Genomic DNA, 115,343 nt, shown 5'->3' with positions numbered 1-115,343 from the left:
GTTGAAATCAATAAAGTAGAATTAAATGAAGTATCCATATCAACTCGTTCGGTAAGAAAAAACATAGAAGAATTTGTTCAAAGTGATAATCGCAAACTATATTTATTGGCAGAAGGTCGTTTGGTTAATCTTGCTGCAGGTGATGGTCATCCAGCTGAAATTATGGATTTATCGTTTGCTGTCCAATTTTTCTCAGCACTTCATATTTTAAACAATCATAAAAATATGGGAGCTCATGTTTGCTTAATGCCAAATGAAATTAACCAAAAAATTGCTGCAATCAAATTGGCATCCTTAGGGCTTTCCATTGATGAACTATCTGTGGCACAATCGTCTTACTTATCACAGTCCTAAAAAGTATGAATTGTTTCAGATTTTTTTATCAATAACGAAAGTGAGGTAAACTCCGTTGAATATTTTAATAAAACAAGCAACCGTTTTATTACCAGATGGTACCGTCAAAGAAACGGATATAGCTATTGAGGATGATCTTATTGCTAAAGTCGGTACGATTGCTCCAGATTGGCATATTGACCGAGAAATTAATGCAACAAATAAATTGGTGACACCCGGCTTGGTGAATACCCATACTCATGCTTCTATGACACTACTGCGCAGTTATGCAGATGATATGCAGCTTATGGATTGGCTGCAAAATAAAATTTGGCCAATTGAGGCTAAAATGCGTAAAAATGATATTTATTGGGGCGCTATGCTGGCGATTGCCGAAATGATCAAAACAGGTACAACAACTTTTGCCGACATGTATGCCGACATGGAAAAAGTTGGTGAAGCTGTAGCAGAAACTGGAATTCGAGCTGTTTTATCGCGTGGCTTAATTGGGTCTGCCCCGAATGGAAATAAGGCTTTAGAAGAAAATAAAGAACTTTTCCAGACGTATCATAATCGTGCCGATGGGCGTATTACCGTTATGTTTGGTCCGCATGCACCTTATACTTGTCCACCAGATTATATCAAAAAAGTAGTAAAAGAAGCCCAATCACTGGGGGCCGAGATTCATATGCATTTATCGGAAACCATTGGTGAAGTTGAAAATTGTGTAAAAGAATATCAAAAATCACCGATTGCTTTAATGGAAGAATTAGGACTTTTTGATTGCGGAGTACTAGCAGCGCATTGCGTACATGTATCCGATGAGGATATTCTTATTATGAAAAAGCATGATGTTCGTGTTGCTCATAATCCTGGCAGCAATATGAAATTAGCCAGTGGGATTGCACCGATAACCAAAATGCTCGATGCAGGGATTTGCGTCGGTCTTGGTACAGATGGAGCATCGAGTAATAATAATCTCGATTTGCTTGAAGAATTGCGGTTGACTACCTTACTGCATAAGGTGAATCAGTACGATCCTTTGGCAATACCAGCCGCAAAAGGCATTCAATTGGCAACCGAATATGGTGCCAAAGCAGTTGGTTTGCCAAAGGTAGGTAAAATTGAAAAAGGTTATAAAGCTGATTTGACATTATTTGATATGTCAGGTACAAAATGGTGTCCGCGTCATGACATTGTATCTTTATTAGCATATTCGGCTAATTCAAGTTCGGTCGATACGGTATTGATTAATGGAAAAATTGTACTTGATAAAGGCATATTAGTAACGATGGATGAAGAACGTGTAATGTATGAGGCCAATCGTTGTGCTATGAATTTGTTAAAATAATAGCTTTAAAATAAAGAAGCTCTGCTAAAAAGCGGGGCTTCGTCTCATTCGATAAATGCAGTGCATTCATATAAGTTGCATAAAAGAAATTGCATCTAGCTATTAGGTTGCCAAGAATAGGGTAGGTATAAGGGTCGTTTGCTTCCTACGTAACGCCACGAAGCCCTATACCCCACTTTGACGATTGCCATATAAAATATTTAAAGCAACTTATATAGTTTGTCGGAAGATTTTCCGGTTAGGAGTGTATACTATGCCAGAAAAGAAAAAATATTATGCTGTTAAAAATGGTCGCAAAACTGGAATTTTTTCATCTTGGCTAGAATGTAAAGAGCAAATCCATAGTTATTCTGGTGCGTTGTATAAAGGTTTTGCTACAATGGATGAAGCGCAAAATTATATGGGTACTAAATTAACCCTTGTTCCGCCGTCTAAAGTCACTGTGAATGAACTTAAAGAAAAACATCATATCTATGTCGATGGGTCTTATCGTAATAACCGTTATAGTTGGGGATTTGCCGTTTTTTTTCAGGGGCAGTTGATTCATACAGCAAACGGGCTGGGAACTTCTATCTCAGCTGCAAAACTTCATAACGTTGCTGGTGAAGTCGAAGCGAGTATACAAGCTGTTTTATGGGCAGAAAAAGAAAAATTAGAATCAATTGTCATCTATCATGATTATATTGGTATCTCGGAGTGGGCTGAAAGACGCTGGAAAACGAATAATGATGTTACAAAACAGTATGCAGCTTTTATGGCAGATTATCTTGGCTGGGTAACATTTCGAAAAATCAGTGGTCATACCGGAATTGAAGGTAATGAATTAGCAGACAAATTAGCAAAAGCCGCTTTGGAAAGTTCATGATCGAGCTTCTTATAGAATGCATAAAAAAATTGCATCTAGCCTGTCAGGCTGCCAGAAATGGGATATAGGGCATCGTTTGCTTTCTACGCAATGCCACGACCCTATACCCCATTCCTGACGATTGCTATATAAAATATTTAATGCAGCTTATATAGTTGATGATTTTAGAAAAGTGGTGATAAATTTGAAACGAGTTGCAACTAAAAAAAATACAGTAGCGCCTAAGGCAAATTCTAATAAAAAGTATGAATTATTTGGAATTGCATTTTTTACAATCGGATTGTTTTCTTTAATCGGTTTATTAGGCTTTAATGTTGGCTTTGTCGGCAGCTTTTTTGCCAAGATTTTATTATATATGTTTGGTATTGGAGCGTATATTATTCCGGCAGTTGTTATGTTGATTGGTCTGCAATATATATATAAACATCACCCGCTGGTTTATTCAACACGATTTTTCGGGATTATGGCATTATTTTTTTCGCTTTTAGCAATGTATCATCATTTTGCGATTTTACCAGGTAGTGAAATTATGCCGGAAAGCCTGCCCATGGGCGGTGGTCTGATTGGTGGCGGCATTTTATTAATATTGCGCAAATTTTTCGGAATTGATGGCGGCATTATTATTTTATTTGCTTTGGTAATGGGGGCAATTTTGCTTTCGACAACGTGGTCTTTAGCGGTGGGTCTGCTTAAAACAAAACAGCAGGCTTCGCAGGGCATTAAAACAGCTAAAAAAACAGTTTCGTCTACCTATGATAAATTTGTTGAAGTAGAAGAAAAATTTAAAAATTCGTTTTATAATCAAGAAGCTGATAAAAATTTTGAGAAACCATTGATTGAAACACCAGTACAAGTAAATCCGACAGAAGATGCAGATACATTTGTACCAGAACCAATTGAAAAGCCGATAGAATTTTCGATTCAATACATGGAAGATAAAAAATTGGATTTAGAAAAAGAAACTGTTTTAGAAGGGGTATCACCAATAAAAAATCCCGTTGAGCTATTATCTGAAAACGAAACCACACTAGCTGATGAACCAAATTCAACTGCAGTCACTGGCGCCATTCGCGAATATCAGCTGCCGAATGTTCGGTTTATTTTAAGTAAAGCAATCAAGCAGAAAAATTCTAAACTAGAAAAAGAAATTGCTGTTAACGCAAAAATCCTTGAAGAGACATTACAAAGTTTTAATGTCAAAGCAACTATTGTAAATGCTTGTCACGGTCCAGCCGTTACGCGTTATGAATTAGAACCGGCTGCAGGTGTTAAAGTAAGTAAAATTGTAAATTTAGCAGATGATATTTCTTTGAAATTGGCAGCGCCTTCCGTACGAATCGAAGCGCCAATTCCAGGCAAAGCCGCAATTGGTATTGAGGTGCCAAATAAAGAATTGTCGGGCGTGCAGCTGCGAGAAGTTTTGGAGAGTGAACTGTTTTTAACTGCAAAATCAAAACTGACCGTAGGACTCGGTATGGATATTGGTGGACAGGCTATTTTTGCCGATTTAGCGAAAATGCCACATTTGCTCGTTGCAGGGGCTACCGGATCGGGGAAAAGTGTTTGCATCAATACGATTATTACCAGTGTACTTTTTAAGGCGAAACCGGATGAAGTTAAATTTATTTTAATCGATCCGAAAATGGTTGAGCTTTCGAATTATAATGGCATTCCCCATCTAATGGTTCCGGTGGTGACCGATGCAAAAAAAGCGGCTTCGGTTTTAAATTGGGCTGTACAGGAAATGGAAAAACGGTATGCGAAATTTGCCAGCCATGGTGTTCGAGATATGGAACGCTATAATCGTAGTGTCGAAATCGATAAAATGCCAGCTGTCGTCATCATTATTGATGAATTAGCGGATTTGATGATGGTAGCTCCCGGTGATGTGGAAAATGCAATCTGCCGTTTAGCGCAAAAAGCCAGAGCCGCAGGAATTCATTTGATTTTAGCGACACAAAGGCCATCCGTGGATGTTATTACTGGAATCATCAAGGCTAATATTCCATCGCGAATTTCTTTTTCAGTTTCTTCACAAATTGATTCACGGACAATACTCGATATGGGTGGAGCTGAAAAATTATTAGGTAAAGGGGATATGCTTTATTATCCGATTGGTGCTTCAAAACCAGTTCGTGTCCAGGGTGCTTTTGTAAGTGATACGGAAGTAGAATCTTTATTGGATTTTATTCGACAGCAAGGAGCCGAAATTGAAGAAAATGAGGAAATTATCAGTTTTACGGAAAGTGCTGTTTTAGATGAAACTGAAAAAAAACAAGAAGTTCAGCAAGATGAATTACTGGAAAAAGCGATTCATATTGTTTTAGAGACAGGTCAGGCCTCGTCTTCTAGTCTGCAAAGACGGTTTCGTATTGGTTATACTCGAGCTGCCAGATTAATTGACACGATGGAAGAAATGCATATCGTGGGTGCCAGTTCGGGCAGTAAAGGCAGAGACATTCTCATGACGAGTGATCAAGTCACAGCGGCTTATTTTAATAAATAAGCTGTAAATTTTGGCACCATCATGTATAATGTAGTATAAAGGTAAATTGTATAGTGGGTACTTTAACTATGAATCAAATTAGGGGAGGAACTATTGTATATGTTAGGTGAGATTTTACAAAAGGAAAGAGAAAAACAGAATCTAACGATTAAAGATATCGAGCGTGATACGAGCATTCGTGCTTTATATATAGAATCGATTGAAAAAGCAGATTATGATGTTTTACCGGGAGAAGTTTACTTAAAGGGCTTTATAAAAACATACGCTAATTATTTAAATCTTGATGGCACGGAAATGTTAAAAAAATATTATGAAGAAAAAAATGCCGCATTGCCACAAGAAGAAATCCCTGTGACAGAAACAGTAAAACCGCAGATTCTAAAACCACCTGCATCAACAAAAGTAGAGGCTGTCTCAAATAAAAATGATTTTAAAGAACGTGTGGAAAAATCTCGCAAAACACAACAAGTATTAATCGGTGTCGTGATCGCAGGATTGGTCGTAGGTGGACTTTATTGGGGATTCAGCAGTGATTCCTCGGAAAAAACCGTAACAAAGGCACCGGCAGCTACTGTAGCAGTGCCGAAAGTTAAAGAAAAAGCGGTAACATCAGAGAAAAAATATGAAGGTGTTGAGCTAACCGCAAAATTTAACGGAAAATGCTGGACAAAAGTGATTGCTGATGATAAAACCATTTACGAAGGAACACCAAAAGATGGTGAATCCTTGTCATGGAAAGCAGATAAAGAAATGATTATGACAGTTGGTAACGCCGGAGCAGTTCAAGTCACCTATAATGGTAAAAGTTTGGGTGAAATAGGGAAAACCGGGGATGTCCTCACAAAAAAATTCACGAATCAAAAAGAGGAAACGGTTGAATAACAGGAGACGAACATGAAAGATTTTTTACCGATTAGTAAAGCGGATATGCAAAACCGAAATTGGGATATACTGGATTTTATTTTTATTTCAGGTGATGCATATGTTGATCATCCAAGTTTTGGACCAGCAATTATTTGTCGTATATTGGAAAAACATGGGTATAAAGTTGGTATTATTGCGCAGCCTGATTGGAAAAGTATAGATGATTTTAAAAAATTAGGTAAACCCAAATTAGGATTTCTTGTCTCGAGTGGAAATCTTGATTCTATGTTAAATAAATTTACAGCATCAAAAAAATTTCGCCATACGGATTCTTATTCACCGGGCGGACACTCAGGTCATAGACCAGATCGCGCTGTGGTGGTTTATTGTAATCGATTGCGTGAGATTTTTGGGAAAGTGCCAATTATTATTGGTGGCATTGAAGCTAGCTTAAGGCGTTTTGCCCATTACGATTATTGGTCGGATACGATTCGTCGGTCTATTTTATTCGATAGTCGAGCCGATTTATTAATTTATGGAATGGGCGAAAAACAAATTTTAGAAATTGCCGCGGAATTACATCAGGGCATTGAAATTGCAGCAATTACTACCGTAAAGGGAACTTGTTATGTTACATCCAATCTTGATTATGTTTGGGATGCGATTGAAGTGCCATCTTGCGAATTGGTTAGTAAAAACAAGCAATCTTTTAGTGAAGCTTTTAAAGTCGAATATTTTGAGCAAGATGCGATTCGCGGAAAAACCATTGTCCAAGCATCGGGTAATCAATATCTGGTTCAAAATGTTCCAGCACTTCCCTTAACTGTGGAAGAGATGGATGAAATTTATGCCTTGCCATATCAGCGAACGTATCATCCAATTTATGAAGCAATGGGCGGTGTTCCGGCAATACAAGAAGTGCAGTTTAGTTTAGTCAGCCACCGCGGTTGTTTTGGTGGCTGTCATTTTTGTGCGATTGTTTCCCACCAAGGTCGAATCATTCAATCAAGAAGCCAAGAATCGATTGTAGCGGAAGCTGAGATTTTAACAAAGCTGCCAGAGTTTAAAGGTTATATACATGATGTTGGGGGGCCAACTGCTAATTTTCATGTACCATCGTGCAAGTCTCAGCTCGAGCGCGGCACTTGCCGTGAAAAGCAATGTTTAGCGCCAACCCCTTGTAAAAATCTTACGAAAAGTCATACCGACTATATAGAACTTTTACGAGCTTTACGAGCTCTGCCAAAGGTTAAAAAAGTATTTATCCGTTCAGGTATTCGTTTTGATTATCTTATGGCTGTTAAAGATGATTTTTTAGAGGAATTATGCCGATATCATATTAGTGGACAATTAAAAGTCGCACCAGAGCATATTTCCGAAAAAGTGACAAACCTAATGGGGAAATCTAATAAATCGGTTTATGTACGTTTTGCCGATGCTTTTAAAAAAATGAATCAAAAAATCAATAAAAAGCAATATTTAGTGCCATATTTTATGTCGAGTCATCCAGGGGCATCTTTAAAAGATGCCGTGGAACTAGCGGAATTTATTCGTGATCTCAATTATCGTCCGGAACAGGTACAGGATTTTATTCCAACACCAGGAACGTTGTCAACCTGTATGTATTACACGGGAATGAACCCACTAACTGGCGAAACCGTGTATGTTGCGAAAGATCCGGTAGAAAAACAAATGCAACGAGCCTTGATGCAATATCGTGACCCCAAAAATCGCTTCATTGTGTATAAGGCTTTGCTCAAAGCAAAACGGGAAGATCTAATAGGCTATGGTCCCAAATGTTTGATTCGCCCCCAGGAACATTCAGTTGAAAAGCATTTGAAAAATTCGGATGTTTCAAAAAAAATAAATCGAAAAAGCGACAGGAAACATGATTAAATGGTCCTGCTATTTCTAGGAATAAAGTATGTTATAATAGAAAAAGTGTTTATCTTAAGGAGAGAAGGTGCCGTAAATGCGTTGCCCGTTTTGTAAAACGGCAGATAGCCGTGTAATTGATTCTCGCGCCGCAGATGATGGAAATACGATTCGACGCCGCCGTGAATGTACGAGTTGTGGCAAACGATTTACAACTTATGAAGTCATTGAAAAAATTCCTTTAATGGTTATAAAAAATGATGGGCGCAGAGTGCTGTTTGATCGAAATAAATTATTGAACGGATTGATTCGTTCTTGTGATAAACGAACTGTTTCGATGGAGAAAATCATTAATTTGACAGATGAGATTGAGAAGGAATTACGCAATCCTATGGATCGTGAAGTTTCGGCTGTGGCAATTGGACAACTGGTCATGGAAAAGCTTAAAGCTTTTGATGATGTTGCCTATATTCGTTTTGCCTCTGTCTATCGAAAATTTACAGATATCAGTAATTTTAAAGAGGAATTAGAAGAATTGATCGAATCAAAAAAGAATGATTCGACAAAATCAAAAAATTAGAATAGTAAGATATAAAAATTCGGCTCACACTATGTGGGCTGTTTTTCTTAACATATTTAATTTGGTTTGGAGTGAGAAAATTTGTCTTGGGAATTAAAAGCAAATTTACAAAAAATATTAAATAATGAGGATGGCGTGAGTGTGTTCCCCGCTGGAATACGCAGCAAATTTGCTTTAGTGTATCCGAATTCTTACTTTGTAGGGATGTCGAACTTAGGCATACATATTTTGTATCAACAAATGAACAATCGGAAAGACACGGCTTGTGAACGGTTTTTTTTGCCGGAAAAACTGATTGAAAAAGAATATATTCGGACGAATACACCACTTATGAGTATCGAAAATCAAGAACCTTTATATGAATTTCCCCTAATTGGTTTTGCGGTATCTTTTGAAATGGATTATTTTAATGTATTGAAGATTTTGGAATTGGGTAAAGTGGAACTTTTAGCTGCAAAACGTACGAATGATGATCCGATTGTTATTGCCGGGGGGGCTTGTTCAACTTTTAATCCTGAACCGTTGAGTCTTTTTATTGATGCTTTTATTATTGGTGAAGGTGAAGAAACGATCCATTTGTTTTTAGATGCATATTATAAAGCAAAAGCAGATAATCTCACACGTGAAGCTATTCTTTTGCGATTGGCGAATGTTCCTGGCGTATACGTGCCTAGGTATTATACGCACGAGTATCTAGACGATGGTATCGTTGCGAAGATTACACACGATGACAAAGTACCAAGTCAAATTCATCGTCAATGGGTTCAAGACTTAGATGCGTATGATGCCCACACGGTTATTCGTACCAATGATACGGAATTTAATCTTTATTTAATTGAAATTGCTCGTGGCTGTGGCAGGCATTGTCGTTTCTGTATGGCTGGTTATGCATTTCGTAAACCTCGCAACAGGTCTTTAGAAAGTATTGAAAAAATGCTTATCGAAGCGCAAACATATGGTAAAAAAGTCGGACTTATGGGTGCGGCTATATCCGATTATCCTGAAATAAACACATTGTGCCATAAAATATTAGACTTAGGTATGCCCATGTCCGTAGCTTCTTTTCGCGCGGATTCTGTCACCAAAGACCTTGTAGATTCTTTGGTACACAGTGGTTTAAAAACATTAACATTAGCGCCAGAAGCAGGCAGTGATAAAATGCGTGAGATCATTAATAAAGGAATAAAAAAAGAACATTTATTTAAAGCCATTGAACTTGGCGCAAATGCGGGTGTTGCCAATTTTAGGCTTTATATTATGATTGGATTGCCATTTGAAACGAGTGATGATATTGAGGCTATTCTCACGATGACGACGGAAGTCAAAGCCTACATGGAAAGTTTAGGTTGTCATGGAAAATTGACATTGAGTATCAATCCTTTTATTCCAAAGCCAGTCACACCTTTTCAATGGCTGCCAATGGCGGATATCAAACAAAGTGATCATGATTTAAAATATATCAAAACCTCTTTTAAAAATACAAAACAAATTGATGTAATCATTGAATCACCTAAAGAAGCCTATATACAGGGGATTTTAGCTCGTGGTGATCGCAGACTATCACATGTTTTGTATCGAGCTCATCAATTGGGTGGCAGTAAAAGTTTTAAACAGGCAATGAAAGAAGCAAACCTTGACAGTGCTTTTTATTTATATCGTGAACGTAGTGAACATGAAGTTTTCCCTTGGGACACATTGGATTTGGGGATTAATAAGTCATATTTATATCGTGAAATAGAGAATGCAAAACAGAGAAAACATACGGTACAGTGTTTTGATGGCTGTAAACGCTGTGGTGTTTGCCATTAAATTTAGGAGATGAAATATGAGCTTTTCATTACTGGAGAAAGAAGATACTATACAAGTTGGTCAATTTTCGATTTTTCCGCAAGAGGGTCTGGAACATGCAATATCAACTCGTTTTGGTGGAGTGAGTAAATCACCTTTTGATAAGATGAATTTAGCAATGCATAATGGGGATGATGAAAAATCCGTATTGGAAAACAGGCACCGGTTTTGTAATGCTTTTTTTCTATCAAGTGCTAATTTATGTACATGTGAACAGGTACATAGCAGCAATATTAGGCAAGTTACGGCAGCAGATGCTGGTCGTGGTGCAACATCCTATGAAGATGCAATTAAAGAAACGGATGCTTTCATTACAAATGTAAAAAATGTACCGTTGATGTTGTTTTTTGCGGATTGTACGCCAGTTCTGTTTTTTGATCCTGAACACCACGCGATTGGCATTAGTCATGCAGGCTGGAAGGGAACGGTTCATAAAATAGCCCAAAAGACAGTGAAGGCAATGCAGGCAGTCTTTCAAACAGATCCCAAAAAGTGTTTAGTTGGCATTGGCCCATCGATCGGACCGTGTTGTTATGAAGTAGGTCTCGATGTACAGCTTCAGTTTTGCAAGGCTTTTCCAAAGGATGCAAACACGATCCTTATACCATTTCAGAAAAAATGGAAACTTGATCTTTGGGCAGCCAATCGAATACAATTAGAAGAAGTTGGCATACTAGCGGAACATATTGATATGGCTGATACTTGCACAGCCTGTAATTCGGATGTATTTTTTTCTTATCGGGCTGATCAGGGAAAGACAGGTCGAATTGCCGCGATGCTTTGTTTAAAATAAAATCGCTATATTTTGCATATTTAGAGGATATTTAGACTTATTCTCGAATATTTGTTAAAGTATGGAGGCGTTTTTATGATAAAAGAAAATTTAAATGAAATACAAAATAAAATAGAATATTCTTTATTGAAAAGAACGGTGACTGCCGATTCGAATTCTGTAAAACTTATCGCTGTAACTAAAAATCATGAAGTTGCTGACATGCAAGAAGCAATTGAGGCAGGCGTTTTATCCATTGGTGAAAATCGCATTCAAGAAGCAATCAGCAAAGCGGCAACACTGGATCGTGAAGTTGAATGGCATTTGCTTGGACATCTACAGACGAATAAAGTGAAACAGGCTGTTCATTTATTTGATATGATTCATTCGGTTGATAGTAAAAAAATTGCTGTAGAAATTAATAAAGAAGCAAAGAAAATTAATAAAATTCAGGATGTTTTGCTGCAAGTCAACATTGCAAAAGAAGAAAGCAAGTTTGGTATTTATGCAGAAGACCTGCCGGATCTGCTGCGTGATGTTGACCAAATGGAATCTCTTCACGTATGTGGACTGATGACCATTGCACCAATTTGTGATAATTTAGAAGAAGTCAGACCTATTTTTAAAAATATGTTTCATTTATATACAGATATGAAACAGCATAAGTTTGAAAAGACGGATCTAAAATGGTTGTCTATGGGGATGAGTCATGATTATACGGCTGCCATTGAAGAAGGTGCTAATATGGTTCGAATTGGAACAGCAATCTTCGGACCGCGTCAATATTAATAGGAGGAAATAGAGCATGTCGTTTATAGATAAATTTTGTGGTAAACTAGGGTTAATTGATTCTGTCGATAAGGAAGTGGAGATTCAAGAACAAAAAGGGGAATCGACCGAAGAACAAACAGCAGCCAATGAATTCAAATCAAAAAAAACATCCTCCTATGCGCAGAATAATGTAGTGAATTTCCATGCGACGAGTAGTACAAATAATACGAATGTGGTGGCAAGACAAATGAATGTTATAGTCATTGAACCTTTATCTTTTGATGATGCACAACAGGTAGCAGATTATTTGAAAAACAAAAAGCCGGTTGTGGTTAATTTTGAAAATACAGATAGTGAAGTTGCAAAGCGGATTATTGATTTTATTAGTGGTACGACGTATGCTCTTTCCGGTGATATAAAAAAAGTGGGGAATAATGTATTTTTATGTGCACCAAGCAATGTGGATGTAACGTATACACAGCAAGAGAATAAAGCCTCAGACACAGATATGCCTTGGCTGAAAAAATAGGAGTGATATCATGAATATAGGATTTATTGGTGGCGGAGCTATGGCTGAAGCAATGATCGGGGGAATTTTGGCAAATAAATTATTTACGCCCGACGAAGTATATGTTTCGGATCATAAAATCAAAAGATGTGAACAGTTACATACTTTATATGGTGCTCAGGCAGCGGTTAATGCCAGTACGTTTTTAGAAAAACTGGACATCGTTGTACTGGCAATTAAACCGCAGGCAGCTCAAGCAGCAATTGAGTCGATTGTAAAGCTAGTAAATGCGGATACGATCGTTATTTCCGTGATTGCTGGTCTTACTTTGAAATCATTGGAAACGTATTTCGTGCAGCAGCCAGTTGTGCGTGTAATGCCAAATACACCAGTTGCCGTAGGCGCGGGCATGTCCGCTATTGCTTTGGGAAAAAATGCGTCAGAGCAAAATGGCAAAACAGTAGAATCTATATTCAATGCAGTTGGCAAAGCTGTGATTTTACAAGAAAGCGCTATTGACGCAGTGACGGGACTGTCCGGTAGTGGTCCGGGGTATGTCTTTGTTATGATTGATGCTTTAGCAGATGCAGGCGTCAATGCAGGTTTGCCTCGTCAAACATCGATTATGCTGGCAGCACAGACACTTTTGGGTGCAGCCAAAATGGTGCTGGAAACAGGTGAACATCCGGCTGTCCTTCGAGACAAAGTGACTTCACCGGGCGGGACAACGATTGCTGGTATCCATGTCTTAGAACAAAAAGGAGTTCGAGCAGCACTGATTGATGCTGTTGAAGCGGCAACAAATAAATCGAAAGCAATGGGGAAATCGTAATATGGCAGCAGATCGTGAAAAAATTATCCGGTATTATAAAGGAACAGAGGGGGCTGAAACGGCTGTTAAATTGGTCGATCTTGCCGAAGCTGTGAACAAAAGCCGAAAATTTAAAACATCGTTTTTTTTAGACCCTTATGGTTGCGAAATTGCTGAAACAATCGCTGCCAATTATCCAGCGTTGAAACTTGTTTTTGACGGTGGTTACCCAGGTGCGGAACGCCAAAAGGCGGCTTTTGTTCATGAGGACTTTCTTGGCACACCATCTTTTGACTTGACGGTTGTTAAAGCATCATGGAATGCACAATTTTATCATATTGCCCACCGCGATATTTTAGGTTCGCTCATTGGATTGGGAATTGACCGTGGGCAAATTGGGGACTTGCTTATTAAAGCCGATCATGTGAAGATCATAGCTGATGTGAAGATGGGTCAGTTTATTTTGCAAAATTATACGCAAATTGGTTCGTCAGCTATCACGGCGGAAGTGGGGAGCTTTTCTGATATTGAAGTGCGTGAAGAGCGTTGTAAAGAAATTAAAGCCACGGTTGCTTCGCTTCGAGTGGATTCGATTGCAGCAGCAGGCTTTGGTTCATCGCGCAGTAAAATTGTGAGTGATATCGAAGCCGATAAATTAAAATTGAACTGGCAATCTGTAAAAAGTTCGTCCCACATGGTAAAAGAAGGCGATATCATATCAATGCGCGGTAGAGGCCGTATTGAGGTCGCAGAAGTCCGTGGCCAGACAAAAAAAGGCAGGACTGGAATTTTACTTAGACGCTATATATAAAATAAATGGTAGAGGAAGCGGAGCTTATGCTTACACCTTTAGATATTCATAATCAAGAATTCAAACGGAGTTTTCGTGGTTATAATGAAGATGAAATTGATACATTTCTCGATCGAGTTATCAAAGACTATGAACAGTTATATAGAGACAATGTACAACTTAAAGAAAAAGCCAATCAGATGCAAGATGATATAGGACGTTTTAAGCAAATGGAAGCAACGCTACATGAAACTTTGCTTATTGCCCAAAAAACAGCGGAAGAAGTAAAAACGAATGCGCAAAAAGAAGCGGCTAATATTATTCAGGAAGCGCAGCTTAACGCAAAAAAATTGATGATAGAAGCGGCTGAAAAAGTTCATCAACAAACCCTTTCATATCAAGACATGCAAAGACAATATGATTCCTTTCAGACAAAAATGAAAACATTGCTTGTGACACAGCTTAATTTATTGGATTTAACGGATCAAAGCAGTACTGCTGAGAATGTGCCATTGCAAGAAGTTGGTCTACATAACAATGAAATTCCTCTAGATTAAAAATAACAACGGGCTTTTAGCTCGTTGTTATTTTAATGATATGGAACAAATATGAAGTTTCATCTGGCAAATTCATATTTTAGTGAAGCTATGCTATAATATATTATAAAAAGAATCGAGGGTTGTTGCGTGCCAATATTAATCTTATGCCTGGTTATTATATTAGTCGATCAATTTTCAAAATTTTATATTCAGTCCATTATGAATCTGGGGATGTCGATACCGGTAATCCCTCATGTCTTTCATATTACATACATTTTAAATCCGGGAGCAGCTTTTGGAATATTGGAAAACCAACGCATCTTTTTTATTTTGATTGGTGTGTTTATTCTTTTAGCGGCAATGTTTTTTTATCCAAGACTACGGCAGGAGAAATTTCCGTTAAAAGCAGGGTCAGCACTTTTATTAGGCGGGGCTGTCGGGAATTTAATCGATCGAATTCAAACCGGCTATGTGGTTGATTTTTTTGATTTTAGAATATGGCCAATTTTCAATATAGCCGATATTGCTATTGTTTGTGGAGTTGGACTGATTATATATACAATACTTTTTAAAGGAAGAATGCAATGACCGTATTAATGAATGAATATGAATTTACTGCAACAACGCCAGAGCGCTTAGATGTTTTTTTAGCCAAACAAATAACAGATCACTCCAGATCTTTTGTCCAAAAATTAGTTTTGGATGGTCATGTTACCGTCAATCAGAAAATACAAAAATCAAATTATAAATTATGTAATGGAGACCATGTCGAAGTGGTCGTTCCTGAGCCGCAAGCAATTTCAATTCAAGCGGAGGATCTGCCACTTGATATTTTATATGAGGACCAACATATTATTGTTATCAACAAAGCGCGAGGTATGGTTGTACATCCAGCATCCGGTATTTATAGTGGAACATTAGTAAATGCACTTTTGGCTCATTGTAAGGATTTATCTGGTATTAATGGGGAAATTCGTCCGGGGATTGTGCATAGGCTGGATAAAGATACTTCTGGTGTCATGATTGCAGCGAAAGATGATCTTTCCCATACGAGTTTAGCGGAACAAATAAAAAGCAAAACGGCTCATCGACAATATTTAGCCATTGTAAAAGGAAATATAAAGGAAGAATCTGGTATCATTCATGGTGATATTGGGCGTGATCCTAAAGATCGAAAAAAAATGGCAATTGTTGTTACAAACGGGAAACCGGCTTCAACTAAGTTTAAAGTTTTAGAAAGATATGGCGATTACACTTTAGTAGAATGTACTTTAATGACTGGCCGGACACATCAAATTCGTGTTCATATGACACATATTGGACATCCGTTGATTGGAGATCCGAAATATGGTACAACGAAATCACCATTTAAGATTAACGGACAAGCTTTGCATTCCGAAAACTTGTCTTTAATTCACCCGATTACTAAGGAAAAACTATTTTTTTCTGCCCCCATACCAGACGATATGGCTAAAATATTAATAAAACTACGTACTAGAACCAAAAATAAATAATCTAGTGTTTTCTGAAGGGATGATGTTTTATGTCAAATTTAATTGATAAAACCGTTTTAATGGATGCCAAGGCTATTACGCGTGCTTTAACACGTATAGCACATGAAATTATCGAAAAAAACAAGGGCGTTGAGCAGATATTACTAGTAGGTATAAGAACGCGTGGAGTACCGTTGGCAGAACGAATTGCTACCGAAATTGAACAAATAGAAGGGACCAAAGTTCCGGTAGGTGTTCTTGACATCACTTTATATCGTGATGATCTTTCAACATTATCCTATCAACCGATTGTGCATCCAACGCAGATGCCGGTTGATATAACGAATAAAACAATTATCCTGGTTGATGATGTATTATATACTGGTCGGACGATTCGAGCTGCATTGGATGCCATTATTGACATGGGACGCCCACGGGTGATTCAATTGGCGGTTTTGGTTGATCGGGGACATCGTGAATTGCCGATTCGAGCAGATTATGTTGGAAAAAACGTACCGACTGCTAGTAAAGAAGTGGTTAGCGTTCAAATTGGTACGGTTGATCAAAAAGAACAGGTTGTTATTAAAGAATTTAAAGACTGAAGCTGCAGTAGATAAACAAAAACCCTCCAAACTAGCCGTAAAAACTAGTGAGGAGGGTTTTTGTTTATTTTTTATTTAAGTCTTGTAAAATTAACAGTGCCATTTCCTGTTCATTTGGTGTAACATAGAGCGTTTTTTGGTTTGTGAAAATAACAAACCCTGGTTTTGCGCCCGTCGGTTTTTTTACATAACGGCAAGGTGTATAGTCAACGGGCACTTTAGAAGAATGATTGGCTTTACTGAAATAGGCTGCCAAAGTGGCGGCTAAAAGCAATGTATCGGGTGCGGGAGCATCGTTTTCGCAGCGAATCACGACATGCGAGCCAGGAAAATCCTTTGTGTGAAGCCAAATATCTTTACGATGTGCCGTTTTGAAAGTAAGTTTATCATTTTGATAGTTATTTTTCCCCACCAAAATGATGGTTCCGTCACTGGCTTTGAACTTAAATGGCTGGGATGGTTTTTCACTGGCTTTTTTCTTAATGTGTTCATGCAAATAACCACTGGCGATCAGTTCCGTTTTGATTTCACCAATTTCAATTAAAGTTGATGACGATTCGAGAGAACTTTCAACACTGCTCAAATATTTAAGATCCTGCTGACATTGTTCAATTTGAATTTGCAGGAGATTTTGAGCACGTTTTAATTTATCGTATTTATGATAATAAGTTTGCATATTTTGAATAATGGAGTATCGTTTATCCAATGGTATTTTTAGGAGATGTTTTTCGGGGTCTTCTTCATAAATATTGGGTAATTCTACGATTTCTCCCAAATGATCCGATAACTGATACTGATAGGTCATCAGTATATCGCCTTTTATTTTGTAGTCCTCAGCATTTTGTGCCTGAATCAATTCTTTTGCTAAAACAGTTGCTTTATTTGCCGATTTAGTGAGTTCGCCATGAACAAGCTTTTGGAAACGGTCTTTGTCTGGTAGTGTATAATTTCCTGTGAGTTTTGTTGAAAAATCAATTAGTTCACTCATTGTAGTAAAGGTTTTTGGCAGTACATTTTCTAAATAATGTAAAGGAAATCCGGCAGATGCGACGATTTTATTATTTGCGTCTAAAAACAACATCGGTGTAATTTGATTTTCGCGAAATAAGGTAAGAACTTCTGTTATAGCGGTTTTTAAAGAAGTAAAATCTGCTTCATCTAGTTCGCTAACCAATATATTTGCTGAAAATCCCGCCGAAAAAACAAATTCACGGGCGCTTACCGGACCAAGTCCAATTGCAGTCTGGACAATTGCCTTTACTAGTTTTAATTCAGGGTATTTTTTTAAATCTTCAATTAAAAGATCGATGGAATCCGTCATGATATTTAATTTGTCCTGATTCGGGGGAAGGGAATATTCATAACCAGGTAAAACAAGACGAACGCGACTGCTGGTCGTGCCAACTTTACGAAGGCAGTCAATGATTTTTGTTTCATGAAGAAGAATCATATTGCTGTATTTCCCCATTAATTCAATCACGAGTGTTTTCGTCAAAATAATACCGCCGGCACCTAACGTATCAATATCAATTAGAACAATTCGATCAAGGACATGTTGTTTGATTTCAGCAATTCGTCCACCTTCTATCTGTTTGCGCAATACCATACAGAAAACGGGTGGTTCTGCTGGATTTTCAACTGAGCGGGTAATGAGATTGATTACGGGATTTTGTGGATTGATGGAAATGTGCAAAGAGAAATTTTGACCTGGCTGCCGTACTGCGAGTAAAACTGTATGTTTATTCGGCTGAGAGATCCGATCAATTCGTCCCCCAGCTAATTGTTTATTTAATTCTGTAACCAAAGGATACATCGAAAAACCATCTAAACTCATAATATTAACTCCATTCTAACTAGTGTCAAATTAGTATAGCATCTCAATTTTGAATGGTCAAATCCAAGCATTTATAATTTATTGCAGTTGCTATATATCAATTTTAAGGGCAATATTTCGGGGAAGACATTGCATCTTTGAGTCTGAACAAGTAAAATAGATACCATATGGTTAAAATGTAGCCAGGATTTAAGTAGATACCATTGGAGGCAATGAAAATGAATTTCAAATTTAGCAAATGGCAAGGCTGCGGCAATGATTTTGTTATTGTAGATTGTTTTAAAGAACAGATCGATGATTTTTCGAATTTGGCAATTACAGTTTGTGATCGTCATTATGGAATTGGTGCGGATGGGTTGATTTTAGTGATGCCTTCGGATCATGCAGATTTTAAAATGCGTATTTTTAATACGGATGGCAGTGAGGCTGAAATGTGCGGCAACGGAATTCGTTGTTTTGCTCGTTATATTTATGAAGCAAAACTTACGACAAAAACTTTATTTACCGTTGAAACGGGCGCTGGTATTATAAAACCGGAAATTATTTTGACTGCAGAAAATACCGTTGATTTAATTCGTGTTGACATGGGAGAGCCGATTTTAGCAGCTGATAAGATTCCTGTTGCTGGTTTTGGCAGTGAACAGGTTATTGCACAACCGATTACAATATTAGATAAGGAATATAAAATGACCTGTGTTTCGATGGGCAATCCACATTGTGTGGTTTTTGTCGACGATATTGCACAAATTAATTTGGAAAAAGTAGGTCCTTTATTTGAAATCAATGAACATTTTCCTAAAAAAATAAATACAGAATTTGCTGAAGTAAAAGATCGCGGACATATTCGAATGCGTGTTTGGGAACGTGGGGCAGCGATTACATTAGCGTGTGGAACGGGATCTTGTGCTACGATCGTGGCAGCCGTGCTCAATCACAAAACGGATAGAAATGTAGAAATTGAACTCGATGGAGGGCTCCTTTTTGTAGAATGGACTCAAGCGGGTACCGTGTATATGTCAGGTCCTGCTGAAAAAGTATTCTCTGGCATATATTCCGTATAATGTATTGCCTATCCCCCCTTATTGACGAGTACCACATAGAATATTTAATGCAACTTATATATAAAGACTAAAATTGGCTGTTTTTCCTTTAAATCAGATAAATTTGTCTAAATTAAAGGGATTTCATCTCTATATGATGAATATAATTCTTTATATGCTTGTTTACATTATAGAAAGGGTGTTTTCTTTTTTGTTAAAAAGTATGACGGGATTTGGTTCGAGTGAATATTATAATGAAACATATAAACTGCATGTAGAAATTAAATCCGTGAATTATCGATATAATGATATAATGATTCATTTGCCAAAAGCTTTGAATCCTTTAGAAGATAAAATCAAAAAATTGATTATGGCCTCGCTTACGCGTGGGAAAATTGATATATTTATTTCTTTTGAGCAAGCTATGGGACATCATAAGCAAATAAAAGTTGACAAAGATTTGGCAATCGCTTACTATAATGCCTTAAGCGAAATCAGTAGTCTGCTAAAAATACCAGCACCGGGTAATGTGTATGAGATAGCAAATTATCAAGATGTGTTACGGCTTGATGAAGATTCATTTGATCTGGATGCAGCAGAGTCCGTTATTTTAGAAACTGTCCAAAAGGCATTGGACCAATTAGTTTCGATGCGTATAATGGAAGGACAGCATTTATTAGATGATTTAATCATGCGACTAAATGACTTAGAAGCGAATGTAGCTAAAATAGAACAGCAGGTACCGATGATCCTTACTTGTTACCGTGAGAAACTTCTTAAAAAGCTGCAGGATGTGTTAAGTGAAACTCAAATTGATGAAGCTCGCTTGATTCAAGAATGTGCATTGTTTTCGGAGAAAATTAATTTTACCGAAGAACTTGTGCGACTGAAGAGTCATTTTAAACAATTTAGAGCTACAATTTTGGATAGCAATGCAGCGGTTGGTCGCAAACTGGATTTTATTGTTCAAGAAATGAATCGTGAAACGAATACGATTGCTTCAAAAGCGAATGATATGGAGACTGCAAAACTTGTAGTCGAAATGAAAAGTGAGATTGAAAAAATCCGGGAACAGATTCAAAATGTAGAATAAATTATAAAAACGGTAGGGAACGAGAGGAGTTTGACTATGGATATTAAACTTATTAATATCGGATTTGGTAATATTGTATCAGCGAATCGTATTATTTCAATTGTTAGTCCTGAGTCTGCACCAATTAAACGCATTATTCAAGAAGCGCGTGATCGGGGCATGCTGATTGATGCAACATATGGAAGACGAACCAGGGCTGTTATTATCGCGGATAGCGATCATGTGATCTTATCGGCTGTACAACCGGAAACTGTAGCACATCGTTTGATTACGAAAGACAGCGATGATACGGAATTGAAATTAAAGGAAGACTAAAAAGATGGATTTTACAGGCAATTTAATTGTAATTTCTGGACCGTCCGGTACGGGTAAAGGAACAATTTGCAAAAAATTATTGGATGAACATAAAACCCTTACGTATTCTATTTCAGCGACAACCAGGCAGCCTCGTACGGGCGAAACACATGGTATCAATTACTGGTTTACGGATAAAATTGAATTCGAGCGTATGATTGAACAAGAAGAACTGCTCGAATGGGCTGAAGTGTATGGAAACTATTATGGTACACCATTAGCCAGAGTTCAGGAAGTATTGAAAAATGGGCAGGATGTCATTTTGGAAATAGATCCACAGGGCGCTATGAATGTCAAAAAAAAATTTCCGCAAGGCGTTTTTATTTATATTATCCCACCGTCAATGACTGAATTGGAAAAAAGAATTCGTGGACGAGGCACAGATTCAGATGAAAGCATTGCCCGTCGCTTAAAAGCAGCGTGCGATGAGATTCGAATGGGTGTATACTATAATTATGTTGTGGTCAATGATGAAATCACAGTAGCTGCTAACAAAATTGCCGCTATTGTTGAGGCTGAAAAATGCAATGTGCTGCGTAATACAGATTTGCTTCGTCAAATCTGTGAAGATAAAGGAGAATGAAAATATGGATATGGTAAACCCAACAATGGATGAGTTGTTAAAAAAAGTCGATAGTAAATATACATTAGTTGTTTTGGCAGCAAAACGGGCCCGTCAACTTTTAGATGGTGCGGAACTTAAAGTAACGATGAAATCAACAAAAAATGTCACAAATGCTTTAGAAGAAATTATTGAAGACCGTATTAAATATGAACGGACAAAAGAAGTCGTTAAATAATAAATAAATGGTGGTTTATTTATGTTAAAGGATAAAAATATTATTTTAGGTGTCAGCGGCGGCATTGCCGTCTATAAAGCAGTGGAAATAGTCAGTCGACTAAAAAAAGCTGGTGCGATCGTTCATGTTATCATGACAGAAGCTGCCGCAAAGTTTGTTACGCCGCTTACATTTCGTGAGATGAGCGGAAATCCTGTTGTGGTTAGTATGTGGAATGAAACAACCAATTGGAATGTTGAACATATTGCGTTGGCAATGTTAGCTGATGTCATGCTGATTGCTCCTGCCACCGCTAATATTATTGGTAAAGCTGCCAATGGTATTGCCGACGATATGCTTTTGACGACACTTATGGCAACGAAGGCACCGGTGTTTTTTTCACCAGCAATGAATACAAACATGTATCTGAATCCAATTGTGCAAGCCAATCTGAAAAAGTTGCAAGATGCCCACTATCATTTAATTCAACCTGACAGTGGTCAATTGGCATGCGGCACATCTGGTATCGGACGTTTGCCTGCGCCAGAGTCCATTGTAGCTGTATTAGCAGAACATTTTAGCGATACAGTATCTCTGCGTGGCAAAAAAGTACTGGTAACGGCTGCTGGGACAAGAGAACCGATTGATCCGGTTCGTTATATTGGGAATCGTTCCAGTGGTAAGATGGGCTATGCTCTTGCCGAAGAAGCTGCAAGACGCGGGGCAAGTGTCGTTCTCGTTTCTGGACCGTCAGTTTTAAAGGCCAGTGATGGCATACGTCTAATCAAAATAGAAACAGCAATGCAAATGCGTGAGGCGGTAAAAAAAGAATTTATCGACAGCGATATCACTATAAAGGCGGCAGCTGTTGCTGATTATAGGGCATCGTCTATCGCTGAAAATAAAATAAAAAAAGACAGTTCTACTTTGACTTTGATTTTAGAAAAAAATCCAGATATTTTATTTGAGCTCGGCCAAATAAAGCAAAAAAATCAGATTTTAGTTGGCTTTGCTGCGGAAACGCAGAATTTGCTCGAATTTGCTAAAATAAAACTCCATAAAAAAAATCTTGATTATATAATTGCCAATGATGTGACCGCACCGAATGCTGGTTTTAATACGGACACAAATATAGTAAAAATCATTGACCGTAATGGAGTCTGCGAAGATTTCCCACTTCTTCGCAAGGATTTATTGGCAAAAATTATCTTAGATAAGATTACAACATTACCCAAAATTTAAGTTGACTTTTCTAGTCAGTTCTTTTATTATAAAAACATAGCTGAATATGGAACTCATCAAGAGTAGTGGAGGGAATGGCCCGATGAAACTGCGGCAACCATTTGATTTTATCAAAACGGTGCCAAATCCTGTAGGCGAAGCCTATAAGATGAGAGTGTCAGAACTCTCTTTTATAGAGAGTTTTTTTATTTTATTCAATCACAAGGAGGTATAATATGACTAAAAAACGTGTATTATTTACATCAGAATCTGTAACAGAAGGTCATCCGGATAAAATCGCGGATCAAATTTCCGATAACATTTTAGATGGAATTTTGGCAAAAGATCCAACGGGGCGGGTTGCCTGCGAAACATTGATTACAACGGGGCAAGTTCATGTTGCCGGAGAAATTTCGACAAATTGTTATGTGGATATTCCGAAAATTGTCAGAAATACAATTCGTAATATCGGCTACACCAGAGCAAAATATGGCTTTGATGCAGATACATGCGGGGTGTTGATTTCAATTGATGAGCAGTCAGCAGATATTGCTCTCGGCGTTGATAAAGCTTTAGAAGCAAAAGAAGGCACTATGATGGATGAAATTGAAGCGATCGGTGCCGGTGACCAAGGTATGATGTTTGGGTATGCTACGAACGAAACGCCAGAATATATGCCGCTTACGATTGCGCTTGCACATAAATTGGCTCGTCGTTTATCAGAAGTTCGTAAAAATGGCGAATTGCCGTATCTGCGTCCAGATGGTAAAACACAAGTGACTGTGGCATATGAAGATGGAAAACCAGTTTCGATTGACACCATTGTTATTTCAACCCAGCATAGCCCGGATGTTACATTAGCTCAAATCGAAAAAGATATTTTTGAAAAAGTAATTAAACCGATTGTACCGGCTGAGTTACTGACGAATGAAACGAAATATTTCATCAATCCGACAGGTAACTTTGTTATTGGCGGACCACAAGGGGATTGCGGACTTACCGGACGTAAAATCATCGTTGATACATATGGCGGCATGGCACGTCATGGCGGCGGAGCTTTTTCCGGTAAAGATCCAACAAAAGTTGATCGTTCCGCAGCTTATGCCGCACGGTATGTAGCAAAAAATGTTGTAGCAGCCGGTCTTGCCGATAAATGTGAAATACAGCTTGCTTATGCGATTGGTGTAGCACGCCCGGTATCAATCATGGTTGAAACATTCGGCACGGCAAAAGTAGAAGAGTCTTTAATTGTTGAATTAATCCAGAAAAATTTTGATTTGCGACCAGCAGGTATCATTAAGACATTGGATTTACGTCGTCCTATCTATGCACAAACGGCTGCGTATGGACATTTTGGTCGTACAGATGTTGACTTACCTTGGGAACATATTGATAAAGCAGCGACGTTAAAAGAACAAGCTGGCTTATAATTTTAAAATAATTTTCTAAATAGAAGGGACTCGTCAGAGCCCCTTTTATTTATGATTGTTTGGTGATGAATTATGATTAAAGTTGCAAATATATTTGTAAATATTCCTGTAAAAAGTATCGCAAAAGCTTATTCTTATGCCATACCAGACAAATTTTCTTTTCTACAGACTGGTTGGCGTGTTTTTGTGCCTTTTGGCAACCGTAAAGTGGAGGGTTTTATTGTAAATATCAGTGCGGCGGATGCGACGACTGACTTGTTAAAGTTAAAAGAAATTATTGATATTGTCGATGAGGAACCATGGTTTACTGACAAAATGTTGAAAATTGCTAAATGGATGGCTGATTTTTATCTTTGTTCTTTTGCGGAAGCTATGCGCCTGTTTATGCCTGGTAAAACAGGTCTTCAAATAAAACCTGTTTATTTAATTGGTGATCAAAAACCGGACGCAACGATTTTGCAGGTTAATTTCTATGTTGAAGTTTATAATTTCATTATGCTGCATCAACCGGTGAGCCTTTATGATTTGCGTAAAAATTTTCCTGAATTTGATATAGATGCTATAATTGCTCTATTTTTACAGCATAAATTCATTTTAAAAGATTATTCTGTAAAAAAGAATACCGTAAATCGTTATGAAAAAATTGTTGAACTGATCCAGAGTACTTTTTGTGAAACGAATTTTTCTCGCAAACCTGCGCAGAAAAATCTTTTGCAATTGCTTCAAAATCGAAAATCAATTCCAATTTCTGAATTAAAAGCAGAAAAAATAACAATGACAACAATTCAGGCATTAGTACAAGCAAACCTGATTCGAATAAATGAACGACGGATATATCGTGACAGTTATGAGCATACCGCCTCTCAAGGGAAAAAAAATGTCATACTCACAGAAGAACAGGAAACAGCTGTAAACGAATTGATAAAATCGATCGAACAAAAAGAAAATAAAACCTTTTTACTATATGGAATTACTGGCAGCGGCAAAACACAAGTTTATATTGAAGCTGCTAATAAAGTTCGCCAAGCCGGACAGCATGTTATTGTACTTGTGCCGGAAATTGCTTTAACAGGGCAGCTAGTCAGCTCATTTAAGTATTATTTTAAACAAGATATCATTGTTTTACACAGCCGTTTATCAATTAGTGAACGAAATGATGCCATTCGAAGGATTAAACAAAATGAAATCGGTATTGTTATTGGAGCTCGCTCCGCTTTGTTTACGCCCATTGATCATATAGGCTTGATTATATTAGATGAAGAGCAAGATGCCTCTTATAAACAAGATGAATCGCCACGCTACCATACACGTGATGTAGCGCAGGCTCTGGCAAGAATACATAAAGCCATTTTAGTATTAGGCAGTGCTACGCCATCGGTTGAAACCTTTGCCCGTGCACAAAATAAAGAGTATACGATGCTGACTCTGTCGAAACGAATTGGTAATATTCCACTGCCACAGGTAACTACCGTTGATATGCGCGCTGAATTAAAACAGGGTAATCGAAATATTATTTCACGTGATTTGAAAAAACTAATTGAAGAGACGATTGCAAAAAAAGAACAAGTAATTATCATGCTGAATCGGCGTGGTTTTTCAACCTTTGTAATGTGCCGCTCTTGCGGGCATGTAATTGTCTGTAAAGATTGTACACTGCCGCTCGTTTATCATCAAAATGGCAAGCTGCAATGTCATCATTGCGATAGCAGTGATGTGGTTCCAGATGTTTGCCCGAAATGTGGAAGCCGCTATATTAAATATTTTGGAACAGGTACAGAAAGACTCGAACATGAATTAAGAACGCTTGTTCCAACAGCGCGAATTATTCGAATGGATCGTGATACGACAACGAAGAAATTTGCCCATACTGAGATTTTAACTCAATTTAAACAAGGTTTATATGATATTTTATTGGGGACGCAGATGGTAGCAAAAGGGCATGATATACCCAATGTAACAGCCGTTGGGATTATCAGTGCTGATTCAAGCCTCAACGTTCCAGATTTTCGTTCAGCTGAGCGCTGTTTTGCTTTGATTACACAAACAGCTGGTCGTGCTGGCCGGGGTGATATACCCGGTAAAGTAATTATTCAAACGTATAACCCTGAGCATTATGCGGTACATTGTGGAATGCAGCAAGATTATCTTGCTTTTTATAAAAATGAAATTGTGTTTCGTAAACAATTGTTTTATCCGCCTTATAGCAATTTAATTAAAATGACTGTACAAAATGCCGATGAACAAAAAGCTTTGGCAGAGGCAACTGAATTTGTAACGTTATTTCGCAGTTCTTTTAAAGACATAAATAGCAGCCAAATTATTGGTCCGGCACCAGCTATGATAAGCAATCTGCGAGGTTTATACCGAATCAATATTTTAATAAAAACAAATCAACCGGCTGTTGTCAAAAAATTTATGGTGGAGCAAAAATTGCATATAAAAAATAATATCATGCTTGATATTAATCCCCTAAATACAATGTAATATGTTTCATTGGATTTTTATTTGTTTGTATGATAGAATTTTAAGGATATATAGTTGTTTTGATTTTAGGAGGAAGATAGGCTATGGCTTTATTAGAAATAAAAAAAGCAGGCGATACTGTTTTAAAAGAAATTTGTCAACCGGTGGCGAAGATTGACAATAAAATAAGAAGATTACTTGATGATATGGCAGAAACAATGTATGAGGCAAATGGTGTAGGGCTTGCAGCGCCGCAAGTCGGTACAGCGATCCGTGTTGTTGTCATTGATGTTGGCAATGGACTATTAGAGCTGATCAATCCAGTAATTGTCGAAAGAGAAGGAACAGACACCGATACAGAAGGCTGTTTAAGTATTCCTGATATTTTCGGTGAAGTGGAACGGTCCAGTAAAGTGACCGTAGAATTTACAAATCGTCGCAACAAAAAACAGCAAATTACTGGTGAAGGTTTATTGGCACGTTGTTTTCAACATGAACTTGACCATTTGGATGGTGTTTTGTTTATTGATCGTGCGCTCAGTATTCAACGAGGTGAGTCCAAATGATAAGAAGTAAAGCGATTTTTATGGGAACACCTGTTTTTGCGGTACCATGCCTTGAAAAACTGAATGAACACTGTGATATCGTTGCTGTAATAACCCAGCCGGATCGGCCAAAAGGCCGTGGCCAAAAATTAACGGCATCACCAGTAAAAGAGTGTGCTGTATCGATTGGCTTACCAGTGTTGCAGCCAGAAAAAATCAAGACCCCGGAATTTGAAAAAATCCTGGCAGAATTAAAACCGGATTTAATTGTTGTTGTTGCTTTTGGCCAAATTTTGTCGCAGAAAATCCTCGATATTCCAGTACTTGGCTGTATTAATGTTCATGCATCCCTCTTACCGCGTTATCGTGGTGCAGCTCCGATTCATTGGGCAATTGTGAATGGTGAGACTGTCAGCGGTGTGACAACGATGTTTATGGATGCAGGACTTGATACAGGCGATATGATATTAAAAACAAAAACACCTATTTCAGCTAATATGAATACGGAAGAACTTCATGATATATTAATGAATGCAGGGGCGAATTTACTGATTGAAACGGTAAAACAAGTTGAAGCAGGTACTGCGAAGCGAATTCGCCAAGATGATGCTAACTCAAATTATGCACCACTTTTAAAGAAAACTACGGGAGCTATTGATTGGTCAGACTCGGCACAGCAAATCCATAATTTGGTACGGGGGCTTAATTCTTGGCCGGGGGCCTATTGCAATTTTCAGATGAAGCCTTTTAAAATTTGGCAAACAGCAGTCAGTGATCAAGATTTTTCGAAGGCTGCTTATGGAGTGGTTGTTGGTTTTACTAAAAATGGTTTTTGTGTGGCAACTGGCTCTGGATTTTTAGAAATTCTTGAATTACAGGCACCAAATAAAAAAAAGATGGCTGCAAAAGATTATATACGTGGACACGGTCTGCAGCTGGGCGATCAATTTGAATAAGAGGGTGTTTATCTATGGTATATACGATACAGCGGCCTCATAAGCGTTTATTTCTCGCTTTATTATGTTTAAGTCTGTTATGTATGGCACTGATTAGCTATACAATATGGAAAATCAGCTTTTTGGGCTTAATGCAGATACATCAATATCTTCCTTTGCTTTTGGGTTTCTTTTTTGCTTCGATTTTTTTATTTTCCGGTTTAGGAATTTTAGGGATGGTGGCATCTATTATAGGGTTGCCGCCACTTAATATTTTTCAAAAACAAACCTATAAAACAATTAATTTTTTATTTCCAGCGGCTTTGATGCTGGGTAAAATCTTTGGTATCAATCGACGTAAGATAGAACGTTCCTTTATTGAGGTTAGTAATCAGATTATTCATCAACGTCAAATTAAAGTTCCCGCTGATCGGCTGCTCGTGGTTACACCACATTGTCTGCAACTGGCGACTTGTCCGCATAAAATTACGAGAGACCCTAATAATTGTCAGTGCTGTGGGGGCTGTTCGGTGGGTGACTTAGTGACATTATCAAAAAAAATTGGGTTTCATTTTTTTGTTGTAACTGGCGGAACTTTAGCTAGGCAAACCGTGAAACAAATTCGTCCATTAGCCGTCTTGGCGATTGCCTGCGAACGCGATTTAACAAGTGGGATACAAGATGTATACCCTTTACCTGCAGTCGGTGTATTAAACATTCGCCCGAATGGACCTTGTTATAATACAAAAGTAGATATTATAGAAGTAGAAAAAGAGATACGTCGTTTTTTGCTTGAAAAGGATGATTAAATGAATGCTCGTGAGATTGCACTGAAAATAATCAATGATGTTCATACCAATGATGCCTATGCAAATGTATCGTTGACCCGTGAATTGCGTAAACATGAGGTATCGGATCAAGACCGCCGTTTTGTGACGGAACTGGTATATGGATGTGTTAAAGCTGGCGATAGCTTAGATTGGATTTTGAGCCAATATATTAATCGTCCCATAAAAAAAATAGCTCCCATTATTCAAGATGTATTGCGTTTGGGAATTTATCAGATTTTTTTCATGGATAAAGTGCCTGAATCAGCAGCTTGTAACCAATCCGTTGAACTGGCAAAAAAATATGGACATATCGGAACCGTGAAATTTGTTAATGCCGTGCTGCGAAATGCAGTACGACAGCCTGAAAAAGCAGTATATCCAAATGGAAAAGGACAGGCGACCAAATATGCGGCGCTAGCCTATAATCACCCAGAATGGCTTGTTAAACGCTGGATTAAAGAATTCGGGTATGACATGGCTGTTAAGCTATGTGAATTTAATAATACGAATGCAGCATTATCGATTCGTACGAACACCCTAAAAACAAACCGTTCTGATTTAATGAATATTTTGTCAGCAGAGCAAGTGGTGTGTTACGAATCCGAATGGACCCCGGAAGGTCTTGTCTGTCAAAGTCATCCCGCAATGGATCAGATCAAATCATTAACAGAAGGTCTGTTTCAAGTTCAGGATGAAAGTTCCATGCTGGTAGCACATGTTTTGGACCCTCAGCCAGGCGAATTCATTATTGATACGTGTAGTGCTCCTGGCGGCAAAACAACGCATATTGCTGCTTTGATGCAAAACAAAGGACGTGTACTCGCCACTGATATTTATGAACATAAGCTGAAACGAGTCAATGAAAATGCCGAACGATTGGGTATTCAAATCATTCAAACAGAATTATTGGATGCAACGCAAATTGGTGATGTCTATGAACAACAAGCGGATCGTGTACTTGTAGATGCACCTTGTTCAGGACTTGGTGTACTACGCCGCAAACCAGATGCTCGTTGGAAAAAATCGCCGGCTTTGTTAGTTGAACTGCCAAAATTGCAGATTGAAATATTAAAGAGTGCTGCGAAAGCAGTGAAACCCGGTGGGGTTTTGGTCTATAGTACGTGTACGATTGCCAAAGAAGAAAATCAGACCGTCGTGAACTTATTTCTAGCCGACCATCCGGAATTCGAACTTGAACAAACGGGGCAATTTTTACCATATGCCAAACAAAAAACCACAATGGTGCAGCTTCTGCCGCATATTGCTGGTACCGATGGCTTTTTTATTGCCCGAATGAAACGAAAGTAAAGGTGTTTACATTTTGAAACAAAATATTTTTGGTATGTCTTTACCCCAATTACAGGGTTGCTTGAAAGAGTTTAAGCTTCCGGCATATCGTGCTAAGCAAATCGTTGAGTGGATGTATCAAAAACATGTCTTGGATTTTCAGCAAATGACGAATTTACCAATTGCATTGCGAACATCATTAACTGATAATCTTGATATTTTTCGCGTAAAACTTTTGGAACAACAGGATTCTCGCGATGGAAAAACCAGTAAGTTTTTACTGGAACTTGTCGATGGGATTGCTGTCGAATCCGTTTTAATGCGGCAATCTTATGGCAATAGTGTTTGTTTGTCTACGCAGGCTGGCTGTAATATGGGCTGCACTTTTTGCGCTTCTACGCTACATGGTATGGTGCGAAATTTAACACAAGGTGAGATTTTAGCACAGGCGCTTTTTATCAATGAAGTATTAAATAAAGAAGAACAATCGATCAATACTATTGTGATTATGGGATCTGGTGAGCCACTGGCAAATTACGATAATGTTCTAAACTTTATCCGTTTATGCCATGAAACGTATACGATGAATTTAGGTTATCGTCATATTGCTGTATCAACAGCTGGCATTGTACCGATGATTCAGGAACTCGCAAAGGAAGATTTACCGATTACCTTATCGATTTCTTTGCATGCACCGAATAATGTAATACGTTCAAAATTGATGCCAATCAATGATAAATTTGACATCCACGCGGTTGTAGCAGCGGGTAAACATTATGCAAACATCACAAAACGACGTGTAACGTATGAATATATTTTGATCGCTGGTGAAAATGACCAAGCGGAACATGCTGAAGAACTAAGTCGTTTATTAAGAGGGCAGATGGCCAATGTGAATTTGATTCCAATTAATCCAGTTGTTGAACGCGGTTTAAAACGTCCTTCATTAAATCAAATCAAAGTTTTTGAGGAAATTTTAAACAACAATCATATTGCTGTGACGGTTCGCCGTGAAATGGGCAATGACATTCAAGCAGCTTGTGGACAGTTAAGAAACAAGCACGCGGCGGAAAATCAGCTTTGACTTGATGAATGTTTGGGAATATAATGAGTTATGTTATTTAGAGGTGTATAGTATATGTCAATTCTAAAATGGGAATCTTTTTTAGAAACAAAAATCGAAGGCTTTTTTAATAAAAAATTTGCAAGCGATCTTCAAGTGGTAGAAATTGAGAAAGCATTACGACGTGAAATTTTGCTCAAAAAGAAAAAACTACAGGGCGATATTTATGCACCAAATGTATATTCTATTTATGCCAGTGAGGTGGATTACCAAAGGATTTGTTCACAAAAAACACAAAATCAGTTATACGAAGCAGCTGTTATTGCTGTGATTGAACAAAACTTTATGATAGATGGTAAGCTATCTATGGTGCTAAAAAAAGATACTACCTTAAAAAAAGGCAGTTGCCATATACAATCTTGTTATACGAGTGAGTGTGTTGATGCAGAGTCTAAAACAAGCGAAGAACCACACACCCTTGTTTTAGAACGATCGAATTTTAAAGATTCTATGGATTTGCCAATAGAGCATAAATTTGCTGCTTTAACAGTTGAACAGGGTCCGGATATCAATTCTTATTTGGAGATAGGCGAAAAACGAATTCATATTGGACGACGTGAAGAAAATGAATTTTTACTTATGGATGTTAATTCATCAAGGCTTCATGCTTACATTTCTTTTGAAAAGTATCGTCATATTCTTTACGATGCTGGCAGTTTAAATGGAACTTATGTAAATGATCAGAAAGTCACTTGTCAACGATTATGTTTTGGGGATGAAATAAAAATTGGAAACACAGTGCTTCTGTATGAGGTGATTTAACTTGCCCGATATAGCTTTTTTTATGAATCTATTTTCAGTGATTCTGCAATATGGATTGATTTTCTTTATTTATTATTTTATATATTTACTGCTAAAATTAATCTATCATGATTTGCATCCAGCTTTAGAAAAAAAACAGCCCGAATCCACAACAGCAAACTTATTTGTTTTGGATTCAAACAGCAGCCTTAGACAAAATAAGTTTGCTATTGATGCTGAACTTTCGATTGGCCGAGGCAAAGAAAATGATATTGTTATTGATGATACCTATATATCCCATCATCATGCAATTATTAACCGAATAAATAATTTGTATGTCATTGAAGATTTAAATAGTGTAAATCATACATATCTGAACGGTAAGCTGCTAGCGAAAAAAACGTACCTGCAATCCGGTGATATAATTAAAATTGGCTTGGTTACTTTTAAATTTGAGAGGTGACAATAATGCTTAAAATAACAGCGTCAACGAATATTGGTTTAATTCGACAAACAAATGAAGATAGTTATGTATGCATAAATCCAAAAACCTATGCGGTAGCAGATGGTATGGGGGGGCATGCAGCCGGAGAAATTGCCAGTAATTTGTTGATAAATACGATTGAAGACTTTTTTTCCGAGAAATTTCTTATAACAATTGATCAAGATGTATTAGAAAAAATCATTTTAAAAGCGAATGAGCGTATTTTAGAAAAAGCTAAAAACCATACTGAATATGCTGGCATGGGAACAACGGCCAGTTTATTACATATTGAAGCCGATACTTGTTTTTGGGCACATATAGGTGATAGTCGTATTTATTTATTACGGAACAATAAGCTGGCTCAAATTACACAAGATCATTCACTGGTCTGGGATCTTGTGTTAAATGGTACACTTACACAGGAAGAAGCCTTAGTTCATCCACAACGTAATATGCTCACGAGGGCTGTTGGTATTGATGCCGATGTCAAAGTCGATAAAGGATCTTTTGCTTTAGAAAAAAATGATAAATTTTTACTTTGCACCGATGGTCTTACAAATATGGTGAATGAGACAGAAGTGAAAAAGATTATAGAATCGGAAACGATTGACGATAAAGCCGCTGCATTAATAGATCAGGCACTTCGTGCAGGTGGTGTGGATAATATCACAGCCATTATTCTTGAAAATAATGATGATTAGCATGCGGCAAAAACTTATTTTAATTCCAAATTTAATACTTTTATTTGGAACTATTATTCTGGAGTTAAAAAAATATCCGGTGTTTGATTTTACATCGCTGCCATGGATTGGTGCTGTTATTTTTTTATCTTTTGTTATTGATAATTTACTCAGAAAATATAGGAGCTCGGCAGACTTGTATTTATTTCCGCTTGTCATGTTTTTTTTAAGTATCGGGCTTATTATGATCGATCGTTTAAAACCGAGTTTGTTTATTCCCCAATTAAGATGGGCATTATGCGGGATGGCTACATTTATGGCTGTTCTTTATTTGGCAAAACAAATTGCTCTTCTAAAAAATTATCAGTATATCATTGGTCTATGTAGTTTGCTCTGTTTGTGTTCAACGTTGTTCTTCGGTACAGATATAGGCGGAAACCGCAATTGGATTTTGCTTGGACCATTTAGTGTACAGCCCTCCGAGTTTGCCAAAATAATGATTATAATTTTTTTGGCGGCTTATTTAACAGATCATAAAAATGTTTTGGCTTTGCCAAGTAATAAGTTTTTATTGCTGCGGCTTCCGCCGCTGCGCTTTATTGCACCACTCGTTGTGATTTGGGGCATGGCTGTTTTGATGTTTGTTATTCAACATGATTTGGGCTCAGCATTGCTTTTTTTTGGAATTGCCATTTTAATGACATATATGGCAACTGGCAATAAATCCTACGTATTTCTAGCGTTGATTTTTTTTGGACTTTCTTCAACCATTAGTTATTTTTTATTTTCTCATGTCCGTGTAAGAATTGCTATTTGGCTTCATCCATGGACAGATCCAACAGGGCAGGCTTATCAGATTGTCCAGTCTTTGTTTGCTTTTGGCTCAGGCGGTATACTTGGTAGTGGATTTTCGAGTGGCTATCCTTTCTTGATTCCTGAAGTGCATACGGATTTTATTTTTTCTGCTATTGCTGAGGAATTTGGTTTAGTTGGCTCGATTTTTCTTATATTAGGTTATTTAACGTTATTTTATCGAGGTATTAATATAGCTTTGCATTGCAAAAATGAAATGAATATGCTGTTAGCATCAGGTTTGGCAGCGAGTTTAGCATTGCAGGTTTTTATTATCTTAGCAGGTGTAACAAAGCTTTTGCCATTAACGGGAATTACGCTGCCATTTATTAGTTATGGTGGCAGTTCCATGGTATCAAGTTTTATTATAATCGGCTTGTTATTTGCTTTATCAACAAAGGAGAATAACAATGCATGATCGAAAAATGAAAAAATATATCTATAATGTAACTGTGTTACTGTTTTCTTTGTTTCTTATTTTAATTGGTTATATAACGTATTTACAATCTTTTGAAAGTCCTAATTTGGCGAACAATCCATTAAATAGGCGGGCTATGGAAATGGAAAAACATATACAGCGTGGTATGATTTTAGACTGCAATGGTGAAAAAATTGCTTATAGTAAAAAAAATGAACAAGGTACTTTTTCTCGTATTTATCCGTTAAGGGATATAACGGCTTCAATAAGCGGTTATGTAGGAGAAAAAATTGGCAACGTAGGTATTGAAGGCTACGCGAATACCGATCTTGTCGGAATGAACAGCCCGCTGGCAAGATTTGGTCCTCTTAAACAATTATTTAACAAAGATAGGGGGAATAATGTAAAGCTGACCATAGATACGAACATTCAAAAAGTGGCTTATGATGCACTTGGTAATCAAAAAGGTGCTATTGTAATCTTAAATGCTAAAACAGGAGCTGTTTTAGCGATGGTTAGTAAACCGTCGTTTGATCCAAATACAATTGATCAACATTGGGATCAGCTTCGCAGTGATTCAAGCAGTCCGTTGCTCAATCGTGCTTCACAAGGTTTATATCCCCCCGGTTCTATTTTAAAAACAATGATTGCCGATGCTGCCTTAAAAGAAAATGTGACGACAACAAAAGAAATATTTTATTGTCCGGGGTTTTTAAAGATTGATGATACCTATACTTTATATGAAAGTGATAATGAAGTACATGGAAAAATTAATTTACAAGAGGCTTTAAATGAGTCTTGTAATGTGACGTTTGCTACATTAGCCTTGCGGCTTGGCGAGGCCAAATTGGCGGATACATTTGATCGATTTGGGTTCAGGAAGACATTTGATAATGAAATTGATGAACCCCAAATACCATTGCCCGAATTCAAAAAATTAAGTGATGGTGAAATTGCCCAAGTTGGAATCGGTCAAAGTACAGTGCTGGTTACACCATTGCGGATGGCCTTACTCGCGAGTGCTTTTATAAATCATGGAACCATCATGAAACCGTATCTTATTGATGAAATATTATCACCAGATGGATTTGTCTTGAAAAAAACTGTAACTGAAAAATGGCTGGAAGCAACAACTGCACAAAGTGCAGATACAATAGAATCTTTTATGAAATCTGTTGTAAAACAAGGTACAGCTACCAGAGCAGCCGTATCAGGAATTGATGTCGCAGGAAAAACAGGGACTGCTGAAAATTCCAGCGGAGATTCACATGCCTGGTTTATTGGATCAGCAACTTTACCATCACAAGATATTGCTTTTGCCATTATTGTAGAAAATGGGGATTTTGGTGGTCTTGCTGCTGCCCCCATTGCGAAACGTATTATTACAAATATTGTACATACTGAGGAGGTGACTCAATGATTAATCATATATTAGATCATCGCTATGAACTTTTAGAACATATTGGCGGTGGTGGAATGGCTGATGTATATCGAGCCCATGATCAATTGTTGGATCGTTATGTAGCGGTCAAAATCTTACACTCACAATTTTCCAATGATGAAGAATTCATTGAGAAGTTTCGTGGAGAAGCGCAAGGTGCAGCTAAACTTTCGCATCCCAATATTGTAAATATATACGATGTTGGTAAAGAAAATAATAACCATTATATTATTATGGAGTATGTTGCTGGTCAAACATTGAAAGATTTGATTCAAAGTGCTGGTAAACTATCCGTAAGCGAATCACTGCGAATTGCCCTTGAAATAGCGGAAGCATTGGAACATGCCCATGCAAATAATTTAGTGCATTGCGATATTAAACCACACAATATTCTTGTTACACCAACTGGACGAATTAAGGTAACTGATTTCGGGATTGCTCGTGCCGTGACATCTTCCACGATGACCTATAGTGGTACAATTGTTGGTTCTGTTCATTATTTTTCACCTGAGCAGGCTAAGGGCGGTGCCATCAGTGCAAAATCAGATATTTATTCACTTGGCGTTGTTTTATATGAAATGTTGACGGGACAGTTACCATTTACAGGAGAAACACCAATCAGTATTGCTTTAAAGCATTTACAAGAAGAACCTGTTTCTGTGCGGAAACTTAATCCGACCATACCGCTTATTGTGGAAGCTATCGTATTGAAAGCTATGGAAAAAGACCCTAATAATCGTTTTGCTAATAGTACTGAAATGATTCGTGATATCAAACGTGCAGAATCCGGACTTTTACATGGCGATAGGCAAAATAATGCCATTTCCAATCAAGACCCTTTTGCAACTCAGATTTTGCCGCGCGTTTCCGATTCACTACCATCGCGAAAAAGCAATTTAGCACCTGATGAAAAAATCCCACAAACGAATCTACTTAAGTCTAAAAAATTTTTATGGGGTTTGGTCTGTATTTTGATTCTTGGCTTTTTTGCCGGAGCATTTCTTTCGTATGGTAAATTTTGGAGCAATGCAGAAGTTATTGTACCTGATGTTGTAGGTAAACAGATGACGATTGCCAAGCAAATGCTCGAGACTAAGAATTTGCGGGTTAATATTGCCGAAACGTATGATGCGGATGTTCCAGCCGGGGAAGTTGTATCGCAATATCCAGCTGCTGGCACAACCGTTAAAGAACAGCGTCTGGTCACGGTTTATATCAGCAAAGGCGGTGAAGCACTCGAAATGCCTGATGTGCATGGATTAACGAAAGTGGCTGCCGAGACCAAACTGAAAAATATGGGATTAAAGCTGGGAAAAGTTGAAGAAGAATATTCAAATGAGGCTGCCGGAACGGTTTTAAATCAAACGCCACGATCTGGAACAAAAATAACAAAAGGATCTGCTGTAGATCTGGTTATCAGTAAAGGACCGAAATCGCGAAAGGTGACACTGCCTGATTTTTCGGGAAGTACCTTAAATTCAATTGAAACACAACTAAAAAGTCTGAATTTGAAAGCTGGTACCGTTACCGAGGTAACGAGCAGTAAACCTGCCGGAACAATTTTAGATCAGACACCGGCTGCTGGTACTGATATTGCGGAAGGCAGCAGCGTTGATTTTTCGATAGCAAAAACTGAAAAAGCAACCGATAAAAACACGAATAAAAATTCTGGCAAAGATGCCAGTAAAGATACGAATAAAGATACCGCTAAAAATAGCAAACCAGCTGATGCCCCTAAAGATACAAAATAGACCAGTAGAATGGATTATAGATCAGGAGGAATTTATGAATGCTGACTGGAGTTGTACTCAAAGCATTTAACAGTTTTTACTATATAAAACAGGAACAAGGTGTAACCGTTTGTAAGTTGAGAGGGCGTTTTAAACAAGAACGTTATTCTTTAGCCGTTGGAGATCGTGTTGAATACGATCTTTTAGATGATGAAACGGGTATTATCGAAAAAATTCTGCCAAGGCAATCTGTGTTAAAGCGGCCATTGGTCGCAAATGTCGATCAAGTTATTTTAACCTTTGCTGCAGCAAGTCCCAATTTACATCCGTTACTTTTAGATCGTTTTTTAGTGTTAGCTGAATACTCAAAGTTAAAAAATATCCTGATTTGCATTAATAAAATTGAATTAGCTGATTTGGTGTTATTAGAAAAAACCTTGCAGCCTTATTATGAAATAGGCTATAAAATCATAAAAGTATCCGCCAAGGAAAATATTGGCATGCTGGAGTTAAAAAATCATCTTAAGGATAAGATTTCTGTATTTGCCGGTCCATCCGGGGTCGGTAAATCTACTCTCTTAAATGCAATTGAACCGGGATTAAATTTAGCAACGGGTGTAATTAGTACGAAAATAAAACGCGGTAAGCACACCACACGCGTTGCTGAATTATTGCCGCTTGCACAAGGCGGTTTTGTGGTTGATACACCAGGATTTAGTTCAACGGAATTTGATTACATTCAAAAAACAGATTTAGAAGATTATTTTGTTGAATTTCGGCCCTACATGGATACTTGCAAATATAATACCTGTATCCACGATGTTGAACCAGCATGTTCGGTTAAACAGGCTGTCCTTGACAAAAAAATATCTCAAGTACGTTATGATGCTTATCTCAATATATTGCATGAAATACAAAGCAAAAAGAAAGGGTTTTAAATATGATAAAAATTGCACCTTCGATTCTTTCCGCCGATTTTTCCAAATTGGGGGAGGAAATCAATACCGTAGTTACTGCAGGAGCCGATCTTGTTCATATAGATGTTATGGATGGTCAATTTGTACCTAATATTACATTAGGTTCGCCAGTGGTCGCAGCTTTGCGTAAAACCACAAAAGCACCATTTGATGTACATCTTATGGTCGAAAATCCAGAAAACCAAATTGATGCATTTGCTAAGGCAGGGGCTGATATCATTACATTTCACGTGGAAGCAGCAAAACATATGCATCGAATTGTTCAAAGAATTAAAGAACACAATATAAAAGCTGCTATTGCTTTGAATCCTGGCACATCACTCGCTTTTATTGAAGAAGTTTTACCGGATTTAGATATGGTTTTATTGATGACGGTAAATCCAGGCTTTGGTGGACAGAAATTCATTCCGTCCGTTTTAGATAAAATTGAACGCCTGCGTGACATTATCGATACGAATGAATTTAATATTGATATCGAAGTAGATGGTGGTATCAATCTGATCACGGCAAAACAAGTTATTGAAGCTGGTGCTAATATTTTAGTTGCTGGTTCAGCAATTTACAATGCTGACGATATGAAACAAATGATTTCAGACTTAAAACAAAAATAAACATGATAGGATAATCACTAGGGGGAATAAGATCAATGAAAGCTGTTGTTTTACTTTCAGGCGGGTTAGATTCAACGGTCTGTATGGCTGTTGCAAAAAATAAAGGATTGGATGTATATCCAATTAGTTTTGATTATCATCAGAGACATCGTATTGAATTGGAAAGTGCAAAAAAAGTTGCCGATTTTTTTGCTGTCAAAAAACATTTGATTATCGATACGAACATGAATCAAATTGGTGGCAGTGCATTAACCGATAAAACAATTGATATTCCGAATGGAGATGTGACTCGCACGGACATTCCTGTAACCTATGTACCGGCTAGAAATTTGATTTTTCTAAGTTATGCGCTGGGCTATGCTGAGGTACTTGATGCACCTTATATTTATATTGGTGTTAATGCAGTCGATTATTCCGGTTATCCAGATTGCCGCCCCGAATTCATTCAAAAATTTCAGGATTTATCGGATTATGCTACAAAAGCTACTGCCGCCGATCATAAAAAAATAAAAATAGAGACACCTTTACTGGATTTATCCAAAAAAGATATTGTTTTATTGGGTAATAAACTACAGGCGCCTTTACATTTGACACGCAGCTGTTATAATGAGGGGGAAAATGCGTGTGGGATTTGTGATAGCTGTAAGCTCCGTTTGAGAGGCTTTGAAGAGGCTGGAATCAAAGATCCTGTGACCTATCTCTAATTAGGAGTGAAGATTTTGAAGGATGTACAAAGCCGTTTCGATGAACGAGGCATAGCAATTCAAAAAGTTGGTATCAATGATGTTCATTTGCCTTTTTTTATAAAAACAAAAGATTCGTCATTTCAATCGGTATTGGCTAAAATAAAATTTACGGTTGACTTACCGATGGAATATAAAGGCACTCATATGAGTCGTTTCTTAGAAATTCTCAGTGAATGGAGCAAGAAACCGATTGGCAGTCAAGAGATGAATCAAATACTAGATGAAGCATTAGCAAAATTAGATGCACAGTCAGCTTATTTGAAAATTAACTTCAAATATTTTATTGATAAAATAGCTCCTGTCAGCAAACGTCAATCCGTTTTGGATTTAGATTGTTCGTTTATTGCTAATAAAATTCAAGGTGATCATATTGAGTTTACGATGGCTGTAAATGTTCCCTTTACGTCATTATGTCCCTGCAGTAAAGAAATTTCAAAGTATGGAGCGCATAACCAACGGGGGTTAATGCGTGTGAAAGTAAAATTTGGCAACGATCAGCAGTCAATATCCATTGAAGATTTAGCAGCGATTATGGAACAGCAGGCTTCTTGCCCAATTTATCCATTACTTAAAAGAGAAGATGAAAAATACGTGACAGAAACTGCCTATGAAAATCCAAAATTTGTCGAAGATATTTTGCGAGACTTAGTCATTGCATTAAGGCAGATTAAAGGTGTATCCTGGTTTTCGATTGAATGTGAAAATTATGAGTCGATCCATAATCACAGTGCCTATGCAAGTCATGTCGAATTTGTTGAACAATAAGGCTGGGAAATTTTATGAGAAATTTAATTATCAATGCAGATGATTTTGGCTTGCATACGAATATCAATCAAGCCATTGTCCAAGCGCATCAGAAAGGATGCTTAACGAGTACTTCTTTGATGCCAACAGGAAATGCATTTACGGAAGCCGTCGATTTAAGTCTGAAAAATCCATCGCTTGGTATCGGGGTGCATTTGACTTTAGTTGCAGAAAAACCCCTGCTTAATCCAGCGAAGGTTAAATCACTTGTGGATAAAGATGGTTTTTTCTTTAAAGATTATACGGTTTTCATAAAAAAATATGTCATGGGAGCTATTGATTTAGATGAAGTAGCTGCAGAATTCACAGCTCAAATTGAGCATATCCGTTCGACTGGAATTGTCATTACCCATTTAGATAGTCATCAGCATTTACATGTTTTACCTAAAATAACGAATATTTGTCTAGCGCTTGCCAAACAATATCATATAAAAAAAATGCGTATTCCTGAAGAAGCTTACTTTTTTTCTGGTGGTTACCAAACGGATTATAAAAGAATCCTTGGTAAATGCGGATTAACTTTTTTAGCTTCTTTGGCACGGCAAAAAATACGTAAAAATGATCTGAATGGTCCGGATCATTTTTTTGGCATGCTGGCAGGCGGGCATATGTCTGAAGCATATGTGCTGCGTATCCTAAAAGCACTGCCCGAAGGAACATCCGAAATCATGATGCATCCAGGTCTTAATTCTAAGCTTTTAGATCTGCAATATGGGTGGCAGTATCATTGGACTGATGAATATCAAGCACTTGTATCGCCAGTAGTCTTACAATCTATTAAAGACAATCATGTAAATTTGATTTCATTTAAGGAGTTATTACATGAGTAATGTTCGTCAACATAAATTTTACAAAAAACTACTTATCATGCTTGTTACCGTATTGCTCATATCTGGCAGCGTTATTTATTTTACAGTTGATATTCACACTTTGCGTAACTTGGATGCCTTTCAACCTTGGTCCATTATGCTAGGTATTTTTGCTGTTGGTGTGGGACTACTATTAGATGGTACCCGTTTAATGCATTTAGTGAAGATTTCCAATGAGAATATTACCTTGTCGCAGGCAGTACAGGTTGTATTTGGAAACTATTTTTTGGCACTTTTAACTCCGGCCGGCAGCGGTGGCTCTATCGCACAGTTCATATTTTTGCGGCACGCGGGAGTTCCTAGTGGCAAAGCCACAATTTTAGTGGTTGTAAGATTATTGGTTTCCATTTTATTTTTGTTTCTTAGTATGCCTGTGATCTTCTGGTATGATCCAAATATTTTGCCATGGATATCAGATAGTGGATTGATCGTCTTGTCAATTTGCATTATAAGCGGTATTGTTTTTATCGTTTGGGCAATCAAAACAAATTTCTTGGATTTTATTGTTTTAAAAACAGCAAAAAGGATCAACCGTTGTCGTCGGAAAAAACTATTTGCTTTTTATCATGATATAAAGGCAGCTGTTTTATTGCTGTTATCGGCACCACTGAGTATGTGTCGGATTTTTTTAGAATCTGGACTTAGTCTTCTGGCAATTTATAGCGTAGTTCCTTTTTTGCTTATGGGACTTGGCGTAGAAGCTAATTGGTACATTATAATGGGCCGCATGATTTTTCTTAATCTGCTGTTGTATTTTTCTCCTACCCCTGGAGGATCTGGTATTGCAGAAGGTGGTTTTATATTGCTCTTTGGCGATCTTGTACCGTCTGGAACGGTTGGTATTGTTGCTGTTTCCTGGAGGATCATAGCAGAATATATTCCTTTTGTTATCGGATTCTATTATATGATTAAAGTTTTCGGTCGTGATTTTCTAAGTAGTAAACTTACACGATAGGAAAGCGAAGTATTTAAACATTTTACGTGTTTTAGGAGGAAAAAATGACTAAAAATGGATATTGTGACTTTTTTATTTTGCTTGTAATTTCCAGTATCATTGTTTTTTTTAATCTGGGGGGCATTCCTTTATTAGATCCAGATGAACCTGTTTATGCAGAAACTGCGAAAGAAATGTTTTTGAATCATGACTTTATTTCACCTCGTATTTATGGTGAATTTTGGTATGATAAACCACCAATGTATTATTGGCTGGTAGCTGCGGCTTCACATATATTTGGCAGTGGTGAATTTGCCGCACGCTTACCGTCCGCCTTGCTGTCAATTGTATGTTTAAGTTCCGTTTATCTTTTTGTTCGAAAATTATTCAATAATCGTACCGCTATGCTGAGTGCGCTTATTTTAGCTACAAGTATCGAATATTTTTATTTGAGTAAAGCGGCTGTAACGGATATTACATTGACACTTTGTATGACTGTATCGCTGCTTAGTTTTATGACAAGGCGATATTATATCTTTTACCTTTTCATGGGACTCGCTATTTTAACAAAAGGTCCTATTGGTTTTATGCCAGCGGTCATTGCCGCGATATATCTGGTTATTACCCGTAATTTATCGGCTTTACGTAACATGAAAGTGTTTTCTGGTTTGTTACTAATTTTTCTTGTTTGTGTACCATGGTATGGTATAATGTACCACTTGCATGGAACTGATTTTATCGACACATTTTTCGGCTTCCATAATCTTACGCGCTTTGCCTCGCCGGAACATCCAACCCAAACTTGGTGGTGGTATTATATTCCTGTACTACTTGTTGGATTTTTCCCTTGGAGTGCGTTGCTTGTACAATCGGTATATCATTCGATTGTAGATGCTACAAAACAGTCTCAAGAAATTATATTCTTAAATATATGGGCTGGTTTTGTATTTCTGTTTTTTTCGATTGCACAGACCAAATTAGTTTCTTATATTTTACCAATGTATCCTGCCATTGCTATATTAGTTGCCTGGCATATTGATCAGATTTGGGATGGATATTATTATGCAAAACGCCAATATATTTGGGGTAGTATTATTTTTATCTTAACAGCCGGTGCCATATATGGTGCATTCCAAGGTTTGGAAACCTTACCAGAATTGTCGATGGGAGTGTTTCTACTTAGTTTTGTGCTTGGTTTTATGGGGATCTTTACGGCATATTTCTTATGGAATCATCAAATTAAAAATGCTTTTTGCATTCATATTTTAGGTATGATTGGTATTTCAGCTGTCATTTTTGGTTATGTTTTTCCGGCGGTTGCACCGAAATTTTCATCCGCAGAAACCGTGAAAGAATTTATGCCGGTTTATGACTCTTACAGTCCCGTATATATATCAAAATTTTTGAGACCTGGTTTTGCTTTTTATGGCAATGTATATGGAAATGAATTATATTTTTCACCGACATCTATTCCAGATTTCAATATGATTTTGCAAAAAGATCCTCAGGCATATTTTGTGCTGCGTGATATTGATTATAAAAAAATCCCAGAATCCATAAAAACTCAATTTATTCTGTTAAAAACAATAAACAATCAAATCATTTTGAAAAGTAAAGAAGAAACAACGATAAACCCTGAATAAAAAGCAGGATTTATGTCCTTTACAGGGAATAAATAAGTATTGGGTTCGTAATTTAAAAATATTGAATAATAATGGAACAGGTGTATTTTTACTTAATAGGGAAATCCAGTGTGATACTGGTGCGGTCCCGCCACTGTATTAAGGAGTGCTTTGATAAATACCACTGAGGAATTTTCCTTGGGAAGGATTTGAAGCATAATGATTTTAGCCAGGAGACCTGCCTGTTCAGCAACACCGTTATGAAGAATACAGTAATGTATTCTATATGACCTACGGACGATGGGCAGGTGGTAATAATACTAATTAAATATAGTTTGTTACCCTCTGCCTTTGGACAGGGGGTTTTTATTTTGGAAAAAAGAATGAAAAATGGTTTTACTACAGGAGCTTGTGCAGCCGCTGGTACAAAAGCGGCCTTGCTGGCCTTGCAAGGTGAAACGGTATCAAACGTTACCATTATGGCATTGAGTGGTGAAACAATCCAAGTTCCTATTGCCAGTATTGAATTTACGGCCGATGGAGCGAAAGCCAAGGTTATAAAAGATGCTGGTGATGATCCGGATATCACGCATGGGGCTTCTGTTTTTACACAAGTTCAGATAAACCGAGAATCCTCAACGATACGGTTTTTTGCCGGATTGGGTATTGGCACCGTGACCAAACCAGGTTTATCTATACCAATGGGGGAACCATCCATTAATCTTGGACCACGTGAAATGATCCAAATGGTGGTACGTGAGATTTTAGGGGAGCAGACAGGCTGTGATATTACAATTTCTATACCAGATGGTATAGAGCTGGCAAAGCGAACATTGAATCCCGTTCTAGGTATTGAAGGTGGTCTGTCCATTATTGGAACAACCGGTATTGTTCGGCCAATGTCAGAAGATGGCTTCAAAAATTCTTTATCACCTCAGATCAGTGTCGCGAAAGCATTAGGTTATGACAGTCTTGTGTTTGTTCCAGGAAAAATAGGCGAAAAAATAGCTCTGGAAAAATGTCATTTGCCATCTGAAGCCCTTATCCAAACCAGTAATTTTATTGGTCATATGCTGGAAGTGGCTGCACAACAAAAAATAAAACGCGTTTTACTATTTGGTCATTTAGGTAAATTAATCAAAGTTGCCGCTGGTATTTTTTACACCCATAATCGCATTGCTGATGCCAGACTGGAAACACTTGCTGCCTATGCCGGTGCTTTAGGACTGCCGGCGGTTGGTATTGCCGAAGTTTTGGCCAGTACGACCACCGAAGCTGCGATTTCGATCATTGAAAATTATAATGTAAAAGGGCTCTACGATATTTTAGCGCAGCGAGCTAGTCTGAGAGCCCAACGGTATCTTTTTAATGAGGTGGCGGTTGGTACGGTTCTGATTACATTAAATGGTGAACTTCTTGGCATGGATGCTATGGCTAAGGAGATTGGAAAGGATTTAGGATGGACTATAAAATAATTATTGTTGGTATCGGTCCTGGTGCACCTGAATATATTGTGCCGATAGCCAAACAACAAATTGATAACGCTAAGGTTCTAGTTGGCAGTAAACGTGCTTTAGAGACATTAGCTGCTCCTGACATTACCAGCAAAATTATTACAGGGGATATTCCCTCCGTAATTTCTTTTATACAGGCTCAGCTTTATAAACAGGATGTGGTGGTAATGGTGTCCGGTGATCCTGGTTATTATTCACTGCTGGCAGCACTCAGGCGATCTTTCCCATTAAAAAAGCTGCAAGTGATCCCGGGAATCAGTTCCATGCAGCTAGCTTTTGCCCGGCTGGCTCTGCCATGGCAAGCCGCCCGGCTTTTAAGTTTACATGGGAGGAAACCCGATAAGCAATCGTTGTGCTTTACGGAAGGTGCTATTTTAGGTATTTTAACCGATACAATCTATACCTCAAAAACGATTGCCGAACTTTTATTACGACATAATTGGCCGCGGACAACAAAAGTCTATTTATGTGCCAGATTATCCTATGAAAATGAAGAAATCATTGAAACAACATTAGAAAACGCAGTGCAAACAAAAGAGTTTTCACACTGCATTATGGTGGTGACAGCATGACACATATGATTGGTATAGCGGATGATGAATTTATCCGCGGGAATATTCCCATGACAAAACAAGAAATACGAATATTAACCTTAACGAAAGCTAAGATTAAAAGAACCGATACGATTTTGGATATTGGTGCCGGTACGGGGTCACTTTCGATAGAGGCGGCTTTACTGGCAGATCAAGGTAAAGTTTTTGCGGTTGAACAAAAGGTCGAAGGAATCGAACTCATTCATAAAAACGCGACTAAATTTGCGGTAGAAAATCTCACCACAATTGAAGGAGCTGCACCACAAGCACTGAGTGAAATTCCCCCTTGTGATGTCATCTTTATTGGTGGAAGCGGCAAGTATTTAGTTGATATTTTAAATCGTTGTGACAGCCTTTTAAAACCAGACGGACGGTTGATTTTAAATTGTATTACAATCCAAACACTTTATGAAAGCATAGTGTATATGAAGCAACACAGTTCCTATACCTATGAGGCAATTCAGGTTCAGGTAACAAGACTGAACAAAGTCGGCCCATATGATATGGCGCAGGCCTTGAACCCGATACATATTATTACATGTCAAAAAAACAGCAAAATTTAGGAGGATTATAGCATGCAAGTATTTATTGTTGGCGCAGGTCCAGGAGACCCTGAGCTCATTACGGTAAAAGGTCAGAAATTATTACAGACGGCAGATGTGATCATCTATGCGGGCTCTTTAGTCAATCCTGCCTTATTGGCTTTAGCAAAACAAGGGGCAACAATATATAATAGTGCTTCGATGACCTTGCCTGAAGTTATTGAAACCATTGAACAAGCGGTGAAAATCGGTGCAATGGTGGTACGACTACATACAGGTGACCCGAGTATTTATGGTGCAATCCAAGAACAAATGGATGAATTAAAGCGCCGCCAGATTGAATATACCGTGATTCCTGGCGTCAGTTCTTTTTTGGCTACCGCAGCCGCACTTAAACAAGAATACACTTTACCGGGAATTTCACAGACCGTTATCATTACCCGTAATGAAGGACGAACACCTGTACCGGAAAAAGAAAAATTGGCAAGTCTCGCAGCGCATGGTGCAACAATGTGTATTTTTTTAAGCGTCCACATGTTAGATGATGTCGTGAAGGAACTGATTGCCGGTGGTTATGACTCAACAACACCAATTGCTATCGTACAAAAAGCTTCCTGGCCGGAAGAAAAAATCATTCGTGCCACCTTAGCGACCATTGTGGAAGAATTAAAAGATAAAGATATAACACGCACAGCAATGATCGTAGTCAGCCGCTGTCTCAATACGGATTATGAATTGTCCAGATTATATGCGCCGGAATTTAGTCATATGTATCGTGATGCAAAATGAAAACCGCCGTCTTTGCTGTTACGCAAAATGGTGCCAAACTTGCGGATCAAATTGCCTGCCAATTTGACTATGACCTTTTTGTGAAAAAAGGACGCTATGACACACTGTCTAGGCTGAATTTTCATGACTATGACTCTTTATCAAACTGTTTAAAGGATACATTTCATTCTTATGATGCTTTGATTTTTATTATGGCTACAGGAATTGTCGTACGAACACTTGCACCATTTATCATCGATAAACGTTCCGATCCAGCAGTAGTTGTACTCGATGAAAAGGCGCAGCATGTAATTAGTTTATTATCGGGTCATATTGGTGGGGCAAATGCTTTGACGAAAAAATTAGCATTGTTTTTAGGTGCGGCTCCAGTTATTACGACAGCAACCGACGTCAATGAAAAAATGGCTGTTGATTTGCTGGCAGAAAGCTTAAATTTGAGCATGGAACCATTTGATCATTTAAAATACATCAATGCAGAAATCGTTCAGGGGAATCCTGTTGACTTTTTTATCGACCAGGCCCTGACGAATGCACCATATTATATAAAAAAACTTCAAGCCTGCCAAATAGAGGCAAAATTAATGGAAATAAAAACAGCTACTTGTTTTAGCAGATCAAGTGTTATCCTAACCGAACAACTTAATATTCCGAATGGCGCGGGGCTGTTGTTTTTGAAACCACGGAAACTGGCGATTGGTATTGGCTGCAGACGTGATACAACCCAAGCAGAAATTTTGCAAGCTATACAGACTGCTTGTGAGAAAATAGGGAAATCAATGTATGATATTGCTTGTATTGCCAGTACGGTAGTTAAAAAAGATGAACCAGGTCTTATCGCTGCCAGTAAAACATTATCGGTACCTTTATATTTTTATGAAAACGTGCCGATGCAGCAAATGATCGATCTGTATAGCCTAGATATTTCTCCATTTGTAACAAAACAAATTGGTATTGGTAATGTATGTGAAGCAGCCGTACTCCTTGCCAGCCAATCAAAAAAAATTCTGCTTCATAAAACAAAATTAACGAAAGTGACGGTGGCAATTGCATGGGAAAAATAAGTGTAGTCGGTATTGGACCAGGAAGTTTAGAGGATATGACACCAAAAGCCCTAGAAACAATTCAAAAAGCTGATATTGTGGTGGGGTATAATACATATATTAAGTTAATTGAAGATCTTATCAAAGACAAACAGGTTATTGGAACAGCTATGATGCAAGAAATTGATCGCTGCCAGATGGCTGTTGATCATGCAACAGCGGGCAAGACTGTAGCGGTTGTGTCCAGCGGTGATGCTGGAATTTATGGAATGGCTGGACTTGTTTTGGAACTTTTGCTAAAACTGCCAAAAGAGCAAAGGCCGGAAGTTAAAATCATTCCAGGAATTAGTGCTGTCAATGCCTCTGCCGCTATTTTAGGTGCACCGCTGATGCATGATTTTGTTGTCATTAGTTTGAGCGATTTGCTCACACCTTGGGATTTAATAAAAAAACGTGCTGACCTGGCTGCTCAAGGAGATTTTGTAATTGCCCTGTATAATCCAAAAAGTAAAAAACGCGTGCAAAACATTGAAGAAATTCGTGAAATCATGCTGAAATATAAATCCCCGCAAACACCAGTAGGGATTGTGAATAGCGCCTCGCGACTTGAAGAAAATGCGGTTATTTCTACATTGGAAAATTTCACAAAAGAAGAAATTAACATGTTTTCCTTAGTCATTATTGGCAATAGCAATACCTATGTGGCGGATAACTTCATGATTACGCCAAGAGGCTATCACATATGATTTTCGTTTTAGCAGGTACGCAAGATGGCAGAGAACTGGTACAGGAACTACTCAAAGCAAAGTATCCTGTGATTGCTTCGGTCGTAAGCGAATACGGGAAGCATCTCCTCGCTGATAAACAACTCCAAATCAATGATAAACCTCTTGATTTGGCAGAGCTGGAGCAATTCATCATCGACAAGAAAATTAATCTTCTTGTCGATGCCAGTCATCCTTATGCTGTGAATGTTACAAAAAATGCAATTCTTGTTTGTCAAAAAATGAACATACCCTATATCCGGTATGAACGACCAGCCGTGGCAATGCCCGTTTACGATAAGCTATATTTAGTAGATGATTATCAAGCGGCAGCAAAACAGTCTGCTTTGCTAGGTGAAACCATTTTTTTGACAACAGGCAGCCGTAATTTGAAGACATTCAAACAAAGTTCGTACTTAGAAAAGCATCATTTAATTGCTCGTGTATTGCCAGATGCAAAGGTCTTAACGGAATGCCTGAAACTTGGTTTTTTTGCAAAAGATATTATCGCAATGCAGGGACCCTTTTCCCATGAACTAAATATTGAACTGTATAAAAAATATCGAGCTGAAGTCATTGTAACAAAAAATAGTGGGGAAATTGGTGGCACAGATACAAAAATAACAGCAGCGATCGAAATGGAGCTGCCAATTGTCATGATTGACCGCCCCACGATCGACTATGCTGCTTCGGCTGCAACCTATGACGAAGTCTTAGCCTTAATAAAAAAGATGATATAGAATGAGGGATGATGAAATGGAATTTATGACAGACCCAATGGGGATTGAAACACGTAGTATGGAAATCATTGCTCCCTATTTAAAAAACTTGAATTTAAATGAAGAGGCAACCAAAGTCTATTCCCGGATGATTCATGCAGCCGGAGATGTAGAGTATTCCTCGGTTATTCGAATTCATCCACAAGCAATTGAAATGGCAAAAAACGCCTTGAAAAAAGGCTGCAATATTTATACCGATGTCGAAATGGTTCGGACTGGTATTAATAAAAAAAAGCTGGCCTCCTTTGGCGGTATGGTAGAATGTTTGATTGCGAGTCCCGAAGTTGCTAAAATTGCCAAAACAGAAGGTATTACGCGGTCTATGGCAGCAATGCGTCAGTTTGGTGAAAAACTCGATGGTGCCATTGTTGCAATTGGCAATGCACCAACAGCACTTTATGAAGTACTGCATCTAATGGAAACAACTTCAATTCGTCCAGCTGTTATTATCGGTATTCCCGTTGGTTTTGTCGGGGCAGCAGAATCCAAAGAACAGCTCATGAAACGTTCCCTGGTACCATATATTACCGTTGCTGGCACAAAGGGCGGCAGTCCAATTGCTGTATCTGTCGTGAATGCAATTATGTATGTATTAGATAACAAACGATAAAGAAGGCGTTTTTATGGCAGAGAAAAAAATCCCGCGCATTGTCATTGCTGCGACACAAAGCGGCTCTGGCAAAACAACCATTGTTACCGGTGTTTTATTTGCTTTAGCGAAACTTGGCTATGATGTCCAATCTTATAAAATCGGTCCTGACTATATTGATCCCGGTTATCATGAACTAGCCAGCGGCAAGCCAGGTCATAATCTTGATACATGGCTTGTACCAGCAGAAAAAATAAACTCTATTTTTTATAAAACGGCCCGAAAAGTTGACATTGCTATTATTGAGGGCGTTATGGGTCTTTATGATGGTGGTCGCAAGGGAATTAGTTCAACTGCGGCCCTGGCGAAACAGCTGCAGGCACCTGTGATTTTAGTTATTGATGTGAAGTCGATGGGCGACAGTGCGGCAGCAATTGCGCTGGGTTTTAAATTGTATGATCCCGATGTAGATTTTGCTGGTGTTATTTTAAATCGCATTGGTTCTGAAAATCATAAGAGAATGATTACCGATGCGTTGCAGCGACTCGACATTCCGGTACTAGGTGCCATTTATCGCAACGAAGACATGAAAATGCCAGAACGTCATTTAGGTCTGACACCGATTGGCGAAACAAATGCCGTGGCCACCGTAAAAATAATTGGTGAAACCATTGCCAAACAAGTCGATGTAAAACTTTTGTATGAAATTGCCAAAAAAGCGCCGCGCTTGAATGGAATCGAAGCAGATGCTGTTACATTGCCGTTTTCTTTACGAATTGCTGTAGCGAAAGATGATGCCTTTTCCTTTTATTATCCAGAGAGTCTGGCGGTATTAGAATCCATGGGAGCACAAATCATCTTTTTTAGCCCCCTGCAAGATAAAGAATTACCCTTGGCGGATGGCTTAATCCTCGGTGGTGGCTTTCCTGAAATTTTTGCCGATCAATTATCAGCAAACCATTCCATGCGACAGTCATTACTTCATGCGGCGAAACAGGGGATGCCGATTTATGCCGAATGCGGTGGTTTTATGTATTTGACAAAAGAAATCATCGATTTTACAGGTAAATCGTTTGCCATGCTGGGGCTTATTCCAGCAAGCTGTAAAATGAACGATAAATTACAGACGGTTGGTTATATCGAGGCAAAAGCACTGCAAGATACCATGATTTGTGAGAAAAACAGTATCTTGCAAGGACATGAATTTCATTTTTCTTCGATGATATTACCCGAAAACAAGGCCGTGGATTTTCCCTGGGCCTTTGAATTTACGAAAACACGCAATAATATGACCTATAAATCAGGCTATGCAAAAGATAATATCACGGGGTCGTATTTGCATATTCATTTTGCCGGCAATACAAAAGCCGCGGCATGTTTTATAAAAAAATGTCTTGGCTTTAAAACTGTAAAAAATCATGGGGAGGTTTTGTAGTTGGGAAAGATCATTTTAGTAACGGGCGGTGCAAGAAGCGGAAAAAGCTCTTTTGCCGAACAATACGCTATGACTCATGGCGAAAAAATATCATATATCGCAACTGCACAAATCTATGATGAGGAAATGAAATATCGGGTAAAGCTGCATCGTGGGCGCCGTCCGGCAAACTGGGTAACCTATGAAGCACCTTATCATGCCGAAAAAGCAATTGAGCAAGCCTCCATGCAGGCTGATCTTATTTTATTTGATTGTTTGACCTTATATCTGAGTAACCTTTTATGCGCGAAAGACAGCCCGCAAAAGATGGCTGACCAGTTTACTTATGTAAAGGAACATATCGAAAAACTCATTCATTATAGCGAAAAAAGTGCAGCACAAGTGATTTTTGTTACAAATGAAGTAGGTATGGGGATTGTACCGGAAAACGCGCTGGCAAGAGCTTATCGCGACCTTGCTGGTCTAAGTAACCAGATGATGGCAGCTGTTGCGGACTGTGTATATCTTGTAGTTAGTGGAATTCCAGTTGATATAAAAAAACTCGCAGTAAAGTTGGAGGAACGAACATGACAAATCACATTATGCTGCAAGGGACCAGCTCCCATGTTGGTAAAAGTATTTTAACGACAGCTTTGTGTCGAATTTTTTATCAAGATGGCATTAAGGTAGTTCCTTTTAAAGCACAAAACATGGCTTTAAATTCTTATGTAACAAAAAATGGCGAAGAAATGGGGCGCGCCCAAGTTGCGCAAGCTGAAGCTGCTGGTCTTGAACCAATCGTCAATATGAATCCGGTGCTTTTAAAGCCTACAGGAAACTCTTGTTCGCAGGTCATTCTTATGGGAAAACCGATTGGCAATATGTCAGCGAAAGAATATCATACCGGTTATTCTTTAAAAGCATTTTCGGTCGTTCAGCAGGCTTTAAAAGAACTTAGCACAGAATATGAAACGATTGTCATTGAAGGGGCAGGCAGTCCGGCTGAAGTCAATCTAAAAGCCAATGACATTGTCAACATGCGGATAGCTAAACTTTTAAATGCACCGGTCTTACTTATTGCTGATATTGATCGCGGTGGCGCACTGGCATCTCTAGTTGGCACATTGGAATTACTTGATGAAGAAGAACGGGCCCTTGTGAAAGGACTTATCATTAATAAATTTCGCGGCGATATTACACTGCTAGAACCGGCGATTGATTTTCTGGAACAGAAAACTGGTAAACCAGTCCTGGGTGTTATACCATACCTCGATCATTTAGGAATTGATGATGAAGACTCTGTATCACTCGAAGAGAAAATACATACGGCTTCAAATGGTGAACTTAAGATTGCTGTTATTCGCACGCCCAAAATTTCAAACTTCACCGATTTTGACTGTCTGGAAAAAGAAGCGGATGTCTCACTTTATTATGTGCAAGCCGGTGATGCTTTAGGAAATCCAGATTTGATCCTTTTACCGGGCAGCAAAAATACAACAGAAGATTTATTATATCTGCGTCAAAGTGGCATTGAAGCAAACATAAAAATGTTGATTGCGCAGGGAACACCACTCATTGGTATTTGTGGTGGTTATCAAATGCTCGGAAAGGCAATTTATGATCCACATCATACCGAATCTACTTTGGATTCTATTGTCGGACTTGATTTATTGCCTATTGAAACGACATTTATTCCGGAAAAACTGACTACACAGGTCGTAGCTGAGTGTCCTGGTTTTCAATTTCTCGATACGACCATTGTCGCAAGCGGCCTCCATGGTTATGAAATCCATATGGGACGTACTAAATTTTTTCAGGATAATTTTACGAATCCTTTTATCATTACAGAACGTTCTGAGACAAAAGTACATGATTTAGATGGTTATGTTCGCTCTGATGGTCTGGTCATGGGCAGTTATATTCACGGAATTTTTGATAATGATTTATACCGCCGTTCTATTTTAAATGCCATCCGTATTAGAAAAGGTCTTACTCCTTTAGAAAATATAGTCAATACCGCCCGTGCCAAGCAAGATAGCTATGATCGCTTAGCCGATACCGTACGTAAGAATTTGAACATGGATTTACTGAAAGAAATTATGGCGGCAAAACAATGAATACCTTATTAATAGCCTGGTCAGCTTTTTTTATCGATACTATTTTTGGCGATCCACGCTCCAAGTTTCATCCAGTCGTTCTAATTGGCAGCTTAATTTCGTTTTTAGAAAAGTTTTTACTGAAGCACAACCATTGCGCAAAAAAACAATTCTATAATGGTATCGTAATGGTTGTGTGTAGTTTAGGAATTGTTTATATGGTAAGTGATCTTTTACTTACCGTTGCGGGTTTTCTATTTGGTCCATATAGCTTAGTTCTCATGGGAATAAATGCTCTTTTACTCAGTTTTACGATTTCACCGCGTAGTTTGGCTGAAGCTGGCCTTGAAATTCGAAATTATTTGTTGGCGGATGATTTAAAAAATGCCCGCTTTAAAGTTGGCTGGATCGTAGGTCGTGATACACAAAATTTAAATGTATCTGATATTACGCGTGCGACGGTGGAAACGGTAGCGGAAAATATTGTCGATGGTATTATTTCTCCCTTTTTTTATTTTTTATTAGGTGGTCTACCACTTGCAATTTTATACCGGACAGCCAACACCATGGATTCTATGATTGGTTATAAAAATAAAAAATATTTACATTTTGGCTGTGCAGCAGCACGTCTGGATGACGTATTGAATTTTATTCCCGCCAGAATAACGGCGATTTTATTGATTATAGTTGCTTACCTTTTAAAACTGAACTGGGAGAATGCATTTCATATGATGCGTCGCGATGCGAAAAAACATCCAAGCCCGAATGGAGGCTACAGTGAAGCAACTGTAGCTGGTGCCCTGAACATTCGTTTGGGTGGCTTGAATTATTATTTTGGCAGTGCATCTTTTCGTGCCTATATGGGAAATAAGCAAGAGGAATTACAACCGAAACACATAACAAAAACAATTCAAATGATGTATGGAGTTAGTATATTATTTCTTCTTTTAGCATTTGTTGTATGGATGATTGGAGGACAGATTTTATGAATGCATTTTTTATTGGCTTGCAATTTTTAACACGAATAAAGCTTCGACAGCAAAGCGAATGGAGTGCCGAATATTTTGGCAAAAGTGTTAAATTTTTCCCGTTGATTGGTGCTGTTTTAGGTTTGATTTTAGCTGCCGCCGCCTATGTTTTTTTTGTTTTATTACCCATTTTTAATATCTATCTGCCAGCGCACCTGACAGCTTCAATGTTATTGATTTTATCTGTTGTATTAACAGGTGGTCTGCATTGTGATGGGTTCATGGATACAATGGATGGTATTTTTTCGGGACGAGAACGTGAGCGGATGCTGGAAATCATGAAAGATAGTTGTGTCGGCTCAAATGCAGTGATGGCTTTTGTGTTATTTATGCTTACGAAATGGTCTCTGCTTTTGGATATGTCTGGTGGTCAGTTAATTGTTGCATTATTTGTAATGCCGATTATCGCTCGTATGGCAATGGTAATCGGCATTACATTGTTTCCCTATGCTCGTCCGGAAGGAATGGGTAAAGCCTTTGCTGTCTATGCAAATAAGAAATCCCTGTTTTATGCCGCTATTTTTACATTTGTTTTTATTCTTCCCTTTGGTTTTTCTGCTATAATTAGTATGGTAGGTGTTTTTATCTTTGCCATTTTATTTGGTCGGTATTGTACCAAAATTCTTGGTGGTCTAACGGGCGATGTTTACGGGGCGCTTACGGAACTTAGTGAATTATTAGTTTTATGTATTTTTGTACTTGTGGTACAGATTTTATAGTAGGAGATATGTATGGTAATACGTGTAAAAGTCCCCGGATCCTGTGGGGAACTGCTTCAAGGAACAAAAAGCGGCAAACCTTTTTTAATTACATGTCCAATCAATCAATATTCGACGGTTCTTATCGAAGAGCAGAATGGGCCGCTTATAGGGCTCGGGGAAAAATCGCAACTCGCTTTAGTGAAAGTATTGCAAAAATTTCATGTAAAGTCATATCCGTATCAAATGACCTTGCATTCAGATTTAATTCCTAGTAAAGGGATGGCCTCAAGCAGTGCGGATATTGCTGCTGTATGTCAAGGGGCGGCTGTGTCTTTAGGAAAGAAACTTACGGAACGTGAAATTGCCAGTATTGCAGTATCCATTGAGCCAACAGATGGCGTTTTTTTTAAGGGTCTTGTCCAAATGAATCAAGTCACTGGTTTTTGTCATGAACAATTTAAGTGGATACCACCTATTTCGATTCTTATGTTCGATACGGGCGGTTTAGTCGATACGTTATTTTTCCATCAGCGGAAAGATTTATTAAAACTAAATGCCCACAATGAACCACAAATAAAGGAAGCCTTAGCCTTATTATTAGAAGGTCTGCATAATCGCAAAGTTGACTTAATTGGTCAGGCTGCCACAATCAGCGCGTTGGCAAATCAGATGATTTTATGTAAAAGTCAGTTGTCGGAAATTATTCGAATTTCTTTACAATTTGGGGCGATTGGTGTTAATACCGCCCATAGCGGAACTGTAATCGGTCTTTTATTTAAAACAGAAACAATCGTGCCGCTGCAAGCCATTCTTGAAGAAATTCAAAAAGCGGTACCAAATGCATGTTATTTAAAAACGGTCCACTTGATCTCAGGTGGCTGTCTGATTGAGGAGGAGCAGAATGGATTCTTTAAAGAAATTTGAGCATGGTGGCAATATTCATGATTTTGCGGCTGATGGAGAAACGAAGCAAATTATTGATTTTAGTGCAAACATCAATCCTTTAGGTATGTCTGAAGCAACAATTAGGACAATCCAATCACAGATTAAACAGCTGGTCCATTACCCGGATCCCAATGGGCGGGAATTAAAAACAGCGATTGCAAAAGAATATCAAATTGCGATTGATACCATCACACTGGGAAATGGCGCTGTAGAACTTCTCTACGTTTTAAGCCACATCCTTAAGCCAAACAAAGTGTTGCTGCCAGTTCCGTCTTTCAGTGAATATGAACGTGCTGCTATTGCCAGTGGAGCGGCTATTTCTTATTTTTATTTGAGTCCCGCCATGAATTTTACGTTAGATTGGAACTTGCTTTTAGCAAAACTAAAAGATGTCGATCTTCTTTTTTTAGGTAATCCGAATAACCCAACGGGTAATCTTTTATTCGTTGATGACCTTGAACGATGTATTGTTGCGGCGAAAAAAGAGAATTGTTTTGTGGTAATTGATGAATCCTTTATTGATTTTCGCAGCGATGCAGAACTCTATACCTGCCGTCATCTTGTTCAAAAATATGATAATCTGTTGGTTTTACAGTCTTTGACAAAGTTTTATGCGATTCCGGGTCTGCGGCTTGGTTTTGCGATAACAAATCCGAAGCTTGTTGCACAAATTGACTTAGGGAAAGATCCATGGAATGTCAATCATTTAGCACAAAAAGCTGGAGTTGCGGGACTAGCAGACATTTCGTATAAAAAAAGTACGCAAGAATTTTTAAATACAGAAATTAGTTTTTTTTATGAAGAGCTTTGTAAAATTCAATTTTTACAAGTTTATCGACCCAGCGTGAATTTTATTTTGCTTAATTTGGCAAACACAAATTTTACAGCTGCTGCCTTACAGATAAAATTGTTAGAAAATCATATTTTAATTCGCGATTGCAGCAATTATCCAGGGCTTACGAATCAGTATATTCGTATTGCGGTAAAAACACACCAGGATAATTGTATTTTACTGAATATCCTGCAAAAAATAATAAGAAAAGGTGATGTATTTTGACAAAACTTATTTTAATCCGCCATGGACAAACGATATGGAATGCACTAGGCAAATACCAGGGGCAGTCTGATATAGAATTATCTGAAACGGGGATTGAGCAAGCTGAGCGTCTCGCCCAAAATTTTCCTTTAGATAAAATTGATGCCATTTATTCAAGTGATTTAAAACGTGCCCATAAAACAGCTACGTGCATTGCTGCACAATTTAAGCTACCCGTTCAAAGCAAAACGGCATTGCGTGAGGTGAATTTTGGTGATTGGGAAGGTTTGAACTATGATCAAATCAACTCAAAATGGGGCGGCATGATGCAGCACTTTTTTGCAAATCCTGATACAGCTCAAATACCAGGAGGAGAATCTTTTGCTCAGCTTCAGCAACGCGCGACCAAGGCAGTCCTTTCTATTTGTGAGGATCACCCCGATCAAACGATTGTGATTGCTGCACATGGGGCAGTAAACCGTACAATTCTCGCTGAAGCGTTACATATGCCTCTGCGTTACATATGGTCAATTCGGCAAGATAATACAGCGGTCAACATTCTTACTTACAATGGTTTAGAGCGAAGCATTGAACTCATGAATAGTACTGAGCATTTAAAAAAATAAAAAGAGCGATAGGATTTGATAAATCTTGTCGCTCTTTTTGCTGCTTAATGGTAGAATATATCATACTATTTTTTCTATAATTTTTTAAACAATAAGAATATTTTTTGCAAATAGGCAGGTTTTTCTTTACAAAAGGGATAATACTTTATTATAAAACAGTAGGATAAGAGAGGTGCTTAGTTTTGAAAGAAGTTCGTGTTTTAATTGTTGATGATTCAAAAGTTAGCTATATGATGTTAACAAAAATGCTAGAAAAAACCAATTTTAAGGTTTGCGGCTATGCAAAAGATAGTGAAGAAGCTGTTGAAAAATACCAGATACACAAACCCGACATCATTACAATGGATATGAATTTACCAGATAGAGATGGTATCGAAACGAGTCGTCATATTTTAAAACTCGACCCCAACGCTAAAATACTCATGATTAGTGCGATGAAAGATGTTTCTCTTATGATAAAAGGGCGTGCTGCTGGTATCCGTTCTTTTTTGCAAAAGCCAGTCGATCCTAATGAGTTCATTGATACATTATTATTGCTCTATCAAAATGAAATGAACCTACATACTATTTTAGAAGAATCTTATATCAAACCGTTGGTGAAGATTTTCCAACGCGAACTTTTTAAATTATCCGGTTTGCAGGGTAAAATGATGTTTGAAGAAACGCGAGATGTCGACTTTGATGTTACCGGAACTGGAGTTATCATTGGTTTAACGGGGAATCCTTCCGGTCGTATGATTATCTATGCCACGGATATAACAATGATTGAATTTGCTCGTTTGGTATTAAATCTTAGTGATGAGGAAGACTTATCGGATGAGGAGGCTCAAGATGCCTTCGAGGAAGCCGCTAACATTCTTATGGGAAATTATATTTCAAAATTGAATGATTTATTAAAAGATAACGAAATTCGAATTGCTCCCCCAGGGATGATAAGCGGCAATAAAATCCGTATTTTAAATACAAAGCTGAAATCGTTTAAAATCACCGCCAAAACACGGATTGGTGATCTGGAAATGAGTATTGGATTTGCAAGGAGGCAAGACGAATGGATGTGAAATTCGTAAATCCTTTTATCAATGCCATTACAACAGTATTGCCGCAGCTTGGTTTCCTAACAATCACACGCGGTAAATTATCTACTAGAGAAAAAGCAATGCCGAGCCTGGGGGTTACCGTGTTAGTTGGTTTTACCAAAAGTGTTCGTGGTAATGTTGCTTATAATATGACGACAGAAGCTGCCTGCAAAATAGCATCGACCATGATGATGGGGATGCCTGTTGCAACATTTGATGAAATGGCTCAAAGTGCTATTTCTGAATTGTCCAACATGGTTACAGCCAATGCAGCAACCAATTTGGCGTCAATGGATTTTGAAGTTGATATTTCTACACCAAGCTTAACATTAGGTGACAATTTCTCGGTGAAAATAAGTGATATACAATACTTGGTCATAGAAATGGATATTGATGGAAATCTGATTGAAATTAATATGGATTTACATTGAAATCAAGTAAGAAATGTGTCTGTATATAAATTGCACAGGCACATTTTTTTTGTTTTAACAAACAATTGATGGTAAAAGCAAGCTATCAATACAGCGGCGTGTGTGATAAAATATAACGTAATCGGATAATAGAGAATGTTCTATATCCATTTGATTTTTTTTAGATGATGGATAAAGAAAGAGGCTTAATCAATATGCAGAAATACTGTATAATTCCTAAAGATGGTAATGATTTTTGGCGTTTAGTTCATACGATGTCGACAAACGATCAAGAAAAAAAGCTATTACAGGAATGTAAAATAAAACATGTAGAAATTAATTTAAAAAACAATTCATGGGAAATCCTCCTACAAACCAGAAATCGATTGCCCAATACCTTAATCGATCGAACATCTGTTCACATTGCTGAAAAGTGCCAAATAAACCAAGTTTTCTTCTATCAGGATGTAATTGATTTGGAAGCCTATATTGAACGCGAATGGAAAAAAATCGTTAAACAAACTGCCGCAGGCAATCCAACGGTGACACATCTTTTAATGCATTCAAAACGCCATTTTGATGGAAATACTTTAACCTTGGAATTATTTGGTGAACTTGCTGAAGAAATTTTAACAGCACATTCTGTAATAAAAATGATGAAGCTGGTAATTTCTGATACATTGAATTTTTGCTGTGAAATACAATATAGTACAAAAGATGCCGCTGAAAATCAATTTTCTCAGGCAGATGATTTTATGACTCCCGAGTTTCTTGAAGCGCTGCAAATTGAAACACAGAAGAAAGATGCAGTCGCTGCGAAAACAGGGAGTACGGATAAGGGCACTGCCAAAGTAAATAATTCACCATTGATTTTTGGTAAAATGATTCAAGGCGAAGCAGTACCGATCAATGATGTAGATGGTGAAATAAAGAATACGATTTTTGAAGGTACAATGGGTGATTTTGATGTACGTGAATTCAAGACAGGTACGAAGCTTTTAACCTTTGATATTGCCGATAAAAGTGACGGTATAAGCTGTAAAACATTTTTTAAAGATAAAGATGAATTTGAACGTGTCCAGAGTGCTCTCAGTAAAGGTATGTTCGTAAAAATTAAAGGTTCGATCAAATTCGATACATTTCAAAATGATTTTGTCATGTTTGTTGATAGCATGTATAAAACAGCTGTGAAAGGACGAATGGATTTAGCAACGGAAAAAAGAGTGGAACTTCACGCACATACGCACATGAGTAATATGGACGCGGTGGTTTCCGTTAAGAAACTTGTGTGTACTGCAGCAAAATGGGGCTGGCCAGCCATTGCCATTACAGACCATGGTGTTGTCCAGGCTTTTCCGGAAGCCGCGAAAGTAATCAAAGAACAAAAACTCGATATCAAAATTATTTATGGTATTGAAGGCTATTTAGTGGGCGATGATTACCAGCAAAAAAGAGCCAATCATATTATCTTATTGGCAAAAAATCCAGTAGGTCTGCGTAATTTATATCAAATGGTTTCTCTGGCACATCTAAAATACCTGCATAAGCAGCCGCGAATCCCCCGTAAAATTATTGCTGAATTTCGCGAAGGCGTAATTGTCGGCTCAGCCTGTGAAGCGGGTGAACTCATTCGGGCAATTGTTGCCGGACAAAGTGATGAAGAATTACTGGAAATTGCTAAATTCTATGATTATCTGGAAATACAGCCAATCGGCAACAATGAATTTTTAGTACGCAGTGAGGACTTTCCTGATATTCAGTCTGATGATGACTTGATAAAAATCAATCTAAAAGTAGCGCAGCTTGCGAAACAACAAAATAAAATGTTGATTGCAACCTGTGATGTCCATTTTTTAAATCCGGAAGATCAAATTTATCGAGCGATTTTGATGAAAGGCAAAGGATTTAAAGATGCGGATATGCAGCCACCACTTTATTTGCGAACGACAGAAGAAATGCTGGCTGAATTTCAATACCTAGGCGAAGAAAAAGCCTATGAAGCGGTCGTAACAAATCCAAGGAAAATCAATGAAATGATTGAAGTATTTAAACCGATTCCTGACGATTTATATTCTCCAATGATCCCAGGCGCAGATGATGATATTAAAAACATGTCTTATGATAAGGCAAAATTTCTCTATGGAGAAAATTTGCCGCAGATTGTTCAAGATCGCTTGACGTTAGAATTAGATTCTATCATTGGGCATGGATTTGCAGTACTATATTTAATTGCTCATAAGCTTGTAAAAAAATCACTAGATGATGGGTACCTGGTTGGGTCCAGAGGGTCCGTTGGATCTTCTTTTGTAGCGACGATGACGGATATTACGGAAGTTAATCCGCTGCCACCGCATTGGTATTGTCCAAAATGCCAATATAGTGAGTTTATTACGGATGGCTCCTATGGCTGTGGTTTCGATTTACCGGATAAAACATGTCCTGTCTGTGGCAGTGATTTAGCAAAGGATGGTCATGATATTCCTTTTGCTGTATTCATGGGATTTGATGGTGATAAAGTACCGGATATTGATTTAAACTTTTCGGGAGACTATCAACCAGTAGCCCATAAATATACAGAGGAACTCTTTGGTAAAGATAATGTATTCAGGGCGGGAACAATTGCCACCGTTGCAGATAAGACTGCTTATGGCTATGTACGAAAATATTTTGATGAAAAAGGTCTTAAAAAACGCAATGCTTATATCAATAGTCTCGTTGATGGCTGTACTGGTGTCAAACGAACGACTGGACAGCATCCAGGTGGCATAATGGTTATCCCGCGCAATATGGATGTACATCATTTTACACCGATACAACATCCAGCGGATGATAAAAACACCACGACGATTACAACACATTTTGATTATCATTCCATCAGCAGTCGGTTGGTTAAACTCGATATTCTTGGACATGATGATCCAACGGTTATTAAAATGCTGGAAGATCTGACCCATCGTGACCCAAAAACAATCCCGTTTGATGATCCGGCAACGATGAGTATTTTTTCTTCGACCGCGGCACTGGGAGTAACACCACAGGATCTAGGGAGTAATTCAGGAACATTTGGTATCCCTGAATTTCGTACTCGCTTTACCAGACAGATGCTGGACGATACCATGCCGAAAAAATTTAGTGACCTTGTTCGTATCAGCGGATTTTCTCATGGAACCAATGTATGGCTGGACAATGCACAAGAACTCATCAGAAATGGAACCTCAACCTTGTCTGATGCTATTTCAGCCCGTGACGATATCATGATGTATCTTATCCATAAAGGAATTGACCCGTTGCTTTCGTTTAAAACAATGGAAAATGTAAGAAAAGGGAAGGGCATCCAGCCTGATGTTATTGAAAAACTCAAAGCAGGTGGTATCCCGGACTGGTACATTGAATCTTGTTTGAAAATAAAGTATCTATTTCCAAGAGCTCATGCGACAGCCTATGTTATGATGGCGTATCGTATTGCTTTTTGTAAAGTTCATTATCCCTTAGCCTTTTATGCGGCCTATTTTTCGATTCGTGCCGCTGAATTTGATGCAAATCTGATTTCACAGGGGAAAGAACAGATTCAGGCTAGACTAAAGGAACTCGATGCTCTGGAAAACCTATCCGTGAAAGATAAAGGTCTGCAAATTGTCTTGGAACTGGCTTGGGAAATGTATATACGTGGTTATTATGTGGAAAAAGTTGATTTATATGGTTCTTTAGCGGATAAATTTGTCATTCACGAAAAATCATTGCAGCCACCATTTGCCGCCTTAGACGGTCTGGGCAGCTCTGCTGCTAAAAATATCGTTGAAGCAAGAAAAGACGGTGAATTTTCATCTATTGATGATTTAAAGAAAAGAACGGGGATTTCAAAGACCGTTGTGGAAATACTGCGTGAACACGGCTGCTTAACTGGTATGACCGAAAGCGATCAAATGGAACTGTTTATGTAAAAAATATAAATCCCTTGATTTATAAGGGCTTGCGGGTATATAAAAATCAATTTGTTGACATTTTGTTGACGCTTTGAGAAAAAACAAAAAAAGAGTGGTTAGCTGTTCATTAATTCATCGAATTTCTGAGCAGCTTCTTTCTTTTTACAATAATTGATTAAGCAACTCGGAATGGGTACTATTATATTTTTTATAGGTAAAATCAGAGCACTTTTACTTGTTTATTTTGTATGGTGGGAATCAACAAACCTAATTGATAAAAATAATTATTCCAAATGAAAAGGATTTCAGCTAACTTATCTAGAATAGTAAATATCTGTGTACTATTTTAAGGTAAGGAGACATTTATTTATATGATTAAAGTTAGAAAGATATGCGTTGATAAACATATTGATTCTGCTGGTTGGTTTGGCGTAGCTTGGCTGTTGTGCATCATTCCATTATCGTGGATATTACCACCGCAAATCAGTTGGGAAAATGGCATTTTAGAAAATTCACAGGTGATGATATTATTCGTTGGTGTATTTATGAGTTTTTATTTTTATATAGAAGATCTTTCATCTCAAGGGAAAAAACTTTGGGCTTCCATTGGTGCTTTTTTTGTGATGCTGGCTGGTCGTGAATTAAGCTGGGGCAGAGTTCTTTTTCAAACAAAGCTTACGCCATCCGGCCCAGAATTAATTGCGATGAATCAACTACCACATTCAAATATTATACAAGGAATTATTCTGTTATTTATTCTTAGCGTAATAAGTGCTCTTATTTATAATATTCCGTGGGATAACGTTATTACGATACCCTTGCCTATAATGTATCTTACACTTGGGCTTAGCAGCTTTATTTTATCAGCAATCGGCGAACACCACTGGTTGCTTTCCCCTAAACAAGGACAGACGGTAGAGGAGCTGTCTGAATTGTTAGCTTATTTTATGATTGTAAAAATTGTAAAGTATTATGCTGCTTCGTTAAAAAATAATTCAATTTGCTAAAAGATTTCCTGGCTTGTTAGAGCAGATAAATGTAGAAGCTATAATAGTTTACATTTATCTGCTCTGATGCTATAATAGAATTATATTAAATTTAAGTGTGATATCTAAAGAGTGGGTGCAAACCCACTCTTTACTCTTATATTTAAGAAAATTAATATTTTATTCATTCCACGTGTACGGGAGGTGTTTCGATGGCAAATCAAATAGAAAAAATCGTAGAAAAAATGGCGTTAGAATTTCTTAAAGACACTAATATTGAATTGATTGATGTTGAATATATAAAAGAACATCACTGGTATTTGAGAGTCTTCATAGATAAAGAAGGCGGTATTGAAATTGAAGATTGTCAACAGCTCAGTGAGCAATTGGAAGAAAAATTAGATATTTTGGATCCAATTAAAGATAATTATTTTTTAGAAGTTTCTTCACCAGGCTTAGATCGTATCTTAAAAAAAGAAAAAGATTTTAAAAGACAAATAGGCAGTATGGTCGAAGTAACCACTTATCTGCCTATTAATGGTGAAAAAGTTACAGTCGGTAAATTAACCGGCTATACTGAGGATGCAATTATTTTAGAAGATATTTCTATTCCACGCGACAAGGCTGCATCGGTTCGTTTGCATCTTGAGTTTTAACATACAATTGAATAAGGGGGATTTAAATGAGTAGTAAAGATAAAGGCTTTATGGAAGCCTTTAAACAGTTAGGTAAAGAAAAAGGAATTGCACCAGAGATATTATTTGATGCAATTGAAGCAGCTTTGATTTCGGCTTATAAAAGAAATTTCAGTTCAGCCCAAAATGTACGGGTTTCACTTGATAGGGTTACCGGAGAATTTCATGTTTATGCGAGAAAAACTATTATTGAAGTAGTAGAAAACGATATTGTAGAAATGAGTCTGGCACAGGCAAGACAGATCAATGCTGGCTATGAAATAGATGATATTATAGAAATAGAAGTAACGCCAGCTGATTTTGGTCGTATTGCAGCGCAAACAGCAAAACAAGTTGTTGTACAAAGGGTTCGTGAAGCAGAACGTGGTATTATTTATGAAGAATTTTCTAATCGTGAAAGTGATATTTTAACGGGTATTGTACAGCGTACGGAAGCAAAAAATGTATTTATCGACCTTGGTAAAGCAGAAGCAATTCTAACTCCCTCGGAACAAATTCCATTTGAACAATATAATCATGGTGATCGATTAAAATCATATATTATAGAAGTGAAAAAAACATCAAAAGGTCCTCAGATTTTAGTATCGCGTACACATCCGGGACTGCTGAAACGTTTGTTCGAATTAGAAGTTCCGGAAATTCACGATGGTATTGTTGAAATTAAATCGGTAGCCCGCGAACCAGGTATGCGTTCTAAAATTGCTGTATTTTCGAAAGATGAAGATATAGATCCCGTTGGTTCTTGCGTTGGTCACAAGGGCATGCGCGTCCAATCAATTGTAGACGAATTAAAAGGCGAAAAAATCGATATTGTAAAATGGAATGCAGATCCGGGTAAATATATTGCAAATGCATTGAGTCCGGCTAAAGTTGTATCCGTCGATGCTAATGAAGAAGAAAAAATATCCAAAGTTGTTGTTCCGGATTATCAATTATCGCTAGCCATCGGCAAAGAAGGTCAAAATGCCCGTTTAGCTGCGAAATTAACTGGCTGGAAAATCGATATAAAGAGTGAAACACAGGCTGCTGGACAAATTGCGGCAACACCTGAAGTTTCACCAGTAGAAGCTGAAAAAGATCTTTCAGTGGAGGCTAAATAAGCATGGTTACGCAAAAGAAAATTCCGCAGCGAATGTGTATCGGTTGTCAACAAATGCGTGATAAACGCGATTTAGTTCGTATTGTCAGAACGCCGGAAGGTGAATTTTTGATTGATCTCACCGGCAAAAAATCAGGTCGTGGTGCCTATATTTGTCATAATGTCGATTGCTTTACAAAAGCAGTCAAAGAACGTCGTTTTGAAAAGTCTTTTAAAAGTGCGATGGATAGTAAAATTTATGAAGAATTAAAAACCGGGATTTTTCAAGTCAATGAATGATACGGATAAAAAAATAATAAATTTACTTAGTATGGCTCAAAAAGCAGGGAAATTAGTTTCTGGTGAATTTGCTGTTGAGAAATATATACAAGCTGGTAAAGCTTCGCTTCTTTTAGTTGCAGCAGATGCATCCGAAAATGCGAAAAAACAATATAAAGATATGTCCGATACATATGGGGTCCAAATGTATTACGTTTTAACGAAAAATGATTTGGGAGCCACTATCGGCAAAAATATCCGTGTAGCGATTGCTCTTGCTGATAATGGATTTATCAAAGCTTTATTAAAACTCATCAATAGGAAAGCAGAAATCTAAATGGGGGTGGATCGATGTCCAAATACAGAATATATGAATTAGCAAAAGAATTTAATACTACAAGCAAGGTGGTTCTTGATATATTAGAGCGTAATAATAATACAGTAGCAAAAAATCATATGAGCAGTGTCGGTGATACAGAGAAAGACATCATAACAAAAACATTTGCCGGTAAAACCAGTACGGAAACAAAAGTTGCAGCTAAAGTTACAACTCCAACGCCAGCTCCGACTACGATTGTAACGAAAACGGCAGCTGCCGCACCAAACAACAATTTCAAACCAAAAGCACCCGTACAACCAGTACGTAAAAATGATGGTCCCAGACCATTTATAGCACAAAAACCAAATAACAATGTTTCAGCCAACCCACATAAAGGGCCAAGTAATCAAAATTTTAATAAACCAAAACCAGCAGTGAATCATACTGCAACAAATACAGCAGTCAACACTACAGCTGCTACGCAGAATAGCAATACAAATAATGGCGCACAGCCGAATAAACAAGGCGGGCAAAATTCACGAATGAATAATAATGCAAATAAAAGTACATTCAATCCTAATAATCGTAACACGAACAGCCGTAACAGCAGAAACTATCGGGGCAATAACCGCGGTAGAAATAACCATATCCAATACAATACACCTAAACCAGAACCAATCAGACCTAAATTGATTAAAATTGGGGAATCTTTGACAGTAAAAGAACTTGCTATGAAGATGGGCTATAGTGTTACTGAAATCATTAAAAAACTTTTAATGATGGGCGTTATGGTAACAATTAATCAGGAAATTGATTTTGATACAGCAACACTTCTTGCTGGTGAATTAGATGTAGTCGTAGAAGAATTGCCACCTGAACAAGATCCTACAGAAATTCCTGAAATAGAAGATGATCCTAAATCACTTGTTCATAGACCTCCGGTTGTAACGGTTATGGGACATGTCGATCATGGTAAGACTTCTTTATTGGATGTAATCCGTAAAACATCGGTAACCGAACGTGAAGCCGGTGGGATCACACAGCATATTGGGGCATATCAAGTTATGTGCCAAGGCAAAAAAATTGTATTTTTAGATACACCAGGTCATGAAGCGTTTACAGCGATGCGTGCTCGTGGTGCACAGGTTACAGATATTGCCATTTTGGTTGTAGCGGCAGATGATGGCGTAATGCCACAGACGATTGAAGCAATCAACCATGCCAAATCAGCGAAAGTACCAATTATTGTTGCAATCAATAAAATAGATCGTCCTGGCGCAAACCCTGACCATGTAAAACAGCAGCTTGCTGAACACAATCTCATTCCAGAAGACTGGGGTGGTCAAACGGTTATGGTTCCTGTTTCTGCTAAACAAAAACTTGGGATCAAAGAATTATTGGAAATGATTTTACTTGTTGCTGAAATGCAAGAACTTAAAGCAAATCCAGATCGCGAAGCTCGTGGTATTATTATTGAAGCACAGCTTGATAAAGGACGCGGTCCAGTTGCAACCGTTCTCGTACAAACAGGAACGCTTCGCATTGGTGATTCAATTATTGCCGGTACTGCACATGGTAAAGTACGTGCTATGATTAATGACCGTGGCGAAAAAGTCAAAAAAGCGGGTCCTTCCGTTCCGGTCGAAGTTCTTGGGTTATCAGATGTTCCAGAAGCTGGAGATATTTTAGCGGCACTGGATGAAAAATTGACTCGTTCAATTTCTGATAAGAGAATTGAAAAACAACGTAATGATTTGATGCGTTCGAAGAAAGTATCGTTAGATGATCTCTTCCAACAAATTCAAGATGGTAATATAAAAGATTTGAATATCTTAATTAAAGCCGATGTACAGGGGTCTGTCGAAGCTCTCAGCAGTTCACTATTGGCTCTAAACAAAAATGATGAAGTTCGTGTAAACATCATTCATGCCGGTGTTGGTGCTGTTAATGAATCCGATGTTATGCTTGCTTCTGCATCAAATGCACTTATTATTGCATTTAATGTACGTCCAGACACAAATGCACGTAAATTAGCTGATAACGAAAGTATCGATATTCGTACGTATCGTGTTATTTATGAAGCAATTGGCGATGTTGAAGCTGCTATGACGGGAATGCTGGCACCACAGTTTAAAGAAGTTATTCAAGGTAAAGCAGAAATCCGTCAGGTAATGAAATTCTCCAAAGCACTTGTTGCTGGTTCTTATGTTTTAGAAGGTAAACTCACAAATTCTTCTAGTATCCGAATTATTCGTGATAATATTGTTGTATTTGAAGGCCAAATTGAATCACTCCGACGCTTCAAGGATGATGTAAAAGAAGTAGCATTTGGTTATGAATGTGGTGTTACGATTGAAAACTTCAAGGATTTCCGCGAAGGCGATATCGTTGAAGCTTATACCATGGAACAACTTGCACCGCAGGCACTTAATAAATAAGAAACGAAGGGACGGGGTAATATGGGTCAGCTTCGTATGGAAAAAGTTCAAGAACTCGTAAAACAAGAAGTCAGCCAAATTATTTTGCAAGAATTAAAAGATCCAAGAATTGGGTTTGTTACGGTAACACAAGTAGATGTAACGGGTGATTTGCGAAGCACAAAAATTTATGTGAGCATAATGGGTAGTGATGAACAAATTAAAGCCTGTTGGGATGGATTGCAAAGTTCAATCGGTTATATTCGCCGCGAAATTGGTAAACGAATTCGTCTGCGCTGTACACCAGAAGTAACTTTTCAGCTTGATAAATCACTTGATTACAGTACACATATTCAAAAATTACTTATAAAAATCAAAAAAGACGAGGCAGAGTAATTTCATGAAGATAGATCTTAAACAAGCAGCGGATGTAATAACGAAATATAAAAATTTTGTTATTACATCACACGTAAATCCCGATGGTGATGCACTTGGTTCTGTTTTAGGTCTGGCACATTATCTGAAAGCAATCGGTAAAAATGTTACATGCTTAATTGATGATGATCTTCCTGCTAATTTTAATATTCTCCCGGGTTATGAATTGTTGTCTAAACCCGGGCAGATTATTGAAAAAATCGATCTTTTGATTGTCTTAGATACTGGTATAGATCGCATTGGTCAGATCAAAGAGCTGGCCAATGCACCTATTCTGAATATCGATCATCATATTTCGAATAATAGTACGGTTGATTATTTATATGTGGATCCTGACCGCGCAGCCACGGGCGAAATTATTTTCCAGCTTTTAAAATTCATGAAGGCAGCTTTCGATAAAAATATAGCTACTTGTCTTTATACAGCAATCGCAACCGATTGTGGTTTTTTTCGTTATGCGAACACAACGGCTTTAACGATGCGAATCGGCGCCGAACTTTTGGAATTTGATGTAAAACCCAATTTGATATCCGAAGCCATTGAAAAAAAAACACTGACTGCCGTACGCGGCATTGCTTTAGCATTGAATACACTTGAAATATTCAAAAATGGGAAAATAGCACTACTTGCAATTACACAGGATATACTGGCTCAATGCGTGAGTACAGAGGGCTTTATTGATTTAGCACGGATTATCGAAGGTGTCGATGTTGCTGTTATGGTCAAATATGTCGATGAAAATACGTGCCGAATTAGTATGCGTTCTAAAACAACCAATGTCAGTCTTATTGCTGAAACATTTGGCGGTGGCGGACATATTCGAGCTGCGGGATGCACAATGCATGCACCGGTAGGAGCTGCTAAAGAAACAATTGTTGCTGCAATCGAACAATCAATGGAGGATTCATACAATGCTTGACGGTTTTATCTGTGCTTTAAAACCACCGGGAATGACTTCTCATGATATGGTGAGTTTTATTCGTAAGGTTTATGGTATAAAAAAAGTTGGACATGCTGGTACATTGGATCCTGGTGCAGCTGGAATCTTACCGATTGCGCTTGGAAAAGCTACACGGATGATTGAATACATGACCGATGCCGATAAGTCGTATCGGGCTGAGCTTACTTTTGGTTTTTCTACCGATAGTGGTGATGATACAGGTACAATATTGACACAAGAAAATTTTACAATGCCTTCGTTACGACAGATAAACGAAACGTTCCAGCAACTCATTGGTGAAAATATTCAAATTCCACCAATTTATTCAGCTATAAAAATTAACGGAACACGGGCTTGTGATTTAGCAAGAAAAAATATCGAAGTTGAAATTCCTTCACGCACCGTTCATATTCATAACATGGAACTACTAGAAGTTGAAGAACCTAAACTTTTGTTTGATGTTGATTGTTCTAAGGGGACTTATATACGGACACTGTGTATCGATATTGGTAAGAAATTAAATATTCCTGCTGTGATGTCTTTTTTAGTTCGTACGCGTGTCGGTTGTTTTTCTTTGGCCAATGCATATACTTTGGATGAAATTAAAAATAATCCGCAACAGGCTATACAGCCTATCGATTCTGTTTTAGTGCATATGCCAGCGGTTGAGCTTACGAAAGCTCAAATTTCTTTTTTTCAACAAGGACAAAAAATCACTGAAAAACAACCAATAAATTCATCTTCATTGGTAAGAATTTATGATAAGGAACTAGGCTTTATCGGTATCGCCCGTTATCAGGCTGAGACCGCTTGTATTGTACCAGTTAAAGTCGTTTTTCGTTAAGCTGTATTCTGTAATCAAATTTTTCCCTTGATCGAACTAAGGAGTTAGATTACCAATGCAAATTTTTTCAACAATTACTAATTTAACTAAAGAATATTCAAATATCGTTGTTGCTTTAGGAACCTTTGACGGTGTACATTTAGGTCATCAAAATATCATTAAACAAGCAATCCGCTTAGCAAAGTCTATTCAAGGGACAAGTGTAGTCTTTACATTTAGCAATCATCCGCTTGGCGTTATTTCGCCTAAAAAATGTCCTTTACAAATCAGTGATAATATTTGTAAGGAAACTGCAATGCGAGACTTAGGAATTGATGTTTTGATGAATATACCATTTACCAAAGAGCTTGTAACCGTCACACCATTAGAATTTTTACAGCTTTTGCAGGACAATCTAGCACCTAAATACGTGGTCGTTGGTCCTAATTATACATTTGGCTATAAAGGTGAAGGCAATCCAAAGCTTCTTTTGAAAAGAAGTCAAGATTTTGGGTTTATTTCGGAAATCCATCCGGTAGTTCATCTTAATAATCAAATAATCAGCAGCACGAAAATAAGGCACCTGTTGCTCGAGGGGCAGCTTGATGCTGCAAACATGCTTATGGGAAGACCTTTTAGATTATGCAGCAAGGTAGTCCATGGCGATGAACGCGGTCGTCTGCTAGGTTTTCCAACAGCGAATTTAGCTATTGAAAATCATCGAGTCATGCTGCCGAATGGCATTTATGTTGTTCATGTTTTTTTCCGTGAAAAAACATATCGCGGTATTGCAAATATTGGTACAAATCCAACCTTTAATGGTGTTAATCGACATATTGAAGTACATATTCTTGAATTTAAACAGGATATTTATGATCAACTCATTACGATAGAATTTGTGCAAAAAATACGTGATGAAGAGAAATTTTCGTCGGTTGATCAATTAGTAAAACAAATTAAACTGGATATTAAGCAAGCAACAACAATTTTTAATTTACATTGATATTTTTTTATGATATAATATCACAAGTATCGTACATTTATGATACGTTGATCCGTAGCGAGGATAGCGAAAAACTCCGACGATATCTTGGCTAACGGAATGAATTACAAAACAGGAGGTATTTTTATACTATGTTAACACAAGAAAAGAAACAAGAAATCATTGAACTTCACGCTGTGCATGAAGGTGATACAGGTTCATCCGAAGTGCAGATTGCAATTTTGACTGCACGTATTACTTATTTGACTGAACATTTGAAAGAACATAAAAAGGATCATCATTCACGTCGTGGTCTTTTAAAAATGGTTGGACATCGCAGAAGATTATTGAATTATCTTCATAACAATGCAATTGACCGTTATCGTGCAATTCTTGCAAAATTAAATCTTCGTAAGTAATAGAAGCGGGAGTATTCCCGCTTTTTTCTTATGTTTTCGTGTAAAAATGAACTATATAAGATGATTTCCCTAAAATTTCAATTTACAATAAATAAAAATAGCTAGGAAAAGTAGTAGGAGGAAATTAAATGCATAGTTTTGAGATGCAATTAGGTGGCCGTTCTTTCATTATTGAGAATGGTAAAATGGCTAAACAAGCCAATGGTTCTGTATTAGTTCGTTATGGTGATACAGTTGTTTTAGTTGCTGTAACAGCTTCATCGGCACCAAGAGAAGGTGTTGACTTTTTTCCATTAACCGTGGATTATGAAGAAAAATTATATTCTGTAGGTAAAATCCCTGGTGGCTTTATTAAAAGAGAAGGACGTCCAAGCGAATCGTCCATACTCTGCAGCCGTTTGATTGACCGTCCAATTCGTCCTTTGTTTGCTGAAGGATTCAGAAATGATGTACAGATTGTCGCTACGGTATTATCTGTTGATCAGAACAATCCATCCGATATCGCTGCTATGATTGGCGCATCTTGTGCTTTATGCGTGTCAGATATTCCTTTTAATGGTCCGATTGCCGGTGTCAAAGTTGGTCATGTTGATGGTCAGTTCATCATCAATCCAAACATTGAACAAACAAAACAATCTGATTTACACCTTACAATCGCTGGTTCCGCAGATGCTGTTATGATGGTTGAAGCAGGGGCGAATGAATTGTCAGAAGAAGTAATCTTAGATGCAATCATGTTTGGCCATGAAGCGATTAAGGAAATTGTAGAATTCCAGAAAAAAATTGCTGTTGAATGTGGTAAAGAAAAACGTGAAGTACAATTATTCAAAGTGGAAGAAGAACTTGAACAGGCTATTCGTAAGCAAGTTACGGATAAATTGGATGTTGCTGTACGTAATCCCGATAAACATCTTCGTGATGAACATATTGCTGCTGTCAAAACCGATGCACTGGAATATTTCCTTGAAATGTATCCTGAAAATGCAAAACAGATTCAATATGTACTTCATAAAATTGTTAAAGAAACCGTGCGTAAGATGATTACCCATGAAAAGATTCGCCCAGATGGCCGTGAAGTAGATGAAGTTCGTCCTGTAAGCTGCGAAATTGGTATACTGCCACGTACCCATGGTTCTGGTCTTTTCACACGTGGACAGACACAAATTCTGACAATCAGCACATTAGGATCACTTGGTGATGAACAAATTATTGATGGCATTGGCAGTGATGAATCGAAACACTATATCCATCACTACAACTTCCCAGGTTACAGTGTAGGGGAAGCAAAACCTTCACGTGGTCCTGGTCGTCGTGAAATTGGACATGGCGCCCTGGCAGAAAGAGCTCTCGTTCCTGTTTTACCAACACTTGAAGAATTTCCGTATACATTGAGACTTGTATCTGAAGTATTAGAATCGAATGGTTCCAGCTCAATGGGCAGTGTTTGCGGCAGTACTTTATCTTTGATGAATGCTGGTGTACCAATCAAACGTCCAGTATCTGGTATTGCAATGGGACTTGTCAAGGATGCTGATCAATATACAATTTTAACCGATATACAAGGCATGGAAGACGCCTTAGGCGATATGGACTTTAAAGTAGCAGGTACAACGGAAGGCGTAACAGCAATTCAAATGGATATAAAAATTGCTGGTATTACGCGTGAAATTCTTGCTTCGGCCTTATCACAAGCAAAACGTGGTCGTGCATTTATCTTAGATAAAATGTTGGAAGTTATCGATAAACCAAGCGAAGAACTTTCCCCATATGCACCACGCGTAACAACGATTAAAATTAATCCTGATAAAATCCGCGATGTCATTGGACCAGGCGGAAAAACAATCAAAAAAATTATTGATGAAACAGGCGTACAAATCGATATCCAGGATAGCGGTACAATCTTTATTTCGGCTGTTGATATTGAAAGCTCAAAAAAAGCAGTTGCTATTATTGAAGACATTGTACGTGAAGTTGAAGTTGGAGCCATCTATAAAGGTAAGGTTACTCGCTTGATGAACTTTGGTGCATTTATCGAAGTAATGCCAGGTAAAGAAGGCCTTTGCCATATTTCTCAGCTTGCGAAAGAACGCGTTGAAAAAGTAGAAGATGTCGTTAGTGTTGGCGATGAAATTGATGTAAAAGTTACCGAAATTGATCGACAAGGTCGTGTGAATTTATCACACAAAGCAACTTTATAACAGACAAAAAAGTCCTGGAACTTAAGTTCTTAGGACTTTTTTATTTAAAAATTTACATATTCTGCTGGAGTGAATCGGTATAATTTGATATATAACGTTGTATACCGTTAAAAATCATTTCACTTCTTGTATCAGGGATTATCGGCAGCCACTCAGCATCTGGTGTTTTTTTTATCGTATTTTCAACGGGTGTAGCGTCGGCATGGAATAACTGTGAAAATACGGTTCGAATTTGTCTCTTTTCTAAATCACACTCTACATAAGACATGCGATATGCAACGTTTTTTATATCAGCAAGAACATCTTCATCGAGATCACTATCTTGCAGAATTTTTGTAAGAGATTGCATACCACCTGCCGTAGTTTGCGATTTAACCCAAGTGTAAATCTTACTTTTATCTGAATGGGGGTCATCCATTACAGATTTAATCGTATTCATATCAATGAAAAAATCTACTGAATCGTTTGAAGCAATCCACTGCCAGCGATCTGCCGCAAAAACAACATTAGTCATGACGATAAAGAAAATGCAGAAGAATGTAAGTGTTCTTAATTTATTCAAATAAATTTTCCTCCTTTTATATGTTATCCACATGTGGTTTTAATGTAGTTAGTCTTGTTTTGTAACTTTAGATAACTTGAAATAGATTCATTGATACTATTGTACTACTATTTTACATAAAATAACATCTTTCCCTTTTAGCTTAGTATGAATAAAATATTATTAATTTTTAGCAGGTAATTCAGCAGACTTGTAGAAATTAATATATAGAAAGATGGAGGTGACAATTATGATTAAAAAATTAATTGGAATCGGAATTATCTTATTTTTTTTCTTGCCAACTCCGCAAGCTTCCTGTTCATCTAGTGATAGTATCGATCAACAACTGAATGCTTTTCAAGACAGCATAGATGCTTCATCCGAATCTTTAGCAGGACTTAGTGACAGTACTGAAGATTTGAGCTCACTCAGTCAAATCAAGCTACTGGTAACACAATTGAAAACAACCACAACGCAGCTTAATTCGCTGAAAAATCAAATGAAAAGTATCACAAAACAAACAAGTGCCTTAACCTCTTTAATGGAAAAAGTTACGCAAACCACAAAAGTATACGAAAAACAAAAAACGGATTTAAAAACTTTAGTAAAAGACAAACAAAGTTCATTTTTAGATTCACTGTCGCTAGCACTTCTGAGTAAGTTATTATAATAAAAATTAAATTACTTCAAATAAAAAGACGACACGCTGCATAAGCAGCGGCGTCTTTTTTATTTATAAAAAATTAAATATATTGTATAAAAGATTGACTGCCTCAACCACTTTTTAAATAGGCTAAAATAGAGAGGTGTAATTTTTAATTACTACCGAGAAGAAAATAGCCTTTCAAAACTCGTTTTAAGACTTATATTTTATGGTACGAATATAAATCTATGCATTTCAATTAAGCATATCTTAAAACGAATTACACGCGATTTTTTAACGGTGTTTTTTCAAAGTGGATAGAGTGAAATGAATTACCGATAATTAACTATTATCGAATTTTTATCTAAAAATCCCTTTAAATTAGTCATAAAAGGAGCTGTAGTGGTAATTTTGCCTACGCTTTGCCAACTGAATTTTAATTATTGATTCACAATTTGCTCTAAAATAGAGACAGTTCGATCCTGCATCTTTTTACGTACATGCGCATAAATATCAGTAGTAGTTGCCAAGTTCTTATGTCCGAGTCGTTTTGATATATCCAGCATGTCGGCACCATTTTCCAACAGCATCGTCGCATGCGTATGACGCAGCATATGGAAATTAAAAGTTATTCCCAGTTTCTTTTTGCATAAAATAGATAAATAACGTATATCATTATGCGAGAGGGGTTCGCCATTTTCTTTCACACACACTTGGCCGGATTTTATATAAAATTTCCCGTATTTAAGTTTATTTTTGACTTGATTCATCTTTTCTTCTTTTAAAATAGACCGCAACGTAGGTCCGAAAGGGATATCGCGTACACTAGCCTTGCTTTTTGGTGGTCCATTACGGCGGCTTTCACCACTTTTTGTATCTAGCAAAGTTTCCCTGATTTTTAAAACATTTGCCTCAAAATCGATCCTGGTCCACTCTAGTGCTAAACACTCACCCACACGTACACCAGATAGATACGCAATCATTATCGGTATGTAAAAAATGCTATTTTTGAAATTATTTTGGATGGTAGTGAGTTCTGTATCTGTCAAAGTTTTCATTTTACGCTGTATATCTTCTTTTATTTCTATATCAAATTTTGGCAATTTTATATATCTTGTTGGGTCTTCTTTTATATACTGCAAAGGTTGAACTGCATACGCGAGCGCAATGGAAAGTACCGCAAAAATCTGTGAAACAGTACTTTTTTTATAACCATTTATTTTTTTGGAATTGATAAAATCCTGCAGTACTTCTGGCTGTAAATATTTCAATTTATAAGCGCCCAATGATGGTTTTAAGTGATTTTCAATGATTTTTATATAGGTTTTTTGTGTATTATAGGCAAGATTGATACTGTATTGCTTGATCCAACGGTCCAAAAAATCTGCAAATGATATTTCACTTGATGTCCGAAATATACCATTTAAATCCATCTCGTATAATGCTTTGTGCAAGGCCTTTTCGGCATCTTTTTTTGTCGTGCCTGCAACACGCTCAACCCGTTTTCTTTTGCCATCAACCGTTGATAATTCAAATGAATAGTACCACTTTTTCCCACGTTTTCTGATATGCCCAAAAGACATTTCAATCAATCCTTTACACCGTAATAATATTTGTAAGAACATCTTTTGTTTGTTAGTTTAGAAAAGAAGAGCATAATTTACATATCGCAGATTATGTATAAATTATATATACAAAAATATAATTAAGTATATATAATTTAATTTATTTTGATTTACTATAATTAAAATAAATATATATAAAGTCGTATTTTCTATAATTAATATATAAAAAAATATTGAAAATCATTGAAATTTTACATTTTCCATACATAAAATAAATAGTTTCAAAAAACTTGCATGCTTTATTATTTTCGATTCGAATCGTTATTTTTCCTCTTCGTTAAAAACATTTTTTGAAAGACCATGCTTCAATTCAAAAAGTGGTTGAGGCTGTCGACAAATTATGAAGGGAAGTATTTTCCCTATGAAAAAGAGATATCAATGTTAAAATGATATCTCTTTTCATTATTTTGCATTTGCATTCATAACTGAAAATACAAAACCAGTTTTTTCTATATATTTAAAATGATATTTTTTATCGCCGCGAATCGAGTCATTGTCAGCCTGACGAATATCCGCGCCTTCACCAAAACCAAGTTCATTTAAAATGTCCTTGCGTTTATTACGGGGAACGTCTGGGCTCATGATATCAATCACAACTCCCATGGATGTCACAAATTTTATTAGATCGTCCTGTGATGATGGCTGCGCCATAATCTGCACATGAATTAATTTCCGTGTTGTCTTATCGATCGCACCACTTATCAGTAAATTTGGATTCAATGCGTATTGGAAATCATCCCCTTTATCATTAACATCACCCAAAGAAAGAGCAAACTTTTTTGTATATTCACTATCATTAAATTGCTCTTTAAATTTTTTAAACGTCAAACCTAAATTGGGCGCTGCATTTGCCGCTTGCTTGGCTAACGTTTCGTTCGTTTGTTTTTGAGTCATCAAATTGCCGCCAAAGGTCGTAAAAACAAAAATAAGTGCAATAATAATAATACCAAATCCGATATACATCGTTCTTTTTTTATGGCTTTTCGCAGCTTGTTCCAGATCGCCTAAATAACGGCCGCAATGGTGGCAAAGGGTTTCTTTAGGGGCAAGGTCCGTTCCACAATACTTACATTTCATAGATCCATCATCCTCGATTACAATTTATTTACATCAAACTGCTTTTTATTATACTAAAAAACCAACCATAACGCATCTAATATTTTAAAAAATAAACAGCGGTTATTTTCTCTATCCACGTCATTACAAAAAAAGTAATCAAAAAATCGCATTATATATGATATAATTAAGAGTATGTCTGCTTTAAAGCGTACCGAAACAACCATTCATACTAAAATAAAGAGAGGGGATTTGCGTTGATTATTATCCATAGGGCAATTTTGCATATTTTAGATTTTAATTCTGGTCTCACCGTTTTTTCAGATCAAGAATTATTAGTCGAAAATAGCGTTGAAACCTTCTTATTGAAACATATTGAGAAATCGTATGCCGATCAAAATGCCAAAAAAGGAACTTTTTACGAGGATAGTACATTTAAAGAGCAACTTCATTTGTATTTAAAAGAAGAAAATACGTTTATTGATTTTTCCAAGTATATTGTCAAAACGGTTTATACCGCAATATCACATTCTGAACAGCTTGATTCCGCTGATATTCTGGTATGTGATATCACAATTGATGACGAGCGCAAAATTGTAGTTTTTAAATGCAATAACCATATGGGCTTTATACACCAGGTAATCCAAACGGATGAAGGTGTAAAAAATGATATTATCAATCATTATGCTATTATGCCGAATTTATCCCAAAAAATCGACGAATTTTCTTTTATCAATACAGCCGATGATGCAATAATTTTTGTTGATAAAAAATACGTAATGGATGGTAATAAAGTCAGTATTTTTCCTGAAGTTCTTCTGGAATGCAGCCAAAGTGTTTCACCAAAGGAAACAATCAGTCTTGTTAGTAAAATCGCTAAAAAAGTTGCTGATGAATATGGTCAGGATGATATCGTAGCGGCAACAGCGGTAAAATCGTTTATTACCGAAACAATACAAGATTCACCGAACGTTGAACCAAAAGAAATAGGTCGCGAAATATTCAAATCGAATCCATCCATGCAGGCGTCTTATATGGAACAAATCCAAGAGGCTGGTTTGCCAGAGCGAGTCGAAGTGGAACAAGAAGCTACATTAAAGCGACTGCGAAACCATAAACTAAAAACAGATACAGGCATAGAACTTACGATTCCACTTGATTATTTTAATAATACCGATTTTGTTGAATTCAATAATAATCCGGATGGAACTTTGTCTATTACCTTAAAACGTATTTTAAATGTAACGAATAAATCGTAATACCTTAATCGATGCAAAACATTTACAAAAATAAAATTTAATGAGGAGGTGTTTTTTTGGAAGTACATGGCGATACAAAAGGTATTAAAAAATATATTTTAGATCAATTAAACGCTATTTATGATTTACAGATACCGCTTGGTCAAATATCTACTAATGAAATCAACGAAAAAATGCTTGAAATAACACAAATGATTAATCGTGAAGTGGCAGTTTATATAAACCGCCAGGGAAAAGTCATGCAAGTCGCGATTGGTGATACATCGACCATCAGTCTGCCGGAAATAAAAGAACGGACCTCAACACTACGGCTTTCTGGCATTCGCTGCATTCACACGCATCCAAGCGGTGATACAAGGCTTAGTCAACCTGATTTATCCTCATTGCGTCGTATGCGTTTTGACGCAATGGTAGCCATTGGACAACAGGGATCCGATATGCTGGCCAGTATTGCTTTTTTCACCGGCGAGTATGACGAAGATGATGTGCCGCAGCTGCAAGGATTAGGTCCAACCAGTCTGACGGAAATCCACCAAATTAATCTAACCTATTTGACGATGCTCATTGATAAACAACTTGCTAAACATAATGCTCTAATGACAATAGATGATGAAGAGCGGACTATCCTGGCAGGAATTGATCTTGCAAACTCCAAAAGTACCTGGACAATTGAAGATTCATTAAAAGAACTTGAACAATTAGCTGAAACCGCTGGAGCAAAAATCGTTGCTACTGTTACCCAAAAAAAAGATCGTCCTGATATGGCTTTATTTTTTGGCAAAGGAAAAATTCAAGAAATATCGATGTTGATTCAAGAAACGAATGCGAACATGATTGTATTCGATGATGAATTGTCACCATCACAGCAACGCAATATCGAATTGATGCTTGGCATTAAAGTTCTCGACCGAACGGCTTTAATCCTTGATATTTTTGCTCAAAGAGCTAGATCACACGAAGGAAAACTTCAAGTTGAACTGGCCCAGTTACGCTATGCACTGCCACGAATCAGTGGACAGGGGCTTGTTTTATCAAGACTTGGCGGAGGTATCGGCACCAGAGGCCCTGGAGAAACGAAAATGGAAGTCGACCGACGCCATATTCGTTCAAAGATTAATGATATTGAAAAACAAATTGAAGCGATTAAAAAGCAGCGTCAGCTGCATCGTGAAAATAGAGAGTCTTCCAATATATCCACCGTAGCACTTGTCGGTTATACCAATTCGGGCAAATCAACACTGCTAAATGCCTTGACTGGCTCCGATGTTTTTGCTGAAGATAAGCTCTTTGCAACATTAGATCCAACAACCAGGCAGGTGACACTCAGTACAAACCAAAAAGTTCTCATTACGGATACCGTTGGTTTTATTCAGAAGCTACCACATCATTTGGTTTCTGCCTTTAGAGCTACTTTAGAAGAAGTACAAAGTGCTGATCTATTACTGCATGTAATTGACAGCAGCCAAATCAATTACAAACAGCAAATGGATTCAGTTGTTACCGTCTTGCGAGAATTAAAAACAGCGGATAAACCAACGCTCAATGTATTCAATAAAATCGATAACCTAAATGATGACGATACATTAAAAACCATGTTAACAACCCCTGACAGTATTGGAATATCAGCTAAACAAAATATGAATCTCGATTTATTAAAAACAAAAATCGAAGAATATTTTGCTGGGAAAAATGTCAATTTAGAATTATTAATACCATATGACGAAGGTAGTGCCATCACCTTATTACATGAAATCGCCATGGTACAATCTACCCAGTACAACGAAGCTGGAACACTGATAAAAGCATCGGTTCCTCGTGAGGAAATTAATAAATTCAAGAAATATATGTTAGAGGAGACTACTATTTAATTATGCCATTTACAAATAAAATCCTTCAAATGAAAGTAGCGGCGCTAAAGGAGTGCGCTCCATATTTTAAAACAATCGAAGAAATCTCTGAGGAAAATACCTTAAAAGTATTGGAAGCTATGCGTAAAACAAAAGTTTCCGACATTCATTTTAATACAACTTCCGGTTATGCCTATGACGATATCGGCCGAACGAAATTAGAAGAACTTTATGCGGAAATTTTTGGTGCAGAACGAGCTTTGGTGCGTACGCAATTCGTCTCCGGAACACATGCACTAGCAACTGTTTTATTTGGTATTTTAAGGCCGGGTGATGAATTGCTTTCCATCACTGGCAAGCCATATGATACTATGCAGACCGTAATCGGTTATGAACAACCAAGTTCCGGTTCACTTAAGGAATTCGGGATTCTTTACGATGAAGTGCCAATGTTAAATGGGAAAGTAGACTTAGAACGGGTAGGCACTAAGATAAAACCAACCACCAAGGTAGTATTAATTCAACGCTCTCGTGGTTATAGTATGCGTTCACCACTTACGATTCAAGAAATCAAAGACATATGTACTTACGTAAAAAAAATAAAAAAAGATTGTATCTGTTTTATCGACAACTGCTATGGTGAATTTGTTGATACGTTGGAACCAACACAAGTCGGGGCAGATATCATGGCTGGGTCGCTTATCAAAAATCCAGGTGGCGGCATTGCTCCAACTGGTGGTTATATTGTTGGCAAAGATAATCTGGTAAAACTTGCTTCCTATCGTTTAACGGCACCAGGAATGGGGGATGAGCTGGGTGCATCTTTAGCCAATAACCGTTTGCTGTTCCAAGGCTTGTTTTTAGCACCACATGTTGTGGCACAAGCCGTAAAAGGGGCGATTTTCGCTTCCGTACTCTTTACGAAACTTGGCTATATGACATTGCCACGCCCGCAAGATGATCGTGGTGATATCATTCAGGCCATTGAGCTTGGAACCAAAGAGCGTTTAATTGCTTTTTGTCAGGGCTTACAAAAATACTCTCCTGTAGATTCTTATGTAACGCCTGAGCCGTGGGATATGCCAGGATATACAGATCAAGTCATCATGGCAGCTGGTACGTTTGTCCAGGGTGCTTCGATTGAGCTGAGCGCGGATGGACCAATGAGAGAACCTTATATCGTTTACCTGCAAGGCGCATTAACGTTCGAACATGCAATAATTGGCATAATGGGTGCTGCTCAAGCAATTGAAGATTTGCAATAAACATAAAAAGAGCGATTGTCTCAGACAGGATGAACTCCAATCTGGGGCAATCGCTCTTTTATAAATCAATTCATCTGCCGATAGACGCCGATCACTTTTCCGAGAATAGAAACATTTTTTTCATAAAAAGGTTCCATTGTATCATTTTCCGGTTGAAGCCGAATGCAATCTTTTTCCTTGAAAAATCGTTTTACTGTAGCATTTTCATTATCAATCAGGGCTACAACCACATCATTATCATTGGCGGTATCCTGCTCGCGAACCATGATATAATCACCATCAAAGATACCAGCATTAATCATGCTTTCACCTTGTACTCTTAACATAAACGTTTTGTCCTGTGTTCCTAGTAATCCTTGTGGAAATGAAAAAACATCCTCAATGTTTTCCTCAGCCAAAATAGGAATACCAGCTGTGACCTGACCGACTAAAGGTACGGAAATAGTCTTTGACCATGGTTTTGCTTCTAAAATATCAATTGCCCGAGGTTTGGTTGGATCTCTTTTAATAATTCCCATAGCTTCTAACTTTGCCAAGTGACCATGAACCGTTGAGCTCGATTTTAATCCTACGGCTTTCCCAATTTCACGCACAGCAGGCGGATATCCTTTTTCTAATAGAAAGGACTTTATAAATTGCAATATTTTTTGCTGACGGTCGTTTAGCACAACGTCATGATTCATTATAATCACTCCCGATTCATCAAACATACAAGTTAGTATTATTATAGCACAGATCGCATTGATTGCAAACGTTCGTTCTTAGTTTATGGAAATTTTTTTACAATCATTCATTTCCTATTTTCCTTTACATTTATGAAAAACAAGATTATCATATAGTGATGAAATTTTAATGATAGAAAAAGGAGTGTGCAGCTTGAATGAATGGTTATATTATCGTAATTGCACTTTATTCACTTGTGTTAATTTTAATTGGGACAATTATGTCAAAAAAAGTGAAAACAACGGATGATTTTTTTGTCGGTGGCCGAAACTTTGGTTCACTGCTTTTGTTTATAACGCTTATTGCCCCAAATATTGGTGCGGGTTCAACCGTAGGCGTGGCTGGTCTTGGCTTTAAATCGGGGCTTTCTGCAGCCTGGTGGATTATTGCATCAGCAATTGGTACGTTTTTTTTAGCATTTATCATCGGCCCTGCCATTTGGCGTTTAGCTAAAAAGTATAATTTTTATACATTAGGTGATTTTTTAGAGTATCGATATAATCGAAATTTTCGCGGACTTATATCTTTGTTTATGGCAATTGGAACCATTGCTATTTTTGCTGGTCAACTTATGGGGATTGCCTGGATTTTATCCACGGTGGCGGATATCAGCAAAAATACCGGTGTTCTAATCGCAGCTATTGTTATTGTTCTCTATTTTTGTGCCGGCGGGTTATTATCAGCTGCTTATGTAAACATAATTGAAGTTTTGGTAAAACTCATTGGTTTCTGCATTGCTATACCCTTTGTCTTTCATTTTGTCGGTGGCTGGAGCGGCTTGGAAACTAAAATTGCGGCAAATTTAGGCAGCAGTTTGCAAGAAAATAACTATTTCAGTATGACCGGCTTAGGCTCAAGTGCTATTATGGGTTTTTTCTTGATGCTTACACCATCCTTTTTCATATCACCCGCACTGATTGGTAAAATTTATGGAGCAAAAGATGAAAAAACTGTTCGTCGCAGTACCTGCTTATGTGGTATTGCAATGTTGTTTTTCGCTGTAATTCCGGTTATTTTAGGCATGGCTGCTTTCGCAATAAACCCTGATTTAGCACAACCTGATTTAGCACTACCTTATGTTATGAAAGAATGTATGCCTTTTTGGGCTTCCGCATTTGCCCTGGCCGCTATTTTTTCAGCTGAAATAAGTGCAGCAGATGCTGTACTTTATATGATTACTACGTCTTTTACGAAAGACATTTATAAAAGCTTCATCAATCCCGGTATTTCGGATGAAAAACTTTTAAAGAGCACACGTGTTATTACAGCTATAACCGGTATCATTGGCGTAGGAATGGCTATGATTTTACCGAATGTTATTTCAGCATTATCTATTTTTTATGCATTGATGTCTGTGTCTTTAACCGGTCCGTTATTGTTTGGGCTTTTCTCTAAGCGGGCGAGTACCACATCTGCTTTTATTGCAGCAATCGGCGGAATTATCGTTACAGTATTTTTACAATTTGGCAACGCCGGAAAGGGGCTATGGGTCTTAAATGCACAATCTACCGGGATTTTGTTTACAATCCTTATTATGTTTTGTCTATTATATGCAGCGCCCAAGCGTAAGAATATTATATCCGAGACGCCAACTAAATAAACTATATAATTTTTCTTAAATATGCTATATTTCATTTTGGACAGACTGATATATTAAATTTCTTTAATGCATTATATAGTCAAATGATCTATATTTGTGGTATCATTTAAATATGTACCATAAATTAGCATAAAACAAAAAATAAAAAATTTATTTAATTTATAGGAAAAGAGAGATATTTGTGATTATTAAACCAAAATTTAAAGGTTTTATCTGTACTACAGCCCATCCTGATGGTTGTGCCGCATCGGTAAACGAGCAAATTGATTATGTGAAAAAGCAACCGCACGTAGACGGTCCTAAACATGTACTTGTCATCGGCGCATCTACCGGTTATGGTTTAGCTTCAAGAATTGTCTCTACATTTAACTGTGGAGCAGCTACTATTGGTGTGTTTTTTGAAAAACCGCCTGGTGGTAATAAAACAGCTACAGCAGGTTGGTATAACAGTGCCGCTTTTGAAGAAAATGCTATCGATGCTGGTTATTATGCAAAAAGCATTAATGGGGATGCTTTTTCAACTGACATTAAAAATCGCGTGATTGATTTAATCAAAAAAGACTGGGGCAGTGTTGATTTAGTAGTGTATAGTCTGGCATCGCCTAGACGTACGCATCCGGTCAGTGGTGAAACACTTGTTTCTTCCATTAAACCAATCGGAGAATCTTTCACTAGTAAAAATATTGATTTTCATAAAGAACTTGTCTCTGATATTACAGTCGCTCCTGCAACGGATGACGAAGTGCGGCAAGCCGTAGGCGTAATGGGGGGCGAAGATTGGGAAATGTGGGTACAAGCCCTCCAAGATGGCAACGTTTTAGCGAAAGAAGCTACTGTTATCAGTTATTCCTATATCGGTCCTGAAGTTACGCATCCAATTTATCGTGATGGAACAATCGGTAAAGCCAAAGAAAGCTTAGAAAGTTCTGCTCAAAAAATCAATGGGCTCTTACATAAAGACGGTGGGCGAGCTTTTATTTCTGTCAATAAGGCAGTCGTTACGCAAGCCAGTACAGCAATTCCAGGCATGTCACTATATATGTCCTTATTATTTAAAGTCATGAAAGAAAAAGGCTTACATGAACATTGCATTGAACAAATCTATCGGTTATTCCACACTCAATTATATGGAACAACACCAACACTCGACGCCAAAGATCGAATCCGACTCGATGACTGGGAAATGAAACCAGAGGTACAACAAACGGTAAAAAAATTGTGGGAACAAACCTCTACTGAAAATTTAACAGCTATTTCGGCTGTTGATGAATACCGAAATGATTTTTTCCGTTTGTTTGGCTTCGGTTTTGCTGGTGTTGATTATGAAAAGGACATACCTTCATTAAAAAAAATTCCTAGCATCAATGAATAAAGTTACGTGATAAGTAGTAGATAAAAGTGAGGCTCCATGATGAAAAACCTATCCATCATGGAGCCTCACTTTACTGAAACAGTGAATGTTTGTCTTCGATCAAAAAAGAATCTCTACGGCTCAATCGTAGAGATAAAAAAGACAATATTCAATGAATCAATATCTTAATTATAGCACTTTTATGAACAAAATGGGCAAGAAGAAAATAAGCATTTAATTATGATAAATAGCATGGTGTTTACAAGTACGATGAAAATGAATATAATCAGATTATAAATAATTTAATAAATGCTTATTTATAACTAACGATAATTTATAGTTATCACTAGTTAATACTGAAATTGTAAAATTAAGACAAATTTGATTATGAATTTAAGGAGCCCGTTTTACATGAATGATGATAAAAAATTTCTTTTACGTAAAAATAATTTGATTGAAAATAATTGTAAACTTTCGCTAAAAAGTAAAAAACGTTTGCAAAAATCAAAAGCGGATAATACGTTGCGTGCTTATGAATCGGACTGGCTTGACTTCTATGACTGGTGTGCCCATGCCAAATTACAGGCTTTGCCAGCAGAGCCAGAAACTATCGTCAATTACATTAACGATTTAGCCGATAATGCCAAAGCAAATACTGTATCCCGTCGTTTAAGTGCTATTTCTGAAAATCATAAAGCCGCCAGTTATCTTGATAATAATCCTTGTCGCAGCGGACTTGTCCGCAATGCTCTTGATGCTATAAAGCGAGAAAAAGGAACCATGCAGCGTGGTAAATCACCAGTTCTAATGGAAGATCTAGAAAATATGGTTGCTTTTTTTGATACAACCGATATCGCTGGTATTCGCGATAAAGCTCTTTTATTGACTGGATTTATGGGAGCCTTTCGTCGTTCAGAACTTGTTGGTATCGATATTGAAGATTTAACCTTCACCAATGAAGGTGTCATCATTTTACTTACAAAATCTAAAGGAGATCAGGAAGGGCAAGGGCAGTATGTTGCAATCCCCTATAGCACCTCCCCTACGCTCTGTGCCGTAGCTTCTTTAAAATACTGGCTTGAATTTTCTCAATTAAAATCTGGTCCGCTCTTTCGTCCTTTAACTAAGAATAAACAACTACGCAATCAGCGTTTAACGAATCAGTCTGTCGCACTCATCGTAAAAAAATATATTGGCCTGGCCGGTTTAAATGCTGCTGACTTTTCCGGACACAGCTTACGACGTGGTTTTGCAACCAGCGCAGCTCAACATGATGTTGATGAACGTTCCATCATGCAGCAGACACGCCATAAATCCGAAAAAATGGTACGCCGCTACATTGAACAAGGCAATATGTTTAAAAATAATGCTCTAAATAAGATGTTTTAATGTTCATCAGATTTAAAGTGAGGTAATGAATATGAGTCCAATAATGTCCGCTATATTGAATCGAAGAAGTATTCGCTCGTATACTTTGGAAAAAGTGAAGTTGAGTGATGTTGCAAAAATACTGACAGCTGCAAGCTGGGCCCCTTCCGGCAAAAACTTGCAGCCTTGGAGGTTTTCCGTAATAGCGAATAATACAGAGCTGATCCATAAACTAGCAGCATTAACCAGTTGTGACCCTTGGCTTAAACATGCACCCTGCTTGATTGCTGTTTTTTTCGACAGCACTGTCTTGAAAAATCCTGAAAACAGTACCGATAAGGTTTATAGTAAACATATGCAGGCAATCGGTGCAGCTGTACAAAACATGATGCTTGCAGCTCATGAAATTGGTCTTGGAACTTGCTGGGTCAGTGAAATCATAACGCAGGAAATGAAAGTAAAAGAATTCCTGAATGTTTCTGCCGAATTTGATTTACTTGCCCTTATCGCTGTTGGACATCCGAAAAAACAAGAATTGAAATCCAAAAGAAGAGAATTGTCAAAAAATATTATAAATTGGTTATAATATTTATGCTTTTATATACTGAAAACGCGGCATAAGCTGCCCGCCAACATTCACTGATTCCACAAACATTTTTTTGGGTCGTACCCAATACCCAAACTCCCCATATAATGCCTGATACACAACCATTTCCTCTACTGTTTCACTATGTTTGGCTATAAATAGAACCCGATATTCCTTACCTTTGTAATGCCTGTAAATTCCTGTTTGAATATCCATACCAATACCCTTCTTTTTCTTATTATGTAGTCTGTAAAAATTATTTTTATATAATTCACGTTTTTCTTGTTTTTATTGCTTATATACTCTATTATATAAGCAACGAATAATTTTATAAGGTATTTATTGTATCACATGTACAAAGTTTTTATCCAGCCTAAACTATGAAAATTTAAATTTTGCTTGGCTAAACTATACTTTATAAAGAAGGTTTAACTATGATCATTGAAAAATTTGACAAACAAGACGTCCCTCAATTAGTAGAATTATATAAAGAATTGACCCCCTTTGAAAACTCACTCGACAGCGCCGATGAATTTTATAGAAAAATCGCTAAAAACCCTAATTATTTACTTTTAACTGCCAAAGAAAATAACGAAATAATTGGTTCCGCTTGTGGGTTCATTATGAATTCTCTTTATAGTGGCGGCAAACCTATTTTATTCATTGACTCCGTTGTGGTAAAACAAAATTCGCGAAGAATGGGCATTGGCAGTAATTTGTTTTTTAAATTGGATGAATTTGCTAAAAAAAATCATGCATCATGTGCCATTTTTGTATCTACCGCCTTTCGGGTGGCAACTCATGAATTTTACAAAAGTGTAGGCTTTATCAATGATGTACGAGGTTTCCGCAAAGAATATTAATTCCATAAAAAAACAGCTTCTCATGTTTTATGTATGCATGAAAAGCTGTTTTTTAGTGTGCTTTCATTTATTATAGCATCGTGCTTAATCGGCATATTGATCACTAATTTCTAAAAAACGTTTTTCTATCCGCAAAAAAGATTCTACGACTGTAGGATCAAAATGCGTGCCCATGTCTTTGTAAATCAGCTCCACAGCGGCAGCGTGAGGCATTGCCTCCTTATAGACCCGCTTACTAATCAAAGCATCATATACATCTGCCACCGCCATCAGACGGCCTGATATCGGTATTGCTTCGCCGGCTAGCCCTTGCGGATAACCACTGCCATTCCATTTTTCATGATGAGAATAGGCAATTTCTTTAGCAAAGCGTAAAAATGTATCAGGCTGTTCTTGCATTTCTTCCGCGCGAATAATTGCATTTCGCCCCAAAGTAGTATGTGTTTTCATGATTTCAAATTCTTCAACGGTCAATTTACCAGGTTTAAGTAATATATAGTCTGGTATGCCAATTTTTCCAATATCATGCAGCGGCGCAGATTTTACGAGCAATTGGATGTTTTCTATTGAAAGCACGTCTTTTAACAGCTCATGTTGACGCATATCTAAAGCCAATTCATTAATATAATATTGCGTTCGCCTGATATGTCCACCAGTTTCATTATCACGAGTTTCCGCCAATGAGGCCATCGCTGCAATACTGACCTCCTGTATCATATTGATTTCACTGACCCGTCTTGCGATTTCAGCTTGTAAATAAATATTTTTGTCAATAAGAAAATCTCTAGCTTGTTTCAACATTAAGTGTGTTTTAATTCGAGCTAATAAAATAGGGGGACTGATTGGCTTGAAAATGTAATCAACGGCTCCTAATGAAAATCCTTTTTCTTCATCATTTACTGTATTTTTGGCTGTCAAAAAAATGATTGGTATATCTTTTAAGTTTTCATCCTCTTTTAAGCGCCGACATGTTTCATATCCATCCAGAACAGGCATCATTACATCTAATAAAATTAAATCAGGTGGATCGAGCATTGCGACGGATAGAGCTCTTTCTCCATTAATTGCAACTTTTACCTTATAGATGTTTCGCAGTAAATCACTAACAATTGCTAAATTTAAGGGTGTATCATCCACAACTAAAATAACTGGTTTTTCATCATTTTTCATCATCTTCACCTTTTGCCTCAAAAATTTTTAGTAAATTGAGTGCCGCATCAAAATCAAACATATTCAGTGCTTTATCAAGTGATTTAACTAAATCACGATTATGCTTTTCCAAGAATATTCCTTTAACAGAAGCAAAAAAAGCAATCGCTTCACTATCGGCATCCATCAAAAAAGTCCGTAACTTTTCATGACATTCCTGGATAGACATTACCATTGTCGCAGGTACTGCTTTACCTGTTGGTTGACTTTTCAAATAAGTGTCTATACTCTGTATGACTTCGTCTAAGTTTTCAGAAAATTGGTCTAAAAGATTTTGTATCGTTTCAATTTGCACATCAGGATGTAGTAGACCTTTTTCAATTAGACTTGCTGTGTTTTGCAGAGCCACCGCACCTATATTACCAGCAATCCCCTTTAATGTATGGGCAAGGCTGATAACCAGGTCAGTTTCCCCATTGTCCCAAGCATCGAAAAGCTGCTTGTCAACCGTACGATAACCATTCATAAATTGCCCAAGAATCCGTTGATACAAAACCTCGTTATAGGATACACGCTGCAAACCATCCACTATGTCAATTCCTTGAATGACAGTCTTTCCAAAATTCAAAATATGGTTTTCTTTTGGAATTTGGAAACTGAAATCTGTATTGATTGGAGAAATAGCATGATGATTTTTCCATATGCTTAATGTCGCAAACAATACCTGTGGGTCAATTGGTTTTGTAATATGTCCATTCATCCCCATAGCCAAACAGCGATCCCGCTGATCGGACATCGCATGCGCAGTAAATGCTAAAAGCGGTAGTTTTTGATCAACTTTACGAATTTCACGTGCCGCCTCAAAACCATCCATAACTGGCATTTGTAAATCCAAGAGTATAACATCATATAACTTATGTTCATGCAAAACCTTATCAACGGCTTCTTTTCCATTTTCTGCTACATCGACAAGAACCCCCTGACTTTCCATTAATTCGATAGCAATTTGTTGATTAATCACATTATCTTCGGCCAGGAGAACCTTCATCCCCCATAAACCATAAGATTGTTCTTGTTGTTTGTGTCGACTACTTCCATCTTTGTTTGCTGAAAATAATTGTAGTAATGTATTCAGCAGCATAGAAGGACTAACTGGCTTAATTAAAACACCTTCCAGCCCTGCCTGAGCTGCTTTTTCACGCAATTCCTCTCGATCATATGCTGTAACCATTACAATGGGCGGCGGTATCCCTTTATTAACTTTTAGCTTGATAGATTGTGCCGTCTGAAGTCCATCAGCACCGGGCATCTGCCAATCCATAAAAATAACCCCATATGGTTTGGCGTTTAAATTTTCTACGAGCTGAATTGCCTCTTCACCACTCGCAGCGGTATCTACACAAAATTCCATTGCTGTCAAATATTCAAATAAGATATCTCGTGCAGTGGGATTATCATCGACTACTAAAATACGTAAATGGTTAAGCTCTTTTGGCAAACGGTTTTGTTGTTTTTGCTTGATCTCAGAAATGCCAAACCAAGCTGTAAAAATAAAGCTGCTCCCAACAGCAGGTTTGCTCATTACTCGTATATCGCCTTCCATGCGTTCTACGAGTTGTTTTACAATAGAAAGTCCAAGACCTGTCCCACCATATTTACGTGTAGTGGAACCATCCGCTTGGATAAACGGCTGAAATAACTTGTCTACTTCCTGCGATGACAACCCAATCCCTGTATCACGAATGGTAAATTGCAGTTGAATCCTAGCATCTGTTTCCTGCAGTTGTTTGACACGGATTGCAACTTCACCTTTTGCCGTAAACTTTAAAGCATTGTTTACCAAATTTGTAATGACTTGTCCTAAGCGCAGTGGATCACCTATTAAGCTAACTGGTAAATCTGGCGGAATATAGTAAAGAAATTCCAGTCCTTTATCGTAAGCTTTTGCACTGGTAACATCCACGACACCTCGTATGACATCATCAAGAAAAAAATCGATTTTTTCTAAAGGCAAATTCTGTGCTTCCATCTTGGAAAAATCCAAAATATCGTTGATGATTTGTAATAGAGAATTACCGGCACGATGAATTTTATCAAGATAATCACGCTGTTTCACGGTAAGATCTGTCTTAAGCGCCAAATAAGCCAAACCAATAATAGCATTCATCGGTGTACGAATTTCATGGCTCATATTTGCCAAAAACATGGACTTGACTGCATTAGCTTTTTCTGCAGCTATTTTTGCTGATTCCAATTCCTGCGTCCGGATATCAATCATTTTTTCAAGATTTTGCCGATGATGTTCCAACTCCTGTGCCGTTTTTACTTTTGTGGTAATATCTTGCACAATAATTAGAACATCGACTGCCTGTCCCATCAAATTATATTCGACTTCGGCACGCTCCTCAACCCATTTGATTTGGCTATCAATTAAAAGTCTATAACGATTGGTATAAACAGCCTGTTCTTCTTGTCTTGCCCGCTGCCAAGTTTGTTCGACCTTTCTCCGGTCCGCTGGATGAACTTGTTCCAATAAGATTTCCGGGGTCAGCAATGCTGAATCTATTATGCCAAAAATCTGATAAACTTCCGCAGATCCAATAATATTTTCTGTTTCAAATTTAAGATATAAATGCCCTGTCTTCGATACCGCCTGTGCCCGTAATAAAATTTCTTCATTTTTTTTCAAAGCCCGCAAGAGATTAAGCCGTTCTTGGTTGCCTATAGCTAAACCAATATGATCTGCAACTTGAAACGTAAAATTTATTTTTTCATCCGACCAGACATAAGGCTGATATTGACGAGCCAGACAAATAACACCTAACTTTCGTCCACCAGAAAGAATATTGCAAATAAAAATAGAGGTTATGCCACGGGGGACTAAATAAATTTCTTTATATTTTTCTATACGAGAATCCGTCAATACATCATCCACTGCAATATAGCGATTATTTTGCAGTAATTCACGTACAACAGCAAAAAAATCTTCTGAAAAGATTGCCAGCGGATCGTGTTTTCTCTGTTCTGTTTCAAAAAAATCAGCACATTCTAAACGTGTACCATTATCTTGATATTGCCAAACGGAAACTCTTTCAATCCCTAAAGTTTCACCAATTAATTGTGTAATTTCGCGAATTAAAGTGAATGTATCGCTATTATCAATCGATTCAAGCTGAATAATTTCACCTAAAAGACAAGAATAAAGACGAAATCGTTCGGCACGTGCACCTTGTATATTTTCTAACTGCTGTAATTCGGCAGTCCGGCTCTGTACCGCTTTATTGAGTGAACGTGTCCAAAGTAAAAGCAAGGAAATCGCTACTATTACCAAAGCAACTACTACATAAAAATCCGTAAAATCAAATGGCATCATTGACAGTTCCTCCCTGCTAAGTTCATGGTAAAAACATCATTATATCTAGTATTCTTTATTCCCGTTTAATGTGAAAACTCCTGTTAGCTAAAAAAAAAGCCGTATCATTGGATACAGCCTTTTCTTATTTTTTTATTTGTTGAAAGAGCCATTTTCTCATTTTATGATCTTGATAGGCTAATATCCATGAATAATGTGCAATTGGATATATATAGGTATTTTTCGGATATTCTGTATATAAAGGTACCCCACCAGCACCTCGTACAGCCTGAATCATTGCCCGCGAACCTTCTACAGAAACAATAGGATCTGATTCAGCATGAAACGCCCAAATTGGTTTACCAACTATTTTGTCAGCCTTCGTTGGATCACCTTCGCCGCAGATCGGAACCATAGCCGCAAACAAGGATGGATAAGCTTCATTCAGGCGCCAGACAGCAGAACCACCATCTGATACACCAGTCGCATATAAACGATTTTTATCAATATGATAACTTTCAACAACCCGCTGTAAAACTTTAACCGCCATATCAAGATCAGCTGCCTGATTAGCAGGTGTGGATGCAGGATCGTCGTTCCAAGTATACCGAGCTTGCGGGGCTAAAACAAAGCACGGATTTTTCGCTTGTTCTTCTGGTTTAGCCCAAATTGTTGCTCCCTGATTGGCGATCAATTGTGCTTCATTATCTGTGCCGCATTCACCACTTCCATGTAAGAACAAAACCAGAGGATAAGATTTCAACATACTATAATGATCTGGTTTAAATAAACGATATTCCATTGTGGTCCCAGTTTGCATATCCGTATAGGTATATTTCAAAAATTTATCCACGACCGGTTGTATATTTTCCCGAACAATATGCAGTGAATATTTTTTTGCTATACCCGCTGGATTTGTAACCATTATTTCGAATTTATTCTTCCCTGAATGGAGTTTTGCTGTATACAAATCACTCGAAGCTGACTTCATATGGTTTATTTCCAAACGATCATTTGGTGATGTGGTTATGGCTTGAATCATAACCGTTGTAACATCACTTTGAACCAAAAGGCTGTATCTTCGATGGGCACTAGAAAAAGAAGGTTTTAATTGGCTCTGACCCGTAACGAACACTTTCAGATTTGCTAATTGTGTCGTAGTGTCTTTTGCTGCCATAACCGGATATAATGGAAATAAAACTACAATCACAAATAAAATGAAACTAAATAACACGTGATATTTCTTGCACATTCTAATCTCCTTTATTTATAAAATCTCTACCGTAAAAATAAAAACATCCAATTCGTAAAATTGAATGTTTATTTTTAGTTATTGTATTTTTTGTACCCTACCAACGATACCACCCTCAAGCATCACTTTGATGCCGCGCGGATGCACTTGCGAATTTGTAAGCAGTCGCTGCACAACACCTTCTGTTAATTTACCTGAGCGCTGATCTTGTTTTTGCACAACAAGAACCTTGGCACCAATTGCTATCTGTTTACGTATTGTTCCATCCATATAAATAGTCTTCCCTTCAATTGTTCACTTGCTAGCTATATTGTTATATTACAGGATATTATCGACTCTGTCCAGCAAGAAAAAAACCGCCTTAACTAAAAGGCGGTGAAATAATCATTACGAATGCTGTGCAAACATATCCGCTAAATCCGTAGCTGATTTTGTAACATCTTCTGATGCTTTTTCAATTTCTTGGGCGGTTTGTGATAGATTTTCTAATGAATGATCAATATGATCAATATGTTGATAATTTTTATCCGTCGAAGTTGAAATTTCCATCATCTGATTGGCGCTGATCTTTACTGAGGCACCAACTTTCCCCATCATGGCAATTTGTTCCGTCATACTCGTAACAACCTCATTTGTCGAAGCACTATTTTTTTCAATTAAATCAGCAATTTGATGAGCGGAATCCGCACTTTGTTCCGCTAATTTCCGCACTTCATCCGCTACAACAGCGAACCCTCGACCAACATCCCCCGCTCGTGCTGCTTCGATTGCAGCATTCAATGCCAACAAATTGGTTTGGGCGGCAATGGACGTAATGGTTTCAATAATATTAAATACTGACTGTGATGTAACATTTAAAACTTCAATCTTCTTTTGGACATCGGTAGTTGCTGAAGAAAGCAGTTCAAGTTCAGCAACCGTTTGATGAATCGATTTTTCTCCGTCAATCGCGGTCAAACGGGTTTGATTGGATTCATTTTTAACTTCTGTAGCAGCTAATTTTATTTTTCCAACCGATTCCGCCATTTGTTCCGTGGAGGCAGTTGTTTCTTCTGCAGCTGCGGCCAGCGTGTGCGAAGAATCTTCGATGTTAACTAAAATCGCTTTTTGCTGTTCCAATAATTTTTCTTCAACCTCAATTTTTTCCTTTAAAGCACTTGAATAACGCTGTACAAATTCCTCCATCACGACCGCTTCCATATAGTCGGTAATTTGATTGAAGGCAATAATAACTTTGTACAAATGATTTGTATCACTTTTATAAGCTTGAAAAACATAGGGAAGAATCGTTTGTTTTAAAGCCCCAACACTGAGTAGAAACCAACTAACTGGTAATTGTATTCTATTATGAACCTGGCCGATTTTATAAATTTTATCCATATGTTCTGGTGTAATATGTATCTCATACAGCAATGGCAAAAAATCACGAAATGTCATTTTTAATTTATCAATCGATGAATATTTATTGATAAATTTCTCGATTTCGCCTACTTTCAACAATTTCGTATAAAAATCGTCGGTAATCGAATCCAAATTTTGATCAATGATCGTTTTCAGTTCTCCTAAATATCCTAAAGATTCATTATCCATTTGCAGCATTTCTTTCGCAATTCGATCCTTTACCGTATAACTTCCTGATGAAACATTTGTTTTATTTTTCGTAAAAAACATAAGGATCCCCCCATATTATTGTAAGTACAAACATTTTATACAAGTTAAGCTAAAAATTATAAACAGGCCTTGAGACTATCAATCAAAGCCGATAGTCTCAAATAGACCTATTTAGAAAAACACTGCCGTCTAGATTTTGAACTTTTGTATTTCATTTTGCAAATCTGCTGCAAGTTTTGCTAAATGGGTACTAGCAGAAGCAATTTCTTCCATGGATGCTGATTGTTGTTCTGTGGCAGCCGAAATCGTTTCAGTTGATTCTGCTGTTTTTTTTGTTTCGTTGCTACTATTCCCCGTGGCAGTAACAACGTCTTCGGTTCCACTCGTCAGCTCTTCAGTCGCTGCTGATATTTCATTTATTTCATCCGCCACAACTTTAATCATTGTTAATATTTCATTGAAATTCTTACCAGCCAAATCAACAAGTTCTGAGCCCATTTTTACTTCACGTTTACTTTCATTCATAAAATTGACCGCGGTTTTTGTTTTTGCTTGTACATCAACAATGAGTTCTGTGATGTCTTTTGTCGCATGGGCTGATTGTTCAGCCAATTTTCTGACCTCTTCCGCAACAACCGAAAATCCTCTACCTGCATCTCCAGCTCTTGCTGCTTCAATAGCCGCATTTAAAGCTAACAAATTCGTTTGGGCAGCAATATTTGAAATTAATCCGACAATGGTATCAATTTGTTTTGATTTCCCCTCTAGTTCACCAATCACATCCGCCGTATCATCGGTTCGTTTTTCAATGGTTCCCATCTGAATAGCTGTTTTTTCAATCGCCTTACCACCTTCGATAGCAGCCGTTGACGTCCGCTCTGTCGATCGAGCCACTTCACTAGTATTTTCAGTAACTTGATGAATTCCTTTTGCCATCTCTTCGACAATATGATTTGTCGAAACAGCCATTTCCAATTGTTTTTCCGCACCTTTGGCAACTTCTGTAATGGATTCTGCTATTTGATTGGATGCCAGTGCTGACTGTTCTGCACTGGCAGTTAATTCTTCTGATGCTGCTGCCACTTGTTCGGATGTATTTAAAAGTTGCTTAATTAACGCCCGAATATTTCGATTCATTCGATCAACCGACTGTGACAACGCTCCAAATTCGCTTTGATCTTTCATACTGTGCTCTGCCACATCCTGCGAAAAATCTCCTGATGCAATATCGCCTAAAAATTTTACAGAATCACTCAAGCGTTTCGTAATTTGTTTGATAATCAAGATGCCTACTACCACTCCCAGGAGTAAAGCAATCACGGTAATAGCAATCGCTGTCATACTAGAACGGGCAACATCTTCTCTTGCCGTTTGATTCAACTGCTCTGAACTTTTATTAGCTTCACTAGAAATCGCCCTGAATTTATCAAAAATCTGCTCTGCTAATGGTGCAGCTTTTACTTGAAATAATTTATAGGCCTCCTCATTCTTATTCTGTAGCGCCAAAGCAGTAACATCCGCATTTACTGTGCGATATTGCACTACTATAGTCTTTACAGATTCCAACGCTGCTTTCTGTTCTTGAGTAAGTGGAAGCTTTTCATATGCCACAATATTATCATCAAAACGCTTTCTGGCTTGAATAATATCAGATGATAATCTTTTATTTTCATTATCATCCGTTGTAACCATCAAAGCAAACAAATCGGCCTGAATTCTTCGCTGCGCCAACCGACAATCATCCGTCAATTCGATTGCTTTAACATTAACACCATATAAAGTTTCCATATTTTGACTGCTCTTTTTCAAATTTACATGACCTAAAACCCCAATAACAATTACTGCTATACTGAAAACTGCGATCAAAAAATATAATTTTTGTCTAACTTTCAGATTGCTAAACCAATTCATTTTACATCTCTCCTTGTATAATTTTTATGAAAAAATTTCCATACTATAAAAACAAATGTTGTAGACGCACCTATCGAATCAACAACAGCCTTACAGTTACAAATTACAGCAAGATTCAATATAAGATGAAGTTTCAGGGAACATGCAAAAAGCCTAAGAGCCTATCTTTGTTAATTAAGAAATCTTCTAGATTACTCTTCAAAAACCTTCTTTCTTTTACAATAATACAGAAAATAATTTATGGGTGCATATTGACTTTCAATTAAACCGTGCAGTATTATGATATCTATAATAAGTGAGGTGATACCATGCCTATCAAAATAACCGGCTATTATAAACTCCCGAATTCGCTTGAACCGCAGCTTGTCGATTTTAATGAAGTATTTCATACTTCATTTATGCGTAAATTCACTCGTTATAAATCCTTTGAAAAATTTTTAAATGGAGGAAAATTTACAATTAAATGCCAGCAAGACTTTGAAGCTCTTCCAGAAAATGAAATGGATAAACACGTTCTCCAATCGACAAAATTTAAATCATGGCAGGAAATGCTGGATTATGCAACAGATAAGTATATTCTAAAAAAATAAAAAATTGAAAAAAGCAGAAACTCTTTTATCAAAAAGAAGTTTCTGCTTTTCTTTAGATTTCCATAATGATTGGTAAAATCATCGGTCTTCTACGAGTTTTTTCATATAAATATCTACCAAGAGCATCACGAATATTAGCTTTGATAGTCGCCCACTCGGTAATATTATTTTCTTCACATTTTTCAAGTGCTGTTTTAACTTTTTCCTTCGCTTCATCCATCAATGCCTCGGATTCACGTACATACACAAACCCTCTGGAAACAATATCTGGACCTGCGGCTACACAGCCTTGGTCTTTATCCATAGTAACAACAATAATCAAGATACCATCTTGGGATAGCTGGCGGCGGTCACGCAATACAATATTGCCAACATCACCAACACCCAGTCCATCAATAAGCACGTTACCAGCGGTAACTTTGCCAGCCACAGTGCCTTTATCTCTGGTAAATTCTAAAATTTGTCCATTATCACTAATAAAAATATTGTGTTTTGGCATGCCCAGATCCTGAACTAGTTTGGCATGTTTAATCAAATGACGATATTCTCCATGCACAGGCATAAAGAATCTTGGATGAATCAAATTATACATCAATTTCAATTCTTCCTGACTGGCATGCCCAGATACATGAATGCCTTTTGATTTCTCATAAATTACTTCGGCACCCTGCTTCAAAAGATTATCAATCGTTCGCGAAACGAGTTTTTCATTACCAGGAATCGGCGTAGCCGAAATGATAACGGTATCACCAGGAACAATGCCCACCTTGCGATGATCAGACATCGACATCCTGGTCAGTGCTGACAACGGTTCACCTTGACTTCCCGTCGTCACAATAACAACCTGAGACATTGGATAATTATTGATTTCATCAATATCAATTAAGACACCTTCAGGAACCGTCAAATAACCCAATTCTAAAGATATATTTACAACATTAATCATACTGCGCCCTAAAACAGCAACTTTTCGTTTATATTGGCAGGCCGTATCAATTGCCTGCTGAATACGATGCACATTCGAAGAAAACGTAGCAATAATAATACGATTTTTTGCATTATGAAAAACTTTATCAAACGCAACCCCTACTGTTCTTTCACTAGGAGTATGTCCCGGTCTTTCTGCATTCGTACTATCCGACATTAATAGCAATACGCCACGATTACCTAATTCAGAAAATCTCCGAAAGTCCGTCATTTTTCCATCAACCGGCGTATAATCCATCTTAAAATCGCCCGTATGGACAATCGTTCCAACTGGTGTTTTTATAGACAAACCAACCGCATCAGGAATACTGTGACTTACACGAATAAATCCGACACTAAAGCAGCCAAGATTAATAATGTCACCTGGTTTAACTGGAATCAAACCACTCGCATCGACATTTTTTTCTTTTAGTCTGCCTTCTAAGATTCCCAGTGTCAATTTCGTTCCATATACTGGTACATTAAGCTGTTTCAACACATACGGTAATGCACCAATATGATCTTCATGACCATGGGTAAGAACAATCGCCTTTATTATATCGCGATTTTCTAATAAATAAGATATATCAGGAATAACCAAATCGATTCCCAACATATCATCATCAGGGAACATTAATCCAGCATCAATAACCAGTATTTCATCATCTACACGAACTACTGTCATATTCTTGCCGATTTCCCCGAGTCCACCTAGTGGAATGATTTGAAGTTTTTGTGGTACTTTAGCCAAAAATTACACCTCCGACGTTAATTTTATCTACTTATTTTGAATCTATCTTTAACTCTTAGTAGTTAAGTCCTTAATAGTAAGTCCGAACTGTACAATTAAAAAAATATATAAATCGACCGTTCTTCTTATTTCTTCTATTATATATCTTACAGCCGCCTATTGTAAAGCTTAATACAATGTATTCACATTGGTTTCCTTGCCAAAAGACAACATCCGTAGATTCGATGCTCTATTTTGACAATGAATTCAAAACTAAGAATGCCAAAATCCAGTTATTTACACTGAATTTTGGCATTTTATCAGTTAAACGCTCAAAACATTTTATGCTCAATCATATATTCAGCGATCTGTAAGGCATTCAAGGCAGCACCCTTACGAATTTGATCACCAACAACCCATAAATTTAAACCATTTTTAATCGAATAATCTTTACGGATACGACCTACTGCTACATCATTTTTACCGGATGTTTTCAGAGGCATTGGATAAATCATTTCAGCTGGATCATCTTCGACAACAACCCCGGGGAATTTTGCCAAAGCATTTTTGGCATCTTGAACGCTGAATTCGCCTTCCAGTTCAATGTTAACCGATTCGGCATGGCTGCGGTATACAGGTACACGAATCGTCGTAGCTGTAATACCCATATCATAGTCATTCATAATCTTATGAGTTTCATCAATCATTTTCATTTCTTCTTTTGTATATAAATTCTCTTTAAATACATCAATCTGCGGGATTAAATTAAAGGCAATCTGATAATGTTTCGGCAAACCTGCACCAGGTAAGATGTTCGCTACAATTTCTTGGCCGCTCGCAATTGCCTTCACTTGATTTTCAAGTTCCGCCATAGCTTCTTTTCCGCCACCCGATACGGCTTGATAGGTCGATACAACAACACGTTTGATCTTAACCTGATCGTAAATTGGTTTGAGTGCCATAACCATGATAATCGTAGAACAATTCGGATTCGCAATAATACCTTTGTGTTTTTTAATCATTTCGGGATTGACTTCAGGAACAATCAGTGGGACTTGTGGGTCCATCCGAAATGTACTTGAATTATCAATAACAACAGCCCCTGCTTCAACCGCTGCCGGAGCAAACTCTTTACTCGCTGCACCACCGGCAAACAAAGCGATGTGTACATCTTTAAAAGAATCTTTTGTTGCTTCTTCAACCGTATAGTCTTTACCCATAAAATGAATAATTTGCCCGGCTGAACGTTTTGATGCCAGTAACTTTAGCTGAGCAAAAGGAAAGTTGCGCTCTTCAATCAAATCCAGAAACTCTTGTCCAACGGCTCCAGTTGCCCCCAATATTGCTACATTATATTTTTCCATAGTTATGAATCCCCCTCAGTTTTCATCAATCTAATAAATTTTCCAAACCTATAACCAATCCCTGTAAACCTTTTACTTTTTTACAAGCCATGACAACGCCCGGCATAAAAGAATCACGATTAATTGAATCATGACGAATGGTCAACGTTTGACCAAGACCGCCAAAAATCACTTCCTGATGCGCCACATACCCCGGCAAACGAACACTGTGAATATGAATTCCATCCACATTCGCTCCGCGAGCCCCGGCAACTTTTTCAAATTCATCAGGATTTCCCTGCTGCATGCTTTTCCGCACTTCACGAATCATATCAGCCGTACCAAGAGCCGTGCCTGACGGTGCATCCAGTTTATTATCATGATGCAATTCGATGATTTCTACATGAGGCATATATTTTGCAGCTTCTTTTGCCATTTTCATCATTAAGATGGCTCCAATTGCAAAATTAGGGGCTATAAAAGCAGCTGTATTATTTTCCTCTGCTAAATTTTTGATTTCAGCTTTATGTTCATCCGACAAACCTGTCGTACCAATAACTGGAGAAACTCTATGTTTTAAGGCAATACAAGCATTACTAAAGACAACACTCGGCTTTGTAAAATCAACTAATACATCTGGTTTTGCCGAGACAATTGCTTCTACTAAATCTGCCTGTACGGTAATTCCCGTTTTTGGTATACCGATCAAGTCTCCAATATCACTGCCTGCATGTAAATCAACAGCTCCCACTAGTTCTAATTGTGGATCTTGCTGCACTGCATTTAAAACAGATCGTCCCATTTTTCCGCAAGCCCCGCTTACCATTACTCTAACCAAAATATGCACCTCCAAAATTTATGCTAATAAAAAAGCCAATGAGAAAATCTCTCATCAGCTGTTTATAACACATCAGCCCTTAGGAAAAATAAAAATTTTTCCAGATGAGATAGCTCTCCATCAAAATGATGACAAACAAATACCTATTCGATATTCATCCAGTCCTGATATTGGGGCAATATCAAAACTTCGGCGAAAAACCCTTTTTCTTTAGTTCATTGCTGCCCGTCTCCCTAAAGATACTTTTGTTTTTCGCGCCTCTATTTCATCCTATACAGGATCTATATTTGATTTATGTATATTGTATATCAAGTCTATCCCAAAAATCAATATGTTTTTTCATGATTTACAAATTATTGGTCAATTTTTCAAATAAAAACACAACTGCTATTATTTTTCATACAACGAATGACTTTAATTATCCGTAATTTTCATAAACTGATCTTTATATTGCAACGATAAAATCTCTAAGATATAACGTAAATCATCCACACTTGCCAGAGTCTTTAAGGCAGCATCTCTAGCTTTTAATAAAATATCCAGATCATTCAAGACATCGGCTATTTTCAGATCTGCCAAACCATGCTGCATCGAACCAAAAAATTGACCTGGCCCACGCAATTTTAAATCCTCTTCTGCCAAAGCAAATCCACTATTCGTCTTTTCCATGATACCAAGCCGCTCTTTCGCCACAGCAGACTTTCCTTGGGAAATTAAAATACAATAGGACTGGTATTGACCGCGTCCGATTCGCCCACGCAGCTGATGAAGCTGTGCCAGCCCAAAACGATCAGCTCCTTCAATTACCATGATACTAGCATTTGGCACATTGACACCAACTTCTATTACCGTCGTTGCAACCAGTAGTTTAATTGTTCCCGCATGAAATTCCAACATGATTTTCTCTTTTTCTTTGGAAGAAAGTTTCCCATGGACAAGTCCACATTCTATATCACGAAATATCCCACCGGTAAGTTCTTCATAAACCTCAGTCGCGGATTGTACATTGAGCGTCTCTGACATTTCGATCAAAGGACAAACTACATAAGCTTGGCGACCTTTGGCAATCTCTGCTTTAACAAACTGATAGATGAGGTCTCGCTTACTGCTTGTCCGGACAAACGTCCGTATCGGTTTACGTCCCGGCGGCAGTTGTTTAATGACAGATACATCCAAATCACCATACACTGTAAGAGTCATAGTTCGTGGAATTGGCGTCGCTGTCATTACTAAAACATCCGGCATAAGCTGACCTTTTTCTTCTAACAGGGCCCGCTGACGAATTCCAAACCGATGCTGTTCATCCGTCACAACCAGCCCGAGATTTTTAAACTGAACTGCTTCCTGAATGAGTGCATGCGTACCAATCACAAGATCTACTTCCCCCGCCGCAATTTTTTCAAGTGTTACTTCACGATTTTTTTTCGTAAGCTTGCCGCTCAAAAAGCCAATTCGTATGCCGCAAGAATCCAGTAAATTTGTAAAGCTGGCAAGATGCTGTTCTGCTAGAATTTCAGTTGGTGCCATCAACGCTCCCTGGTAACCATTTTCAATCGTTTTTACTAGAGCAAGCACCGATACAATTGTCTTACCAGAACCAACATCCCCTTGAATTAAACGCCGCATTGGCAAACTGGACTCCATATCATGATAAATTTCTTCCAAAACCAACTTTTGATCCGTAGTCAATTTAAACGGAATTTTATGTAGTACTTTCTTCAATAAAGTACTATTCATTAAATGCCGGATACCTTTTTGTTTATCACGGCTTTGTTTTTTCAAAACTAAAAGACCACATTGAATCAAATACAGTTCTTCAAATGCTAATCGATAACGAGCCTTTGTCATTTCCTCCATTGTTGTGGGAAAATGAATTTTATACATAGCGTCTTTTCGATCCATCAATTGATACTCGAGTTGCAAATGTTTTGGAAGATTTTCGGGAATCTTAATAGACTCATCTAAAACCTGCTCTATGAGTTTACGTAAAAATTTTTGTGGTAAGGCATCTGTTGCCATGTAAACCGGTAAGATTTTATGGGTATCTTCTGCCTGTTCTTCGGCAACCTCATAATCAATAATAGGATTCATTTCAAATTGACCCTGTCCACCATATGCATAATTCACTTTTCCTGTAGCAAAGATTCGTCGACCAATTTTTAGATTTTTTTTAACAAAGGGCTGATTGAACCAAGTTATTTGCAAAAAACCTGAACCATCATTAACCAATGCTTTCAAAAGTTTCAATCCTCGCCTGGGATTATGCTCTGTCACATTTATCAAAATGCCGCTGATAGTCTCTGTCTCGCCGACTTTAGCTTCGGAAAGTTTGGTAACAACACTGCGATCTTCATACCGCCGCGGATAATGCGTTAGCAAATCATAAACAGTAGTAATGCCCAAATTTACGAAAGCTTTACTTTTTACCGGACCTACGCCTTTTAAATATTGTACTTTTGTCTCAAGATCTGTATTCATTATTCTGCTCCAAATTATTTATCTTAAAATAAGAACTTACATTCGTATTCTTCATTTTAACAAATATGGACTCAATCTACAACTAAAGCTCTTTGTATTCGTGTATACTTTGTAAAATCCGACACAATCCGACGTAATCCTATTTACTATAACAAGAAAAATAGTTACTATAGAATTATATTATTTGACAGCGAACATTTTATGGATGCTGCCAACATGGAAATGGGGAATTTTTATGCGCCTGAATCAAGATGAGCCTGTCGTCCATAGCGACGTAATCTATATATCCAATCAAATGAGTACGTTCAGCCCTAATCTAGGTGAACAAACTTATAAAACCTTAAAACAAATGGAAATTAAACTCGACCGACATCACAGCAATAAATATAACATCATCAAAGTAAATATTTATGTGCCAAATCTCGACTATTGGTCTTCCATGAAAGATTGTTATCAGAATTTTTTTGGCAGTGCTCAGCCTAATAATTCAATCATACCAACATATGATGAACAAGCGCCAATTTCATTTGAAATGGTCGCCAAAAAGATGACCTACGCAAACTGCTGATCATTGGCAAAAATTTAGTTTACCTTCCCGCTGAAATGTGTTACCATAGATTGGTATTCGTCTCCAATCTATGGTAGTATTTATAAAACTTCTTGCAATCAATGCCAATTTTGTGATAGAATACTTGTATTACGTATGAGGATAGCTCTGTCCTTTACTTAAAGGAGGTGGACTACATGGCAAATGTTTGTGAAATTTGCGCAAAAGGTGAAGTAGCTGGTATGAACGTCAGCCATTCTCACTTAAAAACAAAACGGACTTGGAAACCTAATATCCAACGTGTTCGTGCTGTAGTTAGTGGTGAAGTTAAACGAATTAATGTTTGTACTCGTTGCTTACGTTCCGGTAAAGTTGCACGTGCAATTTAATCCGTGCTATTAATATCAAATGATATATCATAAAAATAAGCGACCTAATTTTGATTAGGTCGCTTATTTTTATGTTTTTATCGAGAGCAGCTAATGTCACCCCATTTGGCTGACATTAAACAGAGCGGTAAGTTCTTCTTTGTTAAATTGATATTTTTCCCCGCAGAAATGGCAGCAAACTTCCGCTTTGCCATCATCAACCAAGGAAGCAAGATCGTTTTTGCCAAGACTCATTAAAACTTCTTCAATTCGGCGTTTTGAACATTGGCATTTAAAAGTTAAATCTGTCGTCTCAAAATACGTAATATCCATTCCCGCAAAAATAGCTCCAATAATTTGTTTTGCATCAAAGCCATCATGTACCATGGTTGAAACAGGTCGCAGCGTCTTTAAGTTTTCTTCCAGCTTATCAAGCATCGCTTCTTCGACATCTGGCAGAGCTTGAATGAAAAATCCACCGGCAGCAATAACTTTTAGATCAGGACTCACTAAAACGCCTAAACCAATACTACTAGGGGTTTGTTCTGACGTATAAAGATATTGGGTAAAGTCTTCTGCAATTTCACCAGTCAAAATCTCAGAACTTCCCGTCACGGCTTCTTTAAGACCGGTAAAACGCGTAACGGATACAATACCATGTCCTACTGCTTCCCCGACGGCCAGCTTACCATTATTGAGCGGTAAATCCACATGCGGTTGATCCACATAACCACGCACAAATCCTTCTGAACTTGCATCAGCAACAACACTGCCCAGTGGACCATCCCCCGCAAATTTAACAGTCAGGCATTCCTTGTTTTTCAAATTTGCCGCGAGTAAAAGCCCCCCCGTCATTGTCCGTCCTAAGGCTGCGGCAGCAATCGGATAACAGTCATGACGAGTTGCAGCTTCTGCGACAAGCTCTGTAGTGACTGCTGCATAAGCTCTAATACCATTGGCTGTTGCTTTTATTAAATGATCTTTCATAAAATCCTCCTAAATAAAAGTAAGTTGATATGCAAATGACATATCAACTTACTTTTTTCTTATTTCAGTTTCAATGCGATAATCGTTTGATTTACCGTCATTTTGTCGCCCCTATATCTTGAAAAATTAAAGATTTCTGAACAAGTTTGCCATTTCAATTGCTGAAACAGCAGCATCTGTACCTTTATTACCAGCTTTTGTACCGGCACGTTCAATTGCCTGTTCAATATTTTCTGTTGTTACCACACCGAAAATCGTCGGAACACCCGTTGATAAACCAACGGTTGCAACACCTTTCGAAACTTCGCTGCAAACATAGTCATAATGAGACGTCGACCCACGAATGACTGCACCAAGGCAAATCACAGCATGATATTTTGTGCTTTCCGCCATTTTTTTTGCGGCAAGCGGAATTTCAAAGGCTCCGGGAACCCAAGCAACATCCACATCTATATCTTTAGCACCATGACGTTTTAACGCATCAAGAGCACCTGATAATAATTTACTCGTAATAAATTCATTGAATCTAGACACCACAATCCCAAATTTCAATCCCTCTGCAAGCAGTTTTCCTTCAATTACATTTGCCATACTAAAATCCTCCTACTCATCTTTTAAAATATGCCCCATTTTCACTTTTTTGATATTCAAATATTTCTTATTGAATTTATTGGATTTTATTTCTAATGGTACTCTTTCGACAATTTCCAGTCCATATCCTTCCAGTCCAGCTCTTTTTGCTGGATTATTTGTCAATAACCGAATACTGGTGAGTCCAAGATCCACTAAAATTTGTGCTCCGATCCCATAATCCCGCAAGTCTGGTGCAAAACCTAAAAGCAAATTCGCTTCTACTGTATCTTTGCCCTGATCTTGGAGTGCATAGGCACGAATTTTATTGGCCAAACCGATTCCGCGGCCTTCTTGACGCATATAAAGCACAACTCCCGTGCCTTCTGCTTCAATACGCTTTAAAGCCGTTGCCAATTGATCACCACAATCGCAGCGCATGGAGCCGAGTGCATCTCCCGTCAAACATTCCGAATGAACACGGACTAAAACATTTTCTTTCCCCTTAATATCGCCCTTAACAATCGCAATATGGCATTTATTATCTAAATCATTTTCGTACGCAATCAATTTAAACTGACCATATTTACTCGGAAATTTTGTTTCTGCTACTTTATGAATGAAATTTTCCGTACTTTTGCGATATTTAATTAAATCTGTAATCGTAATTAATTTCAAATCATGTTTCTCAACAAATTTCATCAAATCCGGTACACGCGCCATATGTCCATCATCATTCATAATTTCGCAGATTACCCCGGCAGGAGAAAATCCTGCCAGTGTTGCCATGTCGACAGCCGCTTCTGTATGACCGGTTCGTCTTAACACACCACCGTCAACAGAACGCAACGGAAATACATGTCCTGGACGACGCAGCCCTGTCGATTTTGTCGCTGGGTCCAAAACAGCTTTGACAGTCTGTGCCCTTTCATAAGCAGAAATTCCCGTTTCGGTATCATAGGCATCGACAGAAACAGTAAAAGCTGTTTCATGATTATCGGTATTATTGGCAACCATCGGACCAACATCCAGAGCATCTAAACGTTCACCATTGATCGGCATACAAATCAAGCCGCGCGCATACGTTGCCATAAAGTTAATTGCTTCCGGTGTTACTTTATCCGCAGCAATAATGACATCCCCTTCATTTTCTCGATCTTCATCATCTACTACAACAATCATTTTCCCCTGTCTAATATCTTCAATTGCATCTTCTATTTTACTAAATCCCATAACTGAACTCTCCTCTTTAAAACCCGTATTTTTGCAAAAAATCCGCTGTTATTTTTGTTTCTGACAACGATTTTGTATCTTCCTGATATGTTAAAAATCGTTCAATATATTTTCCAACCATATCGGTTTCAATATTTACAATGTCACCGATTTTTTTTACACCAAATGCTGTAACTTCAGCAGTATGAGGTATTAACGATACCTTAAAAGAATGCGCCGTGCAATCAACAACCGTGAGGCTTATACCATCGATCGCCACTGACCCTTTTTTAACAATATATTTAGCAATATCTGCCTTAACATCAATCGTAAACACAATGGCATTATCATCTTTTTCAATGCCGTTAATAGTTCCCAATCCATCAACATGGCCACTCACCATATGCCCGCCTAAACGACTCGTCAGCATAAGTGCTGGCTCCAGATTCACTACACTGCCATTTTTCAATTGAGAAAGCACGGTTGATTTTACTGTCTCCGGCATTACATCTGCCGTAAAGTTATGCTCTGTAAAGCTCACAACCGTCAAGCAAGTTCCATTGACAGAAATACTGTCGCCAATCTTTAACCCGACTAGTACTTTTTTTGCCTCGATCGTAATTTTAACAGACTTCGCAGCGAAATCCATTGTCTTTATTTTTCCAAGTTCTTCTGCTATTCCGGTAAACATAGAATTCCTCACTTTCTATTTAGCATAACCGCTAATTAAAATGTCACCATCGATCAATTCCGTCTGCATCTTTTCAAGCAAAAATGCATCTTGTAAATTCTCAATGCCACTTCCCTCAAAAGCTGTTACTGCATCTTTACCACCAACCAGTTTGGGAGCAATAAAGACATGGATTTTATCAACCAAATGTTCAGATATTAATGAATAATTGATTGTTGCGCCACCTTCAATAAAAATACTACTGATAGCACGCTCACCCAATTGGCAAAATAAAATCTTCAAATCAACCTGCCTGCCATCATTAACAACTAAAACTTCTACACCTGACTGCCTAAGTGCTTCAACCCGAATTTGCGGTGCTTCTTTTGTCACGGCAATGATTGTCTGCGCCGCATGATCCGTCACCACCTGAGCTGTAAGCGGGGTGCGCGCTTTACTATCAACGATAATCCGAATTGGATTTTCCCCTTTTATACCTGCCAGCCTTGTCGTTAGACTTGGGTTATCCGCTAAAACAGTTCCAATGCCAACAAGAATACCATCATATAAATCCCGCATTTTATGTACACGCTCACGCGATTTTTCATTTGTAATCCACTGAGAATTCCCCGTGCAGGTTGCAATTTTACCATCTAAAGTCATTGCTGTTTTCAGGATAATAAATGGCTGTTTTGTCATAATCCATTTCAAAAAGACCTCATTCAGCTCAATGGCTTCTTGTTTTAAAATTCCATCTATCACTTCTATCCCAGCATCACGAAGCATCTGTATGCCGCGTCCCGCCACCAGAGGATTTGGATCTTTCATGGCAATTACCACCCGCCCAATACCAGCTTCAATCAATGCTTTGCTGCATGGTGGTGTGCGCCCGTAATGGGAACACGGCTCCAGTGTTACATAAATCGTTGCACCTTTGGCTGCTGCACCAGCCTGTGCCAATGCATGGATCTCTGCATGCGGTGTACCTGATTTTTTATGCCAGCCCTGGCCTACGATGCGTCCTTCTTTTACAATTACGGCACCAACTAAAGGATTTGGACTCGTCCGTCCTTCAGCATAACGAGCTAACATCAGTGCCTGTCTCATATAATCTTCATGCTGCATTTCATCGCCCCACTTTTCCACTAAAAAAGGCTGCCAAAAAGATTTCTCTTTTTAACAGCCTCCAAAACGCATATACAAAAAAACTACACAAAAATGCATTCTAAATTTTTGTCTTTTCTCATCCAGACTGTACTGTCGGCTCCGGAATCCAACCGGATCTTGCCTTTCGGCTTGCGGGCTATACCGCCGGTAGGGAATCACACCCCGCCTCAAAGACTGTTTTATATTAACTTTACGAATTCATATTAACACTTTACCAATTCATTGTCAAATTCCAAGGAAAAATTCGTTATATAACCGTTATCTTTTACATGAAAGCAGACTAGAAAATGTATTATTTATTGATTCAATATTTTAATGCCACCCGATTTGGTGGTTATATTCTTCCAACCGGATCTTACCTTTCGGCTTGCAGGCTATACCGCTGAATACCTTTTTGTATCTGCATCCATATTATGTTGTTATGTTTCAAGGTACTACATTATACGGTAGGCGATCAATATTACCCCAAAATCGGGGTGATGCCCATAAACGAAATAAATGTAACTTTGTTACTCTTTTTTCTTCTTGTGGTACTAGTAAATTCATGCTTTAAATGAAAAAATTAATAATTAGCAACTATTATTTTATATTATTTGTATGTTATAATGGACTTGCATTTCTCATTTGTACCAAGCAAGTCGAAAGTGCAAAAGCCTGCCCTCAGTTCTGCGGCTAATGGGGTAGGCTCTTTTTATGCAAAAAATCAAGTCTACAATATAGGCACTACCGCTAAAAACAAATAAAAAAAGACCATTTTATATGCTAACTTCATATTTTATTCATAGTATAACTCTACGCCTACGCCTGCCTCTTTTACTGATGTCACAGCTGAAAGTGCTATTTTAGCATTAAGGTCCGTACAATGTGCTGCATAAACTTCAACAGGTTGTAACGCTCTAAAATAATCACATGTTCTTTTCATGCGCTCAGGTGATGTATGTAAAAGATGAAAACCTCCGATAACATTAATCACGCGTTCTTCCTGACAAACTTTTTTCGCCTGTTCAATGATATTGCATATTCCAGAATGCGAACAGCCCGCTATGATAACCAAACCATTTTTAGCTCGATACACTAGAGCACTATCATCCATAACATAATCAGGGATATTTTTAAGATCTTCTTGAAACATCCCCACTGGATTTTTTGCTTCAAAATCATTTAACCGTTCAATTTCGCCTAAGAAAACCAGGCGATTCGTAAGCCAAAGTGGCTTGCGGCTTAAATTAAACGAAAAAAATTTTTCTAATACACTTTTTTTAATTGGGCAGCCAATCTCTTCACCATTTTCAGTCCTTGTTAAAAATACTTCTGGATGGGCAATTAAACTTGGCTTCGGTAATATGTTTCGAAACTTCTGTTTTATTAAATAGGTTAAACCACGCGTATGATCATTATGTCCATGTGATAAAATGACGCCTGAAAGATCATCAAGCGAAATATTCATGGCCTCTGCATTTTGTAGAAAGACATCAGAGTAACCTGCATCAAATAAATATTTATGCCCGGATTCTTCAATAAAATAAGATACCGCAGGTTCTCCTACATAATATGAATCTATAATCGTGTTATTATCCACTAACATTGTAATTTTCATAATAACCTCGCTTTACATATGGATTTTATTCCAGTATATCACTCCAAAACAAAATAAAAAAGGCGACCATTTATGATCACCAATTTAATCTGTTATTTAATAAACTGACCCTACTTTTTCTATAATACATGATTGAATATCAAGAGGAAGTTTTATATCGTGCAGTTAATCTAAAATTCATAAAATATTCATATTTTCTTCATAAAATCATCACAAATATGCTCTATTATAAATCTTGAGATTGATACTTCTCCATATATTAATCTCGATTTTCAAAGTATTGAAGTTGTAAGTTTAATTCCTTTTTTCATCGCACAGATTCTTTCTCTGTGCGATTTTTTATTTATATTCAATACATCCCATCTGCCAAAATCCCCCCTTCATGGAGGTTACGATATCGTCCGCCTGAATTACTAGCTGAGGACTGCGGTCTTCTTCCGGAAAATACATCAAGGTGGCTGTTTTTTCTCCATCTTGGCAAAATAGTTCAATTACGGTACGATCGATAAAGAAATGTAAGCGTAAATTAGCTTTTGCCGCCAATTTGAATTTCCGTATGCCTTTTCCCCCAAGCTTCATTTTATTACGATCAATACAGAATAGTTCTTTTTGCCGGTCATACGTAAAAGTGATTTTTTCCAGCGCAAAATAGAACTTTATCGTAATCTGTTTAGCTTCACCAAGTACTAGATCCAATAAAATCTCTGAGCCACGTGGCAATTCACCTTGATAGTTGGTAAACTCCCGCTTAAAAATTTCTGTTTTATCACTTCGTAACTTTTCAATTTCATAGATAGGCTGTTGATAAAGCCGCCCATTTTTCATAGTAAGCTCTCGCATCATCGTTAAAGCAAACATCCAGCCTTTATCGCTTGTGGGATAGTCCTCACTGCGGTCTGGCATTCCAATCCAGCCAAGCATCAAATAACGACCATTCGCTTTAAAGACCTGCGGGGCATAAAAATCAAACCCCATATCAACCTCCTCGAAGTCTCCATGGCTAAACTCTGGAGTCGACAAATTTAAATTTCCAACTATATAGCCAGTCTGATAGAGGTTCTGCCACTTAGTCTCCTTTGCTTGAAGTCCCTGCGGCGAAAAAACCAGTACATCTGCATCCGCAAAACGCAGCATATTCGGACATTCCCACATATACCCAAAATCACCTAAGCTTGTCTTGATTTCACCGGAAAATTCCCAACACCCTGCTTTTTTATGATATAAAACCACACGACCTTTCAGCGCTTCAGTTTGAATACCAAGAACCATGTATTGTTCGCCCGCCCGATAAAATATATAAGGATCACGAAAATGTGCTGTATATCCACTGGGCTGCTTTGCAATAAGGACACCCTCTTTTTTTATCCTACCATCTGCTTGCAGGCTGCCCAGACATTGATAAGATTCACGCTCATTTTTATCATTTTTCACATTGCCAGTATACACAAATTGTAATTTGTCTTCCTCCACAAACCCGCAGCCCGTATAACA

General features: G+C 37.6%; 109 protein-coding genes and 4 riboswitches (2 of these 113 running past the window's edge). Of the genes, 86 read left to right on the top strand and 23 right to left on the bottom strand.

Annotated features, from left to right (window positions below; all coding sequences use genetic code 11):
* From BMY14_RS04670 to pyrR, 17 genes are all read left to right on the top strand, one after another.
* Positions 1 to 354, top strand: partial view of an adenosylhomocysteinase gene (locus BMY14_RS04670; protein ID WP_091829651.1) — the end only. Its footprint begins 888 nt before the window's first position; the window shows 354 of its 1,242 coding nt (coding positions 889-1,242); its start codon lies beyond the left edge, outside the window; it ends in the stop codon at positions 352 to 354.
* A gap of 55 nt (positions 355 to 409) precedes the next feature.
* Positions 410 to 1,684 (top strand): amidohydrolase, encoded by a 1,275-nt coding sequence (locus BMY14_RS04665; RefSeq protein WP_091829649.1) that lies wholly within the window; start codon positions 410 to 412, stop codon positions 1,682 to 1,684.
* A gap of 253 nt (positions 1,685 to 1,937) precedes the next feature.
* Positions 1,938 to 2,549 (top strand): ribonuclease H1 domain-containing protein, encoded by a 612-nt coding sequence (locus BMY14_RS04660; RefSeq protein ID WP_091829647.1) that lies wholly within the window; start codon positions 1,938 to 1,940, stop codon positions 2,547 to 2,549.
* 178 nt (positions 2,550 to 2,727) lie between these two features.
* Positions 2,728 to 5,055, top strand: coding sequence for an FtsK/SpoIIIE family DNA translocase (locus BMY14_RS04655; RefSeq protein WP_425438914.1), 2,328 nt, complete (start codon positions 2,728 to 2,730; stop codon positions 5,053 to 5,055).
* A gap of 99 nt (positions 5,056 to 5,154) precedes the next feature.
* A complete protein-coding gene (locus BMY14_RS04650; RefSeq protein ID WP_091829643.1) occupies positions 5,155 to 5,937 on the top strand; it encodes a helix-turn-helix domain-containing protein in 783 nt (260 codons plus the stop codon).
* Between the two features lie 12 nt (positions 5,938 to 5,949).
* The gene (locus BMY14_RS04645) at positions 5,950 to 7,815 is read left to right on the top strand and encodes a YgiQ family radical SAM protein (RefSeq protein ID WP_091829641.1); all 1,866 of its coding nucleotides are present in this window, start codon (positions 5,950 to 5,952) and stop codon (positions 7,813 to 7,815) included.
* Positions 7,816 to 7,891: 76 nt separating this feature from the next.
* Positions 7,892 to 8,374 carry a transcriptional regulator NrdR gene (gene nrdR / locus BMY14_RS04640; protein WP_091829639.1) on the top strand — a complete coding sequence of 161 codons (483 nt, stop codon included), beginning with the start codon at positions 7,892 to 7,894 and terminating at the stop codon, positions 8,372 to 8,374.
* Positions 8,375 to 8,455: 81 nt separating this feature from the next.
* Positions 8,456 to 10,183, top strand: coding sequence for a TIGR03960 family B12-binding radical SAM protein (locus BMY14_RS04635; RefSeq protein WP_091829637.1), 1,728 nt, complete (start codon positions 8,456 to 8,458; stop codon positions 10,181 to 10,183).
* A 16-nt stretch (positions 10,184 to 10,199) separates the two neighbouring features.
* On the top strand, positions 10,200 to 11,015 hold the full coding sequence (pgeF, locus tag BMY14_RS04630) for a peptidoglycan editing factor PgeF (protein ID WP_091829635.1): 816 nt from the start codon (positions 10,200 to 10,202) through the stop codon (positions 11,013 to 11,015).
* A gap of 75 nt (positions 11,016 to 11,090) precedes the next feature.
* Positions 11,091 to 11,783 carry a YggS family pyridoxal phosphate-dependent enzyme gene (locus BMY14_RS04625; protein ID WP_091829633.1) on the top strand — a complete coding sequence of 231 codons (693 nt, stop codon included), beginning with the start codon at positions 11,091 to 11,093 and terminating at the stop codon, positions 11,781 to 11,783.
* A gap of 16 nt (positions 11,784 to 11,799) precedes the next feature.
* The gene (locus BMY14_RS04620; protein ID WP_091829631.1) at positions 11,800 to 12,294 is read left to right on the top strand and encodes a cell division protein SepF; all 495 of its coding nucleotides are present in this window, start codon (positions 11,800 to 11,802) and stop codon (positions 12,292 to 12,294) included.
* A gap of 10 nt (positions 12,295 to 12,304) precedes the next feature.
* Entirely contained in the window at positions 12,305 to 13,105 is an 801-nt protein-coding gene (gene proC, locus BMY14_RS04615; RefSeq protein WP_091829629.1) for a pyrroline-5-carboxylate reductase, read from the top strand.
* 1 nt (position 13,106) lies between these two features.
* Positions 13,107 to 13,895, top strand: coding sequence for a YlmH family RNA-binding protein (locus BMY14_RS04610; protein ID WP_091829627.1), 789 nt, complete (start codon positions 13,107 to 13,109; stop codon positions 13,893 to 13,895).
* Positions 13,896 to 13,921: 26 nt separating this feature from the next.
* Entirely contained in the window at positions 13,922 to 14,431 is a 510-nt protein-coding gene (locus tag BMY14_RS04605) for a DivIVA domain-containing protein (protein ID WP_091829625.1), read from the top strand.
* Positions 14,432 to 14,560: 129 nt separating this feature from the next.
* On the top strand, positions 14,561 to 15,001 hold the full coding sequence (gene lspA, locus BMY14_RS04600; RefSeq protein WP_091829623.1) for a signal peptidase II: 441 nt from the start codon (positions 14,561 to 14,563) through the stop codon (positions 14,999 to 15,001).
* Entirely contained in the window at positions 14,998 to 15,927 is a 930-nt protein-coding gene (locus BMY14_RS04595; RefSeq protein ID WP_091829621.1) for an RluA family pseudouridine synthase, read from the top strand. Before lspA ends, BMY14_RS04595 begins: the two co-directional genes overlap by 4 nt.
* A gap of 29 nt (positions 15,928 to 15,956) precedes the next feature.
* Entirely contained in the window at positions 15,957 to 16,508 is a 552-nt protein-coding gene (pyrR, locus tag BMY14_RS04590; protein WP_019554163.1) for a bifunctional pyr operon transcriptional regulator/uracil phosphoribosyltransferase PyrR, read from the top strand.
* Between the two features lie 64 nt (positions 16,509 to 16,572).
* On the opposite strand, the gene BMY14_RS04585 is transcribed toward pyrR, so the two are convergent.
* Positions 16,573 to 18,342, bottom strand: a complete 1,770-nt coding sequence (locus BMY14_RS04585) for an Rqc2 family fibronectin-binding protein (RefSeq protein WP_091829620.1) — start codon at positions 18,340 to 18,342, stop codon at positions 16,573 to 16,575.
* A gap of 218 nt (positions 18,343 to 18,560) precedes the next feature.
* Between BMY14_RS04585 and dapF the strand changes: the two genes are divergently transcribed.
* The 57 genes from dapF to BMY14_RS04300 all read left to right on the top strand — a co-directional run bounded on the left by dapF (position 18,561) and on the right by BMY14_RS04300 (position 75,787).
* Positions 18,561 to 19,403, top strand: coding sequence for a diaminopimelate epimerase (dapF, locus tag BMY14_RS04580; protein WP_019554161.1), 843 nt, complete (start codon positions 18,561 to 18,563; stop codon positions 19,401 to 19,403).
* 190 nt (positions 19,404 to 19,593) lie between these two features.
* On the top strand, positions 19,594 to 20,475 hold the full coding sequence (locus tag BMY14_RS04575; RefSeq protein ID WP_245741268.1) for a YicC/YloC family endoribonuclease: 882 nt from the start codon (positions 19,594 to 19,596) through the stop codon (positions 20,473 to 20,475).
* Positions 20,476 to 20,511: 36 nt separating this feature from the next.
* Positions 20,512 to 20,790: an extracellular matrix/biofilm regulator RemA gene (gene remA / locus BMY14_RS04570; protein ID WP_019554159.1), complete on the top strand. Its 279-nt coding sequence runs from the start codon at positions 20,512 to 20,514 to the stop codon at positions 20,788 to 20,790.
* 4 nt (positions 20,791 to 20,794) lie between these two features.
* Complete coding sequence (gene gmk / locus BMY14_RS04565) at positions 20,795 to 21,412, top strand: guanylate kinase (protein WP_091829616.1); 618 nt, start codon at positions 20,795 to 20,797, stop codon at positions 21,410 to 21,412.
* Between the two features lie 4 nt (positions 21,413 to 21,416).
* Positions 21,417 to 21,629 carry a DNA-directed RNA polymerase subunit omega gene (gene rpoZ, locus BMY14_RS04560; RefSeq protein WP_177177477.1) on the top strand — a complete coding sequence of 71 codons (213 nt, stop codon included), beginning with the start codon at positions 21,417 to 21,419 and terminating at the stop codon, positions 21,627 to 21,629.
* A gap of 21 nt (positions 21,630 to 21,650) precedes the next feature.
* Entirely contained in the window at positions 21,651 to 22,850 is a 1,200-nt protein-coding gene (gene coaBC / locus BMY14_RS04555; RefSeq protein ID WP_091829614.1) for a bifunctional phosphopantothenoylcysteine decarboxylase/phosphopantothenate--cysteine ligase CoaBC, read from the top strand.
* Between the two features lie 50 nt (positions 22,851 to 22,900).
* A riboswitch (SAM riboswitch) is annotated at positions 22,901 to 23,005 on the top strand.
* Positions 23,006 to 23,065: 60 nt separating this feature from the next.
* Positions 23,066 to 24,259, top strand: coding sequence for a methionine adenosyltransferase (gene metK, locus BMY14_RS04550; RefSeq protein ID WP_091829612.1), 1,194 nt, complete (start codon positions 23,066 to 23,068; stop codon positions 24,257 to 24,259).
* 72 nt (positions 24,260 to 24,331) lie between these two features.
* On the top strand, positions 24,332 to 26,743 hold the full coding sequence (gene priA / locus BMY14_RS04545; RefSeq protein WP_091829610.1) for a primosomal protein N': 2,412 nt from the start codon (positions 24,332 to 24,334) through the stop codon (positions 26,741 to 26,743).
* An 83-nt stretch (positions 26,744 to 26,826) separates the two neighbouring features.
* Positions 26,827 to 27,288: a peptide deformylase gene (gene def / locus BMY14_RS04540; RefSeq protein WP_091829608.1), complete on the top strand. Its 462-nt coding sequence runs from the start codon at positions 26,827 to 26,829 to the stop codon at positions 27,286 to 27,288.
* On the top strand, positions 27,285 to 28,223 hold the full coding sequence (gene fmt / locus BMY14_RS04535; protein WP_091829606.1) for a methionyl-tRNA formyltransferase: 939 nt from the start codon (positions 27,285 to 27,287) through the stop codon (positions 28,221 to 28,223). Before def ends, fmt begins: the two co-directional genes overlap by 4 nt.
* A gap of 14 nt (positions 28,224 to 28,237) precedes the next feature.
* Positions 28,238 to 29,011 carry a DUF116 domain-containing protein gene (locus tag BMY14_RS04530; protein WP_019554151.1) on the top strand — a complete coding sequence of 258 codons (774 nt, stop codon included), beginning with the start codon at positions 28,238 to 28,240 and terminating at the stop codon, positions 29,009 to 29,011.
* Positions 29,012 to 30,340 carry a 16S rRNA (cytosine(967)-C(5))-methyltransferase RsmB gene (gene rsmB, locus BMY14_RS04525; RefSeq protein WP_091829604.1) on the top strand — a complete coding sequence of 443 codons (1,329 nt, stop codon included), beginning with the start codon at positions 29,012 to 29,014 and terminating at the stop codon, positions 30,338 to 30,340.
* A gap of 13 nt (positions 30,341 to 30,353) precedes the next feature.
* Entirely contained in the window at positions 30,354 to 31,403 is a 1,050-nt protein-coding gene (gene rlmN, locus BMY14_RS04520; RefSeq protein ID WP_091829602.1) for a dual-specificity RNA methyltransferase RlmN, read from the top strand.
* A gap of 54 nt (positions 31,404 to 31,457) precedes the next feature.
* Positions 31,458 to 32,204, top strand: a complete 747-nt coding sequence (locus BMY14_RS04515) for an FhaA domain-containing protein (protein ID WP_091829600.1) — start codon at positions 31,458 to 31,460, stop codon at positions 32,202 to 32,204.
* A 22-nt stretch (positions 32,205 to 32,226) separates the two neighbouring features.
* Complete coding sequence (locus BMY14_RS04510; RefSeq protein WP_177177476.1) at positions 32,227 to 32,646, top strand: FHA domain-containing protein; 420 nt, start codon at positions 32,227 to 32,229, stop codon at positions 32,644 to 32,646.
* Positions 32,647 to 32,651: 5 nt separating this feature from the next.
* Positions 32,652 to 33,368 carry a Stp1/IreP family PP2C-type Ser/Thr phosphatase gene (locus BMY14_RS04505; RefSeq protein ID WP_091829596.1) on the top strand — a complete coding sequence of 239 codons (717 nt, stop codon included), beginning with the start codon at positions 32,652 to 32,654 and terminating at the stop codon, positions 33,366 to 33,368.
* Positions 33,358 to 34,617 carry an FtsW/RodA/SpoVE family cell cycle protein gene (locus tag BMY14_RS04500; RefSeq protein ID WP_245741267.1) on the top strand — a complete coding sequence of 420 codons (1,260 nt, stop codon included), beginning with the start codon at positions 33,358 to 33,360 and terminating at the stop codon, positions 34,615 to 34,617. The genes BMY14_RS04505 and BMY14_RS04500 overlap by 11 nt, the downstream gene beginning before the upstream one ends.
* Positions 34,610 to 36,037: a peptidoglycan D,D-transpeptidase FtsI family protein gene (locus BMY14_RS04495; RefSeq protein WP_091829590.1), complete on the top strand. Its 1,428-nt coding sequence runs from the start codon at positions 34,610 to 34,612 to the stop codon at positions 36,035 to 36,037. The genes BMY14_RS04500 and BMY14_RS04495 overlap by 8 nt, the downstream gene beginning before the upstream one ends.
* The gene (pknB, locus tag BMY14_RS04490; RefSeq protein ID WP_091829588.1) at positions 36,034 to 37,809 is read left to right on the top strand and encodes a Stk1 family PASTA domain-containing Ser/Thr kinase; all 1,776 of its coding nucleotides are present in this window, start codon (positions 36,034 to 36,036) and stop codon (positions 37,807 to 37,809) included. The genes BMY14_RS04495 and pknB overlap by 4 nt, the downstream gene beginning before the upstream one ends.
* A gap of 38 nt (positions 37,810 to 37,847) precedes the next feature.
* On the top strand, positions 37,848 to 38,726 hold the full coding sequence (gene rsgA, locus BMY14_RS04485; protein WP_091829585.1) for a ribosome small subunit-dependent GTPase A: 879 nt from the start codon (positions 37,848 to 37,850) through the stop codon (positions 38,724 to 38,726).
* A 2-nt stretch (positions 38,727 to 38,728) separates the two neighbouring features.
* Positions 38,729 to 39,376 carry a ribulose-phosphate 3-epimerase gene (gene rpe / locus BMY14_RS04480; RefSeq protein WP_091829584.1) on the top strand — a complete coding sequence of 216 codons (648 nt, stop codon included), beginning with the start codon at positions 38,729 to 38,731 and terminating at the stop codon, positions 39,374 to 39,376.
* A gap of 35 nt (positions 39,377 to 39,411) precedes the next feature.
* Positions 39,412 to 40,080, top strand: coding sequence for a 7-cyano-7-deazaguanine synthase QueC (queC, locus tag BMY14_RS04475; RefSeq protein ID WP_091829582.1), 669 nt, complete (start codon positions 39,412 to 39,414; stop codon positions 40,078 to 40,080).
* A 15-nt stretch (positions 40,081 to 40,095) separates the two neighbouring features.
* Positions 40,096 to 40,887 (top strand): GTP cyclohydrolase FolE2, encoded by a 792-nt coding sequence (gene folE2 / locus BMY14_RS04470; RefSeq protein ID WP_019554139.1) that lies wholly within the window; start codon positions 40,096 to 40,098, stop codon positions 40,885 to 40,887.
* Between the two features lie 14 nt (positions 40,888 to 40,901).
* Positions 40,902 to 41,756: a ChbG/HpnK family deacetylase gene (locus tag BMY14_RS04465; RefSeq protein ID WP_091829580.1), complete on the top strand. Its 855-nt coding sequence runs from the start codon at positions 40,902 to 40,904 to the stop codon at positions 41,754 to 41,756.
* Positions 41,749 to 42,750: a lysylphosphatidylglycerol synthase transmembrane domain-containing protein gene (locus BMY14_RS04460; RefSeq protein ID WP_091829578.1), complete on the top strand. Its 1,002-nt coding sequence runs from the start codon at positions 41,749 to 41,751 to the stop codon at positions 42,748 to 42,750. The genes BMY14_RS04465 and BMY14_RS04460 overlap by 8 nt, the downstream gene beginning before the upstream one ends.
* Positions 42,751 to 42,794: 44 nt before the next feature.
* Complete coding sequence (locus BMY14_RS04455; RefSeq protein WP_091829577.1) at positions 42,795 to 44,372, top strand: ArnT family glycosyltransferase; 1,578 nt, start codon at positions 42,795 to 42,797, stop codon at positions 44,370 to 44,372.
* A gap of 61 nt (positions 44,373 to 44,433) precedes the next feature.
* Positions 44,434 to 44,611: riboswitch (cobalamin riboswitch) on the top strand.
* 111 nt (positions 44,612 to 44,722) lie between these two features.
* Positions 44,723 to 45,826: a cobalt-precorrin-5B (C(1))-methyltransferase CbiD gene (cbiD, locus tag BMY14_RS04450; RefSeq protein WP_091829575.1), complete on the top strand. Its 1,104-nt coding sequence runs from the start codon at positions 44,723 to 44,725 to the stop codon at positions 45,824 to 45,826.
* Positions 45,811 to 46,437: a precorrin-6y C5,15-methyltransferase (decarboxylating) subunit CbiE gene (cbiE, locus tag BMY14_RS04445; RefSeq protein WP_091829573.1), complete on the top strand. Its 627-nt coding sequence runs from the start codon at positions 45,811 to 45,813 to the stop codon at positions 46,435 to 46,437. Before cbiD ends, cbiE begins: the two co-directional genes overlap by 16 nt.
* Positions 46,434 to 47,021, top strand: a complete 588-nt coding sequence (cbiT, locus tag BMY14_RS04440; protein WP_091829571.1) for a precorrin-6Y C5,15-methyltransferase (decarboxylating) subunit CbiT — start codon at positions 46,434 to 46,436, stop codon at positions 47,019 to 47,021. The genes cbiE and cbiT overlap by 4 nt, the downstream gene beginning before the upstream one ends.
* Positions 47,022 to 47,033: 12 nt before the next feature.
* On the top strand, positions 47,034 to 47,789 hold the full coding sequence (cobM, locus tag BMY14_RS04435) for a precorrin-4 C(11)-methyltransferase (RefSeq protein WP_091829569.1): 756 nt from the start codon (positions 47,034 to 47,036) through the stop codon (positions 47,787 to 47,789).
* Positions 47,786 to 48,850: a cobalt-precorrin 5A hydrolase gene (locus tag BMY14_RS04430; protein ID WP_091829567.1), complete on the top strand. Its 1,065-nt coding sequence runs from the start codon at positions 47,786 to 47,788 to the stop codon at positions 48,848 to 48,850. Before cobM ends, BMY14_RS04430 begins: the two co-directional genes overlap by 4 nt.
* Positions 48,838 to 49,575, top strand: coding sequence for a precorrin-3B C(17)-methyltransferase (gene cobJ / locus BMY14_RS04425; RefSeq protein ID WP_091829565.1), 738 nt, complete (start codon positions 48,838 to 48,840; stop codon positions 49,573 to 49,575). Before BMY14_RS04430 ends, cobJ begins: the two co-directional genes overlap by 13 nt.
* Positions 49,572 to 50,333, top strand: coding sequence for a cobalt-precorrin-6A reductase (locus BMY14_RS04420; RefSeq protein WP_091829563.1), 762 nt, complete (start codon positions 49,572 to 49,574; stop codon positions 50,331 to 50,333). The genes cobJ and BMY14_RS04420 overlap by 4 nt, the downstream gene beginning before the upstream one ends.
* Positions 50,334 to 50,349: 16 nt before the next feature.
* Positions 50,350 to 50,982, top strand: coding sequence for a precorrin-8X methylmutase (locus BMY14_RS04415; protein ID WP_091829561.1), 633 nt, complete (start codon positions 50,350 to 50,352; stop codon positions 50,980 to 50,982).
* Between the two features lie 13 nt (positions 50,983 to 50,995).
* On the top strand, positions 50,996 to 52,396 hold the full coding sequence (locus BMY14_RS04410; RefSeq protein WP_091829559.1) for a cobyrinic acid a,c-diamide synthase CobB: 1,401 nt from the start codon (positions 50,996 to 50,998) through the stop codon (positions 52,394 to 52,396).
* On the top strand, positions 52,397 to 52,966 hold the full coding sequence (gene cobU / locus BMY14_RS04405) for a bifunctional adenosylcobinamide kinase/adenosylcobinamide-phosphate guanylyltransferase (RefSeq protein WP_091829557.1): 570 nt from the start codon (positions 52,397 to 52,399) through the stop codon (positions 52,964 to 52,966).
* Positions 52,963 to 54,492: a cobyric acid synthase gene (locus tag BMY14_RS04400; protein WP_091829555.1), complete on the top strand. Its 1,530-nt coding sequence runs from the start codon at positions 52,963 to 52,965 to the stop codon at positions 54,490 to 54,492. Before cobU ends, BMY14_RS04400 begins: the two co-directional genes overlap by 4 nt.
* On the top strand, positions 54,489 to 55,460 hold the full coding sequence (gene cbiB, locus BMY14_RS04395; RefSeq protein WP_091829553.1) for an adenosylcobinamide-phosphate synthase CbiB: 972 nt from the start codon (positions 54,489 to 54,491) through the stop codon (positions 55,458 to 55,460). Before BMY14_RS04400 ends, cbiB begins: the two co-directional genes overlap by 4 nt.
* Positions 55,457 to 56,218 carry an adenosylcobinamide-GDP ribazoletransferase gene (gene cobS / locus BMY14_RS04390; RefSeq protein WP_091829551.1) on the top strand — a complete coding sequence of 254 codons (762 nt, stop codon included), beginning with the start codon at positions 55,457 to 55,459 and terminating at the stop codon, positions 56,216 to 56,218. Before cbiB ends, cobS begins: the two co-directional genes overlap by 4 nt.
* Before the next feature lie 12 nt (positions 56,219 to 56,230).
* On the top strand, positions 56,231 to 57,124 hold the full coding sequence (locus BMY14_RS04385) for a GHMP family kinase ATP-binding protein (RefSeq protein WP_091829549.1): 894 nt from the start codon (positions 56,231 to 56,233) through the stop codon (positions 57,122 to 57,124).
* Positions 57,102 to 58,202, top strand: a complete 1,101-nt coding sequence (gene cobD, locus BMY14_RS04380) for a threonine-phosphate decarboxylase CobD (protein WP_091829547.1) — start codon at positions 57,102 to 57,104, stop codon at positions 58,200 to 58,202. Before BMY14_RS04385 ends, cobD begins: the two co-directional genes overlap by 23 nt.
* Positions 58,199 to 58,807, top strand: a complete 609-nt coding sequence (cobC, locus tag BMY14_RS04375) for an alpha-ribazole phosphatase (RefSeq protein ID WP_091829546.1) — start codon at positions 58,199 to 58,201, stop codon at positions 58,805 to 58,807. The genes cobD and cobC overlap by 4 nt, the downstream gene beginning before the upstream one ends.
* Before the next feature lie 182 nt (positions 58,808 to 58,989).
* A complete protein-coding gene (locus BMY14_RS04370) occupies positions 58,990 to 59,865 on the top strand; it encodes a response regulator (protein WP_091829544.1) in 876 nt (291 codons plus the stop codon).
* On the top strand, positions 59,856 to 60,314 hold the full coding sequence (locus tag BMY14_RS04365) for a chemotaxis protein CheX (protein ID WP_091829542.1): 459 nt from the start codon (positions 59,856 to 59,858) through the stop codon (positions 60,312 to 60,314). Before BMY14_RS04370 ends, BMY14_RS04365 begins: the two co-directional genes overlap by 10 nt.
* Before the next feature lie 164 nt (positions 60,315 to 60,478).
* Positions 60,479 to 64,234 carry a PolC-type DNA polymerase III gene (locus BMY14_RS04360; RefSeq protein WP_425438910.1) on the top strand — a complete coding sequence of 1,252 codons (3,756 nt, stop codon included), beginning with the start codon at positions 60,479 to 60,481 and terminating at the stop codon, positions 64,232 to 64,234.
* Between the two features lie 353 nt (positions 64,235 to 64,587).
* Positions 64,588 to 65,223: a hypothetical protein gene (locus BMY14_RS04355; RefSeq protein WP_091829538.1), complete on the top strand. Its 636-nt coding sequence runs from the start codon at positions 64,588 to 64,590 to the stop codon at positions 65,221 to 65,223.
* Positions 65,224 to 65,414: 191 nt separating this feature from the next.
* Positions 65,415 to 65,858, top strand: a complete 444-nt coding sequence (locus BMY14_RS04350; protein ID WP_091829536.1) for a ribosome maturation factor RimP — start codon at positions 65,415 to 65,417, stop codon at positions 65,856 to 65,858.
* Positions 65,859 to 65,884: 26 nt separating this feature from the next.
* On the top strand, positions 65,885 to 66,997 hold the full coding sequence (gene nusA / locus BMY14_RS04345; protein ID WP_091829534.1) for a transcription termination factor NusA: 1,113 nt from the start codon (positions 65,885 to 65,887) through the stop codon (positions 66,995 to 66,997).
* Positions 66,998 to 66,999: 2 nt separating this feature from the next.
* Complete coding sequence (gene rnpM, locus BMY14_RS04340; RefSeq protein WP_019553148.1) at positions 67,000 to 67,275, top strand: RNase P modulator RnpM; 276 nt, start codon at positions 67,000 to 67,002, stop codon at positions 67,273 to 67,275.
* Positions 67,268 to 67,591 carry a L7Ae/L30e/S12e/Gadd45 family ribosomal protein gene (locus BMY14_RS04335; protein ID WP_019553147.1) on the top strand — a complete coding sequence of 108 codons (324 nt, stop codon included), beginning with the start codon at positions 67,268 to 67,270 and terminating at the stop codon, positions 67,589 to 67,591. The genes rnpM and BMY14_RS04335 overlap by 8 nt, the downstream gene beginning before the upstream one ends.
* 14 nt (positions 67,592 to 67,605) lie before the next feature.
* Positions 67,606 to 70,011: a translation initiation factor IF-2 gene (gene infB, locus BMY14_RS04330; protein ID WP_091829532.1), complete on the top strand. Its 2,406-nt coding sequence runs from the start codon at positions 67,606 to 67,608 to the stop codon at positions 70,009 to 70,011.
* Positions 70,012 to 70,032: 21 nt separating this feature from the next.
* Entirely contained in the window at positions 70,033 to 70,386 is a 354-nt protein-coding gene (gene rbfA / locus BMY14_RS04325) for a 30S ribosome-binding factor RbfA (protein WP_019553145.1), read from the top strand.
* A gap of 4 nt (positions 70,387 to 70,390) precedes the next feature.
* Entirely contained in the window at positions 70,391 to 71,344 is a 954-nt protein-coding gene (locus BMY14_RS04320; RefSeq protein WP_091829530.1) for a DHH family phosphoesterase, read from the top strand.
* Positions 71,337 to 72,209 carry a tRNA pseudouridine(55) synthase TruB gene (gene truB, locus BMY14_RS04315; protein WP_091829528.1) on the top strand — a complete coding sequence of 291 codons (873 nt, stop codon included), beginning with the start codon at positions 71,337 to 71,339 and terminating at the stop codon, positions 72,207 to 72,209. Before BMY14_RS04320 ends, truB begins: the two co-directional genes overlap by 8 nt.
* Positions 72,210 to 72,264: 55 nt before the next feature.
* A complete protein-coding gene (locus BMY14_RS04310; protein WP_091829526.1) occupies positions 72,265 to 73,191 on the top strand; it encodes a bifunctional riboflavin kinase/FAD synthetase in 927 nt (308 codons plus the stop codon).
* Positions 73,192 to 73,322: 131 nt separating this feature from the next.
* Positions 73,323 to 73,589: a 30S ribosomal protein S15 gene (gene rpsO / locus BMY14_RS04305; RefSeq protein ID WP_019553141.1), complete on the top strand. Its 267-nt coding sequence runs from the start codon at positions 73,323 to 73,325 to the stop codon at positions 73,587 to 73,589.
* A 128-nt stretch (positions 73,590 to 73,717) separates the two neighbouring features.
* A complete protein-coding gene (locus tag BMY14_RS04300; RefSeq protein ID WP_091829524.1) occupies positions 73,718 to 75,787 on the top strand; it encodes a polyribonucleotide nucleotidyltransferase in 2,070 nt (689 codons plus the stop codon).
* 52 nt (positions 75,788 to 75,839) lie between these two features.
* On the opposite strand, the gene BMY14_RS04295 is transcribed toward BMY14_RS04300, so the two are convergent.
* Positions 75,840 to 76,349 (bottom strand): hypothetical protein, encoded by a 510-nt coding sequence (locus BMY14_RS04295; RefSeq protein WP_091829522.1) that lies wholly within the window; start codon positions 76,347 to 76,349, stop codon positions 75,840 to 75,842.
* Between the two features lie 229 nt (positions 76,350 to 76,578).
* On the opposite strand from BMY14_RS04295, the gene BMY14_RS04290 reads away from it, so the two are divergent.
* The gene (locus BMY14_RS04290; RefSeq protein WP_019553138.1) at positions 76,579 to 76,998 is read left to right on the top strand and encodes a hypothetical protein; all 420 of its coding nucleotides are present in this window, start codon (positions 76,579 to 76,581) and stop codon (positions 76,996 to 76,998) included.
* Between the two features lie 413 nt (positions 76,999 to 77,411).
* On the opposite strand, the gene BMY14_RS04285 is transcribed toward BMY14_RS04290, so the two are convergent.
* Both BMY14_RS04285 and BMY14_RS04280 read right to left on the bottom strand, forming a co-directional pair.
* Entirely contained in the window at positions 77,412 to 78,554 is a 1,143-nt protein-coding gene (locus BMY14_RS04285) for a tyrosine-type recombinase/integrase (protein ID WP_177177475.1), read from the bottom strand.
* A gap of 444 nt (positions 78,555 to 78,998) precedes the next feature.
* Entirely contained in the window at positions 78,999 to 79,673 is a 675-nt protein-coding gene (locus tag BMY14_RS04280; protein ID WP_091829518.1) for a hypothetical protein, read from the bottom strand.
* 236 nt (positions 79,674 to 79,909) lie between these two features.
* Between BMY14_RS04280 and BMY14_RS04275 the strand changes: the two genes are divergently transcribed.
* Genes BMY14_RS04275 through BMY14_RS04265 form a run of 3 tightly spaced genes read left to right on the top strand, consistent with a single transcriptional unit; the run spans position 79,910 to position 84,023 of the window.
* Positions 79,910 to 80,911 carry a nucleoid-associated protein gene (locus tag BMY14_RS04275; RefSeq protein ID WP_091829516.1) on the top strand — a complete coding sequence of 334 codons (1,002 nt, stop codon included), beginning with the start codon at positions 79,910 to 79,912 and terminating at the stop codon, positions 80,909 to 80,911.
* Between the two features lie 56 nt (positions 80,912 to 80,967).
* Positions 80,968 to 82,779 (top strand): GTPase HflX, encoded by a 1,812-nt coding sequence (hflX, locus tag BMY14_RS04270; RefSeq protein ID WP_091829514.1) that lies wholly within the window; start codon positions 80,968 to 80,970, stop codon positions 82,777 to 82,779.
* Positions 82,780 to 82,781: 2 nt separating this feature from the next.
* Positions 82,782 to 84,023, top strand: a complete 1,242-nt coding sequence (locus BMY14_RS04265; RefSeq protein WP_091829512.1) for a methionine gamma-lyase family protein — start codon at positions 82,782 to 82,784, stop codon at positions 84,021 to 84,023.
* Between the two features lie 65 nt (positions 84,024 to 84,088).
* Here the strand turns inward: BMY14_RS04265 and lexA are convergent, their stop codons facing one another.
* On the bottom strand, positions 84,089 to 84,706 hold the full coding sequence (gene lexA / locus BMY14_RS04260) for a transcriptional repressor LexA (protein WP_091829510.1): 618 nt from the start codon (positions 84,704 to 84,706) through the stop codon (positions 84,089 to 84,091).
* A 197-nt stretch (positions 84,707 to 84,903) separates the two neighbouring features.
* On the opposite strand from lexA, the gene BMY14_RS04255 reads away from it, so the two are divergent.
* The 4 genes from BMY14_RS04255 (at position 84,904) to BMY14_RS04240 (ending at position 89,651) form a co-directional block, all read left to right on the top strand.
* Positions 84,904 to 86,346 carry a sodium:solute symporter family protein gene (locus BMY14_RS04255; RefSeq protein WP_091829508.1) on the top strand — a complete coding sequence of 481 codons (1,443 nt, stop codon included), beginning with the start codon at positions 84,904 to 84,906 and terminating at the stop codon, positions 86,344 to 86,346.
* A gap of 181 nt (positions 86,347 to 86,527) precedes the next feature.
* Positions 86,528 to 87,718, top strand: a complete 1,191-nt coding sequence (fabV, locus tag BMY14_RS04250; RefSeq protein WP_091829506.1) for an enoyl-ACP reductase FabV — start codon at positions 86,528 to 86,530, stop codon at positions 87,716 to 87,718.
* 390 nt (positions 87,719 to 88,108) lie between these two features.
* The gene (locus BMY14_RS04245) at positions 88,109 to 89,086 is read left to right on the top strand and encodes a site-specific integrase (RefSeq protein ID WP_091829504.1); all 978 of its coding nucleotides are present in this window, start codon (positions 88,109 to 88,111) and stop codon (positions 89,084 to 89,086) included.
* Positions 89,087 to 89,117: 31 nt separating this feature from the next.
* The gene (locus BMY14_RS04240; RefSeq protein WP_091829502.1) at positions 89,118 to 89,651 is read left to right on the top strand and encodes a nitroreductase family protein; all 534 of its coding nucleotides are present in this window, start codon (positions 89,118 to 89,120) and stop codon (positions 89,649 to 89,651) included.
* Between the two features lie 3 nt (positions 89,652 to 89,654).
* On the opposite strand, the gene BMY14_RS04235 is transcribed toward BMY14_RS04240, so the two are convergent.
* Positions 89,655 to 89,867: a DUF1653 domain-containing protein gene (locus BMY14_RS04235; protein WP_091829500.1), complete on the bottom strand. Its 213-nt coding sequence runs from the start codon at positions 89,865 to 89,867 to the stop codon at positions 89,655 to 89,657.
* Positions 89,868 to 90,085: 218 nt separating this feature from the next.
* Between BMY14_RS04235 and BMY14_RS04230 the strand changes: the two genes are divergently transcribed.
* Positions 90,086 to 90,514, top strand: a complete 429-nt coding sequence (locus tag BMY14_RS04230) for a GNAT family N-acetyltransferase (RefSeq protein WP_091829498.1) — start codon at positions 90,086 to 90,088, stop codon at positions 90,512 to 90,514.
* 84 nt (positions 90,515 to 90,598) lie between these two features.
* Here the strand turns inward: BMY14_RS04230 and BMY14_RS04225 are convergent, their stop codons facing one another.
* The 6 genes from BMY14_RS04225 to BMY14_RS04200 all read right to left on the bottom strand — a co-directional run bounded on the left by BMY14_RS04225 (position 90,599) and on the right by BMY14_RS04200 (position 99,789).
* Positions 90,599 to 91,687, bottom strand: a complete 1,089-nt coding sequence (locus BMY14_RS04225) for a response regulator (RefSeq protein WP_245741276.1) — start codon at positions 91,685 to 91,687, stop codon at positions 90,599 to 90,601.
* The gene (locus BMY14_RS04220; protein ID WP_091829494.1) at positions 91,674 to 95,036 is read right to left on the bottom strand and encodes a GAF domain-containing hybrid sensor histidine kinase/response regulator; all 3,363 of its coding nucleotides are present in this window, start codon (positions 95,034 to 95,036) and stop codon (positions 91,674 to 91,676) included. Before BMY14_RS04220 ends, BMY14_RS04225 begins: the two co-directional genes overlap by 14 nt.
* A gap of 124 nt (positions 95,037 to 95,160) precedes the next feature.
* Entirely contained in the window at positions 95,161 to 96,267 is a 1,107-nt protein-coding gene (locus tag BMY14_RS04215; RefSeq protein ID WP_091829492.1) for a carboxylesterase family protein, read from the bottom strand.
* A 78-nt stretch (positions 96,268 to 96,345) separates the two neighbouring features.
* Positions 96,346 to 96,537 (bottom strand): YwbE family protein, encoded by a 192-nt coding sequence (locus BMY14_RS04210; RefSeq protein WP_019553121.1) that lies wholly within the window; start codon positions 96,535 to 96,537, stop codon positions 96,346 to 96,348.
* A 117-nt stretch (positions 96,538 to 96,654) separates the two neighbouring features.
* Positions 96,655 to 97,938 carry a globin-coupled sensor protein gene (locus tag BMY14_RS04205; RefSeq protein WP_091829489.1) on the bottom strand — a complete coding sequence of 428 codons (1,284 nt, stop codon included), beginning with the start codon at positions 97,936 to 97,938 and terminating at the stop codon, positions 96,655 to 96,657.
* Positions 97,939 to 98,067: 129 nt separating this feature from the next.
* A complete protein-coding gene (locus BMY14_RS04200) occupies positions 98,068 to 99,789 on the bottom strand; it encodes a methyl-accepting chemotaxis protein (RefSeq protein ID WP_091829487.1) in 1,722 nt (573 codons plus the stop codon).
* A gap of 308 nt (positions 99,790 to 100,097) precedes the next feature.
* On the opposite strand from BMY14_RS04200, the gene BMY14_RS04195 reads away from it, so the two are divergent.
* A complete protein-coding gene (locus BMY14_RS04195; protein WP_091829485.1) occupies positions 100,098 to 100,379 on the top strand; it encodes a hypothetical protein in 282 nt (93 codons plus the stop codon).
* Positions 100,380 to 100,431: 52 nt separating this feature from the next.
* On the opposite strand, the gene BMY14_RS04190 is transcribed toward BMY14_RS04195, so the two are convergent.
* From BMY14_RS04190 to recG, 4 genes are all read right to left on the bottom strand, one after another.
* Complete coding sequence (locus BMY14_RS04190) at positions 100,432 to 102,096, bottom strand: ribonuclease J (protein ID WP_091829483.1); 1,665 nt, start codon at positions 102,094 to 102,096, stop codon at positions 100,432 to 100,434.
* Between the two features lie 311 nt (positions 102,097 to 102,407).
* Positions 102,408 to 103,439, bottom strand: a complete 1,032-nt coding sequence (locus BMY14_RS04185; RefSeq protein WP_091829481.1) for an aspartate-semialdehyde dehydrogenase — start codon at positions 103,437 to 103,439, stop codon at positions 102,408 to 102,410.
* A 25-nt stretch (positions 103,440 to 103,464) separates the two neighbouring features.
* Positions 103,465 to 104,256, bottom strand: coding sequence for a 4-hydroxy-tetrahydrodipicolinate reductase (gene dapB / locus BMY14_RS04180; protein ID WP_091829479.1), 792 nt, complete (start codon positions 104,254 to 104,256; stop codon positions 103,465 to 103,467).
* A 102-nt stretch (positions 104,257 to 104,358) separates the two neighbouring features.
* Positions 104,359 to 104,527: riboswitch (Lysine riboswitch) on the bottom strand.
* Between the two features lie 143 nt (positions 104,528 to 104,670).
* Positions 104,671 to 106,734: an ATP-dependent DNA helicase RecG gene (gene recG, locus BMY14_RS04175; protein WP_091829477.1), complete on the bottom strand. Its 2,064-nt coding sequence runs from the start codon at positions 106,732 to 106,734 to the stop codon at positions 104,671 to 104,673.
* A gap of 235 nt (positions 106,735 to 106,969) precedes the next feature.
* Between recG and BMY14_RS04170 the strand changes: the two genes are divergently transcribed.
* Together BMY14_RS04170 and rpmB are read left to right on the top strand one after the other, a co-directional pair.
* The gene (locus BMY14_RS04170; protein WP_091829475.1) at positions 106,970 to 107,302 is read left to right on the top strand and encodes a RidA family protein; all 333 of its coding nucleotides are present in this window, start codon (positions 106,970 to 106,972) and stop codon (positions 107,300 to 107,302) included.
* 176 nt (positions 107,303 to 107,478) lie between these two features.
* Positions 107,479 to 107,670, top strand: coding sequence for a 50S ribosomal protein L28 (gene rpmB / locus BMY14_RS04165; RefSeq protein ID WP_019553112.1), 192 nt, complete (start codon positions 107,479 to 107,481; stop codon positions 107,668 to 107,670).
* Positions 107,671 to 107,766: 96 nt separating this feature from the next.
* On the opposite strand, the gene hslO is transcribed toward rpmB, so the two are convergent.
* The 7 genes from hslO to BMY14_RS04130 form a co-directional block, all read right to left on the bottom strand.
* Entirely contained in the window at positions 107,767 to 108,636 is an 870-nt protein-coding gene (hslO, locus tag BMY14_RS04160; protein WP_091829473.1) for an Hsp33 family molecular chaperone HslO, read from the bottom strand.
* Between the two features lie 126 nt (positions 108,637 to 108,762).
* Positions 108,763 to 109,227, bottom strand: coding sequence for a 6,7-dimethyl-8-ribityllumazine synthase (ribH, locus tag BMY14_RS04155; RefSeq protein WP_019553110.1), 465 nt, complete (start codon positions 109,225 to 109,227; stop codon positions 108,763 to 108,765).
* Between the two features lie 12 nt (positions 109,228 to 109,239).
* A complete protein-coding gene (locus BMY14_RS04150) occupies positions 109,240 to 110,439 on the bottom strand; it encodes a bifunctional 3,4-dihydroxy-2-butanone-4-phosphate synthase/GTP cyclohydrolase II (protein ID WP_091829471.1) in 1,200 nt (399 codons plus the stop codon).
* A 16-nt stretch (positions 110,440 to 110,455) separates the two neighbouring features.
* Complete coding sequence (ribE, locus tag BMY14_RS04145; RefSeq protein WP_091829469.1) at positions 110,456 to 111,109, bottom strand: riboflavin synthase; 654 nt, start codon at positions 111,107 to 111,109, stop codon at positions 110,456 to 110,458.
* Between the two features lie 15 nt (positions 111,110 to 111,124).
* Positions 111,125 to 112,213 (bottom strand): bifunctional diaminohydroxyphosphoribosylaminopyrimidine deaminase/5-amino-6-(5-phosphoribosylamino)uracil reductase RibD, encoded by a 1,089-nt coding sequence (gene ribD, locus BMY14_RS04140; protein ID WP_091829467.1) that lies wholly within the window; start codon positions 112,211 to 112,213, stop codon positions 111,125 to 111,127.
* Between the two features lie 106 nt (positions 112,214 to 112,319).
* A riboswitch (FMN riboswitch) is annotated at positions 112,320 to 112,434 on the bottom strand.
* A 596-nt stretch (positions 112,435 to 113,030) separates the two neighbouring features.
* Positions 113,031 to 113,852, bottom strand: coding sequence for an MBL fold metallo-hydrolase (locus BMY14_RS04135; RefSeq protein ID WP_091829466.1), 822 nt, complete (start codon positions 113,850 to 113,852; stop codon positions 113,031 to 113,033).
* Positions 113,853 to 114,191: 339 nt separating this feature from the next.
* Positions 114,192 to 115,343 carry the 3' portion of a sucrose-6-phosphate hydrolase gene (locus BMY14_RS04130; protein WP_091829464.1) on the bottom strand. It continues 282 nt past the right edge of the window, so the window shows 1,152 of its 1,434 coding nt (coding positions 283-1,434); the start codon falls outside the window, past its right edge — the gene reads right to left on this strand; its stop codon occupies positions 114,192 to 114,194.

The sequence above is a fragment of the Propionispira arboris genome (assembly GCF_900109225.1).
GTDB lineage: Bacteria > Bacillota > Negativicutes > Selenomonadales > Selenomonadaceae > Propionispira > Propionispira arboris.
This window is presented reverse-complemented; position numbering and strand designations above follow the sequence as displayed.

Bases quoted from the DNA above. Each gene is read 5' to 3' on its own strand.
- BMY14_RS04660 (WP_091829647.1), top strand. From the start codon at position 1,938: ATGCCAGAAAAGAAAAAATATTATGCTGTTAAAAATGGTCGCAAAACT.
- BMY14_RS04650 (WP_091829643.1), top strand. From the start codon at position 5,155: ATGTTAGGTGAGATTTTACAAAAGGAAAGAGAAAAACAGAATCTAACG.
- BMY14_RS04645 (WP_091829641.1), top strand. From the start codon at position 5,950: ATGAAAGATTTTTTACCGATTAGTAAAGCGGATATGCAAAACCGAAAT.
- nrdR (WP_091829639.1), top strand. From the start codon at position 7,892: ATGCGTTGCCCGTTTTGTAAAACGGCAGATAGCCGTGTAATTGATTCT.
- pgeF (WP_091829635.1), top strand. From the start codon at position 10,200: ATGAGCTTTTCATTACTGGAGAAAGAAGATACTATACAAGTTGGTCAA.
- BMY14_RS04625 (WP_091829633.1), top strand. From the start codon at position 11,091: ATGATAAAAGAAAATTTAAATGAAATACAAAATAAAATAGAATATTCT.
- BMY14_RS04620 (WP_091829631.1), top strand. From the start codon at position 11,800: ATGTCGTTTATAGATAAATTTTGTGGTAAACTAGGGTTAATTGATTCT.
- proC (WP_091829629.1), top strand. From the start codon at position 12,305: ATGAATATAGGATTTATTGGTGGCGGAGCTATGGCTGAAGCAATGATC.
- BMY14_RS04610 (WP_091829627.1), top strand. From the start codon at position 13,107: ATGGCAGCAGATCGTGAAAAAATTATCCGGTATTATAAAGGAACAGAG.
- BMY14_RS04605 (WP_091829625.1), top strand. From the start codon at position 13,922: ATGCTTACACCTTTAGATATTCATAATCAAGAATTCAAACGGAGTTTT.
- BMY14_RS04595 (WP_091829621.1), top strand. From the start codon at position 14,998: ATGACCGTATTAATGAATGAATATGAATTTACTGCAACAACGCCAGAG.
- pyrR (WP_019554163.1), top strand. From the start codon at position 15,957: ATGTCAAATTTAATTGATAAAACCGTTTTAATGGATGCCAAGGCTATT.
- BMY14_RS04585 (WP_091829620.1), bottom strand. From the start codon at position 18,342: ATGAGTTTAGATGGTTTTTCGATGTATCCTTTGGTTACAGAATTAAAT.
- dapF (WP_019554161.1), top strand. From the start codon at position 18,561: ATGAATTTCAAATTTAGCAAATGGCAAGGCTGCGGCAATGATTTTGTT.
- remA (WP_019554159.1), top strand. From the start codon at position 20,512: ATGGATATTAAACTTATTAATATCGGATTTGGTAATATTGTATCAGCG.
- gmk (WP_091829616.1), top strand. From the start codon at position 20,795: ATGGATTTTACAGGCAATTTAATTGTAATTTCTGGACCGTCCGGTACG.
- rpoZ (WP_177177477.1), top strand. From the start codon at position 21,417: ATGGATATGGTAAACCCAACAATGGATGAGTTGTTAAAAAAAGTCGAT.
- coaBC (WP_091829614.1), top strand. From the start codon at position 21,651: ATGTTAAAGGATAAAAATATTATTTTAGGTGTCAGCGGCGGCATTGCC.
- metK (WP_091829612.1), top strand. From the start codon at position 23,066: ATGACTAAAAAACGTGTATTATTTACATCAGAATCTGTAACAGAAGGT.
- priA (WP_091829610.1), top strand. From the start codon at position 24,332: ATGATTAAAGTTGCAAATATATTTGTAAATATTCCTGTAAAAAGTATC.
- def (WP_091829608.1), top strand. From the start codon at position 26,827: ATGGCTTTATTAGAAATAAAAAAAGCAGGCGATACTGTTTTAAAAGAA.
- fmt (WP_091829606.1), top strand. From the start codon at position 27,285: ATGATAAGAAGTAAAGCGATTTTTATGGGAACACCTGTTTTTGCGGTA.
- BMY14_RS04530 (WP_019554151.1), top strand. From the start codon at position 28,238: ATGGTATATACGATACAGCGGCCTCATAAGCGTTTATTTCTCGCTTTA.
- rsmB (WP_091829604.1), top strand. From the start codon at position 29,012: ATGAATGCTCGTGAGATTGCACTGAAAATAATCAATGATGTTCATACC.
- BMY14_RS04515 (WP_091829600.1), top strand. From the start codon at position 31,458: ATGTCAATTCTAAAATGGGAATCTTTTTTAGAAACAAAAATCGAAGGC.
- BMY14_RS04510 (WP_177177476.1), top strand. From the start codon at position 32,227: ATGAATCTATTTTCAGTGATTCTGCAATATGGATTGATTTTCTTTATT.
- BMY14_RS04505 (WP_091829596.1), top strand. From the start codon at position 32,652: ATGCTTAAAATAACAGCGTCAACGAATATTGGTTTAATTCGACAAACA.
- BMY14_RS04500 (WP_245741267.1), top strand. From the start codon at position 33,358: ATGATGATTAGCATGCGGCAAAAACTTATTTTAATTCCAAATTTAATA.
- BMY14_RS04495 (WP_091829590.1), top strand. From the start codon at position 34,610: ATGCATGATCGAAAAATGAAAAAATATATCTATAATGTAACTGTGTTA.
- pknB (WP_091829588.1), top strand. From the start codon at position 36,034: ATGATTAATCATATATTAGATCATCGCTATGAACTTTTAGAACATATT.
- rsgA (WP_091829585.1), top strand. From the start codon at position 37,848: ATGCTGACTGGAGTTGTACTCAAAGCATTTAACAGTTTTTACTATATA.
- rpe (WP_091829584.1), top strand. From the start codon at position 38,729: ATGATAAAAATTGCACCTTCGATTCTTTCCGCCGATTTTTCCAAATTG.
- queC (WP_091829582.1), top strand. From the start codon at position 39,412: ATGAAAGCTGTTGTTTTACTTTCAGGCGGGTTAGATTCAACGGTCTGT.
- BMY14_RS04465 (WP_091829580.1), top strand. From the start codon at position 40,902: ATGAGAAATTTAATTATCAATGCAGATGATTTTGGCTTGCATACGAAT.
- BMY14_RS04460 (WP_091829578.1), top strand. From the start codon at position 41,749: ATGAGTAATGTTCGTCAACATAAATTTTACAAAAAACTACTTATCATG.
- BMY14_RS04455 (WP_091829577.1), top strand. From the start codon at position 42,795: ATGACTAAAAATGGATATTGTGACTTTTTTATTTTGCTTGTAATTTCC.
- cbiE (WP_091829573.1), top strand. From the start codon at position 45,811: ATGGACTATAAAATAATTATTGTTGGTATCGGTCCTGGTGCACCTGAA.
- cbiT (WP_091829571.1), top strand. From the start codon at position 46,434: ATGACACATATGATTGGTATAGCGGATGATGAATTTATCCGCGGGAAT.
- cobM (WP_091829569.1), top strand. From the start codon at position 47,034: ATGCAAGTATTTATTGTTGGCGCAGGTCCAGGAGACCCTGAGCTCATT.
- BMY14_RS04430 (WP_091829567.1), top strand. From the start codon at position 47,786: ATGAAAACCGCCGTCTTTGCTGTTACGCAAAATGGTGCCAAACTTGCG.
- cobJ (WP_091829565.1), top strand. From the start codon at position 48,838: ATGGGAAAAATAAGTGTAGTCGGTATTGGACCAGGAAGTTTAGAGGAT.
- BMY14_RS04420 (WP_091829563.1), top strand. From the start codon at position 49,572: ATGATTTTCGTTTTAGCAGGTACGCAAGATGGCAGAGAACTGGTACAG.
- BMY14_RS04415 (WP_091829561.1), top strand. From the start codon at position 50,350: ATGGAATTTATGACAGACCCAATGGGGATTGAAACACGTAGTATGGAA.
- BMY14_RS04410 (WP_091829559.1), top strand. From the start codon at position 50,996: ATGGCAGAGAAAAAAATCCCGCGCATTGTCATTGCTGCGACACAAAGC.
- BMY14_RS04400 (WP_091829555.1), top strand. From the start codon at position 52,963: ATGACAAATCACATTATGCTGCAAGGGACCAGCTCCCATGTTGGTAAA.
- cbiB (WP_091829553.1), top strand. From the start codon at position 54,489: ATGAATACCTTATTAATAGCCTGGTCAGCTTTTTTTATCGATACTATT.
- cobS (WP_091829551.1), top strand. From the start codon at position 55,457: ATGAATGCATTTTTTATTGGCTTGCAATTTTTAACACGAATAAAGCTT.
- BMY14_RS04385 (WP_091829549.1), top strand. From the start codon at position 56,231: ATGGTAATACGTGTAAAAGTCCCCGGATCCTGTGGGGAACTGCTTCAA.
- cobD (WP_091829547.1), top strand. From the start codon at position 57,102: ATGGATTCTTTAAAGAAATTTGAGCATGGTGGCAATATTCATGATTTT.
- BMY14_RS04365 (WP_091829542.1), top strand. From the start codon at position 59,856: ATGGATGTGAAATTCGTAAATCCTTTTATCAATGCCATTACAACAGTA.
- BMY14_RS04360 (WP_425438910.1), top strand. From the start codon at position 60,479: ATGATGGATAAAGAAAGAGGCTTAATCAATATGCAGAAATACTGTATA.
- BMY14_RS04355 (WP_091829538.1), top strand. From the start codon at position 64,588: ATGATTAAAGTTAGAAAGATATGCGTTGATAAACATATTGATTCTGCT.
- BMY14_RS04350 (WP_091829536.1), top strand. From the start codon at position 65,415: ATGGCAAATCAAATAGAAAAAATCGTAGAAAAAATGGCGTTAGAATTT.
- nusA (WP_091829534.1), top strand. From the start codon at position 65,885: ATGAGTAGTAAAGATAAAGGCTTTATGGAAGCCTTTAAACAGTTAGGT.
- rnpM (WP_019553148.1), top strand. From the start codon at position 67,000: ATGGTTACGCAAAAGAAAATTCCGCAGCGAATGTGTATCGGTTGTCAA.
- BMY14_RS04335 (WP_019553147.1), top strand. From the start codon at position 67,268: ATGAATGATACGGATAAAAAAATAATAAATTTACTTAGTATGGCTCAA.
- infB (WP_091829532.1), top strand. From the start codon at position 67,606: ATGTCCAAATACAGAATATATGAATTAGCAAAAGAATTTAATACTACA.
- rbfA (WP_019553145.1), top strand. From the start codon at position 70,033: ATGGGTCAGCTTCGTATGGAAAAAGTTCAAGAACTCGTAAAACAAGAA.
- BMY14_RS04320 (WP_091829530.1), top strand. From the start codon at position 70,391: ATGAAGATAGATCTTAAACAAGCAGCGGATGTAATAACGAAATATAAA.
- truB (WP_091829528.1), top strand. From the start codon at position 71,337: ATGCTTGACGGTTTTATCTGTGCTTTAAAACCACCGGGAATGACTTCT.
- BMY14_RS04310 (WP_091829526.1), top strand. From the start codon at position 72,265: ATGCAAATTTTTTCAACAATTACTAATTTAACTAAAGAATATTCAAAT.
- rpsO (WP_019553141.1), top strand. From the start codon at position 73,323: ATGTTAACACAAGAAAAGAAACAAGAAATCATTGAACTTCACGCTGTG.
- BMY14_RS04300 (WP_091829524.1), top strand. From the start codon at position 73,718: ATGCATAGTTTTGAGATGCAATTAGGTGGCCGTTCTTTCATTATTGAG.
- BMY14_RS04290 (WP_019553138.1), top strand. From the start codon at position 76,579: ATGATTAAAAAATTAATTGGAATCGGAATTATCTTATTTTTTTTCTTG.
- BMY14_RS04285 (WP_177177475.1), bottom strand. From the start codon at position 78,554: ATGTCTTTTGGGCATATCAGAAAACGTGGGAAAAAGTGGTACTATTCA.
- BMY14_RS04280 (WP_091829518.1), bottom strand. From the start codon at position 79,673: ATGAAATGTAAGTATTGTGGAACGGACCTTGCCCCTAAAGAAACCCTT.
- BMY14_RS04265 (WP_091829512.1), top strand. From the start codon at position 82,782: ATGCCATTTACAAATAAAATCCTTCAAATGAAAGTAGCGGCGCTAAAG.
- lexA (WP_091829510.1), bottom strand. From the start codon at position 84,706: ATGAATCATGACGTTGTGCTAAACGACCGTCAGCAAAAAATATTGCAA.
- BMY14_RS04255 (WP_091829508.1), top strand. From the start codon at position 84,904: ATGAATGGTTATATTATCGTAATTGCACTTTATTCACTTGTGTTAATT.
- BMY14_RS04245 (WP_091829504.1), top strand. From the start codon at position 88,109: ATGAATGATGATAAAAAATTTCTTTTACGTAAAAATAATTTGATTGAA.
- BMY14_RS04240 (WP_091829502.1), top strand. From the start codon at position 89,118: ATGAGTCCAATAATGTCCGCTATATTGAATCGAAGAAGTATTCGCTCG.
- BMY14_RS04235 (WP_091829500.1), bottom strand. From the start codon at position 89,867: ATGGATATTCAAACAGGAATTTACAGGCATTACAAAGGTAAGGAATAT.
- BMY14_RS04230 (WP_091829498.1), top strand. From the start codon at position 90,086: ATGATCATTGAAAAATTTGACAAACAAGACGTCCCTCAATTAGTAGAA.
- BMY14_RS04225 (WP_245741276.1), bottom strand. From the start codon at position 91,687: ATGATGAAAAATGATGAAAAACCAGTTATTTTAGTTGTGGATGATACA.
- BMY14_RS04220 (WP_091829494.1), bottom strand. From the start codon at position 95,036: ATGATGCCATTTGATTTTACGGATTTTTATGTAGTAGTTGCTTTGGTA.
- BMY14_RS04215 (WP_091829492.1), bottom strand. From the start codon at position 96,267: ATGTGCAAGAAATATCACGTGTTATTTAGTTTCATTTTATTTGTGATT.
- BMY14_RS04210 (WP_019553121.1), bottom strand. From the start codon at position 96,537: ATGGATGGAACAATACGTAAACAGATAGCAATTGGTGCCAAGGTTCTT.
- BMY14_RS04205 (WP_091829489.1), bottom strand. From the start codon at position 97,938: ATGTTTTTTACGAAAAATAAAACAAATGTTTCATCAGGAAGTTATACG.
- BMY14_RS04200 (WP_091829487.1), bottom strand. From the start codon at position 99,789: ATGAATTGGTTTAGCAATCTGAAAGTTAGACAAAAATTATATTTTTTG.
- BMY14_RS04195 (WP_091829485.1), top strand. From the start codon at position 100,098: ATGCCTATCAAAATAACCGGCTATTATAAACTCCCGAATTCGCTTGAA.
- BMY14_RS04185 (WP_091829481.1), bottom strand. From the start codon at position 103,439: ATGGAAAAATATAATGTAGCAATATTGGGGGCAACTGGAGCCGTTGGA.
- recG (WP_091829477.1), bottom strand. From the start codon at position 106,734: ATGAATACAGATCTTGAGACAAAAGTACAATATTTAAAAGGCGTAGGT.
- BMY14_RS04170 (WP_091829475.1), top strand. From the start codon at position 106,970: ATGCGCCTGAATCAAGATGAGCCTGTCGTCCATAGCGACGTAATCTAT.
- rpmB (WP_019553112.1), top strand. From the start codon at position 107,479: ATGGCAAATGTTTGTGAAATTTGCGCAAAAGGTGAAGTAGCTGGTATG.
- hslO (WP_091829473.1), bottom strand. From the start codon at position 108,636: ATGAAAGATCATTTAATAAAAGCAACAGCCAATGGTATTAGAGCTTAT.
- ribH (WP_019553110.1), bottom strand. From the start codon at position 109,227: ATGGCAAATGTAATTGAAGGAAAACTGCTTGCAGAGGGATTGAAATTT.
- BMY14_RS04150 (WP_091829471.1), bottom strand. From the start codon at position 110,439: ATGGGATTTAGTAAAATAGAAGATGCAATTGAAGATATTAGACAGGGG.
- ribE (WP_091829469.1), bottom strand. From the start codon at position 111,109: ATGTTTACCGGAATAGCAGAAGAACTTGGAAAAATAAAGACAATGGAT.
- ribD (WP_091829467.1), bottom strand. From the start codon at position 112,213: ATGCAGCATGAAGATTATATGAGACAGGCACTGATGTTAGCTCGTTAT.
- BMY14_RS04135 (WP_091829466.1), bottom strand. From the start codon at position 113,852: ATGAAAATTACAATGTTAGTGGATAATAACACGATTATAGATTCATAT.